Origin of the sequence: Amycolatopsis sp. NPDC024027 (genome assembly GCF_040638975.1) — a bacterium.
Classification (GTDB): domain Bacteria; phylum Actinomycetota; class Actinomycetes; order Mycobacteriales; family Pseudonocardiaceae; genus Amycolatopsis.
This window is the reverse complement of record NZ_JBEZYY010000017.1, coordinates 123,689-235,855: the sequence shown is the minus strand read 5'-3', so window position 1 is coordinate 235,855 and position 112,167 is coordinate 123,689. Positions and strand designations below refer to the sequence as shown.

General features: G+C 71.5%; 108 protein-coding genes and 1 tRNA gene (2 of these 109 only partly in view). 56 read left to right on the top strand and 53 right to left on the bottom strand.

The window, feature by feature from the left end; translation table 11 throughout:
* Both argJ and argC read right to left on the bottom strand, forming a co-directional pair.
* Positions 1–255 carry the 5' end (the start) of a bifunctional glutamate N-acetyltransferase/amino-acid acetyltransferase ArgJ gene (gene argJ, locus AB0F52_RS34995; RefSeq protein ID WP_360180288.1) on the bottom strand. It extends 906 nt beyond the left edge of the window, so 255 of the gene's 1,161 nt are visible here — the first part of the coding sequence; its start codon is at positions 253–255; its stop codon lies off the left edge, out of view.
* Positions 252–1,280, bottom strand: a complete 1,029-nt coding sequence (gene argC, locus AB0F52_RS34990) for an N-acetyl-gamma-glutamyl-phosphate reductase (RefSeq protein WP_360180286.1) — start codon at positions 1,278–1,280, stop codon at positions 252–254. Before argC ends, argJ begins: the two co-directional genes overlap by 4 nt.
* A gap of 74 nt (positions 1,281–1,354) precedes the next feature.
* On the opposite strand from argC, the gene AB0F52_RS34985 reads away from it, so the two are divergent.
* Positions 1,355–2,311, top strand: a complete 957-nt coding sequence (locus AB0F52_RS34985) for a YafY family protein (protein WP_360180284.1) — start codon at positions 1,355–1,357, stop codon at positions 2,309–2,311.
* A gap of 349 nt (positions 2,312–2,660) precedes the next feature.
* On the opposite strand, the gene AB0F52_RS34980 is transcribed toward AB0F52_RS34985, so the two are convergent.
* The 3 genes from AB0F52_RS34980 to AB0F52_RS34970 all read right to left on the bottom strand — a co-directional run bounded on the left by AB0F52_RS34980 (position 2,661) and on the right by AB0F52_RS34970 (position 5,715).
* Positions 2,661–3,350 (bottom strand): hypothetical protein, encoded by a 690-nt coding sequence (locus tag AB0F52_RS34980; RefSeq protein ID WP_360180282.1) that lies wholly within the window; start codon positions 3,348–3,350, stop codon positions 2,661–2,663.
* 80 nt (positions 3,351–3,430) lie between these two features.
* Complete coding sequence (locus tag AB0F52_RS34975; RefSeq protein ID WP_360180280.1) at positions 3,431–3,928, bottom strand: helix-turn-helix domain containing protein; 498 nt, start codon at positions 3,926–3,928, stop codon at positions 3,431–3,433.
* Positions 3,929–4,131: 203 nt separating this feature from the next.
* Positions 4,132–5,715: an alpha/beta hydrolase gene (locus AB0F52_RS34970; protein WP_360180278.1), complete on the bottom strand. Its 1,584-nt coding sequence runs from the start codon at positions 5,713–5,715 to the stop codon at positions 4,132–4,134.
* A 193-nt stretch (positions 5,716–5,908) separates the two neighbouring features.
* On the opposite strand from AB0F52_RS34970, the gene AB0F52_RS34965 reads away from it, so the two are divergent.
* The gene (locus AB0F52_RS34965) at positions 5,909–6,598 is read left to right on the top strand and encodes a DNA alkylation repair protein (protein WP_360180276.1); all 690 of its coding nucleotides are present in this window, start codon (positions 5,909–5,911) and stop codon (positions 6,596–6,598) included.
* Between the two features lie 256 nt (positions 6,599–6,854).
* Here the strand turns inward: AB0F52_RS34965 and pheT are convergent, their stop codons facing one another.
* From pheT to infC, 6 genes are all read right to left on the bottom strand, one after another.
* Positions 6,855–9,428, bottom strand: a complete 2,574-nt coding sequence (gene pheT, locus AB0F52_RS34960) for a phenylalanine--tRNA ligase subunit beta (RefSeq protein ID WP_360180274.1) — start codon at positions 9,426–9,428, stop codon at positions 6,855–6,857.
* A complete protein-coding gene (gene pheS, locus AB0F52_RS34955; protein ID WP_360180272.1) occupies positions 9,428–10,489 on the bottom strand; it encodes a phenylalanine--tRNA ligase subunit alpha in 1,062 nt (353 codons plus the stop codon). Before pheS ends, pheT begins: the two co-directional genes overlap by 1 nt.
* Positions 10,490–10,747: 258 nt before the next feature.
* Positions 10,748–11,563 (bottom strand): RNA methyltransferase, encoded by an 816-nt coding sequence (locus tag AB0F52_RS34950; RefSeq protein WP_360180329.1) that lies wholly within the window; start codon positions 11,561–11,563, stop codon positions 10,748–10,750.
* Complete coding sequence (gene rplT, locus AB0F52_RS34945; RefSeq protein ID WP_004559056.1) at positions 11,560–11,937, bottom strand: 50S ribosomal protein L20; 378 nt, start codon at positions 11,935–11,937, stop codon at positions 11,560–11,562. The genes AB0F52_RS34950 and rplT overlap by 4 nt, the downstream gene beginning before the upstream one ends.
* 67 nt (positions 11,938–12,004) lie before the next feature.
* Positions 12,005–12,199, bottom strand: a complete 195-nt coding sequence (rpmI, locus tag AB0F52_RS34940; protein ID WP_086840453.1) for a 50S ribosomal protein L35 — start codon at positions 12,197–12,199, stop codon at positions 12,005–12,007.
* A gap of 68 nt (positions 12,200–12,267) precedes the next feature.
* Positions 12,268–12,885 carry a translation initiation factor IF-3 gene (gene infC / locus AB0F52_RS34935; protein WP_103338664.1) on the bottom strand — a complete coding sequence of 206 codons (618 nt, stop codon included), beginning with the start codon at positions 12,883–12,885 and terminating at the stop codon, positions 12,268–12,270.
* Between the two features lie 205 nt (positions 12,886–13,090).
* Here infC and AB0F52_RS34930 point away from each other — a divergent pair, with 205 nt between their 5' ends.
* The 3 genes from AB0F52_RS34930 to AB0F52_RS34920 all read left to right on the top strand — a co-directional run bounded on the left by AB0F52_RS34930 (position 13,091) and on the right by AB0F52_RS34920 (position 15,372).
* The gene (locus AB0F52_RS34930) at positions 13,091–13,450 is read left to right on the top strand and encodes a DUF1844 domain-containing protein (protein WP_360180269.1); all 360 of its coding nucleotides are present in this window, start codon (positions 13,091–13,093) and stop codon (positions 13,448–13,450) included.
* 294 nt (positions 13,451–13,744) lie between these two features.
* Positions 13,745–14,380 carry a GntR family transcriptional regulator gene (locus tag AB0F52_RS34925; RefSeq protein WP_360180267.1) on the top strand — a complete coding sequence of 212 codons (636 nt, stop codon included), beginning with the start codon at positions 13,745–13,747 and terminating at the stop codon, positions 14,378–14,380.
* Positions 14,377–15,372 carry a 1-aminocyclopropane-1-carboxylate deaminase gene (locus tag AB0F52_RS34920; RefSeq protein WP_360180266.1) on the top strand — a complete coding sequence of 332 codons (996 nt, stop codon included), beginning with the start codon at positions 14,377–14,379 and terminating at the stop codon, positions 15,370–15,372. The genes AB0F52_RS34925 and AB0F52_RS34920 overlap by 4 nt, the downstream gene beginning before the upstream one ends.
* Before the next feature lie 40 nt (positions 15,373–15,412).
* Here AB0F52_RS34920 and AB0F52_RS34915 read toward each other — a convergent pair whose 3' ends face one another.
* The 3 genes from AB0F52_RS34915 to AB0F52_RS34905 are packed head-to-tail and all read right to left on the bottom strand — an operon-like array spanning position 15,413 to position 17,525.
* A complete protein-coding gene (locus tag AB0F52_RS34915) occupies positions 15,413–15,796 on the bottom strand; it encodes a RidA family protein (protein ID WP_360180264.1) in 384 nt (127 codons plus the stop codon).
* The gene (locus tag AB0F52_RS34910; protein WP_360180262.1) at positions 15,796–16,554 is read right to left on the bottom strand and encodes an IclR family transcriptional regulator; all 759 of its coding nucleotides are present in this window, start codon (positions 16,552–16,554) and stop codon (positions 15,796–15,798) included. Before AB0F52_RS34910 ends, AB0F52_RS34915 begins: the two co-directional genes overlap by 1 nt.
* Positions 16,551–17,525 (bottom strand): sugar kinase, encoded by a 975-nt coding sequence (locus AB0F52_RS34905; protein WP_360180260.1) that lies wholly within the window; start codon positions 17,523–17,525, stop codon positions 16,551–16,553. The genes AB0F52_RS34910 and AB0F52_RS34905 overlap by 4 nt, the downstream gene beginning before the upstream one ends.
* Positions 17,526–17,637: 112 nt before the next feature.
* Here AB0F52_RS34905 and AB0F52_RS34900 point away from each other — a divergent pair, with 112 nt between their 5' ends.
* Genes AB0F52_RS34900 through AB0F52_RS34865 form a run of 8 tightly spaced genes read left to right on the top strand, consistent with a single transcriptional unit; the run spans position 17,638 to position 27,545 of the window.
* Entirely contained in the window at positions 17,638–18,936 is a 1,299-nt protein-coding gene (locus AB0F52_RS34900; RefSeq protein ID WP_360180258.1) for an amino acid deaminase, read from the top strand.
* Positions 18,936–20,531, top strand: coding sequence for a D-aminoacylase (locus tag AB0F52_RS34895; RefSeq protein ID WP_360180256.1), 1,596 nt, complete (start codon positions 18,936–18,938; stop codon positions 20,529–20,531). The genes AB0F52_RS34900 and AB0F52_RS34895 overlap by 1 nt, the downstream gene beginning before the upstream one ends.
* Complete coding sequence (locus AB0F52_RS34890) at positions 20,528–21,916, top strand: gluconate:H+ symporter (RefSeq protein WP_360180254.1); 1,389 nt, start codon at positions 20,528–20,530, stop codon at positions 21,914–21,916. The genes AB0F52_RS34895 and AB0F52_RS34890 overlap by 4 nt, the downstream gene beginning before the upstream one ends.
* Positions 21,917–21,957: 41 nt before the next feature.
* Positions 21,958–23,091: a lactonase family protein gene (locus AB0F52_RS34885; protein WP_360180252.1), complete on the top strand. Its 1,134-nt coding sequence runs from the start codon at positions 21,958–21,960 to the stop codon at positions 23,089–23,091.
* Between the two features lie 24 nt (positions 23,092–23,115).
* A complete protein-coding gene (locus AB0F52_RS34880; protein ID WP_360180250.1) occupies positions 23,116–24,390 on the top strand; it encodes an extracellular solute-binding protein in 1,275 nt (424 codons plus the stop codon).
* 2 nt (positions 24,391–24,392) lie between these two features.
* The gene (locus AB0F52_RS34875; protein WP_360180248.1) at positions 24,393–25,337 is read left to right on the top strand and encodes a sugar ABC transporter permease; all 945 of its coding nucleotides are present in this window, start codon (positions 24,393–24,395) and stop codon (positions 25,335–25,337) included.
* Positions 25,328–26,176, top strand: a complete 849-nt coding sequence (locus AB0F52_RS34870; protein WP_360180247.1) for a carbohydrate ABC transporter permease — start codon at positions 25,328–25,330, stop codon at positions 26,174–26,176. The genes AB0F52_RS34875 and AB0F52_RS34870 overlap by 10 nt, the downstream gene beginning before the upstream one ends.
* 1 nt (position 26,177) lies before the next feature.
* Positions 26,178–27,545, top strand: a complete 1,368-nt coding sequence (locus AB0F52_RS34865; protein ID WP_360180245.1) for a beta-N-acetylhexosaminidase — start codon at positions 26,178–26,180, stop codon at positions 27,543–27,545.
* A 241-nt stretch (positions 27,546–27,786) separates the two neighbouring features.
* Here the strand turns inward: AB0F52_RS34865 and AB0F52_RS34860 are convergent, their stop codons facing one another.
* The 3 genes from AB0F52_RS34860 to AB0F52_RS34850 form a co-directional block, all read right to left on the bottom strand.
* Positions 27,787–29,535 carry a M64 family metallopeptidase gene (locus AB0F52_RS34860; RefSeq protein WP_360180243.1) on the bottom strand — a complete coding sequence of 583 codons (1,749 nt, stop codon included), beginning with the start codon at positions 29,533–29,535 and terminating at the stop codon, positions 27,787–27,789.
* Between the two features lie 94 nt (positions 29,536–29,629).
* A complete protein-coding gene (locus AB0F52_RS34855) occupies positions 29,630–30,298 on the bottom strand; it encodes a response regulator (RefSeq protein ID WP_360180241.1) in 669 nt (222 codons plus the stop codon).
* A complete protein-coding gene (locus tag AB0F52_RS34850) occupies positions 30,295–31,869 on the bottom strand; it encodes a sensor histidine kinase (protein ID WP_360180327.1) in 1,575 nt (524 codons plus the stop codon). The genes AB0F52_RS34855 and AB0F52_RS34850 overlap by 4 nt, the downstream gene beginning before the upstream one ends.
* A 157-nt stretch (positions 31,870–32,026) precedes the next feature.
* On the opposite strand from AB0F52_RS34850, the gene AB0F52_RS34845 reads away from it, so the two are divergent.
* Positions 32,027–33,376: a cation:dicarboxylase symporter family transporter gene (locus AB0F52_RS34845; protein WP_360180239.1), complete on the top strand. Its 1,350-nt coding sequence runs from the start codon at positions 32,027–32,029 to the stop codon at positions 33,374–33,376.
* A gap of 99 nt (positions 33,377–33,475) precedes the next feature.
* On the opposite strand, the gene AB0F52_RS34840 is transcribed toward AB0F52_RS34845, so the two are convergent.
* Entirely contained in the window at positions 33,476–33,877 is a 402-nt protein-coding gene (locus tag AB0F52_RS34840; protein WP_103338682.1) for a helix-turn-helix domain-containing protein, read from the bottom strand.
* Positions 33,878–33,981: 104 nt separating this feature from the next.
* Between AB0F52_RS34840 and AB0F52_RS34835 the strand changes: the two genes are divergently transcribed.
* A complete protein-coding gene (locus AB0F52_RS34835) occupies positions 33,982–35,421 on the top strand; it encodes a DHA2 family efflux MFS transporter permease subunit (protein WP_360180237.1) in 1,440 nt (479 codons plus the stop codon).
* On the opposite strand, the gene AB0F52_RS34830 is transcribed toward AB0F52_RS34835, so the two are convergent.
* From AB0F52_RS34830 to AB0F52_RS34815, 4 genes are all read right to left on the bottom strand, one after another.
* Positions 35,409–35,852 (bottom strand): SRPBCC family protein, encoded by a 444-nt coding sequence (locus AB0F52_RS34830; protein WP_360180235.1) that lies wholly within the window; start codon positions 35,850–35,852, stop codon positions 35,409–35,411. The genes AB0F52_RS34835 and AB0F52_RS34830 overlap by 13 nt on opposite strands.
* 5 nt (positions 35,853–35,857) lie before the next feature.
* Positions 35,858–36,574 (bottom strand): zf-HC2 domain-containing protein, encoded by a 717-nt coding sequence (locus AB0F52_RS34825; protein WP_360180233.1) that lies wholly within the window; start codon positions 36,572–36,574, stop codon positions 35,858–35,860.
* Entirely contained in the window at positions 36,571–37,122 is a 552-nt protein-coding gene (locus tag AB0F52_RS34820; RefSeq protein ID WP_026469270.1) for a sigma-70 family RNA polymerase sigma factor, read from the bottom strand. Before AB0F52_RS34820 ends, AB0F52_RS34825 begins: the two co-directional genes overlap by 4 nt.
* A gap of 145 nt (positions 37,123–37,267) precedes the next feature.
* Positions 37,268–37,771 (bottom strand): hypothetical protein, encoded by a 504-nt coding sequence (locus AB0F52_RS34815; protein ID WP_360180232.1) that lies wholly within the window; start codon positions 37,769–37,771, stop codon positions 37,268–37,270.
* Positions 37,772–37,997: 226 nt separating this feature from the next.
* Here AB0F52_RS34815 and AB0F52_RS34810 point away from each other — a divergent pair, with 226 nt between their 5' ends.
* A complete protein-coding gene (locus tag AB0F52_RS34810; RefSeq protein ID WP_360180230.1) occupies positions 37,998–38,543 on the top strand; it encodes a fibronectin type III domain-containing protein in 546 nt (181 codons plus the stop codon).
* Between the two features lie 64 nt (positions 38,544–38,607).
* Here the strand turns inward: AB0F52_RS34810 and uvrA are convergent, their stop codons facing one another.
* Both uvrA and AB0F52_RS34800 read right to left on the bottom strand, forming a co-directional pair.
* Positions 38,608–41,472 (bottom strand): excinuclease ABC subunit UvrA, encoded by a 2,865-nt coding sequence (gene uvrA, locus AB0F52_RS34805; protein ID WP_360180228.1) that lies wholly within the window; start codon positions 41,470–41,472, stop codon positions 38,608–38,610.
* Positions 41,473–41,569: 97 nt separating this feature from the next.
* The gene (locus AB0F52_RS34800; RefSeq protein ID WP_360180226.1) at positions 41,570–42,775 is read right to left on the bottom strand and encodes an acyltransferase; all 1,206 of its coding nucleotides are present in this window, start codon (positions 42,773–42,775) and stop codon (positions 41,570–41,572) included.
* Positions 42,776–42,885: 110 nt separating this feature from the next.
* On the opposite strand from AB0F52_RS34800, the gene AB0F52_RS34795 reads away from it, so the two are divergent.
* Entirely contained in the window at positions 42,886–43,563 is a 678-nt protein-coding gene (locus AB0F52_RS34795) for an MBL fold metallo-hydrolase (protein ID WP_360180224.1), read from the top strand.
* 292 nt (positions 43,564–43,855) lie between these two features.
* Positions 43,856–44,341: a hypothetical protein gene (locus tag AB0F52_RS34790; RefSeq protein ID WP_360180222.1), complete on the top strand. Its 486-nt coding sequence runs from the start codon at positions 43,856–43,858 to the stop codon at positions 44,339–44,341.
* A gap of 27 nt (positions 44,342–44,368) precedes the next feature.
* Here AB0F52_RS34790 and AB0F52_RS34785 read toward each other — a convergent pair whose 3' ends face one another.
* The 4 genes from AB0F52_RS34785 to AB0F52_RS34770 form a co-directional block, all read right to left on the bottom strand.
* On the bottom strand, positions 44,369–45,151 hold the full coding sequence (locus AB0F52_RS34785; RefSeq protein ID WP_360180220.1) for a DUF1684 domain-containing protein: 783 nt from the start codon (positions 45,149–45,151) through the stop codon (positions 44,369–44,371).
* 84 nt (positions 45,152–45,235) lie between these two features.
* Positions 45,236–46,162, bottom strand: coding sequence for a hypothetical protein (locus AB0F52_RS34780; protein ID WP_360180218.1), 927 nt, complete (start codon positions 46,160–46,162; stop codon positions 45,236–45,238).
* A gap of 230 nt (positions 46,163–46,392) precedes the next feature.
* Positions 46,393–46,560 (bottom strand): hypothetical protein, encoded by a 168-nt coding sequence (locus AB0F52_RS34775; RefSeq protein ID WP_360180216.1) that lies wholly within the window; start codon positions 46,558–46,560, stop codon positions 46,393–46,395.
* 110 nt (positions 46,561–46,670) lie between these two features.
* Positions 46,671–47,375 (bottom strand): Crp/Fnr family transcriptional regulator, encoded by a 705-nt coding sequence (locus AB0F52_RS34770; protein WP_360180214.1) that lies wholly within the window; start codon positions 47,373–47,375, stop codon positions 46,671–46,673.
* Between the two features lie 74 nt (positions 47,376–47,449).
* Between AB0F52_RS34770 and rnhA the strand changes: the two genes are divergently transcribed.
* The 3 genes from rnhA (at position 47,450) to AB0F52_RS34755 (ending at position 51,721) form a co-directional block, all read left to right on the top strand.
* Entirely contained in the window at positions 47,450–47,911 is a 462-nt protein-coding gene (gene rnhA, locus AB0F52_RS34765; protein WP_360180212.1) for a ribonuclease HI, read from the top strand.
* A 32-nt stretch (positions 47,912–47,943) separates the two neighbouring features.
* Positions 47,944–48,324, top strand: coding sequence for a YchJ family metal-binding protein (locus AB0F52_RS34760; RefSeq protein WP_360180210.1), 381 nt, complete (start codon positions 47,944–47,946; stop codon positions 48,322–48,324).
* Between the two features lie 325 nt (positions 48,325–48,649).
* The gene (locus tag AB0F52_RS34755; protein WP_360180208.1) at positions 48,650–51,721 is read left to right on the top strand and encodes a carbohydrate-binding protein; all 3,072 of its coding nucleotides are present in this window, start codon (positions 48,650–48,652) and stop codon (positions 51,719–51,721) included.
* A 33-nt stretch (positions 51,722–51,754) separates the two neighbouring features.
* Here the strand turns inward: AB0F52_RS34755 and AB0F52_RS34750 are convergent, their stop codons facing one another.
* A complete protein-coding gene (locus AB0F52_RS34750; RefSeq protein WP_360180206.1) occupies positions 51,755–53,140 on the bottom strand; it encodes a carboxylesterase family protein in 1,386 nt (461 codons plus the stop codon).
* A 73-nt stretch (positions 53,141–53,213) separates the two neighbouring features.
* Here AB0F52_RS34750 and AB0F52_RS34745 point away from each other — a divergent pair, with 73 nt between their 5' ends.
* The 3 genes from AB0F52_RS34745 to AB0F52_RS34735 are packed head-to-tail and all read left to right on the top strand — an operon-like array spanning position 53,214 to position 56,236.
* Positions 53,214–53,645: a nuclear transport factor 2 family protein gene (locus tag AB0F52_RS34745; RefSeq protein ID WP_360180204.1), complete on the top strand. Its 432-nt coding sequence runs from the start codon at positions 53,214–53,216 to the stop codon at positions 53,643–53,645.
* A 10-nt stretch (positions 53,646–53,655) separates the two neighbouring features.
* Positions 53,656–55,539, top strand: a complete 1,884-nt coding sequence (locus tag AB0F52_RS34740) for a Na+/H+ antiporter (RefSeq protein WP_360180202.1) — start codon at positions 53,656–53,658, stop codon at positions 55,537–55,539.
* Between the two features lie 10 nt (positions 55,540–55,549).
* The gene (locus tag AB0F52_RS34735; RefSeq protein ID WP_360180200.1) at positions 55,550–56,236 is read left to right on the top strand and encodes a histidine phosphatase family protein; all 687 of its coding nucleotides are present in this window, start codon (positions 55,550–55,552) and stop codon (positions 56,234–56,236) included.
* On the opposite strand, the gene AB0F52_RS34730 is transcribed toward AB0F52_RS34735, so the two are convergent.
* Together AB0F52_RS34730 and AB0F52_RS34725 are read right to left on the bottom strand one after the other, a co-directional pair.
* Entirely contained in the window at positions 56,220–56,963 is a 744-nt protein-coding gene (locus tag AB0F52_RS34730; RefSeq protein WP_360180198.1) for an ABC transporter permease, read from the bottom strand. The two genes, AB0F52_RS34735 and AB0F52_RS34730, sit on opposite strands and share 17 nt — an antisense overlap.
* A 17-nt stretch (positions 56,964–56,980) precedes the next feature.
* Positions 56,981–57,457, bottom strand: coding sequence for an MmpS family transport accessory protein (locus AB0F52_RS34725; RefSeq protein WP_360180196.1), 477 nt, complete (start codon positions 57,455–57,457; stop codon positions 56,981–56,983).
* A gap of 176 nt (positions 57,458–57,633) precedes the next feature.
* Between AB0F52_RS34725 and AB0F52_RS34720 the strand changes: the two genes are divergently transcribed.
* From AB0F52_RS34720 to AB0F52_RS34705, 4 genes are all read left to right on the top strand, one after another.
* Complete coding sequence (locus AB0F52_RS34720) at positions 57,634–58,737, top strand: helix-turn-helix domain-containing protein (protein ID WP_360180194.1); 1,104 nt, start codon at positions 57,634–57,636, stop codon at positions 58,735–58,737.
* A 106-nt stretch (positions 58,738–58,843) separates the two neighbouring features.
* A complete protein-coding gene (locus AB0F52_RS34715; RefSeq protein WP_360180192.1) occupies positions 58,844–59,821 on the top strand; it encodes a LacI family DNA-binding transcriptional regulator in 978 nt (325 codons plus the stop codon).
* Positions 59,822–60,450: 629 nt separating this feature from the next.
* Complete coding sequence (locus AB0F52_RS34710) at positions 60,451–61,032, top strand: DNA-binding protein (protein ID WP_360180190.1); 582 nt, start codon at positions 60,451–60,453, stop codon at positions 61,030–61,032.
* A 51-nt stretch (positions 61,033–61,083) separates the two neighbouring features.
* Entirely contained in the window at positions 61,084–61,740 is a 657-nt protein-coding gene (locus AB0F52_RS34705) for an RES family NAD+ phosphorylase (protein ID WP_360180188.1), read from the top strand.
* Here AB0F52_RS34705 and AB0F52_RS34700 read toward each other — a convergent pair.
* Genes AB0F52_RS34700 through AB0F52_RS34690 form a run of 3 tightly spaced genes read right to left on the bottom strand, consistent with a single transcriptional unit; the run spans position 61,722 to position 65,305 of the window.
* Positions 61,722–62,372 (bottom strand): haloacid dehalogenase-like hydrolase, encoded by a 651-nt coding sequence (locus AB0F52_RS34700; protein WP_360180186.1) that lies wholly within the window; start codon positions 62,370–62,372, stop codon positions 61,722–61,724. The two genes, AB0F52_RS34705 and AB0F52_RS34700, sit on opposite strands and share 19 nt — an antisense overlap.
* Positions 62,354–64,291, bottom strand: coding sequence for a S9 family peptidase (locus AB0F52_RS34695; RefSeq protein ID WP_360180184.1), 1,938 nt, complete (start codon positions 64,289–64,291; stop codon positions 62,354–62,356). Before AB0F52_RS34695 ends, AB0F52_RS34700 begins: the two co-directional genes overlap by 19 nt.
* A 51-nt stretch (positions 64,292–64,342) precedes the next feature.
* Positions 64,343–65,305: a TerC family protein gene (locus AB0F52_RS34690; protein WP_360180182.1), complete on the bottom strand. Its 963-nt coding sequence runs from the start codon at positions 65,303–65,305 to the stop codon at positions 64,343–64,345.
* 305 nt (positions 65,306–65,610) lie between these two features.
* On the opposite strand from AB0F52_RS34690, the gene AB0F52_RS34685 reads away from it, so the two are divergent.
* From AB0F52_RS34685 to AB0F52_RS34670, 4 genes are read left to right on the top strand one after another with little or no spacing between them, the layout of a single operon-like run.
* A complete protein-coding gene (locus AB0F52_RS34685; RefSeq protein ID WP_360180181.1) occupies positions 65,611–68,481 on the top strand; it encodes an alpha/beta fold hydrolase in 2,871 nt (956 codons plus the stop codon).
* Complete coding sequence (locus tag AB0F52_RS34680; RefSeq protein ID WP_360180179.1) at positions 68,478–69,401, top strand: ABC transporter permease; 924 nt, start codon at positions 68,478–68,480, stop codon at positions 69,399–69,401. The genes AB0F52_RS34685 and AB0F52_RS34680 overlap by 4 nt, the downstream gene beginning before the upstream one ends.
* Positions 69,402–69,428: 27 nt before the next feature.
* The gene (locus AB0F52_RS34675) at positions 69,429–69,899 is read left to right on the top strand and encodes a hypothetical protein (protein WP_360180177.1); all 471 of its coding nucleotides are present in this window, start codon (positions 69,429–69,431) and stop codon (positions 69,897–69,899) included.
* A 31-nt stretch (positions 69,900–69,930) separates the two neighbouring features.
* Positions 69,931–70,671: an enoyl-CoA hydratase/isomerase family protein gene (locus AB0F52_RS34670; RefSeq protein WP_360180175.1), complete on the top strand. Its 741-nt coding sequence runs from the start codon at positions 69,931–69,933 to the stop codon at positions 70,669–70,671.
* Here the strand turns inward: AB0F52_RS34670 and AB0F52_RS34665 are convergent.
* Positions 70,668–71,171, bottom strand: a complete 504-nt coding sequence (locus AB0F52_RS34665) for an SRPBCC family protein (protein WP_360180173.1) — start codon at positions 71,169–71,171, stop codon at positions 70,668–70,670. The genes AB0F52_RS34670 and AB0F52_RS34665 overlap by 4 nt on opposite strands.
* A gap of 235 nt (positions 71,172–71,406) precedes the next feature.
* Between AB0F52_RS34665 and AB0F52_RS34660 the strand changes: the two genes are divergently transcribed.
* Both AB0F52_RS34660 and AB0F52_RS34655 read left to right on the top strand, forming a co-directional pair.
* Positions 71,407–72,792 carry a S28 family serine protease gene (locus AB0F52_RS34660; protein ID WP_360180171.1) on the top strand — a complete coding sequence of 462 codons (1,386 nt, stop codon included), beginning with the start codon at positions 71,407–71,409 and terminating at the stop codon, positions 72,790–72,792.
* 59 nt (positions 72,793–72,851) lie between these two features.
* A complete protein-coding gene (locus tag AB0F52_RS34655) occupies positions 72,852–73,241 on the top strand; it encodes a VOC family protein (RefSeq protein WP_360180169.1) in 390 nt (129 codons plus the stop codon).
* 1 nt (position 73,242) lies between these two features.
* Here AB0F52_RS34655 and AB0F52_RS34650 read toward each other — a convergent pair whose 3' ends face one another.
* The 4 genes from AB0F52_RS34650 to AB0F52_RS34635 form a co-directional block, all read right to left on the bottom strand.
* Positions 73,243–73,590 (bottom strand): MmcQ/YjbR family DNA-binding protein, encoded by a 348-nt coding sequence (locus AB0F52_RS34650; RefSeq protein ID WP_360180167.1) that lies wholly within the window; start codon positions 73,588–73,590, stop codon positions 73,243–73,245.
* A gap of 488 nt (positions 73,591–74,078) precedes the next feature.
* A complete protein-coding gene (gene uvrB, locus AB0F52_RS34645; RefSeq protein ID WP_233225779.1) occupies positions 74,079–76,235 on the bottom strand; it encodes an excinuclease ABC subunit UvrB in 2,157 nt (718 codons plus the stop codon).
* A gap of 46 nt (positions 76,236–76,281) precedes the next feature.
* The gene (locus tag AB0F52_RS34640; protein WP_360180325.1) at positions 76,282–76,713 is read right to left on the bottom strand and encodes a carboxymuconolactone decarboxylase family protein; all 432 of its coding nucleotides are present in this window, start codon (positions 76,711–76,713) and stop codon (positions 76,282–76,284) included.
* A 117-nt stretch (positions 76,714–76,830) separates the two neighbouring features.
* Positions 76,831–78,393, bottom strand: a complete 1,563-nt coding sequence (locus tag AB0F52_RS34635) for a DUF5685 family protein (RefSeq protein ID WP_360180165.1) — start codon at positions 78,391–78,393, stop codon at positions 76,831–76,833.
* Between the two features lie 105 nt (positions 78,394–78,498).
* Here AB0F52_RS34635 and AB0F52_RS34630 point away from each other — a divergent pair, with 105 nt between their 5' ends.
* Positions 78,499–79,017, top strand: coding sequence for a DUF402 domain-containing protein (locus AB0F52_RS34630; protein ID WP_360180163.1), 519 nt, complete (start codon positions 78,499–78,501; stop codon positions 79,015–79,017).
* 39 nt (positions 79,018–79,056) lie between these two features.
* Here the strand turns inward: AB0F52_RS34630 and coaE are convergent, their stop codons facing one another.
* Positions 79,057–80,241 carry a dephospho-CoA kinase gene (coaE, locus tag AB0F52_RS34625; RefSeq protein WP_360180161.1) on the bottom strand — a complete coding sequence of 395 codons (1,185 nt, stop codon included), beginning with the start codon at positions 80,239–80,241 and terminating at the stop codon, positions 79,057–79,059.
* A gap of 154 nt (positions 80,242–80,395) precedes the next feature.
* Here coaE and AB0F52_RS34620 point away from each other — a divergent pair, with 154 nt between their 5' ends.
* Positions 80,396–80,638, top strand: coding sequence for a hypothetical protein (locus AB0F52_RS34620; protein ID WP_360180323.1), 243 nt, complete (start codon positions 80,396–80,398; stop codon positions 80,636–80,638).
* Between the two features lie 123 nt (positions 80,639–80,761).
* A complete protein-coding gene (locus AB0F52_RS34615) occupies positions 80,762–81,010 on the top strand; it encodes a hypothetical protein (protein WP_360180159.1) in 249 nt (82 codons plus the stop codon).
* A gap of 93 nt (positions 81,011–81,103) precedes the next feature.
* Here the strand turns inward: AB0F52_RS34615 and AB0F52_RS34610 are convergent, their stop codons facing one another.
* Positions 81,104–81,550, bottom strand: a complete 447-nt coding sequence (locus AB0F52_RS34610; protein WP_360180157.1) for an OsmC family protein — start codon at positions 81,548–81,550, stop codon at positions 81,104–81,106.
* 175 nt (positions 81,551–81,725) lie between these two features.
* On the opposite strand from AB0F52_RS34610, the gene AB0F52_RS34605 reads away from it, so the two are divergent.
* Positions 81,726–82,340, top strand: coding sequence for a TetR/AcrR family transcriptional regulator (locus AB0F52_RS34605; RefSeq protein WP_360180321.1), 615 nt, complete (start codon positions 81,726–81,728; stop codon positions 82,338–82,340).
* A gap of 203 nt (positions 82,341–82,543) precedes the next feature.
* Here AB0F52_RS34605 and rpsA read toward each other — a convergent pair whose 3' ends face one another.
* Positions 82,544–84,043: a 30S ribosomal protein S1 gene (gene rpsA, locus AB0F52_RS34600; RefSeq protein WP_360180155.1), complete on the bottom strand. Its 1,500-nt coding sequence runs from the start codon at positions 84,041–84,043 to the stop codon at positions 82,544–82,546.
* Positions 84,044–84,367: 324 nt separating this feature from the next.
* On the opposite strand from rpsA, the gene AB0F52_RS34595 reads away from it, so the two are divergent.
* The 6 genes from AB0F52_RS34595 to AB0F52_RS34570 all read left to right on the top strand — a co-directional run bounded on the left by AB0F52_RS34595 (position 84,368) and on the right by AB0F52_RS34570 (position 90,343).
* Positions 84,368–85,219: a class I SAM-dependent methyltransferase gene (locus tag AB0F52_RS34595; protein ID WP_360180153.1), complete on the top strand. Its 852-nt coding sequence runs from the start codon at positions 84,368–84,370 to the stop codon at positions 85,217–85,219.
* Entirely contained in the window at positions 85,216–86,133 is a 918-nt protein-coding gene (locus tag AB0F52_RS34590; RefSeq protein WP_360180151.1) for a GNAT family N-acetyltransferase, read from the top strand. Before AB0F52_RS34595 ends, AB0F52_RS34590 begins: the two co-directional genes overlap by 4 nt.
* Positions 86,134–86,155: 22 nt before the next feature.
* Positions 86,156–87,076 carry a GNAT family N-acetyltransferase gene (locus AB0F52_RS34585; RefSeq protein WP_360180149.1) on the top strand — a complete coding sequence of 307 codons (921 nt, stop codon included), beginning with the start codon at positions 86,156–86,158 and terminating at the stop codon, positions 87,074–87,076.
* Between the two features lie 107 nt (positions 87,077–87,183).
* Positions 87,184–87,879 (top strand): ABC transporter ATP-binding protein, encoded by a 696-nt coding sequence (locus AB0F52_RS34580; protein WP_360180147.1) that lies wholly within the window; start codon positions 87,184–87,186, stop codon positions 87,877–87,879.
* Positions 87,876–89,774 carry a YhgE/Pip domain-containing protein gene (locus tag AB0F52_RS34575; protein WP_360180145.1) on the top strand — a complete coding sequence of 633 codons (1,899 nt, stop codon included), beginning with the start codon at positions 87,876–87,878 and terminating at the stop codon, positions 89,772–89,774. Before AB0F52_RS34580 ends, AB0F52_RS34575 begins: the two co-directional genes overlap by 4 nt.
* Positions 89,771–90,343: a TetR/AcrR family transcriptional regulator gene (locus AB0F52_RS34570; RefSeq protein ID WP_360180143.1), complete on the top strand. Its 573-nt coding sequence runs from the start codon at positions 89,771–89,773 to the stop codon at positions 90,341–90,343. Before AB0F52_RS34575 ends, AB0F52_RS34570 begins: the two co-directional genes overlap by 4 nt.
* Here AB0F52_RS34570 and AB0F52_RS34565 read toward each other — a convergent pair.
* Positions 90,340–91,083 (bottom strand): helix-turn-helix transcriptional regulator, encoded by a 744-nt coding sequence (locus AB0F52_RS34565; protein WP_360180141.1) that lies wholly within the window; start codon positions 91,081–91,083, stop codon positions 90,340–90,342. The genes AB0F52_RS34570 and AB0F52_RS34565 overlap by 4 nt on opposite strands.
* Positions 91,084–91,169: 86 nt before the next feature.
* Here AB0F52_RS34565 and AB0F52_RS34560 point away from each other — a divergent pair, with 86 nt between their 5' ends.
* Positions 91,170–92,096: an NADP-dependent oxidoreductase gene (locus AB0F52_RS34560; RefSeq protein WP_360180139.1), complete on the top strand. Its 927-nt coding sequence runs from the start codon at positions 91,170–91,172 to the stop codon at positions 92,094–92,096.
* A 4-nt stretch (positions 92,097–92,100) separates the two neighbouring features.
* On the opposite strand, the gene AB0F52_RS34555 is transcribed toward AB0F52_RS34560, so the two are convergent.
* From AB0F52_RS34555 to polA, 3 genes are all read right to left on the bottom strand, one after another.
* Positions 92,101–93,702 (bottom strand): serine protease, encoded by a 1,602-nt coding sequence (locus tag AB0F52_RS34555; protein WP_360180137.1) that lies wholly within the window; start codon positions 93,700–93,702, stop codon positions 92,101–92,103.
* 102 nt (positions 93,703–93,804) lie between these two features.
* Positions 93,805–94,344, bottom strand: coding sequence for a calcium sensor EFh (locus tag AB0F52_RS34550; RefSeq protein ID WP_360180319.1), 540 nt, complete (start codon positions 94,342–94,344; stop codon positions 93,805–93,807).
* A 91-nt stretch (positions 94,345–94,435) separates the two neighbouring features.
* Positions 94,436–97,177, bottom strand: coding sequence for a DNA polymerase I (gene polA, locus AB0F52_RS34545; protein ID WP_360180135.1), 2,742 nt, complete (start codon positions 97,175–97,177; stop codon positions 94,436–94,438).
* A 62-nt stretch (positions 97,178–97,239) separates the two neighbouring features.
* Between polA and AB0F52_RS34540 the strand changes: the two genes are divergently transcribed.
* Positions 97,240–97,680, top strand: coding sequence for a hotdog fold thioesterase (locus AB0F52_RS34540; RefSeq protein WP_360180133.1), 441 nt, complete (start codon positions 97,240–97,242; stop codon positions 97,678–97,680).
* 5 nt (positions 97,681–97,685) lie between these two features.
* Positions 97,686–98,657, top strand: coding sequence for a LysR family transcriptional regulator (locus tag AB0F52_RS34535; RefSeq protein ID WP_360180131.1), 972 nt, complete (start codon positions 97,686–97,688; stop codon positions 98,655–98,657).
* Here the strand turns inward: AB0F52_RS34535 and AB0F52_RS34530 are convergent.
* Positions 98,623–99,393 (bottom strand): prolyl oligopeptidase family serine peptidase, encoded by a 771-nt coding sequence (locus AB0F52_RS34530; RefSeq protein ID WP_360180129.1) that lies wholly within the window; start codon positions 99,391–99,393, stop codon positions 98,623–98,625. The two genes, AB0F52_RS34535 and AB0F52_RS34530, sit on opposite strands and share 35 nt — an antisense overlap.
* A 563-nt stretch (positions 99,394–99,956) precedes the next feature.
* Between AB0F52_RS34530 and AB0F52_RS34525 the strand changes: the two genes are divergently transcribed.
* The 5 genes from AB0F52_RS34525 to AB0F52_RS34505 all read left to right on the top strand — a co-directional run bounded on the left by AB0F52_RS34525 (position 99,957) and on the right by AB0F52_RS34505 (position 104,815).
* Complete coding sequence (locus tag AB0F52_RS34525) at positions 99,957–101,108, top strand: branched-chain amino acid ABC transporter substrate-binding protein (protein ID WP_360180127.1); 1,152 nt, start codon at positions 99,957–99,959, stop codon at positions 101,106–101,108.
* Positions 101,109–101,219: 111 nt separating this feature from the next.
* Positions 101,220–102,188, top strand: coding sequence for a branched-chain amino acid ABC transporter permease (locus AB0F52_RS34520; protein WP_360180124.1), 969 nt, complete (start codon positions 101,220–101,222; stop codon positions 102,186–102,188).
* Positions 102,185–103,342 carry a branched-chain amino acid ABC transporter permease gene (locus AB0F52_RS34515; RefSeq protein ID WP_360180122.1) on the top strand — a complete coding sequence of 386 codons (1,158 nt, stop codon included), beginning with the start codon at positions 102,185–102,187 and terminating at the stop codon, positions 103,340–103,342. Before AB0F52_RS34520 ends, AB0F52_RS34515 begins: the two co-directional genes overlap by 4 nt.
* Complete coding sequence (locus tag AB0F52_RS34510; protein WP_013227934.1) at positions 103,339–104,112, top strand: ABC transporter ATP-binding protein; 774 nt, start codon at positions 103,339–103,341, stop codon at positions 104,110–104,112. Before AB0F52_RS34515 ends, AB0F52_RS34510 begins: the two co-directional genes overlap by 4 nt.
* Complete coding sequence (locus AB0F52_RS34505; RefSeq protein ID WP_360180120.1) at positions 104,102–104,815, top strand: ABC transporter ATP-binding protein; 714 nt, start codon at positions 104,102–104,104, stop codon at positions 104,813–104,815. Before AB0F52_RS34510 ends, AB0F52_RS34505 begins: the two co-directional genes overlap by 11 nt.
* Before the next feature lie 45 nt (positions 104,816–104,860).
* On the opposite strand, the gene AB0F52_RS34500 is transcribed toward AB0F52_RS34505, so the two are convergent.
* Both AB0F52_RS34500 and AB0F52_RS34495 read right to left on the bottom strand, forming a co-directional pair.
* Positions 104,861–105,388 carry a DUF4352 domain-containing protein gene (locus AB0F52_RS34500; protein ID WP_360180118.1) on the bottom strand — a complete coding sequence of 176 codons (528 nt, stop codon included), beginning with the start codon at positions 105,386–105,388 and terminating at the stop codon, positions 104,861–104,863.
* A 33-nt stretch (positions 105,389–105,421) separates the two neighbouring features.
* Positions 105,422–106,036, bottom strand: coding sequence for a response regulator (locus AB0F52_RS34495; protein ID WP_013227937.1), 615 nt, complete (start codon positions 106,034–106,036; stop codon positions 105,422–105,424).
* Positions 106,037–106,244: 208 nt separating this feature from the next.
* On the opposite strand from AB0F52_RS34495, the gene AB0F52_RS34490 reads away from it, so the two are divergent.
* From AB0F52_RS34490 to AB0F52_RS34475, 4 genes are all read left to right on the top strand, one after another.
* Positions 106,245–106,318: transfer RNA gene (locus tag AB0F52_RS34490), tRNA-Leu, on the top strand.
* 1,154 nt (positions 106,319–107,472) lie between these two features.
* Positions 107,473–107,781: a hypothetical protein gene (locus tag AB0F52_RS34485; protein WP_360180116.1), complete on the top strand. Its 309-nt coding sequence runs from the start codon at positions 107,473–107,475 to the stop codon at positions 107,779–107,781.
* A gap of 45 nt (positions 107,782–107,826) precedes the next feature.
* Positions 107,827–109,074: a nucleotide sugar dehydrogenase gene (locus AB0F52_RS34480; RefSeq protein WP_360180114.1), complete on the top strand. Its 1,248-nt coding sequence runs from the start codon at positions 107,827–107,829 to the stop codon at positions 109,072–109,074.
* A gap of 71 nt (positions 109,075–109,145) precedes the next feature.
* Positions 109,146–109,679: an EF-hand domain-containing protein gene (locus tag AB0F52_RS34475; RefSeq protein WP_360180112.1), complete on the top strand. Its 534-nt coding sequence runs from the start codon at positions 109,146–109,148 to the stop codon at positions 109,677–109,679.
* 62 nt (positions 109,680–109,741) lie between these two features.
* Here AB0F52_RS34475 and AB0F52_RS34470 read toward each other — a convergent pair whose 3' ends face one another.
* The 4 genes in view from AB0F52_RS34470 to AB0F52_RS34455 are tightly spaced (each overlapping or abutting the next) and all read right to left on the bottom strand, a layout consistent with a single transcriptional unit that may run on beyond the window.
* A complete protein-coding gene (locus AB0F52_RS34470) occupies positions 109,742–110,146 on the bottom strand; it encodes a hypothetical protein (protein ID WP_360180110.1) in 405 nt (134 codons plus the stop codon).
* A complete protein-coding gene (locus tag AB0F52_RS34465; RefSeq protein WP_360180108.1) occupies positions 110,143–111,030 on the bottom strand; it encodes a Gfo/Idh/MocA family oxidoreductase in 888 nt (295 codons plus the stop codon). Before AB0F52_RS34465 ends, AB0F52_RS34470 begins: the two co-directional genes overlap by 4 nt.
* Entirely contained in the window at positions 111,027–112,073 is a 1,047-nt protein-coding gene (locus AB0F52_RS34460; protein WP_360180106.1) for an Ldh family oxidoreductase, read from the bottom strand. The genes AB0F52_RS34465 and AB0F52_RS34460 overlap by 4 nt, the downstream gene beginning before the upstream one ends.
* Positions 112,073–112,167, bottom strand: partial view of a M20/M25/M40 family metallo-hydrolase gene (locus AB0F52_RS34455; protein WP_360180104.1) — the 3' end only. It continues 1,138 nt past the right edge of the window; 95 of the gene's 1,233 nt are visible here — the last part of the coding sequence; its start codon lies beyond the right edge, outside the window — the gene reads right to left on this strand; its stop codon occupies positions 112,073–112,075. The genes AB0F52_RS34460 and AB0F52_RS34455 overlap by 1 nt, the downstream gene beginning before the upstream one ends.

The following is a 112,167-nucleotide window of genomic DNA, read 5'->3' as shown; positions in this document are numbered from 1 at the left end:
GTCCTGGAAGCCGCCGGGCCCGGTGGCCGCGTTGGCACCGCCCGAGTTGAGGACGACGGCCTTCAGCCGCTGCTGCTTCAGCACTTCCTGCGACCACAGCACCGGCGCGGCCTTGATGACGTTGCGGGTGAACACGCCCGCCGCGACGTCGAGCGGGCCGTCGTTGACGACCAGGGTGAGGTCGAGCGCGCCGGAGGCCTTGATCCCGGCGGCGACGCCGGCGGCGCGGAAGCCCTGGGGGCCGGTGACGGTCACGGTGCCACTCCTACGGTGGAAAGGCCGGTGGTCTCGGGGAGGCCGAGGGCCAGGTTCATCGACTGGACGGCACCGCCGGCGGTGCCCTTGGTCAGGTTGTCGATCGCGGCTACGACGACCAGCCTTTTGGCGTCGGCGTCGACCGTGACCTGCAGCTGGGTGTTGTTCGAGCCGAGCGTCGACGCGGTCGTCGGCCAGGCGCCCGCGGGCAGCAGCTGGACGAACGGCTCGGCGTCGTAGGCCTTTTCGTACGCCGCGCGCGCGGCGGCCTCGTCGACACCGTCCTTCAGCGGAGCGCTCGCCGTGGTGAGGATGCCGCGGGGCATCGGCGCGAGCACCGGGGTGAAGGACACGGTGACCTTCTCGCCCGCGACGGCCGAGAGGTTCTGCGCGAACTCGGGGGTGTGGCGGTGAGCGCCGCCGACGCCGTACGCGCTGGCCGAGCCCATCACCTCGGAACCGAGCAGGTTCGGTTTGAGGCTCTTGCCCGCGCCGGAGGTGCCGGTGACCGCGACGATCGTGACGTCGGGCTCGATCAGGCCGGCGGCGAACGCGGGCGCCAAGGCGAGCGATCCGCCGGTCGGGAAGCAGCCCGGCACGGCGATGCGCTTGGTGCCGGCGAGCTTTTCGCGGGCGCCGGGCAGCTCGGGCAGGCCGTACGGCCACTGGCCGGCGTGGTCGCCGCCGTACCAGCGTTGCCAGTCGGCCGCGTCGGCCAGGCGGTGGTCGGCGCCGAGGTCGACCACCAGGACGTCCGGGCCGAGCTGCGCCGCGATCGCCGCGGAGTGCCCGTGGGGCAGCGCGAGGAAGACGACGTCGTGGCCGGCGAGGGTCTCCGGCGTCGTCTCGGCCAGGACGCGGTCGGCGAGGGGGACGAGATGGGGCTGGTGGACGCCGAGCTTCGTGCCCGCGCTGCTGGCGGCCGTGAGCGCGCCGATCTCGACCCCGGGATGGGTCAGGAGCAGGCGCAGCAGCTCACCACCCGCGTACCCGCTGGCTCCGGCCACCGCGATGTTCACCGTCATACGCATGATTATGCACGCCCTTGCAAGTCTAAACAAACCCAGAGTGGTCGCCGCCACCTTGGGATGCTGGGCGCATGACGGACACCCCGGCCCGGCTGCTCGGCCTGCTCTCGCTGCTCCAGACACCCCGCGAATGGCCGGGCAGCGAACTGGCCGGGCGCCTGGGCGTCAGCCCGCGAACCATCCGCCGCGACATCGAGCGGCTGCGCGACCTGGGGTACCCGGTCGAGGCCAGCCGCGGGATCACCGGCGGGTACCGGCTGGTCGCCGGCACCGCGATGCCCCCGCTCGTGCTCGACGACGAGGAAGCCGTCGCGATCGCGGTGGGGCTGCGGACCGCCGCGGGGCAATCCGTGTCCGGCATCGAGGAGGCGTCCGTGCGGGCGCTCGCCAAACTGGAACAGGTCCTGCCGGCCCGGCTGCGCCGCCGGGTGGGCACGATCGGCACGGCGACGGTCGCCGTGCCCGCCACCGGGCCGGTCGTCGACCCGGCGCAGCTGACGGTGTTCGCCGGGGCGATCACCAACCACGAAACCGTCCGGTTCCGCTACCGCGCCCACGACGGCGCCGAGACCCGGCGCCGGGCCGAGCCGCTCCGGCTGGTCGCCGCGGGCCGCCGCTGGTACCTGGTCGCGTACGACCTCGACCGGGCGGACTGGCGCGTGTTCCGCGCCGACCGCGTCCGCGAAGCCCAGGCGACCGGCGGCCGGGCGGTGCCACGCGAGCCGCCCGCGACGGACCTGGCGGCCTACGTCACCGACCGGTTCCACGACCTGGCGCCGACGTACCGGGCGGTGGCGGTCCTGGCGGAACCGGCCGCGCAGATGGCGTCCCGCCTCGGCCAGGCGGCGGGCGACCTGACCGACCTCGGCGATGGCCGGTCCCGGTGGCGGAGCCACCCGGACACGGTGGACTGGCTCGCGTTCCGGTTGCTCGGGCTGGGGTGCGGGTTCACGGTCGAGGAACCGCCGGAGCTGGTCGAACACCTCAAGGTACTGGCCGCCCGCGCCGCCGCGGCGGTGCCGGACTGACCGGGGAGCCCGGCGCGGGGACGGCGGTGCGGGACGGCGGGTCTCTCGTCGGCCGCACACCGCGGCGGCATCGGACACACCGGAACGTGTCGGCGGGCCGGAACGGCGGCTGGCCTCGCGACCGCGCACTGCGACCCCATCGGGGGCCTGAACACGCCAGCAGCCAGCACGGCCGCGGCCAAGCTGGACCGACGGGCCGGCCGAGCCCCGGGCTCGTCGCCCGCAGCCCTCGCGGCCGCGCACTGCGACCCCACCGAGCGCCTGAACATGCCGGCCGCGACCCCGGCGTGGGGTTGCCTCGTGGTGCAGCACCGTTCCTCCTCCCTCGATGTGCTCCGGTGCCCGGCGTTCAGAGATTCATCCGCTGCCAGTCGAACTCCCGCCGCCAGCTGTCGTCGGCTGTGGCGAAGCCGGTGAATGCCCGGACGATGCGGGCCCGGTCCGCGACCTCGGTGCGGAAATGGCGGTCGGGCAGCCCTTCGCGGTGTTCCAGCGCGAACCAGCCGCCGCGGGTGGCTGCCTGCTCACCGAAGCCGGCTTGGATGTAGTGGTCGCCTCGATCCAAGACCGCGAACCAGTTCTCCGCCGACAACCGCCCCAGCGCCGCTGCGATGTCGGCCGCGCCGGGGTTCTCGATCCGCGATCCGTCGCAGGACGACAACACCGGCACCGGATCGCCGCGCGCCGCGGGTGGGGCGTACACCGCGCCGTCTTGCGGGTCGTAGAGGACGAGACCGTGGCGCTCGGCCAATTCCTGGACGAACAGCACAACCGTGTCGGGCGTGGACCAGCCCATCGACATGAGCACCGCGTCGCCGACCACGGTCAGCTCCGCGGACCAGGGACCGTCCGGCAGCTCGTCGCCGGGCGCGCCGGACGGCGCCGGGTAGCGCGCGGTCAGCTCGCGGTGGAACGCGACGGCCCGCGGGCCGGCCGGGAGCGCGCCCGGTTCGAGCGCCGCGAGTTCCAGGTACGTGCGGGTTGCGTCCGCCGCGGTCACGGCCGAGCTTGCGGGCCAGGCGGCGAGATCGAAGCTCATCGGGCTACTCCGTTCGGTGAAGTGAGGGACGACGGCGGCGGTGGGCCGGTCCACAGCGCGGACCGGCCCACCGCCGCCGGTCAGCCCGGCTCACCTCCGTCCAGGTCCGTGCGCCTGCTCGGCGGCACGGGGAGGTAGCAGCCCGGGTTCTCCGGGTCGCAGCCCACGCGCGGCAGCCGGGCGCGGATGCCGCCGGGGGTGCGCTCGAAGTACTCCGCGATCTGCGCGACGCTCTCCCCCGCGATCCACCGGCTCTCCAGCTCCGCGTCCGACTCCGCGCTCCACGGGCGGCCCTGCTGGGCAGGACGGCCCGCGGATCTTCGCCGGGGCCCGCGGGCCGCGCCGGTCGCGGACAGCAACCCGTCCGTGACGAGCTCCGCCACCGTGGCCGCCACCGCGACGTCCAGGTCGAGGCTGCCCTCGGCGACCGGTTCGCCGCCGGGGCCGCCGGCTTCGAGGGTGACCATCACCCGGGGCGTGGGTTCGGCGCGGTCGACGTCCGTCCTGGTCGCGACCACGATCTGGTAGGTGTTTTCCTCTGCCCGGATCTCGGTCCGGCGCTCTTCGATGATCGACATGCCACGAAGCTAGCGCGCACCCCCGACAATTTTCGGTCACGCGCAGCTCACGGCCCACTTCGCTCCGAAATTGTCGGACCCCTCCCCTAACGTCTCCGGCGACCACGAACCGTCACGAGGAGGCGACGATGGGACACCGGCGGACAAGACGCTGCCCCGGTCCGGAAGAACCGGACCGGGGCAGCGGGATCAAGCGGTTTCGCTCAGAAGTGCAGCAGCTGGGCCAGCGCGCTCTGCTTCTCCTGGGCGGCCTTCGCGGTGTTGTCCGACTTCTGCGCCGCGGCGCCGTCGGGCACCGGCGCCGGCACCGGGTCGCACTGGACGTCCGAGTGGTTGCCGGGCTGGCGCTTCGGCAGGGTGCCGGTGGCCAGGTAGTCGGCGATCTTGTCGTCCACACAGGACACCCCGGACAGCGAACCGGCGTGCGTGGTGCCGCCCGGCGCGCTGATCAGGCTCGAGTTCGGGAACCGCTTCCGCACCTCGAGGCTGCCGGCGTACGGCGTGGCGGCGTCGAGTTCCTCGCTGATGAGCAGCGCACCGGCCACCTTGCGGCCGTCGATGTCCACCGGCTTGCCCGCCTTCGCCGGCCAGAACACGCAGGGCGCGTTGAACCAGGCGTTGCCCCAGGTCTCGAACGGGGCCTTGAAGTAGGTCAGCCAGTTGTCGACCCGCCACCGGTTCCAGTCGGTCGGCCACTGCACGTCGGTGCACTGCACGCCCAGGTACACGGCGAAGCCGTTGTCGTTGCCGGGCGGGTTCGAGCTGTCGTAGAGCTCCTTGAGCGTCTGCCAGTCACCCTGGTGCACGTAGCCGTCGAAGGCCTTCGCCATGTCGACCCAGCCGAAGACGTAGTAGCCGGCCTGCAGGAAGATGTCGGTCCACTCGTCGCCGCCGATGACCCCGCCCGCCGGGTCCTTGGCGAGCTTGCGCTGCGTGGCGTACCACAACTTCTCGACGGCGTCACCGGTCTTGCCGAGGTGGTAGACGTCGTCGTACTTGGCCAGCCAGTCGAAGTAGATCTTGATGTTCTTGTCGAACGCGACGTCCTGGTCGAGGTTGGCCTGGTACCAGACCTTCCGCGGGTCGACGTTGCCGTCCAGCACCATCCGGCGGACGTTCTTCGGGTACAGCGTGCTGTACACCTGGCCGAGGTAGGTGCCGTAGGAGAAGCCGTAGTAGTTGATCTGCTTCTCGCCCAGCGCCTTGCGCAGGCTGTCCATGTCCTGCGCGACGTCGGTCGTCTTCAGGTGGTTCAGGATCTCGCCGTTCTTGCGGCACGCGTCGGCGTACCCCTTCGAGCGGGCGAGCCAGGCCTTCTCCAGTTGCACGGTGGTCGGCACGTACGCCGGCCGGTTGTAGCTGAAGTAGTTCCCGTCGCAGCTGATGGCGGGCTTGCTGGACCCGACGCCCCGCGGGTCGAAGCCGATCCAGTCGTAGTTGTCCCCGGCGTGGTTCGGCACGTACTTGCCGAGCACCGACAGGCCGAGGCCGGAGCCACCCGGGCCGCCCGGGTTCACCAGCATGATGCCCTGGGACTGCGCGGTCTTGTGCTTGATCCGCGAGACCGCGACGGAGACCTTCGCCCCGCCCGGCTTCGCGTAGTCCATCGGCACTTCGAGGAAGCCGCACTCGGCACCGTTGGCCTTGAGGCTCGCCGACGCGCAGGGGCCCCAGGCGATCGGCGCGGGAGTGAACTGCACCCCGGGTTCCGCCGAGGCGGCGGGCGCGGCGGCCATCAGCCCGGCCGCGAGCCCCGCGGCGGCGATGGCGGCAACGATTCGTTTCACAGTCGTCCTTTTCGTCCGCATTCGACGGCGTTCGCCAGATTTTCGACGAAACTACCGGCAACCTCGGCCAATCTCGCTGACCGACGCGACTTTCGCCATCCGCCTTTAGTCGGAACCTGCGGCGCCCGCGCACGCCGGAACTGTCGGTGGCCGGCAGTACGCTCCGGATCGCCGGAGCCCGACGGGAGGACAGATGAGCGCGGACGAGAGGCTGGTCAAGGCGATCCGTACCGGACTGGCGGAGCTGGCGGATCCGGCGAAAGCGCCGGCGATGCAGGCGTACATGAAGTCGGCCATGCCCTTCCGCGGGGTGGCGAAACCCGAGCGCGGCGCCCTCCTCAAGCGGGTGCTGGCCGAGCACACATTGCCCGATCGGATGACATTCTCGGCGACCGTCCTGGAGTTGTGGCGGACCGCCGAATTTCGCGAGGAGCGCTACGCGGCCATCGACCTTTCCGGATACCGGGCCTACCGGCGGTGGCAGGACCCGGATCTGGTCCCGGTGTACGAGGAAATGATCGTCGGCGGAGCGTGGTGGGACCACGTGGACGAGCTGGCCATCCGGAGGATCGGCCCGATCCTCCGGGAGTACCGCCCCCGGATGACGCCGGTCATGCTGGCTTGGGCCCGCGACGACGACCTCTGGCGCCGCCGGACGGCCATCATCTGCCAGGTGGGGGCCAAGGAGGAGACGGACACGGAGTTGCTCACCCGCGCGATCGAGCCGGCGATCGGGGAGGCCGAGTTCTTCCTGCGCAAGGGAATCGGCTGGGCCCTGCGGGACTACGCGAAGACGGCGCCGGATTGGGTGCGGTGCTTCGTGGACGATCACCCGCGGTTGTCCGGGTTGTCCCGGCGGGAGGCGCTCAAGCACATCGGCTGAGGTGCGGGTGCGGTGCACCTGGGGGGCGACGCGCGTGGCTGGACGGTCGGCTCGCGTACCTGGAGGGTCGGTTCGCGTGCCTGGAAGGTCGGCTCGTGTGCCTGGAGGGACGACACACGTGACTGGAAGGTCGGCTCGCGTGCCTAGAGGGACGACACGTGTATCGGGAGGGTCGGGCCGCGTGCCTGGGCGGTCGGATCGTGGCTGGCGGTGCGGGCCGGCCCCTCCTGCCGAGGGCGGGAGGGGCCGGTGAGCGTCAGGCGCGGAGGGTGGCGTTGAAGCGCTCGCCTGCTGCTGCCACCGCCGCGTCGCGGGCCTTGGTGGCCTCGTCGACCGTCAAGGTGCGGTCCGGCGCGCGGAACCGCAGCTTGTACGCCAGCGATCGCTTGCCCTCGCCGACCTGCTCGCCCGCGTACGCGTCGAACAGCGTGATGTCCTCCAGCAGCTCGCCCGCCCCGGTGCGCAGGACCTCCGCGAGGTCGGCCGACGGGACATCCGCCGCCGCCACCAGGGCCACGTCCAAGAGCACCGGGGGGTAGCCCGACACGCTCGGTGCCGGGCGGGCGTCCGGGAGCGGGATCGCGTCCAGGTCCAGCTCCATCGCCACCGTCCGGGGCGGCAGGCCGAGGGCCTCGACCACCTTCGGGTGCAGCTCACCCGCGTAGCCGACCGGCCAGTCGCCGACCCGGAGCTGGGCGCAGCGGCCCGGGTGCCACGGCGGGAGGTCGGCCGCCTGCACCTTCAGCTCGACCCCGGCCGCCTCCGCGATCGTGCGGGCCGCCTGGACCGCGTCGGCCCAGTTCGCCGGCTCGCCCGGGCCCCACCAGCCCGCCCGGTGCCGGTTGCCGGCGAGGACCACCGCCACGTGCAGCGGCTGCTCGGGCACCGCCGCCTCCAGCAGGGCCAGGTCCTCGTCCGACGGCCGCCGGTCGACGCCGAGGTCGGGGACCTTCAGCGGGTTCGGGGCCGGGAGCACCACCTGGCCGATGTGGTACAGCGAAACGTCCTTCATCCCGCGGGACACGTTGCGCTGCAGGGTGTCCAGCAGGCCCGGCAGCAACGTCGTCGCCAGGCGGTTGCGGTCGGCCTCCAGCGGGTTGCGGACGACCAGCGCGTTGCGGCGGCTGTCGTCGGCCGGGAGCCCGAAGGCGTCCCACACCGCGTCGCTGACGAACGGGAACGGGCGCACCTCGACGTACCCCGCCTCGGCCAGCGCCCGGGAGACACTCCGGACGCGGCGCTGGCCGTCGGTCAGGCCGCGGCCGGCCGGGGCCGCCGGCAGCGTCGACGGGATGCTGTCGTACCCCTCGAGCCGCAGCACCTCTTCGACGAGGTCGGCGGGCTGGTGCAGATCGCCGCGCCAGCTCGGCGGGATCGCCGTGACCAGGCCCGTTCCGTCGTCGCCCGTGCCGACCGAAACCTTGCAGCCGATCTGGGTGAGCCGGCGGACCGTGACCCCGCGCTGGTAGTTCACGCCCGCGACCTTGTCGGGCAGGTTGATCGGCATGACGACCGGCGGGTTCGGCTCGACCGTGCCCTCGTCGGTGCGGCCGGGCTGGATGGCGGCGTCGCCGTACTGGCGCAGCAACCGGGCGGCCAGCTCGACCGCCGCCGCGCACAGCTGCGGGTCGGTGAACCGCTCGAACCGTTTGGCGGCCTCGGAGAACAGCTTGTGGCGCCGCGCGGTGCGGCTGATCGCCGCCGGGTTCCAGTGCGCCGCCTCGAGCAGCACGTCGGTGCTCTCCGGCGTGATCTCGGTGCTCGCGCCACCCATCGTGCCGGCGAGCGAGATGACGCCGCTGTCGTCGGCGATGACCACGTCGTCCGGGTCGAGCGTGCGCTCGACATCGTCCAAAGTGGTCAGTTTCTCGCCCGGCTTCGCCCGCCGCACCACCAGGTCGCCCTGGATGGCCTTGGTGGCGAACGCGTGCAGCGGGTGCCCGAGCTCGAGCATCACGTAGTTCGTGACGTCGACGGCCAGCGAAATCGACCGGATGCCGGCCAGCATCAGCCGCCGGCGCATCCGCCACGGTGTCGGCGCGGTCGCGTCCAGGCCGGTGACCCGGCGCAGCACGAACCGCGGGCAGCCTTCCGGGTCCTCGACGCGGACCGGCCAGGCGTCGCCCTCGGCCGCCGGGACCTCCAGCAGGGCTGGGTCGCCGAAGGGCACGTCGAGCGCGTTCGACAGCTCGCGCGCGAGCCCGCGGATCGACAGCGCGTACCCGCGATCCGGGGTGGGGGCCAGCTCGATCACCGAGTCGTTCAGGCCGAGCAGCTCCTGGGCGTCGTCACCCGGGCTCGCGGTGCCCGGGGGCAGCACGAGGATGCCGGTGTGGTCGTCGCCGAGGCCGAGCTCGCGCGCCGAGCAGATCATGCCGTCGCTGATCCGGCCGTAGGTCTTGCGGGCGGCGATGGCGAAGTCGCCGGGCAGGACAGCGCCCGGCAGCGCGACGACGACCAGGTCGCCCTCGACGAAGTTGCGCGCGCCGCAGATGATGCCGCGGGTCTTGATGCCGTGCGGGCCCTCGTCGAACTCGCCGGCTTCGTCGTCGTCCTCGTCCTCGTCGTCGAGTTCGTCGTCGTCGAGGTCCTCGGTTTCGTCGGCGGGCTCGCCGACGTCGACGCGGCAGAAGCGGACCGGCTTCTTGAACTCGGTGAGCTCCTCGATCTCGGCCACCCGGCCGACGACCAGCGGGCCGGTCACGGGACCGAGCTCGTGCAGGTCGTCGACCTCGATGCCGATCCGGACGAACGCGTCGGCCAGGTCCTGCGGCGTGATCTCCTCAGCGAGCTCGAGGTGTTCGGTCAGCCAGCTGACTGGGACTCGCACTACGCCTCCGTTCCGAAGGGAAGGGTGAAGCGGACGTCGCCCTCCACCATGTCGCGCATGTCCGGGATCCCGTTGCGGAACTGCAGGGTGCGCTCGATGCCCATGCCGAAGGCGAACCCCGAGTACACCTCGGGGTCCACACCGCAGGCGCGCAGCACGTTCGGGTTGACCATGCCGCAGCCGCCCCACTCGACCCAGCCGGGGCCGCCCTTCTTCTCTTCGAACCAGACGTCCACCTCGGCGGACGGCTCGGTGAAGGGGAAGAAGTGCGGGCGCAGCCGCGTCTTGGAGCTCTCACCGAACATCGCGCGGGCGAAGGCGTCCAGCGTGCCCTTGAGGTGCGCCATCGTGATGCCCTTGTCCACCGCGAGGCCTTCGACCTGGGTGAACACCGGGGTGTGCGTCGAGTCGAGCTCGTCGGTGCGGTACGTCCGGCCGGGGCAGACGACGTACACCGGCAGATCGCGGTGCAGCAGCGTGCGCGCCTGGACCGGCGAGGTGTGCGTGCGCAGCACCAGGCCCGAGTCCTCTTCGCCGACGTAGAACGTGTCCTGCAGCTGCCGGGCCGGGTGGTCCTTGCCGAAGTTCAGCGCGTCGAAGTTGAACCACTCGGCTTCGAGCTCCGGGCCCTCGGCGACCTCGTAGCCCATCGCGACGAAGGCGTCCGCGACGCGTTCGGAGATGGTGCTGATCGGGTGCCGGGCGCCGCGCGGGACGCGGTCCGACGGCAGGGTGACGTCGACCGCCTCTTCGCGCAGCACGCGCTCGTCGCGCTCCACCTGGAGTTCGGCGCGGCGGGCGTCGAAGGCCGCCTGGACGGCCTGGCGGGCCTCGTTGACGCGCTTGCCCGCCTCGGCCTTCTCCTGCTTGGGCAGGGCACCGATCTCACGGCGGGCCAGCATCAGCGGCGCGTGGTCGCCGAGGTGGGCCGGCTTGACCTCGGCCAGCCCTTCGAGCCCGGTCGCGGCGGCGAACGCCGCTTCGGCGGCCTTGACCGCCGCCTGCAGCGTCTCAGGGGCGAGTACCGCGCCCTGTACTTCCTTCTCCGTGGCTCCGGACATAACTCCTCGGCGTCCGCTGGGACTGGTCGTTCGCGCTCCGCCGCACACGGCGCGCGAGAGGTCAAAGGCGGGAAAAGTCTATGGGATCGGCTCCGCACGCCCCCGGTCGCCCCGGGGGCGTGCGGACACCCGGTCACCGCGCGGAGAACGCCTCGGCGAAGCCGGCCGGCGCAAGCGCACCGGGCACCGCTCCGCCGGCTCCGGCGCGGCGGTGCAGAAGGCCGTGCCACGCCCCGAAAGGAGGGGGCAGGCCGCTGGTCAGCGGCGTGCCGCCAGCGCGCTCGTGTAGACGCAGACGGCCGCCGCGGTGGCGAGGTTGAGGCTCTCGGCGCGGCCGTACATCGGGATCCGGACCGCGAGGTCGGTCCGGTCGAGGACGTCGGCGGGCAGACCGTGGGCTTCGTTGCCGAACACCCACGCCGTCGGCACGGCGAGGTCCACCCGATCGAGTTCGGCGTCGGCGTAGCCGTGGGCGGCGAACGTCCGCAGGCCCGCGGCCGAGCAGGCGGCCAGCGCGGCCGGGACGTCACGGACGCGCGCGATCGGCAGGTGGAACAGGCTGCCGGCGGCCGCACGGACGCACTTGCCGTTGTGCGGGTCGACCGTGTCACCCGCCAGGACGACCGCGTCGGCGCCGGCCGCGTCGGCGACCCGGATCACCGTGCCGGCGTTGCCGGGGTCGGCGACGTCGACCAGCACCACCACGAGCCGGGCAGCCGGGGTCACGGCCTCTTCGAGGGGCCGGTCCAGCAGCGCGCAGACGGCCACGATGCCCTGCGGCGTCACGGTTTCCGACAGCCCCTCGGCGGCGCGGTCGGTGATCGGCGAGACCCCGACGCCGGCCGCGCGGGCCGCGTCCACCAGGTTCGCGTGCTGTGCGGCCGCGCGCGAAGTGACGAACAGCTCGTGCACCGTGCCGTCCGCCAGCGCGGCCTCGACGGCGTTGGCGCCTTCGGCCAGGAACCGGCCGGTCTTGTCGCGTTCCGCGCGCCGGGTCAGCTTGCGCGCAGCAACGACCCGGGGGGTCCGTTCGGTGAACGGATCCGCCCCGGGTCGGGAAAAGCTGCCGGTCAGGCCGACTTCGCTTCGCCGGTGTTGACGTTGGCCTTGGCGAGCTCGGCCAGCGCGGTGAAGGCGGCGGCGTCGTTGACGGCCAGGTCCGCGAGGATCTTGCGGTCGACCTCGACACCCGCGGCCTTGATGCCCTGGATGAACCGGTTGTAGGTCACGCCGTTGGCCCGGGCGGCCGCGTTGATGCGGGTGATCCACAGCTGGCGGAAGTCACCCTTGCGGGCACGGCGGTCCCGGTAGGCGTAGTTGAGCGAGTGAAGCGTCTGCTCCTTGGCCTTGCGGTACAGCCGCGAACGCTGGCCGCGGTAGCCGCTGGCCAGTTCGAGAGTTGCGCGACGCTTCTTCTGGGCGTTTACCGCCCGCTTGACGCGTGCCACGGGTCCATCCTGTCGATCTCAGGGGGCGAGGGGGACGCCCCGGGTGGTTACAGCAAGTTCTGCGGGATCAGATGCCGAGCAGGCGCTTCACGCGGCTGACCTCGGTCTTGGACACCTCGGTGGTGCCCTCGAGGCGGCGGGTCACGCGGCTGGACTTCTTCTCCATGCGGTGGCGCCGGCCGGTCATCTGGCGGCGCAGCTTGCCCGTCCCCGTCTTGCGGATGCGCTTGGAGGTCCCGCTGTGGGTCTTCATCTTCGGCATTTCTGTCCTCTTTCGTGCGGCGGCTCACCGGAGATTCCGGTGAGCCGCTGGCTCGTGCTGGTCGGCGCTTATGCCTCGGGGGTCGGCTCGGGGGCCGCCTCGGCCTTCGCCTTCGGCTTCACGTTCTTGTGCGGGGCCAGCACCATGATCATGTTGCGACCGTCCTGCTTCGCCGAAGACTCGACGAAACCCAGTTCGGTGACGTCCTCGGCGAGCTTCTGCAGCAGCCGGTAGCCGAGCTCCGGCCGGGACTGCTCGCGACCGCGGAACATGATCGTGACCTTGACCTTGTTGCCCGCCGCCAGGAAGCGCGACACGTGACCCTTCTTGGTCTCGTAGTCGTGCTGGTCGATCTTGGGGCGCAGCTTCTGTTCCTTGATGACGGTCAGCTGCTGGTTCCGACGCGACTCGCGGGCCTTCTGCGCGCTCTCGTACTTGAACTTGCCGAAGTCCATGAGCTTGCACACCGGCGGGCGGGCCTGCGGCGCGACCTCGACGAGGTCGAGGTCGTTCTCCTGCGCCAGGCGCAGCGCATCCTCGATCCGGACGATGCCGACCTGTTCGCCGGCGGGTCCGACGAGACGGACCTCCGGCACCCGGATTCGGTCGTTGATGCGTGTCTCGGAGCTGATGGGGCCTCCTTGGTCCGAGGAATGTTTCGTGTTCTCGTTCGACCTGGTGCCCACATAGCGAAGGCCCCGACACCATTCGGTGCGCGGGGCCCACTCTGTTTCCGATCGCACCCGGCCGCGAAGCCGGGCACTTCACCCTGGACTTGACGCCCGGGTGAGACCGGACCCGGCCACCTGTACGGTGACGCGGGTGGGAGCGGGGCTCCACTTGCCGCCCCCGATCGCTCGGGGGCTGGTCGCTCGTGGAAGGGTACCAGACGTGTCGGAACAACCTTCCCAACAGCCCCCGTATTCCCCGGACGCGCGCCACCTGGAGGACATCCCCAGCGTGGAGGTGATCAGCCGCGCCGCCGTCATGCTGCTGTCGGCCGGCGCCGAACGGCTCGGCCTGGCCGATGCCGACCCCGCCGCCTCCCCGCACCGGGACCTCGATGAAGCGCGCCGCCTGATCACCGCGTTGGCCGGGCTCGTGACGGCCTCCGCCGAGTACCTGGGCCTGCACGCCGGGCCGCTGCGCGATGGCCTGCAGTCGCTCCAGAAGGCGTTCAGGGAGGCTTCGGTCGTGCCCGACGCGCCCGGCCAGGGGCCCGGCGAGAAGTACACCGGCCCCGTCTACTGACATTTCACTCGCTCGGCTCTTAGCCCGGCCAGCCTGCTCGTAACTGACATTTCAGTCGTTCGGGTCCTGGCCCGGCGAGCCTGTTCGCACTGACATTTCAGTCGCTCAGGTCCTCGTCCTCGCCCGCCGAGTCCGCTCGCAACTGACATTTCACGCTGGGGTCTCAGCCCGACGAGTCCGCTCGCAACTGATATTTCACTCGCTCGGTCCCAGCCCCGGCGAGCCTGCCCGTACTGATGTTTCACTCGCTCGGGTTCTTGCCCGGCGAGCCTGCTCACATCTAACATGTTAGATGTGAGTCTCTCAAAGGTCAGTCGCCCGCTCCTGCGCGACGAGGCGTACGACCGCATCCGGCAGGCCATCGTCGACGGCACGTTGCGGCCGGGCACCCCCCTGCGTGACGGCGACCTCGCCGACCAGCTCGGCCTCTCGAAAGCCCCCGTCCGGGAAGCCCTCCGGCGGCTGGCCGACGACGGCCTCGTCGACTCCAAGCCGCAGAGCTACACGCGGGTCTCCGACGTGATGTCGCGCGACGTCCTGGACGCCCGGGAGATCGTCCGCGTCCTGCACGAGTTCGCGGTGAAACAAGCCGCCCCGAGGTGCCGGCCGGCCGACATCGCCGCGATGCGCGCGGCCAACGACCGCTTCGCCGCGGCGATCGAAGCCCGGGACGTCGCCGCCGCCGTGAAAGCGGACGACGAACTGCACGACATCCCCGTCCGGCTGGCGGGCAACGCCGCGGTGGCCGCGACCCTCGACCGCTACACCCCGCTGCTGCGCCGGCTGGAGCACGCGCACTTCAGCTCGGCGCTCGCCTGGAACTCCGTCGAGCGCCACACGAAGCTCATCGACGCCCTCGAGAAGCACGACACCGAATCCGCCGTCTCCGTGATTTCGACCATCTGGACCGAGCTGCTGGAGGACCGATGACCCTCGCCGACTTCCCCCGCTACCCTCTGCTGTTCGGCCCGTCGCCGGTGCACCCGCTCGAGCGGCTCACCGCGCACCTCGGCGGGGCGAAGGTCTGGGCCAAGCGCGAGGACGTCAACTCGGGCCTCGCCTACGGCGGAAACAAGACCCGCAAGCTCGAATACCTGGTCGCCGACGCCCTCAACGAAGGCGCCGACACGCTCGTCTCCATCGGCGGCGTCCAGTCCAACCACACCCGCCAGGTCGCGGCCGCCGCCGCGCGCGCCGGGCTGAAGGCCGTGCTGGTGCAGGAAAGCTGGGTCGACTGGCACGACCCGCTCTACGACAAGGTCGGCAACATCCAGCTCTCGCGCATCCTCGGCGCGGACGTCCGGCTGGTCCAGGCCGGCTTCGGCATCGGGTTCAAGGAAGCCTGGGAAGACGCGGTCGCCGAGATCGAAGCGAACGGCGGGAAGCCCTACGCCATCCCGGCCGGCGCGTCGGACCACCGGCTCGGCGGCCTCGGCTTCGCGAACTGGGTCGTGGAGCTGGAACAGCAGGAGGCGAAGCTGGGCGTCTTCTTCGACACGGTGATCGTCTGCTCGGTCACCGGCAGCACGCAGGGCGGCATGGTCGCGGGGACCGCGCTCGGAAAGAACCGCCGCATCCTCGGCATCGACGCCTCCGCGAAGCCCGAGGAGACGCGCGAGCAGGTCACGCGCATCGCGCGCGCCACCGCCGAGCTGATCGGCGCCGGCGAGATCGCGGAAGTCGAGCTGGACGACCGCTACCACGCCGGCATCTACGGCATCCCGGACAAGTCCACTGTGGATGCGATCGAGACCTGCGCCCGGCTGGAAGGGATGCTCACCGACCCGGTGTACGAGGGCAAGTCCATGGCGGGGCTCATCGACCTGGTCGGCCGCGGGGAAATCGGCAAGGACTCGAACGTCCTGTACGCCCACCTCGGCGGGCAGCCCGCTCTCAACGGCTACACGAGCGTCCTGGGCTGAGCGCACCGGGGCCGGACACGAACCCGGCCCCGGCGAAACCTCAGTCCAGCACGCAGAGCACGTCGATCTCGACGAGGAGCTCACCCGGGAGGCCGACGTACACCGTCGTGCGGGCGGGCTGCGGCGCGTCGCCGATCAGCTCGTCGTACACCTGGTTGAACGGCGCGAAGTGCGCGGTGTCGGTCAGGTACACCCGGACCATGATCGCGTCGGCGAGGCTCGAGCCCGCCGCCGCCAGCACGGCTTCGATGTTCTTGAACGTCTGCCGGGTCTGGCCCGCGACGTCGGCACCGACGATCTCGTTCGTGGCCGGGTCGAAGGCGACCTGGCCGGCGACCTGCAGCAGGTTCCCCTTGCGGACGGCCTGCGAGAACTTCGCCGGCGGCTTCGGCGCGTTCTCGGTGGAAACTGCCGTCTTGCTCATCAGTGCCCCTTTCCGTTCTCCGTCCATCCACTGTGGACGGAAGCTTCCTTCGTGGCGGCCCGCAGCTCGGGTACCAGCGCCAGCAGGCCTTCGTAGTCGAGCAGCACCTTCGGCACCGACATCGACGCGGCGGCCAGCACCTCGCCGCCGGTCCCGCGCACCGGCGCCGCGATGCAGTGGATGAAGTCCTCGTGTTCGGCGTTGTCGACGGCGTACCCGAGCCGGTCCACGCGGTCCAGCTCGGCGAGGTAGGCCTCGGGGGTGGTGATCGTGTTCGGCGTCCGCACCGGGTACTCGATCGACCGCGCGATCTCCTCGCGACGGGCCACCGGCATCGCCGCGACCAGCACCTTCCCCACCGCGGTGCAGTGCAGCGGCGCGCGCTTGCCGATGCGCGAGTACATCCGCACCGAATGCCGGCCTTCGAACTTGTCGATGTAGACGACTTCGCCGTCCTCGTAGCTGGCCAGGTGCACGGTGTGCCCGGTGCGCGCGTTGAGGGCGGCGAGCGCGGGGTGGGCGCTGCGCCGGACGTCGAAGGAGTCCAGGGCCTGGTTGGCGAGGTCGAACATGGCGCTGCCCAGCCGGTAGTGGCGGGCGCCTTCGCGGCGGACGAAGTGGTGCTGTTCGAGAGTGCGCAGCAGCCGCAGCACGGTCGACTTGTGCACGCCGATCTCGTCGGCGAGGTCGTCGAGGGTCCGCGCGTCCTGCGCGATCGAACCCAGCAGCGTCAGCGCGCGGTCCAGGCTTTGGCTCACGTGAGCACCACGCCCTCTCCGGTCAGCCGGGCCGAACGCCACTCGTCCGGGTCCGCGTGCAGCAGGGTATCCACGACGCTCCGGGGCAGCGGGACCCCGACGTCGTCGTGGGTCAGCAGGGTGACGGCGGCCTGCAGGTGGCCCTGCCGCAGCCGTTCCAGGGGCGTGGCGCCGCGCAGGGTCGCGGCCAGGAACCCGGCGGCGAACGCGTCGCCGGCGCCGACCGGCTCGACCACGTCGACCTTCAGCGCGGGCGCGAACAACGGCTCCCCCTCGACGAGCGTCGCCCCGCGCTCGCCGTGCTTGACCACGAGCGTGCGCGGCCCCGGCAGCAGCGCGCGCAGCTCGGCCGGGTCCCCGGTCCCCCACACCTGCCGGGCCTCGTCGTCACCGGTCAGGACGATGTCCGCCCGAGCGGCCAGCTCGGCGAGCAGCCCAGGGTCGCGGCCGGTCCACAGCGCGGGCCGCAGGTTGACGTCGAACGAGATCAGCCGGTCGCCGCGGGGCATCTCCAGCAGGGCGCGGACCAGCGCGAGGCAGCTGTCCGACAGCGCGGGCGTGATCCCCGACAGGTGCAGCACGCGGACGCCGTCGAGGTCGAGGCGATCCAGCAACGATGGGCCCATCCCGGACGCGGCCGAGCCCGTCCGGTAGTAGCGCACGGGACTGCCGCCGGCACCGCTTTCCTTGATGTAAAGCCCGGTCGGGCGCAGCGGATCGACGGAACAGGCGCTGACGTCGACGCCGTGGGAGGCGACCTCCCGCAGCATCGCGCGGCCGAACGGGTCGTCGCCCACCGCGCTCACCCAGCCGCTGCGCACCCCCAGCGTGGGCAGGTTGCAGGCCACGTTCGATTCGGCGCCGCCGATGGTGCGCACCCAGTGCTTCACCTCGTCCGGCGGGCCGGGTTCGGCGGGCACGAACAGCGCCATCGACTCGCCCACGCACAACACCTCGGGCCCGCTCGTCACTTTCCGTCTCCCTGCCCTTCACCCCGTTGACCTGTGGCGACCCGGATGCTACACCTATGGCACTCAAAATGCGCAACAGTCGTTGCAACATACGCAACAGAGGTCGCCGCCGATGAATCGTTGCCAGATGGACCCCGCCGCGCTCGACGCGCTCCGCCACGAGCGCGTCGACTGGCGCTTCCGCTCCGCCGCGCCCGCCCTGACCGGGCTCACCCTGCAAGAGGCCGCGGACCGCCGGCTGAAACTGTTCACCGACGGGTTCTTCGCGCCCTTCGTCGTCCTCGACGAAGAGGCGCTCGAACACAACCTGCGGACGATGGCCGCCTGGTGCGCCGCCCGCGGCGTGGCGCTCGCCCCGCACGGCAAGACGACCATGGCACCGCAACTGTTCGCGCGCCAGATCGAGCACGGGGCGTGGGGCGTGACCTGTGCGAACGCCGGTCACCTCCGGATCTACCGCGCCTTCGGGGTGTCCCGGATCCTGCTGGCCAACCAGCTCCTCGACCCGGCCGGCCTGCGCTGGCTGGCCGCCGAACTGGCGGCCGACCCGGGCTTCGAGTTCCTCTGCTGGGTCGACTCCGTCCGCGGCGTCGAGCTGATGACCGCGGCCCTCGAAGGCGCCGAGCGCCCGGTGGACGTCCTGGTCGAACTGGGCGCCGACGGCGGCCGCACCGGCGTCCGCGACACCGCGACCGCGCTGGCGATCGCCGAAGCGGTCCAAGCGAGCCCGGTGCTGAGGCTGCGCGGCACCGGCGGCTACGAAGGCGCGCTCTCCCACGACACCGACGAAGCCGCGCTCGCCAAGATCAGCTCCTACGTGGACGGTCTGCGCGACCTGGCGATCTCGTTCGCGGACAAGGGACTCCTCGACGGGCAGATCGTCGTCACCGCCGGCGGCAGCGCCTACTTCGACCAGGTGGCGAACGAGCTGACCAAACCGTGGCCGGCCGGCCTCGACGTGCTGCCGGTGCTGCGCAGCGGCGCCTACCTCACCCACGACGACGGGTTCTACCGCCAGATCTCGCCGCTCGGCGACCACCCGCGGATCGACGGCGTCGACTCGTTCCGGCCGGCGCTGCGGGCGTGGGCGCAGGTGACGTCGAAGCCGTCCGACGAGCTCGCGCTGCTCACCCTCGGCAAGCGCGACGCCTCCTTCGACGAGGGCATGCCCGAGCCGCAGCTGCGCCGCACCCCGGACGGTCCCGCCGAACCCCTCGGAGGCCACGTCGTCACGAAGCTGAACGACCAGCACGCCTTCCTCGCGCTGCCGCCGGGGTCGCCGGTCGAGGTCGGCGACTGGATCGGGCTCGGCCTCTCCCACCCGTGCACGGTGTTCGACAAGTGGCCGCTGCTGCCGGTGACCGCGGCCGACGGCGAAACCGTCGTCGACTACGTCCGGACGTGGTTCTGATGGACGTCGTCTTCCGCGGCGCGCTGGTCGCCGACGGCACCGGCGACGCGATCACGCGGCACGACGTCGGGATCACCGGGGCCAAGATCGCCAGTGTGGCCGAAGCGGGGTCGCTGGCCGGGCGCCGGACCATCGACGCCGACGGGCTGGTGCTCGCGCCCGGGTTCATCGACATGCACTCGCACTCGGACCTGCAGCTGCTGGCCAACCCGGACCACCCGGCGAAGATCACCCAGGGCGTGACGACCGAGGTCCTCGGCCAGGACGGGCTGTCGTACGCGCCCGTCGACGACGTCGTGCTCGAAGCCCTGCGGCAGCAGCTCGCGGGCTGGAACGACGACCCGCCGGGGTTCGACTGGAACTGGCGCTCGGTCGGCGAGTACCTCGATCGGCTCGACCGGGGCATCGCCGTCAACGCCGCCTACCTCGTGCCGCAGGGCACGGTCCGGATGCTCGCCGTCGGCTGGGACGACCGGCCCGCCACGGACGCCGAGCTGGACCGGATGAAGGAACTGGTCGCGACCGGCCTGCACGAGGGCGCGATGGGCATGTCGTCGGGCCTCACCTACACGCCGGGGATGTACGCGGAGACGAGCGAGCTGGTCGAGCTGTGCCGGGTGGTCGGCGAGCTGGGCGGGTTCTACAGCCCGCACCACCGCAGCTACGGCAAGGGCGCGCTGGAGGCGTTCGCCGAGATGATCGACGTGAGCAGGCGGTCCGGCTGCCCGCTGCACCTGGCCCACGCGACGATGAACTTCTCGGTCAACAAGGGCAAGGCGCCCGACCTGCTGAAGCTGCTCGACGACGCGCTGGCCGACGGCTGCGACATCTCCCTGGACACCTACCCGTACCTGCCGGGCGCGACCTACCTCTCGGCCCTGCTACCGAGCTGGGCCACCGAAGGCGGCCTGCCCGCCACCCTGGCTCGCTTGTCCGATGTGGACGAACGGGAGCGGATCCGCGCCGAGATCGAGGAGTCCGGTTCGGACGGTGCGCACGGCGTGCCGATCGACTGGGACGCCATCGAAATCAACGGTGTCCGCCACGAGCACAACGCCCACCTCGTCGGGCACAGCGTCGCCGCGTCGGCCCGCGCACAAGGCACCGAACCGGCGAAGCTCTACTTCGACACCCTGCTCGACGAGCGGCTCGGGACGTCGTGCCTGATGCACGTCGGGCACGAAGAAAACGTCCAGGCCATCATGCGGCACCCCACGCACACCGGCGGCAGCGACGGCCTGCTCGTCGGCGCCCGGCCGCACCCGCGCGCGTGGGGCACGTTCCCCCGCTACCTCGCCCGGTACGTCCGTGAACTGGGCGTGCTGGACCTCGCCGAATGCGTCGCCCACCTGACCGGGCGGGCCGCACGGCGGCTGCGGCTGACCGACCGCGGGCTGGTCCGCGCCGGGTACGCCGCGGACCTGGTGCTGTTCGACCCCGAAACGATCGCCGACACCGCCACCTTCGAAGAACCGCGGCAACCCGCCACGGGCCTCACCCACGTGTTCGTCAACGGCGTCGCCGCCCTCGACGACGGTCGTCCCACCGGCACCCTCGCCGGTGGTTCCCTGCGCAATCCCGGGAGAACCCGATGATCCACTGGCTGCAACACACCACCGGCGGGCTGCTCACGCTCGCCGCCGTCTCGATCGCCGTCCTGCTGGTGCTGATCATCAAGCTGAAGCTGGAACCCTTCATCGCGCTGATCGTCGTCGGCCTGCTGACGGCGCTTGCCGCGGGCCTGCCCGTCGGCACCATCGTCGGGTCGGCCCAGAAGGCGTCGGACTCCCTGCTGGAAAAGGGGTTCGGCAGCATCCTCGGGCACATCACGGCGATCATCGGGCTGGGCACGATCCTCGGGTCGATCCTGGAACGCTCGGGCGGCGCGAAGGTGCTCACCGGGGCGCTGCTGCGGTCGTTCGGCGAGAAGCGGGCGCCGCTGGCCATGGGGGTCGCCGGGTTCATCTTCGGCATCCCGGTGTTCTTCGACATCGGCATCTTCGTGCTGGCCCCGCTGGTCTACGTCGCCGCGAAGCAGGGCGGCAAGTCCCTGGTGCTGTACGCGATGCCGCTGCTGGCCGGCCTGTCGATCACGCACGCCTTCCTGCCGCCGCACCCGGGTCCGGTCGCCGCGGCCGGGCTGCTGCACGTCGAGCTCGGCTGGATCATCCTGATGGGCCTGGCCTGCGGCATCCCGGCGTTCCTCATCGGCGGCGTGCTCTACTCGACCTGGATCGGCAAGCGCATCGTGGTCGACGTGCCCGAGGACATGGTCTTCGCCGAAGAGGAGGGCGAGCGCGAGGAGAACCCGCCGTCGCTGGGGCTGGTCGCCTCGATCATCGCGGTGCCGCTGGTGCTCATCCTGGCCGGCACGTTCGGCAGCATCTGGCTGCCGAAGGGTTCGGCGCTCGCCGGCGTCGCCGCGTTCATCGGCACCCCGGCCGTCGCGCTGACCGTCGCCGTCCTGCTCGCGTCCTGGCTGCTGGGCCTGCGGCGCGGGTTCACCGGCAAGGACCTCAACGAGCTGGCCGCGAAGTCGCTGCGGCCGGTCGCGATGATCCTGCTGGTCGTCGGCGCGGGCGCGTTCTTCGGCGCGGTGCTCTCGGCGACCGGGATCGGCAAGGCCGTCGCCGACTCGCTGCACGACGCCGGGCTGCCGGTGCTGCTCGCGGCGTACGTGATCAGCTGCGGCATGCGGATCGCGCAGGGCTCGGCGACCGTCGCCATCGTGACCACGAGCGGGATCATCGCCCCGACCGTGGCCCAGCTCGGCTATTCGCAGATCCAGCTGGCGCTGCTCGTGATGGCGATTTCGGCCGGCTCGATCATCGCCTCGCACGTCAACGACGGCGGCTTCTGGATCGTCTCGCGGTACTTCAACCTCACCGTGCCGCAGACGCTCAAGTCCTGGACGGCGCTGGAAACCGTGCTTTCCGTTTCGGGTTTCGCGGCTTCGGCATTGCTCATGGCCGTGGTCTAGACCATACTGGAGCTGTCGCCGCCGAAACCCGTTGGGAGACAATGACGATGACCGGACTTTCCCGTCGTACGTTCCTCGGTGCCGCGGCCGGCGCGGGCGCCGCCACTGTTCTCGGTGCGCAGGTCGCCGGCGCGGCCACCACGGAGAAGGGCTGCTTCGCCGGCACAACCGTGTACATCGGCAGCTACACCTCCGGGGCGACCGGGCACGGTCTCGACGTCGCCACCCGTTCGGGTGCGGCGCTGTCCCTGGTCCGGACGATCCCGGGGATCACCGACACGTCGTGGTTCGACCGCAGCGCCGACGGCAAGACGCTGTACGTCACCAACGAAGGCGACCCGGCCGGGTACGTCTCGGCGTTGAGCCTCGCCGAGCCGGGGAAACCGAAGCTGCTCAACAAGGTCTCGTCGAAGGGTGGCGCGCCGACGCACCTGAGCGTGCATTCCGGCGGGAAGCACGTGCTGGCCGCGAACTACAGCTCGGGCAGCGTCGTCGTGCTGCCGATCCTGGCCGGTGGCAAGCTCGGCGCGGCCACGGATCTGGTCACCCACCACGGCGCCGAGCGGGACGCGCACGCCCACCAGGTCGTCAACGACCCGACCGGCCGCTGGGTCCTGGCGGTCGACCTCGGCGCCGACTCGGTGTACGTCTACGGCTTCGCCGCCGGGAAGCTTTCGCTGCACCAGCAGCTGAAGCTGCCGTCCGGCGCCGGGCCGCGGCACCTCGCGTTCGACCGCACCGGGAAGTTCGCCTACATCCTGCAGGAACTGCGGGCGGAGGTGACGGTGGCGAGCTGGGACGCGGCGGCGGGGAAGCTGAAAGCGCTGTCCGTCGTCCCGGCCGTGCCCGCCGGGAGCACCGGCGACCAGTTCCCGGGCGAGATCGTCGTGTCCAACGACGGGAAGTTCGTGTACGCGACCGTCCGCGGCCCGAACACCCTGGCCACGTTCGCCGTCTCCGGCGGCGGCGCGACGCTGAAGCTGGTGTCGAGCGTGCCGACCGGCGGCAACTGGCCGCGGCACGTGGCCCTCGACCCGGCCGAAAGCTGGTTCTACGTCTCGAACCAGCGCTCCGGCACCGTCACCTGGCTGCCGCGCGACCCGGCCACCGGCCTGCCCGGCGCACCCGCCGGTCAGCTCGCCGTCGGCAGCGTCAATTCCGTCTACTTCGCCTGACCTCAGGTCACTCTGGAGGCACCCATGAGACTGCTGCCGTTCGCCGCTGCGCTGGCCCTGCTCGCCGGCTGCGCGCCCACCCAGTCCGCACCCGCGGGCGGCGGCGCGGACGACAAGACCGGCACCGTCCGCGTCTGGCTGTTCGACGAGGCCAACCGCGCGCCGAAGGAGGCCGCGGTCAAGGACGCGATCACCGAGTTCAAGGCGGCCCACACCGGCGTCGAGGTCGACGTCCAGTGGGTGCCGGTCGAGGGCCGCGCCGACAAGTTCTCCGGTGCCTTCAACGACGCGGCCAACGCCCCGGACGTCGCCGAGTTCGGCAACACCGACGTCTCGAACTACGCCGCCACCGGGGCGCTGGCCGACCTGACCGGCGACCTCGCCGCGTGGCCCGAGGGCAAGGATCTCCTCCCGACCGTGCTGGACACCGCGAAGTCCGGCGGCCAGACCTACGGCCTGCCCTGGTACACCGGCATCCGCGCGTTGTACTACCGCACCGACGTCTTCACCGAGCTCGGCCTGAAGCCGCCGGCGACGCTGGCCGAACTGACCGACACCGCCCGCCGGATCCGCGCCGCCAAGCCGGACCTCTACGGCATCGCCGTCGGTGGCAAGTACACCTACGCGATGCTGCCCTTCCTCTGGGCCAACGGCGGGGAGCTGGCGCAGGAGAACGGCGGCAAGTGGACGTCGACGGTCACCGGTGAGCAGGCCAAGGCCGGCGTGACGCAGTACGCGAACCTGCTCAAGGACGACATCTGCCCGCCCGCCCAGTGCGCCAACCTGACCGGCACGCAGAGCGTCACGGCGTTCGCCGGTGGCAAGGCCGGGATGACCATCGGCGGCGACTTCAACCGCAAGGCCGTCGAGCAGGGCGCGGTGAAGGGCAAGTACGCCGTCGTGCCGCTGCCGGGCCTGACAGTGGGGAGCACCGCGCCCGCGTTCGCCGGTGGCAACCTGCTGGGCGTGTTCAAGGCGAGCAAGCACCGCAGCCTGGCGCTGGAGTTCGTCGAGCTGCTCGGCGGCGCGAAGTACCAGGAGAAGATGTACACCGCGATGGGCAACCTGCCGACGCTGAGCGGTGTGCAGCAGAAGCTCGCCGCGAACGACCCGTTCCTCAAGCCGTTCGTCGACACCCTGAAGGCGGGCACGAAGTTCGTCCCGGCGACGCCGGCGTGGTCGAAGATCGACAGCCAGAACGTGCTGCCGACGGCCGTGCAGCAGATCGCGACCGGCGGGAAGGACCCGTCGGCGGCCCTGGCGGACGCGGCCGCCGCGATGAACAAGGCCTTCGGCTAGTGGTGACGGTCCAGGAAGCCCCTTCCGTCACGGCCCCCGCGCGGCGGCCGAAGCGGAAGGGGGACGGCCGGGCCGCCGCGCTCTACCTCGCCCCGGCGGGCGTCCTGCTCGCCGCGCTGCTGGCCTACCCGATCTACCAGCTGGTCCTGATCTCCTTCTACGACTACGGCCAGCCGCAGGCCGCGGGCAACGCACCGCTGGTGTTCCTCGGCTTCGCGAACTACGCCGACCTCCTGTCCCAGGCGCAGTTCTGGACCGTGCTCGGCAACACGGTCGGGTTCGCCGCGGCCTGCGTCGCCGGTTCGCTCGTCGTCGGCACCGGGCTCGCGGTGCTGGCTTCGCGGGTGCGCTCACTCCCCCGGACGCTGCTGTTCCTGGCCGCGCTGGGCGCGTGGTCGACGCCGGCGATCGCGGGCTCCTACGTCTGGCTGTTCCTCTTCGACACCGACTTCGGCCTGGTCAACGAGGTGCTGTCGGGTCTCGGGCTGCCCTTCGAGCACCACTCGTGGACCTTCGGCACGCTCGGCGCCTTCGGGCTGGTCGCGGCCGAGGTGATCTGGTGCTCGTTCCCGTTCGTGCTGGTCACGATGTACGCCGGGATCAAGGGCGTGCCGGACGAGGTCCTCGAAGCCGCGGCGCTCGACGGCGCGTCGGCGTGGCGCACGACGTGGACGATCGTTCTGCCGATGGTGCGGCCGCTGCTGATGATCGCCACGGTGCAGTCGATCATCTGGGACTTCAAGGTGTTCACCCAGATCTACGTGATGACCAACGGCGGCGGCGTGGCCGGGCGCAACCTGGTCCTCAACGTCTACGCCTACCAGCAGGCCTTCGCCGGGCAGGAGTACGGCCTCGGCTCGGCGATCGGAGTCGTCATGACGCTGTTGCTGCTGTCGGTCACCGGGCTGTACGTCCGGACGCAGCGCCGGAGCGCGGCATGGCTGTGAAACGTCCCGGACGGCTCGTCGCCGAAGTCGTCACCGTCGTGCTCGCCGGGGTGATCACGTTCCCGCTGTACTGGATGGTGCTGTCGGCGGTGAAGCCCCCGGGCGAAATCCAGTCGGCGAACCCGAAGCCCTGGACGTTCAGCCCGTCGTTCGACAGCTTCTCGCGCGTCCTCACGGTTTCGGGCTTCGGACGGTTCTTCGTGAACAGCCTCGTGGTGGCGCTGGTCGTCGTCGCGCTGTCGCTGCTGCTGTCGTTCCTTTCGGCGGTGGCGCTGACGCGGTTTTCGTTCAAGGGCCGGACCGTGCTGCTGGTGATGACGCTGGTCGCCCAGATGGTGCCGGTGGAGGCGCTGACCATCCCGCTGTTCTTCCTGATGCGCCAGATCGGCGGGGTGGCGCCGGCTTTCGGGTTGAACGAGCTGGGTTCGCTGGTGCTCGTGCACCTGGCGTTCAGCCTGCCGTTCGCGATCTGGATGCTGCGCGGGTTCGTCGCCGCGGTGCCGGTGGAACTCGAGGAAGCCGCCAAGCTCGACGGCGCGTCGCGGATGCGGTTCACCTGGCAGGTCCTGTTCCCGCTGGTGGCGCCCGGGCTGGTCGCGGTCAGCGTGCTCGCGTTCATCCACGCGTGGAACGACTTCCTGTTCGCCAAGACGTTCATCGTATCCAAGACCGAGAACCAGACGCTGCCGCAGGCGATCCTGGTGTTCTTCAAGCCGGAGGACACCGATTGGGGCGCGGTGATGGCGTCGTCGGCGCTGATGACGATCCCGGTGCTGGTGTTCTTCGTCCTCGTCCAACGACGGCTGGTGTCCGGCATGGCCGGCGCCGTGAAGGGCTGACATGGCTTTCGACACCCTGCTCCCCCGTCCGGTTTCGGTGAAACCCGCAGCGGGTTCGTGTCCGTGGCCGTCCACTGTGGACGTCCGGACGGTCGCCCTGCCCGCGGAGGGCTATCGGCTCACCATTTCCCCTGCCGGCGTGGTCCTGGAGGCGGCCGATGCCGCCGGGGAGCACCACGGCCGGGAGACGTTGCGGCAGCTCGCGGGGCCGGCCGCGTTCCGGGTGGCCGGGTTCGCGCCTTCGTCACTGCCGTGCGGCGTGGTCGAGGACCATCCGCGGTTCGCGTGGCGTGGCTGCCTGCTGGACGTCGCCCGGCACTTCCGGACCAAGGCCGAGGTGCTCCGGTTCGTCGACCTGCTGGCCGCGCACAAGCTGAACGTGCTGAACCTGCACCTCACCGACGACCAGGGCTGGCGCTTCGAGGTCCCGGCGTTCCCGCGGCTGACGTCGGTGGGCGGCTGGCGGCCGTCGTCCATGACAGGCAGCGGAGGCGTCCAGGACGGCCGTCCGCACGGCGGGTTCTACACGAGCGACGACCTGCGAGAGATCGTCGCCTACGCCGCTTCGCGGGCCATCACGGTGGTGCCGGAGATCGACATCCCCGGCCACGCGCGGGCGGCGCTGGCGGCCTACCCCGCGCTGGGAACTTCGTCGTCCTACGAAGTCTGGACCGCCTGGGGCATCAGCACTTCACTGCTGTCACCGGTGGAGTCCACTTTGGACTTCTTCCGGCAGGTGTTCGACCACCTGCTGGACATCTTCCCGTCCCCGGTGATCGCCCTGGGCGGCGACGAGACACCGGGCGCGACCGACGAGCACCGCGCGTTCGTCCGTCGGCTGGCCGAGCACCTGGTGGCCCGCGGCCGCACCCCGATGGGCTGGGACGAAGTCCTCGACACCGACGGCCTCCCGCCGATGGTGATCGCCGCCTGGCGCAACGAGGACGCGGGCTTGCGAGCGGCTTCGGCGGGGCACGACGTGGTGATGTGCCCGGAGCAGCACGTGTACCTGGACCACCGGCAGTCCGACCATCCCGACGAGCCGATCCCGGTCGGGGAGGTCCACACGCTGGAGGACGTGTACGCGTACGAGCCGGCGCTGAGCGGCCCGCGGCTGCGAGGGGTGCAGGCACAGGTGTGGAGCGAACACCTGGACAGCGTCCGGCGGGTGGACTACATGGCGTTCCCGCGGTTGTCGGCGTTCGCGGAAGTGGCTTGGAGTTCCGGGCCAAGGGACTACGCGGAGTTCCTGCCACGGCTGCGCGACCACCACCTGCCCCGCCTGGACGCGCTCGGCGTGGAGTACCGGCCGCTGGACGGGCCGCACCCCTGGCAGCTGCGGCCGGGGGTGCCGGGCCGGCCGCGCTAGCCGTTCCACTGCCGCGCGCTGAGGTCACGCAGCAGAGCCTGGCTCTCCCCGGGCAGACCTGTCCGGCTTCCCGCTCTGCCCGGCAGGGTCGGCAAATCCCGGGCAGCCTGACCAGGCTTGCCGACTCCCCGCCTCCCGGGGGGCGCCCCCCGGGTCCAGCCTATCGGCGGTCACCGACAATCCCGGCCGGTCGCCGGCCGGCGCGCGGAGTCCTCCACAGCCGCCGGCGAGTGTGGACAGGTCACGGCAGTAGCGTCACCGTGACCGACCGGGTCGGGCCGACGTTGCCGGCCGCGTCGATGGACCGGTACTCGATCCGGTGCGTGCCGTACCCCGGCTTGCGCTCCGAGAACGGCGACACCGTCAGGCCGCCCTCGCCGAGGTTGCCGTACGCCAGGCCGTCGATCTCCGTGCCGCGCGGGGTGAACAGGTACGGCGCCGCCGGGTCCGTCGGCCAGCCGTAGTACTTGTGCCAGCCGTCGCCGTCGACGCGGAACTCCGGCATTCCGTCCGGCGACTTCAGGCGCATCGTGAACGAACCGTGGTACACGGTGCCCCCGGGCAGCTCGGCCGTGGTCGCCGGGCCCGTGGCGTCCACCGGCCAGGTCAGCGTCGTGCCGCCGGTCGTCGCGGTGAGCGTGTGCGCGCCACGGGACGCGTCGAGGGCGAAGTCGGAGCCGGTTCCGGCCGGGCGGCCGTCGAGCGCCCACCGGACCTCGGGGATCGAACCGGTCGGCTCGCCGGTTTCGACGTAGACGACGTCGTGGCCGCCGACCGGGCGCGAAACCGGCGTCGACGCCACCACCGCCGGGCCGCCGGCGGGCGGGGTGACCACCGCCGTGTCGACCGTCCAGGTGCGGGTCGCCGCCGGGCGGGCGGCCGGGTCGCGGACGAACGGCGTCGGGTCGGTCACCGTCGCCGTCAGCGTGTGGCGGCCGGGGCGCAGGTGCGCGCGGCGCAGGTCGACCGCGTCCCGGCCGGGCACCGCGACGCCGTCGAGGGTCCAGCGGATGTCGAGGCGGTGGCTCACCGGGTGCAACGGGCGCACCCAGACGACGCGGTCGGCACCGATCGTCCCGGCCGGGGTGCCGCCGGCGACGAGCGGCACCTTCGCCGCGATCCGCTGCGTCATCCGTTCGCGGCCGACCTGGTCGAACGCGTAGCCGAGGGTCTTCATCATCGAGTGCCTGCTCGGCCGCCACACCCCGGTTCGGGTGTAGAGCCCGCCTTCGAAGCGGCCGATCGTGCCGCCGGACTCGCTGGGCTCGCCGAGCCAGCGCCACCACTTCGCGTGCTGGGCGCGCATCTGTGGCTCGGTCAACAGGGTGTGGTGGACCGAGTCCGGCTCGCCGCCCTCGTACGCGCCGCCCGGAACTCCGCGCGCGTAGTAGTCGTACTCGTCGTCGAGGCCACCGAGCGAATGGCCGAGTTCGTGCGGCGAAATGAGCGCGGACAGCGCGTTCCCGCCCGACGCCGTCGCATAGGTGCCGCCCGCGCCGCCGTAGGTGGAGCTGTTGCCCAGCGCCAGGATCTGCCGGTTCGCGCGGGTCGTGCCGGGCACGAGGTCGGCGTACCGCTGGGCGGCCGCGTCGTCGACGGTCAGCAGCCGCTGCACGCTCTGGGCGTTGCAGCCGCCCCAGAAACCCATGTCCAGCGGGGTGTCCCGGCGAGGCGCGTCAAGGGAGGGGTCACAGTCCACACCGGATTCCGGTGAGGCGATGGAGACAGCGTAGACGTTGAAGTAGCTGCGGTAGGACTTGAACGGCTCGAGCGACCACAGGGTGCTGACGTGCCGCTCGACGTCGGCGAAGAACTTCGGCTGCTCGGCGGCGGTGTAGCCGTCCCCGAGGACGACGAGGTTGAACCGCTGCGCGACCGGCCCGGTCACCTGGACCTCGGTGACGCTCGCGGCCGGCTCGGCGGCGTACGCGGGAGCGGCGATCCCGGCGGTGATCAGAAGCGCTGCGACGAACCCGGCCCACTTCGACATGGCGGCACTCCCCTGGTCGGTGATCTTCCCGGTCTACCGCACGGGATGCGGCACCGGAACCGCCAGAAGTCGCCGAATGCGAAGGTATAGGCCGTTATACGCGAGTGAGCCGGTACCAGACCTCCGGGCGTCCGACCTGGCCGTAGTGGGGCTCGCGGTGAGCCCGGCCGGTGTCCGCCAAGTACTCCAGGTACCGCCGTGCCGTCACGCGGGACGCGCCGATCGCGCTGGCCGCCGCACCGGCCGAAAGTCCTTCCGCCGCACCGGAAAGCGCGTCGGTGATCGCCTCCAGGGTCTGGACGCTCATGCCTTTCGGGAGCGGGGGCTGCTCGGTCGTGCGCAACGCCCCGAGGGCCCGGTCGATCTCCGCCTGGCCGGTGACCTCGCCGGACGCTTCGCGGAATTCCGCGTAGCGCTCGAGCTTTTCGCGCAGGGTCGCGAACGTGAACGGCTTGAGCAGGTACTGCACCACCCCGGCCGACACCGCCGCCTTGACCAGGCCGAGGTCGCGCGCCGACGTCACCGCGATGACGTCGATCGGCAGCCCCGCCGCGCGCAGCGACCGGCACACCGCCAGCCCGTGCGTGTCCGGCAGGTAGAAGTCCAGCAGCACCAGGTCGACCGGCTCGCGTTCGCAGAACCGCAGCGCGTCGCCGCCGGAGTGGACCACGCCGGCCACCGCGAACCCGGCGAGCCGCTCGACGTAGACGCGGTGCGCCTCCGCGGCCACCGGCTCGTCCTCCACGACCAGCACCCGGATCACCGGCCCGCCTCCTGCCGCGGCAGCCGCACGGTGAACACCGCGCCCGCGTCGCGGCCGACTTCGACCGTCCCGCCGTAGCGGCGCACCGCCTGCCCGACGAGAGCGAGCCCGAGCCCGTGGCCGTCCTCCGCCTTCGTCGACCAGCCGCGGCGGAACACGTCGGCGTCCTCGGGCACGCCGGGCCCGGTGTCGGCGACGCGCAGCAGCAGCCCGTCGTCGTCGGTGCGGGCGGTCACGACGACCGACGGCTTGCCGCCGCCGCGCACGGCCGCGTCGAGGCCGTTGTCGATCAGGTTGCCGAGGATCGTCACCAGGTCGCGGGCCTCGATGCCGTGCGAGACGTCGTCGATCACGGTGTCCGCGGTGACGGTGAGCTCGACCCCGCGCTCGCTCGCTTCGGCGGCCTTGCCCAGCAGCAGGGCCGCGAGCACCGGCTCGGCGACCGCGCCGACGACCCGGTCGGTCAGTTCCTGGGCGAGGGCGAGCTCGGCGGTGGCGAACTCGACGGCCTGCTCGGGTTTGCCGATCTCGACCAGGGAAACGACCGTGTGGAGCCGGTTCGCCGCTTCGTGCGCCTGCGACCGCAGCGCCTCGGCGAGGCCGCGGGCGGTGGTCAGCTCGCCGGTCAGCGACTGCAGTTCCGTGTGGTCGCGCAGCACGACGACGGTGCCCTGCGAGCGGCCGCCCGAGCGGACGGCGGTCGTGCTGACCAGCAGCACGCGCGAGTCGGTCAGGTGCAGTTCCTCGGCCCGGTTCTCCTCCGACGTGAACGCCTCGGCCAGCCCGTCCGGCAGGCCCAGCGTCGCCAGGTCCCGGCCCACCGGGTCGGCGCCGAGGCCGAGCAGCATGCGTGCGCCGTCGTTGCACAGGCCGATCCGCCCGTCCCGGCCGACGAGGAGCACGCCTTCGCGGACCGAATGCAGGACGGCCTCGTGGTACTCGAAGAGGTTGCTCAGCTCGTCCGGCGCGACGCCCCGGGTCTGGCGGCGCAGCCGGGCGCTGATCAGCCAGCCGCCGAGCGCGCCGACCACCAGGACCGCGCTCGCGACGCCGAACAGCGGCCACAGGCGTTCGCGCAGCTCGGCCGAGATCGCCTTGACGGTGATCCCGACCGCGACCAGTGCGACCACCCGGTGGCCGGCGTCGAACACCGGCACGACCGTGCGCACCGACGGGCCGAGCGAACCGGTGTAGATCTCGGTGAACTCCTCGCCGCGCTGCGCGTCGGCGATGTTCCCGATGTAGTGCTGCCCGATCAGCGCCGGCGTCGGGTGCGTGTAGCGGATTCCGGCCGGGCTCATGATCGTGATGAAGTCGACCTGGGTGTGGTCCTTCACGCGCTGAGCGAAGGGCTGGAGCGCCGCGCTCGGGTTCGGCGTGCCCACCGCCGCCACGACGCTGGGCGCGTCGGCGACCGTCAAGGCGACCACGCGGACCTGGTCGCGCGCGTTATCGTCCACCGCGTGCTGCGCGTCGATCCAGGCGAACGTGATCCCGGCGCCCGCCAGTACGCAGAGCACCACGAGCTGCAGCACGAGCAGCTGGCGCGCCAGGCTCCAATGGGACCGCAACGTCGGGGGCACCTCCTCATACCAGCACACCGCGCGAGCAGCTGTCCGAACGGGACGGTGCGATCATCACACGAACTCAATGAACACAAGTGAGCCGGATCACCGAACTCGGCCTACAGTGTGCCGCAACCTGGACACCCCCGAGCTGGAGGCAACGGTGCCTACACCGACCCCCGACGCGGCGCCGCGCCGCGACAAGACCCGCTACCTGTACCTGGCCGTGATCGTCGCGGTCGCGCTGGGCATCGCGGTCGGCTTTCTCTTCCCCGGCTTCGCCAAGGGCCTGAAGCCACTGGGCGACGGCTTCGTGAACCTGATCAAGATGATGATCTCGCCGATCATCTTCTGCACCATCGTGATCGGCGTCGGGTCGGTCGCGAAGGCGGCGAAGGTCGGCAAGATCGGCCTGATGGCGCTGGTCTACTTCATCGCGATGTCGACCTTCGCGCTGGCGATCGGCCTGATCGTGGGCAACCTGCTGCACCCCGGCACCGGGCTGCACCTCAACCCGGGCGACGTGAAGAAGGCCCACGACTCGGCGACCGGCTCGGCAGGCCCGGTGGAGTTCGCGCTCGGCATCATCCCGAAGACGCTCGTCTCGGCGTTCACCGAAGGCCAGGTGCTGCAGACGCTGCTGGTCGCGCTGCTCGTCGGCTTCGCGCTGCAGAAGCTCGGCCCGAAGGGCGCACCGATCCTGCGCGGCATCGAGCACATCCAGCGGCTGGTGTTCCGGATCCTGGCGATGATCATGTGGGCCGCTCCGATCGGCGCGTTCGGCGCCATCGCCGCGGTGGTCGGCGCGACCGGGGTCAACGCGCTGAAGAGCCTCGCGGTGATCATGATCGGCTTCTACCTGACCTGCCTGGTGTTCGTCTTCGGCGTCCTCGGCACGGTGCTGTGGGTCGGGGCGCGGGTGAGCATCCTGAAGCTGCTCAACTACCTGCGCCGCGAGTTCCTGCTGATCCTGTCGACGTCGTCGTCCGAGTCGGCGCTGCCGCGGCTGATCGCGAAGATGGAACACCTCGGGGTCGGCAAGTCGGTCGTCGGCATCACCGTGCCGACCGGGTACTCGTTCAACCTGGACGGCACCGCGATCTACCTGACCATGGCGACGCTGTTCATCGCCTCCGCCCAGGACGCGCCGCTCTCGGTCGGCGAGCAGATCGTCCTGCTGCTGTTCATGATCATCGCTTCGAAGGGCGCGGCCGGCGTCAGCGGCTCGGGCATCGCGGTACTCGCCAGCGGCCTGCAGTCGCACCGGCCCGACCTGGTCGGCGGCGTCGGCTTCATCCTCGGCATCGACCGGTTCATGTCGGAGGCCCGAGCGCTGACGAACTTCGCCGGCAACGCCGTCGCGACCGTCCTCATCGGAAACTGGACGAAGGAGTTCGACCGCGACCAGGCGCACCGGGTGTTCGCCGGCGAAGAACCGTTCGACGAAGCCACCATGCTCGACGAGCACGAGACGGTGAAGTCCGAGCCGGAGGGCGAAAAGGTCCCGGTCTGACCCCATGAACGTTCGTGCTCACTGCCCCCGCTGAGCACGAACCACCGCGGGCCGCGGTGCGAGCTCCCCCGACCTCGCACCGCGGCCCGTTCCACGTCTTCAGCCGGCCGCTTGGGCGTCGTAGACGACGCGGGCGGCGGCGATGTCGTCGCGGTGCTGCTCCGCCCAGCCGAGCAGCCCGCTCAGCGACTGGTACAGCTCTTTCGCCATCGGCGTGGCTTCGTACTCCACGCGCGGCGGGACGGTCGGGTAGATCGTGCGGTCCAGCAGGCCGTCACGCTCGAGGTTGCGCAGGGTCAGGGTCAGCATCCGGCGGCTGATGCCGGCGACCGAGCGTTCCAGCTCGGTGAACCGCACCGGGCCCCGGATGGCCTCCAGGAGGATGCCGATCGCCCACTTGCCGCTGATCCGGTTGATGACCTCCAGCACCGTGCAGACGTCGAGTTTCTCCGGGTCGATCTCGGTGACCTGGACAGGTACACCGATGTTCCCCTGGGACATGGAAGTGCCTCCTTACGCGGAAACCCATGGTCACACATGATGGGCACTGTTACAAGAAGTGCCCTGGCGTCGACCAGGGGAACGCTCGACTGGAGGGGCCTGACATGGGCGAGAACCACCCCACCCGCTCCCGCGGCCTCGCGTTGGTGGTGCTGTGCGCCGCCTCGCTGATGGTCGTGCTCGACAGCAGCATCGTCGCGGTGGCGCTGCCCGCGATCCAGGCCGACCTCGGCTTCACGCCCGCCGGGCTCTCCTGGGTCTTCACCGGCTACCTGGTCGCGTTCGGCGGCCTGCTGCTGCTCTCCGGGCGGCTCGGCGACCTGCTCGGCCGCCGGCGCGTCTTCCTCGGCGGGCTGGGCCTGTTCACCGGCGCGTCCCTGGTCGCGGGCCTGGCCGCGGACGCGGGCGTCCTGGTCGCGGCGCGGTTCGTCCAGGGCGTCGGCGGCGCGCTGGCGTCGGCCGTGGTGCTCGGGATGATCGTCACGATGTACCCCGAGCCCCGGGCCCGCGCGAAGGCGATCGGCGTCTACAGCTTCACGCAGGCGGCGGGCGCGTCGATCGGGCTCATCGCGGGCGGCGCGCTGACGCAGGCGCTGAGCTGGCACTGGACGTTCTACGTCAACCTGCCGATCGGCGTGGCGGCGCTGCTGCTGGCCGTGCGGGTGGTCGAGCCCGACCGCGGCACCGGCCTGCGGGAGGGGCTGGACGTGCTCGGCGCGGTCCTCGTCACCGCCGCGGTGATGCTCGGCGTGTACGGCATCTCGTCGTCGTCCTGGGGCGCGCTCGTCGCGGCCGTCGTCCTGCTCGCGGCTTTCGGGGTGCGGCAAGCGAAGGCGCGGACGCCGCTGCTGCCGCTGCGGCTGTTCAAGATCCGCGCGGTGGCCGGCGCGAACGTGGTGATGGTGCTGATGGTCGCCGGGATGCTCGGCTTCCAGTTCGTCACGGCGTTGTACCTGCAGCAGGTGCTCGGCCTCGACGCGCTGCGGACCGGCGTCGCGTTCCTGCCGGTGCCGCTGGTGATCGCGGTGGCGTCGCTGGGCTTCGCGGGCAAGCTCGCGGCGCGGTTCGGCCCGCGGGCGGTGCTGCTGGGCGGCTTGGGCCTGGTGATCGCGGGCCTGCTGCTGCTCACCCGCGTCTCGGTGGACGGTGCCTACTTCGCCGACGTCCTGCCGCCGCTGCTGCTGATGGGTCTCGGCGCCGGCGCGGCCATCCCGGCGCTGATGGGCCTGGCGATGGCGGACGTCCCGGCCGCGGACGCGGGCGTGGCGTCGGGCCTGATCAACACGACCCAGCAGGTCGGTGCGGCCGTCGGCACGGCGGTGCTGGCCGCGGTGGCCGCCTGCCGCACGGAGAGCCTCGGCACGCTGGACCACCGGGCAGCCCTGGCGGCCGGGTTCCGGCTGGCCTACGGGGTCAGCGCGGGCTTCCTGATCGCGGCGGTGGCGCTAGGCGGCGTGGTCCTGGCCCGCCGCACCCGGAAGGTCGCTCCGGTGGCCCCGGCGGCTTCGGAGCCGGAGGTCTGCATCGCCGGTCAGGTCAAGTAGGCCGAAAGCCCACGGTGGCCCCGCCGCATCATCAGCGCGTGGTTCGCGCGGAAGAGCGGCCGGGCCACCGTGTCGAAGCGCCGCAGCAACTCCTTACGGGCCTGGACGTCCTGGGTGATCTCCAGCAGCGTGCCCGCGCCCGCCGCGCGGACCGCTCCCGCCAGGGTCCCGTCGAGGTCGCCGCTGAGCCTGACCCGCATCAGGCCCATGCGCTCGTCCTGGAGGTCCCGGTGCATCCGGACGACGATCCGGAACGGCAGCCGGGACCGGCAAACCAGCTCGGCGGTGTCGTCGTCCACGCGGCGCACCGCGCGAACGTCCGACCACCACCTCGGGTAGCCGGCGAGGTCGGTGACCACGCCGAACACCCGCTCGGGCACGGTTTCCGGCAGCAGCCACGTGCTGCGGAACCGGTAGCGCGCACCCGTCATGCTCATCAAACCTGGGCCGAGACCAGCTTCCGGCCATCGACCGTGACGATGTCGACCGACTTCACGTCGTCGGGGGCGACCAGCGCCGACCCGTCGAGCCGGAAGCCGCCCTGGCTCGCCCACTTCTCGGACACCTGCCAGCTGCCGGCCGTCACCGCGGTGCCTTCCTTGGTGACCACCTGGAGCAGGCACTTCTCCCCGGCCCGGACGCCCTTCACGTTGACGTCCACCTTGACCCAGCCCTGGAACGGGGCCACCGATGCGGCCAGCTGGACGCCGGTCGTCGGATCCCGGCCTTCGACGTTCTTGGTGCCGGGCGGCGAGTCCGGCGCCGGAGCCGGCGCGGCCAGGCCCGGATCGGCCGTCTGCCGGCCCACCAGCACGCCGCCGCCGAGCGCCGCGACCACCAGCACCGCCGCCGCGACCAGGGCCAGGCCCCGGCGTGACGCGGTGCGGGCCGGAGCGACGCGCTCTTCCTCGTCGCGCACCCGGCGCAGGGTCTTCTGCAGCAGCAGGTCCCCGCCCTCGGGCGGCCCGTCGAGGAACGCCTCGGGCGGTACCTCGTCGAGCGAGTCGCGCAGGGCCACGAGCTCGTTCAGGTCGAACCGGCACTGCGCGCAGGTCTGCAGGTGCCGCCGTTCGAAGTCGGCCGCCTCCCCGGGATCGAGTGCGCCGAGGGCGTACGCGCCGAGCTGCGTGTGACTCTCGTCCACCGAGTTCATCGCGCCACCTCCGTTCCGCTCGAAATCATCGCTGCTCTGAGTGCTCGTAGTGCGTAGTAAGACCTTGATTTCACGGTACCCGGTGCGACGCCCAGTGTTCTCGCCGCTTCGGCCACCGTCCGTCCCCGGTAGTAGATCTCCACCAGGACCTCTCGATGCTCGTTGGACAGCCCGTCCATCGCCCCGAGCACGGTCATCGAGTCGACCACCCCCTGGGCGTGGTCGCGCTCGACGGCCGGGGTCGGCACGCCTTCGGCCGGTTCGGCCACCTCTTGTGGCCGTGCCGCCCGGGCCCGTGCCCGGTCGGTGACCAGGTTGCGCGCGACGGTCAGCAACCAGCCGCGCACCGAGCCCTTCCCGTCGTTCTGCAGGTCGTCAGCGTGTTTCCACGCCCGGACCAGCGTCTCCTGGACCACGTCCTCGGCTGCCGCACGATCCCCGGTCAGCCTCGTCGCGTAGGCCAGCAGGCTTCGCCCGTGTTCGGCGTACAGCTGCCGAATGAGGTCTTCGCCTTTGGCCTTCTTAGGCCGCCTGCCTCCTATGGCCACCCTCGTCCTCCCGACGGTGTTCTGAGTCGTCGAGGACAGTAGTGCAACCCTCAGCTCCACCGGCGGTGCGTGCGTCGAGCGCAGCGCGACCATGGTGTTCATCGGCTGCCCGTCCTTCCTCGTTCTGCCCGGAAACCGTCGTCTGTCAGGACCCGGCGCCGCCGGCCTTGCCGCCCGCGGTGATCTTGCTGCCGTCCGGCGCGACGGCGAACCACGTGCCGTTGGCGCCTTGGCCGTTCATGTCGCCCGCGGCCTTGTCGCCCGCGTACTCGTACAGCGGCCAGCCGTTGAGGGTGATCTGCTTGCTGCCGTCCTTGCGGGTCGCGGTGCCCACCTGGGTGTCCTGGATGCCCTTGAGCATCGGCGTGGCCACCCCGGCGATCATCGGCGGCCAGGACGTCGCGCACTCGCCGTCGCAATTGGACGTCGGCGGCTGGGAGAGGTCCTTGTCGAACCGGTAGAGCGTCTTGCCGTCGGCGTCGGTGACCACCGCGCCGACACCGTTGATCGTGCCGACCTGCAGCATCTTGTGCCCCGGCTCCCCGTGTTGCGGTCCTTGGGCGCCGTCAGCCATGTCACCACAGGCGGACAACGATGCGACGGCGACGAGCGCCACCGCGCTGGCGACCACCGGCCCGATACGGTTCATGACGTTCTCTCCTCGGTGAGGGCGGCTCCGCCATCCGGCGGACCTCGATACCTCACAACACGGCCGTGGTCGAGAAACGGTTCAGCCCGGTTTTCGCCCCATTCGGTGCCGGTTCGCCGCCGGATTGGTCAGTCCCGGTGATCGGCACGATCTTGTCGCCGTGCGGGCGGAGTTCCTAGGCTGATCACGTCCGCACCGCCGCCCTCGCCCGATCCGGGAGGCCGCCGTGCCCGTCAAACCCTTCGTCCTGGTGGTACTGCTGGCCGCGGGCTGCTCCGGCTCCGCGCCGGCGCCTTCGTTCACGGCGACCCTGACCACACCCACGGACATCGTGCTGAGCTGGCCGGACGACGGTGCCGGCCACCGGGTCGAATACGCGAACGCCCCGGCCGGGCCGTGGACGACGCTGCGGTTCCTCCCGGCGCACACGACGAGCTACCACCACCCGGACCTGATCCCGGAGACGCCGTTCTACTACCGGGAACAGCCGTTCACCGGTCCGGTCTCGACGGAGGTGCACACGGTGGTTTCCGGCGACACGGTGACGTTCACCTGGGCCGACCGATCGCCGGACGAAGCCGGGTTCCTCCTGGAGATCCGGCGCCCGGGCGCGCCGGACTACGACCCGGTCGAGGTGACCGAGCCGAACGTGACGACGTGTGCGCTCTCACTCCTGCCCGGCGAGGAGAAGTCGGCCTACCGGCTCCGGGCGCTGCACTACGGCCCGCTCTCCCCGGCGGTCCACCAGACCACCGCCAAGGAGACGCCGTGAATGACTCATTCATGTCGTCTGACGACATGAATGAGTCATTCACGGCACCGGGGTGGGCCGCTCGCTACTCGGCGGGGGTGAGCACCGTCCGCAGGAACTCGCCCGTGTAGCTGCCCTCCACCTCGGCGACGTACTCCGGCGTGCCCTCGGCGACGATCGTGCCGCCGCCGGAGCCGCCTTCGGGACCCATGTCGATGATCCAGTCGGAGGTCTTGATCACGTCGAGGTTGTGCTCGATCACGATCACCGAGTTGCCCTTGTCGACCAGCCCGTTGATCACGCCGATCAGCTTGTTGATGTCCTCGAAGTGCAGACCGGTCGTCGGCTCGTCGAGGATGTACACCGTCTTGCCGGTCGAGCGCTTCTGCAGCTCGCTGGCCAGCTTGACGCGCTGCGCCTCGCCGCCGGACAGCGTCGGCGCCGGCTGGCCGAGCCGGACGTAGCCGAGGCCGACGTCCACCAGCGTCTGCAGGTGGCGGTGGATGGCCTTGATCGGCTCGAAGAACTCCGCGGCCTCCTCGATGGGCATGTCGAGCACGTCCGAGACGGTCTTGCCCTTGTAGTGCACCTCGAGGGTCTCCCGGTTGTACCGGGCGCCCTTGCAGACCTCGCACGGGACGTAGACGTCCGGCAGGAAGTTCATCTCGATCTTGATCGTGCCGTCGCCGGCGCAGGCCTCGCAGCGACCGCCCTTGACGTTGAACGAGAACCGGCCCTGCTGGTAACCGCGGACCTTCGCCTCGGTCGTCGCCGCGAACAGCTTGCGGACGTGGTCCCAGACCCCGGTGTAGGTGGCCGGGTTGGACCGCGGGGTCCGCCCGATCGGCGACTGGTCGACGCGCACCAGCTTGTCGACGTGGCCGAGGCCGTTCACGCGGGTGTGGCGGCCCGGCACCTGGCGGGCGCCGTTGAGCTTGTTCGCCAGCACCGTCGCGAGGATGTCGTTGACCAGCGTCGACTTGCCCGAGCCGGAGACGCCGGTGACCGAGACCAGGCAGCCGAGCGGGAACGAGACGTCGAGGCCGCGCAGGTTGTGCTCGCGCGCGCCGACCACGGTCAGCTGCCGCTTCTTGTCGATCGGCCGCCGGATCGCCGGCACCTCGATCTTCCGCCGGCCGGACAGGTATTGCCCGGTCAGGGAGTCCTTGCTCTTGAGCAGCTTCTTGTACGGTCCACTGTGGACGATGTGGCCGCCGTGCTCGCCGGCGCCCGGGCCGATGTCGACCACCCAGTCGCTGGAGCGGATGGTGTCCTCGTCGTGCTCGACGACGATCAGCGTGTTGCCGAGGTTCCGCAGCCGGGTCAGCGTCTCGATCAGGCGGTGGTTGTCGCGCTGGTGCAGGCCGATCGACGGCTCGTCCAGCACGTACAGCACGCCCACCAGGCCGGAACCGATCTGCGTCGCCAGCCGGATGCGCTGGGCTTCACCACCCGAAAGGGTGGCCGACGCGCGATCGAGCGAGAGGTACGTCAGGCCGACGTCCAGCAGGAAGCGCAGGCGGGCCTGGATCTCCTTGAGCACCGCACCGGCGATCATCGCCTCGCGCTGCCCCAGCTCCAGCTCGTCGAGGAACTGCGACGCCTCCGCGATGGACAGCGCGCAGACCTCGGCGATGGACATGTCGCCGCGGGTCTTGTGCGCCAGCGTCACCGCGAGGATCTCCGGCTTGAGCCGGGTGCCCTGGCAGGCCGGGCACGGCACCTCGCGCATGTAGCCCTCGTACCGCTCGCGCATGTACTCGGACTCGGTCTGCTCCTGGCGCCGCTCGAGGAACGGGATGACGCCTTCGAAGGCCGCGTAGTACGAGCGCTGGCGGCCGTAGCGGTTCTTGTAGCGGACGTGGACCTGCTCGTCGACGCCGTGCAGCACCGCCTTCTGGGCGCGCGCCGGCAGCCGCCGCCACGGGGTGTCCATCCGGAAGCCGATGGTCTCCGACAGCGACTCGAGCAGCCGGACGAAGTAGTCCGCGCTCTGCCCGCCCGACCACGGCGCGATCGCGCCCTCGGCCAGCGACAGCTCGTCGTCCGGGACCACCAGCTCCGGGTCGACCTCCTTGCGGATGCCGATGCCGGTGCACTCGGGGCAGGCGCCGTAGGGCGAGTTGAAGGAGAACGAGCGGGGCTCGAGGTCCTCGATGGCCAGGGGGTGGCCGTTGGGGCAGGCGAGGTTCTCGGAGAAGCCGCGGATCCGGTGCGGGTCGTTCTCCGGCAGGTCGACGAAGTCGAGTTCGATCAGCCCGTCGGCCAGGCGCAGCGCCGTCTCGACCGAGTCGGTGAGCCGCTGGCGCGAGCTCGACTTGACGCTCAGCCGGTCGATGACCACGGCGATCTGGTGCTTTTCCTGCTTTTTCAGCTTCGGCGGGTCGGTGAGCGCGTGGACCGTGCCGTCCACGACCACCCGCGCGTAGCCCTGCTGCTGCAGGTTCTCGAACAGGTCGACGTACTCGCCCTTGCGCCCGCGCACCACCGGCGCGAGCACCTGGAAGCGGACGCCTTCGTCCATCTCCAGCACCTGGTCGACGATCTGCTGCGGGGTCTGCTTGCTGATCGCCTCGCCGCACTTGGGGCAGTGCGCCTTGCCGGCGCGGGCGTAGAGCAGGCGCAGGTAGTCGTAGACCTCGGTGATCGTGCCCACCGTCGAACGCGGGTTGCGCGAAGTCGACTTCTGGTCGATCGACACCGCGGGCGAGAGGCCCTCGATGAAGTCGACGTCCGGCTTGTCCATCTGCCCGAGGAACTGGCGGGCGTACGCCGAGAGCGACTCGACGTAGCGCCGCTGCCCTTCGGCGAAGATGGTGTCGAAGGCGAGGCTCGACTTCCCCGACCCGGACAGGCCGGTGAACACGATCAGGCTGTCGCGGGGCAGGTCGAGATCCACGCCGCGGAGGTTGTGCTCGCGGGCACCGCGAACAACGAGGCGATCAGCCACGCCAGGGTCCTCTCAGGTCATTCTCAAGTCATTCTGCTGCGGTCGCCGACCCGGTCTGTGCTCTCTCGAGCTGGCTGCACGGGTGGCCGCTTCCATGCTACGAGCCACCACCGACAGAAACTGATTCCGCGCCTCTGACCTGCGGTTCTCCGGGCTTCCGGCGGGTGGTGAGCCACCGGTGGGCCGGACGTTCGACCCCCGCGGTGACCGCCCAGCCGGCCAGCACGGCGGCGGCGAGGATCACGGGGAGCCGCAGCCAGCCGGGGAGGCCGGCGTCGAGCAGGGCACGGGCCAGGATGTAACCCAGTTCCTGGTGCACCAGGTAAAGACCATACGAGATGCCCGCCAGCCAGGTGACGGCCGGGGCGATCCGGGCCAGCCCGGGGAACCGCCAGTCGGGGCCGCGGGCGGCCACGCAGACCAGCAGGAGCAGGACGGCGAACCCGATCGTGGACGGCCAGCGCAGCGCGTCCTGCGGCAGCGCGACGTGGAACGGGAACACCTGCAGGTCCTGCGCCGCGACGGCGGCGGCCACGAAGAGCGCGGCGTGCCAGGTCTCGAGCCGTCGTCGCGCCCACAGCCAGATCGCGACGCCGACGGCGAAGACGTGCAGGCGGTGCAGGCCGAGGCCGTAGAAGAAGGTCTCGACGACCGGGCTCGCCGTCCCCGGCGGGAAGACGAGGAACCGGAGGGCGAGCGGGACGAGGATCAGCGCCCACAGCAGCCCGACCGTCAGCCGGTGGGTGCGCCACGACCGCGGCCACAGCAGGGCCGCGCCGGTGAAGGCCATCAGCTGGACCGGCAGCGTCCAGTAGGAGCCGTCGAGGTAGTAGAAGTCGCCCGAGCGGATGCCCCACTCCTGCACCATGCCGAGGTTGGTGACCAGGTCCAGCCCGGTCGGGATGTACCACGGCGACGGGTTCGCCGGCAGTCCCTGCGGCACGCCGAACAGGAACCCGGTGACACCGGGCGGGTAGGGCAGGCCGCTGAAGGAGATGGCGGCCCACCGCGTCACGACGTACGTCACCAGGACGGCGACCAGGTACGCGGGCACCAGGCGCGCGACGCGGTTCCACAGCCACCGGCCGGGATTGCCCTTGCGGAGGCTGGCGCAAACGAAGAAGGCGGAGATCACCAGCAGGATCGCGGCACCGAACTGCGCTGTCACCCGCACGGGGTACCCCGTGAGTTCGGGGTGGAGAAGGGCACCCTGGTGGGTGACGTGCCCGAGGACGACCGCCAGGACGGCGACGACCCGGAGGAGGTCCCAGCTGATCCGGCGCGGCGTCGGGGAGGTGGGCACGGTCGTCCTGAGGTCGGGGCTGGCGGGGTCCGCCGTGAGCCTACGTGGCGGGGTGGCCGCGCGCTTGTGCGGGTGGAACCGCTTGGAACGAAACGACTACCGTGTGCACGGTGAACATCGTGGACACCTACACCGGGCACGTCGACCCGGGCGGCGACGCCGCCCGGCGCACCCTGGACGCGCTCACCATCACCAAGCTGTCCGTCGGCCCGATGGACAACAACGCGTACCTGCTGGTGTGCCGGGAGTCGAACGAAGCCCTGCTGATCGACGCGGCGAGCGACCCCGAGCGCATCTCCGACCTGATCGGCCACGGCCCGGACCGCCCCGCGTTGCGGACGGTCGTCACCACCCACCAGCACCAGGACCACTGGCAGGCCCTGGGCGCGGTGGCGGGAGCGAACGGAGCCAACACGGCGGCCCACCCGCTGGACGCACCGCCGTTGCCGGTCCCGCCGGACTTCCTGGTCGAGCACGGCGACACGCTGACGGTGGGGCAGGTCACTCTCTCGGTGATCCACCTGCGCGGCCACACGCCGGGATCGATCGCGCTGCTGTACCGGGATCCGGCCGGCCATCCGCACCTGTTCACCGGGGACTCGCTGTTCCCGGGCGGGGTGGGGAAGACGGCGTCGCCCGAGGACTTCACGTCGTTGCTGGCCGATGTGGAGACGCGGATCTTCGGGGAGCTGCCTGATGAGACGTGGTTCTACCCGGGCCACGGGGATGACTCGACGCTGGGCGCGGAACGGCCGAAGCTGACGGAGTGGCGCGAGCGCGGCTGGTGAGCTGACGAATTCGGCTCGCCGGCCCGGACCGGTGCCGGCGAGCCGAGCATGATCGGGTTCACGCCACCGGAGATCGGCGCCTGCTCGGTATCAGGTCGAAGGGTCGTGGATCCAGGCGACGCCAGGGCGCTCGTGCCAGAACACATCGACGCTTCCCGGACTCGGACGGAGCAGCCGGGTAACGCTTGGGCCGTCAAAGCCGGGCTTGGGGCAACTCACCGGACGAACCGGGCGTCTCCCCGTAAACCCAGCGCTGGGACTTCCATCGGTTCGTTTCGCCAGGAGGCCCACCATGTCCAAGCCCCTCAGACGCGTGCTCGTCGCCGTCGTTCTGCTGCTCGCCGGGACGCTCGCCGCCGCGGGACCGGCTCAGGCCGATTCCACCACGCCCGCCCTGACCAACATCCGGACCGGGCTCACCCCCGGGTTCGACCGGATCGTGCTCGACCTGTCGGCCGGGACCCTGCCCACCCTGATCAACTACCGGCTCACCGACGAACTCACCTCCGACCCGAGCGGTGAGATCGTGTGGCTCACCGGGGAGTACTTCATCGAAGTCTCCGCCCTTCCCCTCGTCGCGCACGACGCGAACGGGAACCCCACCTTCACCGTGCCGCCGAAGTTCCGGACCCGGAACCTCGCCAACGTCATGGCCGTCGCCGTCACCGGGGACTTCGAGGCACAGACCTCGATCGGGATCGGAGTGCGGTCGCGGACCGCGGTGAACGTCTTCACGCTCACCTCGCCCAACCGCATCGTCATCGACATCGCCCACTGAAAAGAGCGGCCGCGGGTGGCCCGGCGGTCACCCGCGCTCGTACGGGATCTTCTCCCCCGCCTCGACCGCGAACGGCAGGTGGTTGCCCGCCGGCGGCAGCGGGCACGTCGCGAAGTCCGTGAACGCGCAGGGCAGGTTCACCGCGCGGTTGAAGTCCAGCTCGACCGACCCGTCCGCTGCCGGTGCCCCGACCGGCAGCGAGCGGTTGGCCGCGTAGGTCGTCACGCCGCTCGTCCCGTCGGTGAACAGGATGCTGAGGCCGCCGTCCTTGCCGTTGAACGCCGTCAGCGTGTACGACGCCCCCTCGTGGGAGAAGCGGACCACGCCCGGTGCCGTGTAGACGTGGCTCAAGCCCTCCACCACGGCGCCGACCGTCGTCGGCCGCGGCGCGTCGAACGGCTCGAACCGCCCGGGCAGCACCCAGGACGGCGACGGCTCGTACGCCGGGACGCCGCGGAACTCGCGCAGCACCTCGGCCTTGGGGTCGTGGACGCGGATCAGGTACCCCGAACGGCGGGCCACCTCGATCTCGACGTCACCGGCCAGCACGCGGGTGCCCGCGCCGCTGTTGACCAGCTCGAACCGCCGGACGCCGGTGATCGGTTCCCCTTCGTGGGCCAGCGAGGCGCCGGCCGGGTCGACGTAGGCCGCGTCGGCGTCCTGCCACCAGCGGCCCGGGATGCCGGGGTACTCCCGGGGAGAGTCCGTCAGCCAGTCCAGCGAAACCAGCGCCAGCCAGCCGTGCGGCTCGGCCAGGTCGGTCTCGCGCCGCGTCTTCCAGTCCTGCCACTCCCGGGTGAACGTGCTCATCGCGGGCCCCTTTTCCGTCGGCTACGACCTTGCCAACCCGCTGCTCGCGCCGCTATTCCGCGTTCCAGTATCCGGACGCCCACCTCAGTCGAAGGACCACTGCAGCCCATAGCTCAGGCCCTGGTGCAGGTCGTGGAACTCGAGGCCGACCTCGCCGACCCGGTTGACGGTCAGCGCGTCGCCCGAGTCGACGCCGTCGTCGACCACCCGGCCCGGGACGCCGTTGAGGCGCCACACCCGTGACGGCGGTGCCGCCCGGTCGAACCGGACCCGGACCGAGAACTGCTCGCAGCGGCGCAACGGCGTCATCGCGTAGTACGGCCGCAGTTCCGTGCGCCGCGGCGTGAACCGGATGCCGTACTCGTGGCGCTGGCCGAGCCGCAGCGGGTTCGGCAGCCGCATGATGAACTGCGCGTGGCTGGCCGACACCTGGCGCGCTTCGACGATTTCGCCGCCGAACAGCGCGTCCGCGGTGATGTCCGGCATCGGGTCGCTGCCCGGCTCGGCCGGCACGCTGAACGGCAGGACCAGCTCGTCGAGCTCGTCGACCTCCGCGACGATCCGGCGCTCCTCCGCCAGTTCCGGCGGGTCGCGGTCGAGCCGGAGCATCGCCTTCATCGACTCGACGTACCAGCCGGCCAGCGGGTGCAGGTCGCTGCGGGGCGCGGGCGCGCCGAGCAGTTCGTCGAGCCGGCGGAACGCCAGGTCGATCCGGCGGCGGGCGGTGCGCGGGTCGCGGTCGAGGACGCTGGCCAGCCACGAGATCCGCCGGTCGAGGAACTCCCCCGCGGCCTCCTCGTGCAGGCCGAGTGCCGCCAGCGCGGCCAGTTTCAGGTCCGCCGGCAGCCGCCCGCACAGCTCGGTCAGCCGCAGCACGAGCTTTTGGCGCGCGGCGGCGGGCTGGTCGGTTTCGGTGATCGCGCACGCCGCCCGCAGGCAGGGGCCGATCCGCTGGTGCAGGTCGGCCGCGTCGAGACCGCGGCCGCGGCGCAGTTCGCTCAGTTCGCGCACGAACGGGGAGGTGTGCTCTTCCGTCGTCCCACCCCCTCGTCCGCCCGCGGAAGATTTGCCCACGTTACCAGTTCCCGTTCCACGAAAGCAGGACGAATTACGGACATCGGTATTCCGCGAAAGCCCGGCCGGCCGGCCCCCCACGAGTCGGCCGGCCGGGTGTCACCGCGGGTCAGTTCGCCCCGAAGATCAAGGCCCAGATCGAGTGACTCTCCATCAGACACACCTCCTCATCGCTGTACCCAGGCCGAGGCGGAAAGCGGCGCGGAGCCGTGGAACGTCGGCGCGGCCGGCTCCGTCGCGTTTCCGGCGGCCACCGCGAAACCCGCGACGGCGCCGACCACGAACGCGGCGAAGACCGATTTCACCAGGGTCAAAATCCTGCAGTAGACGTTCACGACACGGGCTCCCCGACCTCGTTCGAAATGAAATCCGGCCGGTTGGCATCGCATTCTTTCCGGCCGGATTCCAGCATCGCGCGGCGGCGGCGTCCCTCAGATGTCCGCTGTCACGGGAGTTGTGTGCCGTTTGGCTCAGAGTGGGCGAAGGCACGCAGGACGCGGAGCTCGCGGATGAGGAACCGGCGACGGCCGGTCTCGACGATCCCGCGCTCCCGCAGCACGCGCAGCGCCCGCGCGACGGTACGCCGGGCCGCGCCGATCTGCGCGGCGATGTCCTCCTGCGACAGCGCGTCGACGACGACACCTTCCGGCACCGTCCGGCCACGCTCCTCGGCCAGCCGGACCAGGACCACCGCCACGCGCCGGCTGACGTCGAAGGCGGCGGCGTCGACCCGTGCGGACTCGGCGTGCCGCAGCCGGACCGCGACCGTCTTGATCGTCGCGACGGCGATCGCGGGCCGGGCGAGCAGGACGTCGAGGAACTCGGCGCCGGTGAGCTGGAAGACGGTGCAGGGTTCGATCGCGCGCACCGACGCCGACCGCGGCCGCCCGGTGACCGCGGCGAGGTCGCCCAGCACCTCGCCGGGGCCGCGCAGCCCGAAGAGCACCTCACGGCCGTCCTCGACGATCGTGGAGACGCGCACCCAGCCGGAGACCAGCACGTGGACGTGGTCGGACGGGTCGCCCTCCATGAGCACGACGTCGTTCGCGCGGAACCGGCGGCGGGTGCCGCGGGCGAGCAGGTATTCGCGATCGGCCTCGGCGAGGTAGGCCAGGAGTGCCCCGTCCGCCGTGTCGTCTTGCCCGCTCATGGCTCCCCTCCGGCTCCCCACCGTAACCCGGCGTGGCGGCCTTCGGCGACCACCGCGACCGGTAGGGTCGCCGCGTGGATGTGGAGATCTACACCGACGGAGCGTGCAGCGGGAACCCCGGACCGGGCGGCTGGGGCGCGGTGCTGCGCTACGGCAGGCACGAGCGCGAGCTGTACGGCGGCGAAGCCACGCCGACGACGAACAACCGCATGGAGCTGACCGCACCGATCCGCGCCCTGGAGAGCTTGACCCGGCCGTCGCAGGTGCGCGTGTACACGGACAGCACGTACGTGCGCAACGGCATCACGCAGTGGCTCCCCCGCTGGAAGAGCAACGGCTGGCAGACGGCGGCGCGCGCCCCGGTGAAGAACGCGGACCTCTGGCAACGCCTCGACGCGGCGATCGGCGGGCACACGGTCGAGTGGCTGTGGGTCAAGGGCCACGCGGGACACCCGGAGAACGAGCGAGCGGACCGGCTCGCGGTGCGCGGTGCTCAGGAGGCGCGGGAAAGCGGGAAGCCGGTCAACGCGGATTAGTCCGGAGTGGACGGTCGTGGGAGAATTCCCCGGTGCCTTCCGCTCCGTGCCCGTGCGGCCTCGCCGAGTCCTACGCCGGCTGCTGCGGCCGGTTCCACGGTGGCGGCCTCACCGCTCCCACCGCCGAACTGCTGATGCGCTCGCGGTTCAGCGCCTTCGCCGTCGGCGACACCGCGTACCTGCTGCGCACCTGGCACCCGGACACGCGGCCGCGGCAGCTCCGGCTCGACCCCGGCCAGGAGTGGACGCGGCTCGAGATCCTCGGCCGCACCGGTGGCGGCCTGCTGCACGCCGAGGGCACCGTCGAGTTCCGGGCGCACTACCGCCACCGCGGCCGGGACGGCTTCCTCGAAGAGAACAGCCGATTCCGCCGCGAGGACGGCCACTGGGTCTACCTCGACGCGGAAGCGTGAACCGCGGGTTGGATGGAGCGCGGTGCCAAGCCCGAGTTCTTCGGGCCGACCGCACTGCCGGCCGGCGGCACCGAGGTCGCCCGGCGCCGCGTTGACTGGGGGTGTCCCGCTCAGCGGGGCACTCCCGCACCGGCTTCGGGAGGCCGGTTCCCGGCCGCTCCTGCTGGCCCTGCGCGCCGCCACGGCGTGGCAGGCCGCCCGTGTCTGACGAACGGCCTCTGTTCTCGGCGTGACCGGGCCGCTACCATCGTGCCCAATTGTTAGGAAAGTTCCCTAACGATGGTCCGCTGTCCCCCGCCGCCGTGGGTGCCTAGGAGGCGCGCTAGTGAGCTATCGGCAGAGAAGAACCCGGACTCTCCTCGCGGCGGCGGTGCTGGCCGTCGCGGTGACCGGGGCGACCGTCCCGGCCGCGACCGGACAGGAACCGGTGCGAGCGGTGGTCGCGGCCGCGGCCCCGGCCACCGCGGTCCCCGGCTTCCTGATCCAGACGTCCGCGCAGGTCAGCGACGACTCCGCGGTCTCCAAGCCCGGCTACAACACCGCCGGCTGGTACCCGGTCGGCCCGCGCTCGACCGTCTACGCCGGCCTGCTGGCCAACGGCAAGTACGCCGACCCGTTCTACTCGACGAACATGAAGAACGTGCCGACCGCGGACTTCCAGGTCCCGTGGTGGTACCGCACCGACCTGACGGTCGCCGACACCTCCCAGCGCACGTACCTCGACTTCAGCGGCGTCCTGTCGAAGGCCGACGTCTGGGTCAACGGGACGCGCGTCGCCGACAAGACGCAGGTCAACGGCGCCTACACCCGCCACGACCTCGACATCACCGCACTGGTCAAGACGGGCACGAACAGCATCGCCTTCAAGGTCTACCCGAACGACCCGAACAAGGACCTCTCGATGGGCTGGATCGACTGGGCGCAGACCCCGCCGGACCAGAACATGGGCATCGTGCGGGACGTCCTCGTGCGCCGCAGCGGCCCGGTGGCGCTGCGCGGCGGCCACGTCGCCGCGTTGCTGACCGGGCTGAGCCACGCCGACCTGACCGTGAAGGCCGACGTCCGCAACGACTCGGCCGCCGCGGTGAGCACGACGGTCTCCGGCACGGTCGCCGGGCGCGCGATCAGCCAGACCGTCTCGCTGGCGGCCAAGGAGAAGAAGACCGTGACGTTCCCGGTGATCGGGATCGACAACCCGCAGGTCTGGTGGCCGGCCGGGATGGGCGGGCAGCCGCTCTACGACCTCGACCTGACCGCGGCCGTCGGCGGCACGGCGTCGGACTCCTCGCACTCGAGCTTCGGCGTCCGCCAGGTGACGGCGAACAAGAACGCCGGCGGCGGCCGGGCGTACACGATCAACGGGCGCCCGCTGCTGATCAAGGGCGGCGGCTACTCGCCGGACCTGTTCCTGCGCTGGAACGAGCAGTACGCGGCGGACAAGCTCGCCTACGTCAAGGACCTCGGGCTCAACACCGTGCGCCTGGAAGGGCACATCGAGCCGGACGAGTTCTTCGACCTCGCCGACCGGATGGGTGTGCTGACGCTGCCCGGCTGGGAGTGCTGCGACAAGTGGGAGGGCCAGGTCAACGGCGACGAGAAGGGTGACCCGTGGACGGCCGCGGACTACCCGGTCGCGAAAGCGTCGATGACCGCGGAGGCCGAGCGGCTGCGCGACCACCCGAGCGTCATCTCGTTCCTGATCGGCAGCGACTTCGCGCCCGACGCGACGATCGAGAAGAACTACCTCGACGCGCTCAGCGCCGCGGACTGGGCCACGCCGGTGGTCCCGGCCGCGTCGGCGAAGTCGTCGCCGCAGCTCGGGTCTTCGGGCATGAAGATGAACGGCCCGTACGACTACGTCCCGCCGAACTACTGGTACGACAAGGCGCACAGCGACCTCGGCGGTGCGTGGGGCTTCAACTCCGAGACCAGTGCCGGGCCGGACATCCCGACCATGGACACGCTCAAGCGGATGATGTCGTCCGGTGAGCTGGACACGCTGTGGAAGAACCCGTCGGCCGCGCAGTACCACCGGTCTTCGTCGTCGACGTTCGCCAACCTCAAGCTGTTCGGCAACGCGCTCACCGGCCGCTACGGCAAGCCGGCGAGCCTCGACGACTTCGTCCGCAAGGCGCAGCTGGCGCAGTACGAGAACGTCCGCGCCGAGTTCGAGTCGCACTCGCGCAACTTCAGCGACGGCTCGAACCCGGCCACCGGGATCATCTACTGGATGCTCAACAGCGGCTGGACGTCGCTGCACTGGCAGCTGTTCGACGCCTACCTCGACCAGAACGGCTCGTACTTCGGGGCCAAGAAGGCGAACGAGCCGCTGCACATCCAGTACTCCTACGACACGAAGTCGGTCGTGGTGGTCAACCACAACCACGACGCGGCATCGGGCCTCACCGCGTCCGTGAAGCTGTACAACCTCGACGGGACGGAGAAGTTCAACCAGTCCAAGGCTGTTTCCGTGGGTGGTGACGGGGCGAAGACGACGGCGCTGACCATCGGTTCGGTGAGCGGGCTGTCGACGACGTACCTGGCGAAGCTGGTCCTGACCGATTCGTCGGGCAAGGAGGTCAGCCGGAACGTGTATTGGCTGTCCACCAAGGCCGACACCCTGGACTGGGGCAACAGCGACTGGTACTACACGCCGACGACGTCGTACGCGGACCTTTCGGGGCTGAACTCGCTGGGTTCGGTCACGGTCGGCGCGAACGCTTCCTCGACAGCCGGCGCCGACGGCACCACGACGACCAAGGTGACGCTGAAGAACACCACGACCGGCAAGGTCCCGGCGTTCTTCGTCGACGCGCACGTGGTCGGCGCGGCGGGCGCGCCGGTGTTGCCGGTGCGCTGGACCGACAACCAGGTCAGCCTCTGGCCGGGTGAGTCGACGACGCTGACGGCGACGTACCGGACCGCGGACCTGCACGGAGCGGCACCGTCGGTGCGGGTCGCGGGCTGGAACACCGGGACGAAGACGATCCCGGCGGACGGCTCGGTCGGCCCGGGCACCCCGGCCGACTACCAGGCCGAGGACGCGACGATCACCAGCGGCGTCGCGGAGTCCGACCACACGGGCTTCACGGGCAGCGGGTTCGTCAACTACGACAACGCGGTCGGCAGCGCGGTGGAGTTCTCCGTGAACGCCGCCGCGGCGGGCAGCGCGAACGTCGTCCTGCGGTTCGCCAACGGCACCACGACGAACCGCCCGATGGACATCACGGTGAACGGCACGAAGGTGGCGTCCGCGGTGGCCTTCGGGGGCACGGGGAACTGGGACACCTGGCAGACGGCCACGATCCCGGTGACGTTGACCGCCGGGACGAACAAGATCAAGGCGACCGCGACGACCGCCAACGGCGGCCCGAACGTCGACAAGATCACCGTCTAGATTCGAGCCGGGGCGGCCTCGCGCCGCCCCGGCTCAGTCCCAGAGCAGGCGCTGCTCGCGGTCCGGGTCGGACACCGTCGCCGAGACGTCGTCGAAGAGGCGCGTCACCCGGTCCGCCGTCGTGTAGCGCGGCCAGCCCGGGTCGCCGGTGGCCACGAAGCGGACCCAGGCGTCGAACATCTCCGTCGCCACCGCCTGCATCCGCTCCGCCGGGAACGGGCGGCCGGCGAACAGGAAGCGCCAGTTGCGGTTGCGGATGTCGTCGAACATCAGCGGCAGGTCGAGCCCGTGCACCGCGCCCAAGCCGCGGCCGCGCGGGGCGATGCGCCAGTCCAGGCGGTACATCCAGGCCTCCGGCTGCGCTTCGGCGAACCGGATCGCCGGGATCCACCAGTCCCCCGCCGTCAGCACGCGGTTGCGGATCTGGTCCTGCGGCTCATCGAATAGGTCGTTATACACCGCGACGGCCTTCTCGATCGCGGGCGCGTCCAGCATCGTCGAGCCGACGCCCAGCAGCTTCGCGCCCCCGGACTGCAGCCAGCTGAACAGGTCCTCCTCGTCGGCCGTCGTGCCGATCAGCAGCGGGACCTCGCGCACGCCTTCGAGCGGTGAGCGGGGGAGCAGCTCGTCGCCGACGACCACGCGGTAGGTCACCTTGGTGCCCGAGACCGCCGAAACCCGTTGCTGCGCCTCGAGGATCCGCGTCACCGGCAACGTCGACAAGTCGTCCGGCGACGCGTCCAGCTCCGCGAGGACCGCCGAAGCGACCGCCGCGCCTTCGTCCGGCGTGTGCACGACCGAGCCGACGCCGGTGCCGCTCTGCACGATCGCCTGGTGGACCAGGCCGCGGGTGGCGGGCACGGCGAGCAGCGTCCCGACCGTGCGGCCGCCGTTGGACTGCCCGGCCAGCGTCACCCGGCCCGGATCGCCTCCGAACGCGGCGATGTTGTCCCGCACCCATTCGAGCGCGGCGACCTGGTCGCGCAGGGACAGGTTGGAGTCGGCGACCCCGGGCAGGTGCAACATCCCGAGCACGCCGAGCCGGTAGGCGGCGGTCACGACGACGACACCTCGCCGCGCGTACGCGGACGCGTCGAACTGGTGCGGCGCGCCTATCACGCCGCCTCCGCCGTGGATCCACACCAGCACCGGGTACGAGCCGGGCGAGGCCGGCGCGTAGACGTTCAGGTACAGACAGTCTTCGTCACCGGTGAAACCGCGCCCGGTCAGCGCGGGCTGCGGCGCGCGCGGTGCCCACCGGGTGGCGTCCCGGACACCCGGCCACGGCGGCACCGGGCGCGGCGCGCGGAACCGCAGCTCCCCCACCGGCGGCTCGGCGTAGGGCACCCCGAGGAACGTCCTGACCGCGTCCCGTCCGGACCCGCGCAGGGCGCCGGCCGTGATCTCCACCGTCGTCACGCGTCCAGCCTAGGGACTTGCCCTGGAGTGCGCTCCAGCGTGTTGACTGGGGCGCACACACCGGGAGGGAACCATGAGCGCGGCCGAAAACAAGCAGCTCCTGAAGACGGCGTTCGACGCCTGGGCGACCGGCGACATCCGGCCGCTCATCGCCGCGATGGCCGACGACGTCACCTGGACGGTCAGCGGGCACAACAGCTGGTCCGGCCGCTTCAGCGGCAAGGACTCGGTCCGCCGCGACCTGCTCGGCCCGCTGGGCGCGCAGTTCGACGGCACCTACACCAGCACGGCGAGCCGGTTCGTCGCCGAAGACGACGTCGTCGTGGTCGAGACGCAGGGCAGTGTCGCGACCAAAGCCGGGGGGCGCTACGACAACAAGTACTGCTTCGTCTTCCGCGTCGAGGACGGCCGGATCCGCGAGATCACCGAGTACATGGACACCCAGCTCGTCGCGGAGGTGCTCGGCGTAGCTGGCCCGGTGACGTCCGCCACGGGGCCCGGGTGATGATTACCCCGTGCACATAGCGGCAGAGATAGTGGCGCTGGTCGTGGCCGTCCTCGTCGTCAGCGCGGTGGCGCGGCGGCTGGACTGGTCCGCCCCGCTGTGCCTGATCGTCGTCGGCGTCGGTGCCTCGTACGTCCCCGGCGTCCCCGAGGTCCACCTCGACCCCGAGGTCGTGCTGCTGGGCCTGCTGCCCCCGCTGCTGTACTCGGCGGCCATCCAGACGTCCCTGGTCGACTTCCGGAAGAACCGCGGCGCGATCGGCCTGATGTCGGTCGGGCTCGTCGTGTTCACCGCGCTCGGCGTCGGCCTGGTCGCCTGGGCGGTGATCCCCGGGCTCCCGCTGGCCGGCGGCATCGCGCTCGGCGCGATCGTGGCGCCGCCGGACGCGGTCGCCGCCAGCGTCGTCGCCCGCCGGGTCGGCATGCCCCGCAAGCTGATCCGGCTCCTGGAAGGCGAGAGCCTCTTCAACGACGCCGCCGCGCTGGTCGCCCTCCGCACGGCCATCGCCGCGCTGGCCGGCTCGGTCAGCCTGTGGCAGGTCGGCGCGGACTTCTTCCGCGCGGCCCTCGGCGGGGCCGTGGTGGGGCTCGTCGTCGGCTTCGCGGCCGCGTTCGTCCGCGCCCGGATGGACGAACCGGTGCTCGACACCGCGCTGTCGTTCGCCGTGCCGTTCATCGCCTACATCCCGGCCGAGGCGATCCACGGCTCCGGCGTGCTCGCGGTGGTGATCGCCGGGCTCATCCTCGGGCACAAGGCACCGCAGATCCTGTCGGGTTCGACGCGGCTGGCATCCCGGCTGAACTGGCAGACCATCCAGTTCCTGCTGGAGAACATGGTCTTCCTGCTGATCGGCCTGCAGCTGCGGCGGATCCTCGCCGAGGTCGGCGAGAGCGGGCTGTCCCTGCTCACGCTCACCTGGATCTGCGTCGCCGTGCTCGGCGCGACCATCCTCACCCGCGTGCTGTACCTGATCGGCATCGGCACGGTGAAACGCGTCAAACGACGCCTGCTGCCGGGGAAGGTCAAGGTGAAGATCTGGCCGTGGCGCTATTCGGCCGTCATCGCGTGGGCGGGCATGCGCGGGGTGGTCACGCTCGCGGCGGCGTTCGTCCTGCCCGCGGACACCCCTCAGCGGGCCGTGCTGGTGCTCGCGGCGTTCGTCGTCGTGGCCGGCACCCTGGCCGTGCAGGGCATGACGCTGCCGCCCCTGATCCGGCGGCTGCGCCTGCCGCGGCCGGACCCCGCGGAGGACGCGTTGCAGGAGGCGGCCGTCCTGCACGACATGACCCGGGCGGCGCTGGCCAAGCTGGAGGAGATCCGGCAGCCCGACGACCCGCCGGAGATCATCCAGCGCCTGCGTGACCGCCTCCAGCACCGCGCCGACTCGGCGTGGGAGCAGCTCGGCCGGCAGAGCGCCCTGGCCGAGACCCCGAGCGACGCCTACCGCCGCCTGCGGCTGGAGCTGCTCGAAGTCGAACGCAACCAGTTCCTCAAGGCCCGCGCCAGCGGCAGCGCTGACAACGACGTCCTGCGGAAGGTCCTGGAACGGCTCGACATCGAGGAGTCCATGCTCGACCGCGACGAGGCCGAGCCCGACGTGGAGGGCCGCGAACTGCGCACCCCGGCCGCGACGGCGGGGTCGTGCAAGCACCTGAGCCACGAGTGGGTCGACAAGGAGCCCAGCTCGGCCGACAGCTGCGCGGCCTGCCTCGCCGAGGGCACGACGTGGGTGCACCTGCGCATGTGCCTGAAGTGCGGCAACGTCGCCTGCTGCGACTCCTCGCCGCGCCGCCACGCGACCCGGCACTTCCACGAATCCCGCCATCCGGTCATGCGTAGCTTCGAACCGGGCGAGACGTGGCGATGGTGTTTCGTGGACAAGCAACTGGGTTAGGGTCGGGGCCATGAGCACGCCCGAGCAGGAGATCGAGTACCGCCAGCACCGCTTCAGCCCGCCCCCGGGCGCGACGGAGATCTTCCTGGTCCGGCACGGCGAATCGGCCCCTGCCCGCGGCGACAACCCGTTCGAGCTGGTCGACGGCCAGGCCGACCCGGACCTCGCCCCGGAGGGCCGCGACCACGCCCAGCGCGTCGGCGAGCGGCTGGCCGGGGAACGGATCGACGCGATCTACGTGACGACGTTGCGCCGCACGGCGCAGACCGCCGCACCGCTGGCGGAAAAGCTGGGCCTGACCCCGGTCGTCGAGCCGGACCTGCGCGAGATCCACCTGGGCGACTGGGAGAACGGCCTGTTCCGGAAGTACACGGCCGACGGCCACCCGATCGTCGACCGGCTGTGGGCCGAGCAGCGCTGGGACGTGATCCCGGGCGCGGAGTCCGACGAGGCGTTCGGGGCCCGCCTGCGCGGTGCGCTCACCCGCATCGCGGCCGCGCACCCCGATCGGCGCGTCGCGGTGTTCACCCACGGCGGCGTCATCGGCGAGGTGTTCGCCCAGGCCGGCCGCTCGGTCGAGCGGTTCGCGTTCCTCGGCGCCGACAACGGGTCGATTTCGCACCTGGTGCTGCACGGCGACCGCTGGATCGTGCGGCGCTTCAACGACACCGCCCACCTGGCTACGCCGCTCGGCTGAGTTTCCCCGCCGCGACGAGCTGGACGGTCACCAGGATCGAGACGGCCTCCGCGGCCAGCAGCCCGATCAGCACGAGCACCTGCGTCATCCCGGCCTGGATCGGGCCCGCGCCGCCGAGCAGGACGCCGACGTAGGCGCCGGGGAGCGTCACCAGGCCGACCGTGCGGGTCTGGTCGAGCGCCGGGATGAGCGCGTGCCCGGCCGACGGGCGGCAGATCTCCAGCGCGGCCGGGCGCGGCAGGAACCCCAGCGCCAGCGCGGCTTCGTATTCGCCGTGCCGGGCCTTGAGCTCGTCGAGGGCGCGGCGGGCGGCCTGCGACGTCGCGGTCATGGCGCCACCGATCACGATGCCGGCGATCGGCACGACGGCGACCGGCTTCGGCGGGACGACACCGGCGCCGAGGACCAGCGCGAGCACCGGGGCGACGCCGGCGGCGATGGCCAGGGCCGCCCACGGGAGGTTCTTCCAGGTACCGGCGCGGCGCGCCGACGTCACCGCGGCGATCCCGAACATCAGCAGCACGAAGAGGCCGGTGAGCGGCGCCGAGCGCAGGACGGCGGTGATCACGAGCGACACGGCGGCGAGCTGGACGACCGCGCGGGCGGCGGCGATCAGCACCGCGCGCCCGTCGCCGAGGCCGCCGGCCCGGACGACGGCCGCACCGGCGACGGCGAGCAGGACGAGGACCGCCACCAGGGCGGGGCCGAAGGTGATCGCGGCGTTCACGCCGCCGATCCTGCCGCTCAGACGGCGCAGCTGAAGAGGCGGTCCGGTTCGGTCTCGGTTTTTTCGGCGACGACGACGCCGTCGACGACGATCCGGCACCGCAGCGCGCCGGGCCCGGGATTGCGGGCGGCGATGCTGTAGAACTCGGTGCGGCCGGCGGGGCCGACCCGGGTGAACCGCGTGGACCACGGCGTCGCGACCTCGGCGTGCTGGGTCAGCACCGAGCCCGCGGCGGCGTAGGTGACGTTGCGGGCGCCGTGCGCGCCGAGCAGTTCGTAGACGACGCTGTGGTCGACGGTCCGGACCGCCGCCGGGGCGACGACGGGCGCGCCGGCGGGTTCTTCCTGGCCGGGTCCGCGCGCGGACCGGGGCACGACGTAGGCGGTCACCGCGAAGGCCGCGGCGAGCACCCCGAGGACGACGACGAAGCTGCCGGCCGACCGAGCCCGCCCGGCGCAGTCGCGCTGGGGCCGGGTCGCGGTGGGAACGCCCATGGAGAGGTCTTCTCTCGTCGCGCGCACTTCCGTCGAGTGCGTCGACCTATATCTCGCCGTGACCTGACGGCGTGTTAGCAGCTCTTCGCGGGAAGTTCGATGTTCACCCGGACGGGGGTCTCCCGAGGCGCCGGATCTTGTCGGATCTTGTCGGACCCGAGGGGGATGATCGGGGTGTGTACGAAGAGGCGGCAGCGCCGGTGGTGCTGCGTGACGTGGCGAAATGCGTGTGGCGATCGGCTTCGGAGGGCCCGAAGCGGATCGTCCCGGACGGCTGCGTGGACCTGGTCATCGGCGACGGCGCGGCGTTCGTGGCCGGGCCGGACACGACGGCGTGGTCCTCGGTGACCCGGCCGGAGGCGGTGCTGAGCGGAGTCCGCTTCCGCCCGGGCCGCGCGGCGGCGGTCCTGGGCGTGGCGGCGGACGAGCTGCGCGATCGGCGGGTGCCGGTGGGCGAGTTGTGGGGACGGTCGTGGGCGGAGCGGCTGGTGGAGGGGGAAGTGTCGCCGGTCGAAGCGGTGGCCGGGTGGCTTGGGGAGTTGCCGCCGGAGGATTTGGCGGTGGCGGAGCTGATCGCGCGGTTGGAGGCGGGGGTGGCCCGGGTCGGTGAAGCGGCGGCGGGGTTGGTCCGGTCCGGTGTCGTAGGGCGGGGCGGAGCAGGCCGCGGTGAAGTGCGGCGCGGACGGCCCAGCAAGGCGGCGGCGCGAGGCGGTGCCGGTGGGGAGGGGCGCACGAGCATCGCCGGGGACCCGCTCGGGCACGCCGGCGATGAGGGAGCGCGCCCCGGCGCCATGCTCGATCACGCCACGACGAGCGCCAGCCCGTTCGCCGGCGGCGGCGAGGCGGCACCAACCATCCTGACCCCACCCCCACCCCCACCCCCAGCCGCAGCGAGCGCCGCCCCATTCGCGCGCGCCCGCGACGCAGCGAGCGCCGCCGCGTTCGCGGCAACCGGCGCGGGCGGGGCGGCACTCGTCGTCGCGCGGGTCGAAGATCCCGTCTTGTCCGCCGCGGTGAGCGAGCGGCGGCTGCGGCGGCGGTTCGTGCAAGCCGTCGGGTACGGGCCGGCCACCTACCTCCGGGTCAGCCGGTTCCAGCGGGCCGTCGCGCTGGCTCCGCACGTCTCCGGGCTGGCCGCGCTGGCCGCCGCCGCGGGGTATGCCGATCAAGCGCACCTCAGCCGGGACTGCCGGGCGATGACCGGCCTCACGCCGCGCCGCTACTTCGGTGGATCCTCCACTGTGGACGTTGCGGTGCGTGATCGACTCCGTTCGGCGTAACCCCTGCGGTCAACCGGAAGTGGCCGTTCCCCCAAAAAGGTAAGCGGACGGTAAACGACTACCAAGAGCGCTATCCTCCCCCTCGACGAGTGATCAGGGAGGGCGTGTGGCCACCATCAGCGACGTCGCGGCGAGAGCCGGCGTCTCCACGGCGACCGTGTCGCGCGCCCTCAACGGAAAGTCCACTGTGGACCCCACCCTCGCCGCCCGCGTCCAGGAAGCGGCCGCTGAGCTCGGATATCACCCGAACGGGCTGGCGCGGAACCTCCGCCGCCAGGAGACCGCGGTGCTCGCGCTGATCATCTCCGACGTCGAAAACCCGTTCTTCACCGCCATCGCGCGGGGCGTCGAGGACCTCGCGCAGCGGTCCGGGTATTCGGTGGTGCTGTGTAATTCCGATGAAAACGAGGACAAGGAGCGGCGCTACATCGAGGTCGCGCTGCAGGAGCGGGTCGCCGGCGTGGTGCTGTCGCCCACCGGCCGGTCGACGAACGTCGAGGGGCTCCGCCGCCAGGGCACGCCGCTGGTGGCGGTGGACCGGCCGCTGCAGGCCGCGGAGGGCGACCAAGTGCTGGTCGACACCCGCCACGCGGCCGCCGAAGCCACCCGGCACCTGCTCGCCGGCGGCTACCGGCGCGTCGGCTGCCTGACCGGCCCGCCGGGCGTCCGCACGGCCGAAGACCGCCTGGCGGGGTACGCCGATGTCGTGGGCGAAGAGAACGTCCTGTTCCGCCGCGGCGAATACCGCGCGGAGGGCGCCCGGCTGGCGACGCTGGACCTCCTCGACGAGCCATCGCCGCCGGACGCGCTGCTGGTCGCGAACAGCACGATGGCGATCGGCGTGCTGGAAGCCCTCTCGGCTCGCCGGCTGCGCCCGGGCAGCGACGTGGGCATCGTGTCGTTCGACGACGCACCATGGACGACACTGGTCGACCCGCCCCTGACGGTGGTCGCCCAGCCGGCGTACGAAGTCGGCCGGGTGGCGGCCCAGCTCCTGCTGGCCCGCATCACGGACAGCAGCCGCGACGCGACGACGACGACCCTCGAGGCCCGGCTGATCGTCCGCAAGAGCTCCCGCCGCTGACGCCGAAGGACACGGCCGCCGCGCTGATTCGTGCAGCCTCCGCGCTGATTCGTGCAGCCCCCGCGCTGATTCGTGCAGAGTCGGTCCGCGCACCGGAAGGGTCGGCTGGCGCACCCGGCAGGCCGGCCCACGCACCCAGAAGGTCGGCCTGCGTACCTGGCGGGCCGGCTCGCGCACCGGAAGGGCCGACTGGCGCACCAAGAAGGTCGGCCGCGTACCCGGAGGGTCGGCCGGAGTACCTAGGAGGTCGGCCCGCGTGCCCAGAGGGTCAGGCGGAGCGACCCCGAAGCTCGGGGGCGAGCGACGTGCCCGAGGGGCCGGCTCGTGCCGGGCCCCCCAGGCACGCCCCACCCCCTGTGTCCCCCATCACCGGCGCCGGAACGCCGGGTCCTGTGAGCACGGAGCGGAAATCGTTTACTCATCCGGAACCTAGGTCCGGCGACACCCGGTGTCAAGCCGGGACAGGACTGGACAACCGCCGCCGATCCGGGGAAACTGACCGGAAGTTGACTACTCAACGTGTTGGATAATGTGCCGTAGGTGTCGATCTCTGGTGAATTCACCCACAGACAGGGCAAGAAACCGCACGAACCCGCACACCCGCGCTGTTTCGGGTTAACCTGAGCCACATGTCTGTAGCGCTGGAGAACATCCTCGCCAAGGCGGGCCTGAAGGTCGACGCGAATGAGTTCCTCACTCTCGTCGAAGACGCGGCGCGCAGACTGTCCCCGCCGAATCCGGATCCGTCGCACTACTTCTCGGCCGATCAACGCGCCGCGCTCACCGACGTCGGTTTGGACCTCTCACCGAGGCGGGAAGACGAACCCGACTTCAGGGCGCGCACCGTCGCCGCCCACGCCGTGCTCGCCGAAGGCGCCCTCAGCGTCAACGGGGCGGCCAAGGCCCTCGGTGTCGACGACAGCCGGATCCGGCACCGCCTCAAGGAAGGGCGGCTGACCGGCTGGAAGGACGGCGGCTGGCGGCTTCCCGCGTGGCAGTTCGCCGGCTCGGGCGTGCTGCCCGGCCTCGAAGTCGTCCTCAAAGCCCTGCCCGACGACCAGCCCGCGCTCGTCGTCGCCGCCTTCATGAACACTCCGCAGGCCGATCTGGTGATCAACAACCAGCCCGCGACCCCGCGCCAATGGCTCCTCTCCGGTGGTGACCCGGACCACGTCGCCCGCCTCATCGCCACGCTCGGCACGCCGCTCTAGGCTGGACTCTCCCGAGCAAGATCACCGACAAGGACGGACCACCCCCGACCCATGGCCCGGCTCCCGCTGCCGCCCGCCCGATCCGTCCTGGTCCGGCAGCTGAACCGCGCCGACGACGTGGTGTCGGTCCAGCCCGCGACCAGGCTCGTACGGATCTTCACCGCGCACGGCAACCACCCCCAGCAGTGGAACTCGTTCCGCTACACCGGCCCGCTCCCGCACGGCCGCTTCGACCAGCAGTCGCCCGCCCGCGGCGGCGCCCCGGTCACCGACAACGCCAACGGCGTCCTCTACTTCGGCCTCACCGTGCGCACGTCGGTCGCCGAGGTCTTCCAGACCAGCTCGACGGTCGACCGCCGCACCCGCGGTCCCCGGCTGGTCGTCGTCCGCCCGACGCGCACCCTGCGCCTGCTCGACCTCACCGGCCTCTGGCCGACGCGGGTCGGCGCGTCGCAGGAGATTTCCAGCGGGCCGAAGAAGCTGACGCAGGCGTGGGCCCGCGCGATCCGCGGCGCGTTCAGCGACCTCGACGGCCTCTGGTACCGCTCGTCGATGGACTCCGGCGATCCCGCGATCTGCCTGTGGGACCCGCCGGCGGGCGCCGCGCTCCCGATCGCGCCGGACGTGCTGCTGCCGCTGGACCACCCGGGCCTGGACGTCCCGCTGGGCCGGGTCTGCGAAGAGCTGAACTACACGCTGCTCAACTGAGCCGCCAACACGGGGATGATCGCCCGCAGGTCCGGGCCGTCGACGACGTGGGTCGCGACGGCGCGGGCGGCCGGGGCCGCGTTGAAGCCGATGCTCGTCCCGACGGCGGCGAAGAGCGGCAGATCGGACCGGCTGTCCCCGACCGCGGCACACCGCTCCGGCGCGAAGCCCTGCGAGAGCGCGAAGTCGCGCTTGCCGTACTCGTCCAGGTGCTCGGCGACGCGGCCGGTGTAGCGCCCGCCCTCGGCCTCCGGCACCGGCCCGCAGTACGCGGCGAACCCGAACCGCCCGGCGAGCATCCGCCCCACCGGCGTCCACGCGAGGGTCGTCAGGATCGGGCGCAGGCCGTGGTCGTGGCACCACGCCACCGTCTCGGCGATCCCGTCCACCAGCGGCAATGTCGCCAGCCGGGCCAGGACCTCCGCCTCGGTGTGCCCCGCCCAGCCGCGGGCGTCGATCACCGACGCCTCCTGGTTGGTCATCTCGCCCGCGACGTAGGCCGCTTCGGCCGCGACGAGCTCCGCCTCGTGCCCCAGCGCCGCGGCCACCCACGCGCACGAGCTGGTGCCCGGGACGAGGGTGCCGTCGACGTCGAAGCAGACCAGGCCTCGTGTCACAGGTGCCGCGACCACCACTCGAGGATCGCTTCGAAGCGCTGGACGCGGTGCCGCGGCCGGCCGGACCGGCTCAGCTCGTGGCCTTCGCCGGGGAACACGAGCATCTCGGCGGGTGCGCCGGCCCGGCGCAGGGCGACGAACATCCGCTCGGCCTGCTCCAGCGGGCAGCGCCAGTCCTGCTCCGAATGCACGACGGCGAACGGGATTTCGATCTGCGCCGCGTACGAAAGCGGCGACCGGTCGCGCTGCACTTCCGGCGAGGAGCCGATGTAGGCGTCGACGAACATGTAGCCGATGTCGGAGCTGCCGAGCATCGAGTCCCACGCGTTGACCGCGCGCTCGCTCCACGCCGCCTTGAAGCGGTCGCCGTGGTGGGCGGCCAGCCAGCTCGTCATGAACCCGCCGTACGAGCCGCCCATGATGCCGACGCGGGTGGCGTCCAGGTCCGGGCGTTCGAGCGCCTTGTCGAGCAGCGCCAGGACGTCGTCGACGTCGACCGTGCCGAAGCCGTGCGTGATCGCGTGGCCGTGTGCCTGCCCGTACCCCGCCGACCCGCGCGGGTTGCCGACCACGACCGCGTAGCCCGCCGACGCGTACACCTGCGCCTCGTCGAACACCGCCCACTCCTGCTGGGTGAACGGGCCGCCGTGCACCACGCGCAGCACCGGGTGCGGGCCTTCGCCGTCGGGCAGCACCAGCCAGCCGTGCACCGGGTAGCCGTCCGGGGCGGTGGTCTCCAGCTCGATCATCGGCCGGATGCCCTTGTCCCGCAACGGCTTCGAGTAGTCCGTCAGCACCCGTGGGTCGCCGCCGCCGAGCAGGACGACCTCGCCGGCGGTCGACGGCGTGGCGATCACCGCCGCCAGCACCGAGCCGTCCAGCGTGAACGACCGGACCGCGGCCTGGTCCGCGTACACCACCGCGAGGTCGGCCAGCGGGGCCTCGGCCGCGTCGACGCCGACCGCGCGCAGTTCCACCGCGCCGCGGTGGCGGACGGCCACCAGCACGTCGTCCCCGCGCGGGGCCGGCGGGCCCGCCGTGGTTTCGCAGTCGACCGTCTCGGCGTCGGTGAGCCGCCGGGCCTTCACCGGGCCCGCGCCGAATTCGGGCGTCGCCGCGTAGAGCCCGGTGGGCGCGGCTTCGTGGTGCTCTTCGAAGGACTGTCCGAAGTAGAACAACGTGCCGTCGGCGCCGAACGCCGGCCGCTCCGAGTAGCCCGCGCAGCGCACGACGACCTCGGGCTCGCCGCCCTCGGCGGAGATCGCGCAGATGTCCCGCGAGTCGCTCTCGGCCGCACCCCAGTCCGGCGGCGCGGTGAAGACCACGCGCGTGCCGTCCGGCGTCCAGACCGGGTGCGCCGCGTCGAACTCGTCGCCGGTCAGCGGCTCGAGGTCCCCGGGCTCGGCGGCGTCGACGACGAACAGCCGCTGCATGCGGTCGCGCAAGAACCCGACGTCGTCGATCCGGTAGTCCATCCGCGTGATCCGGCGCGGGGCCTCGGCGGCCGGCTCGGGCGTCTCGCCGTCGGCGCCGGGCGTGCCGTAGCGGCCGGCCTCGGGGACGCGGGCGGTGAACGCGATCCGCCGCGAATCCGGCGCCCACACCGGTTCCCCGGCCCCGAGGGGCAGCGACGTCAGCCGGCGGGCTTCCCCGCCGTCCGACGGCATCACGTGCAGCTGCGGGCTGCCGTCGGCACCCTGGCCGTCCCCCGCGCGGAGGAACGCCACCCAGCGCCCGTCCGGGGAGATGGCCGGGGCGGAGTCGCGCGGACCGTGGGTCCACGCGGCCTCGCCGCCGTCGAGCGACACGCGCCGCACCGCACTGTGCGTGGCGTTCGCCTGGAGATCCGGTCTCTTCAACGCCGTGAGCAGCAGGTTCCCGCGCAGGGCGGGACGGCCGGGGACGACGAGGGCTTCGATGTCGGCAGGACGCACGTCCCGACCGTACCCGAATTCCTTAGCGGTGCGAACGAGTTTCGGCGGGTCTCACGCGGCGACCTGCTTCCGCTCGTCGCGCCGGGCCTTGGCCAGGCTGGCCACCGTGGTCACCGACAGCACGACGATGATCACACCGAGGGAGACCCAGTTGTTGATGTCCAGCCAGTCCGGGACGACGTGGTACTCGTGCAGCGCGTGCAGGAACAGCTTCGCCCCGATGAAGGCGAGGATGACCGCGAGGCCGTAGCTGAGGTAGACGAGCTTGGTGACCAGGCCGCCGAGCAGGAAGTACAGCTGACGCAGGCCCATCAGCGCGAACGCGTTGGCGGTGAAGACGAGGAACGCCTCCTGCGTGATGCCGAAGATGGCCGGGATCGAGTCGACCGCGAACAGCAGGTCGGCCGAGCCGATGGCCACGATCACCAGCAGCATCGGGGTGATCATCCGCTTGCCGTCGATCTTCACCGTGTACTTGTGGCCGTGGTAGTCGTCGGTCACCGGGGCGAACCGGCGGACCTGCCGGGTGACGGCGTTCTCGTGGTACTCCTCGTCCTCGCCCTTGCCGCGCAGCATGCTGATCGCCGTCCAGATCAGGATCGCGCCGAAGAGGAAGAACACCCAGACGAACTGGGCGATCAGCGCGGCGCCGATGGCGATGAACACGCTCCGCATGGCGAGCGCGAGCAGGATGCCGACCAGCAGCACGCGGTGCTGGTGGATGGCGGGCACCTTGAACGAGCCCATGATGATCATGAAGATGAACAGGTTGTCGACGCTCAGCGAGTACTCGGTGATGTACCCGGTGAAGAACTCGACGCCCGGGTCGTGCCCGGCGAAGACCCACACGCCGATGCCGAAGACGATCGCGCACGAGACGTAGAAGATGACCCAGCGAGCCGCTTCCCCCGTGGTCACTTCGTGCGGCTTGCGATCGACGATGACCAGGTCCAGCGCGATCAGCGCAAGCAGGCCACCGATCGTGGCGATCCAAAGCCACAGGGGGACAGTCATGGAACTCGAACCTCCGGATAGTGCGCATGAGCAGCTAACCGGAGGTCTCTCCCGCCGGTGGAACCACCGGCCGACGGTGCCGGGGGCGCAGGGCCACCGTGCTGACGACACCGCCGCGAAGGAATACTCCCCTCACAGCGCGTCCAGTTTGCCGGTTCCCCCCGGTCGAGCGCCAGCCGAGATCGCGCACGTCACCGGGTTGGTCGTGTAATTCCGGTCACTTCGGTCCACCAGGTGGTCCGCGACCGTGTGATCGACGTGAGCCGGTGAGGGCACTCTCAGGAAACTTCACATACGGTCACGTCGTGCCCCGACTCCCGCTCCCGCGCACCCGCCGAGCCCGTCTCACGGCGATCGGCGCCGTCGTGGTGGTGCTCGCCGCCGCGACCGTCCTCTGGGCGACGCGTGACACGGCGCCACCCGCCGTGCCCACCCAGGACGCGCTGCTCGACCTGCCCGCCGGCCCCGGCTCGGCCGAGCAGGTCAAGATCGACACGACCACCTACCTCCCGGCGACCGTGCCCGCCCCGGCGGTGCTGCTCGCGCACGGCTTCGGCGGGGACAAGAACAGCGTCGCCGACGACGCCCGTGAGCTCGCGCGGAAGGGCTTCGTCGTGATGACGTGGTCCGCGCGCGGGTTCGGCAAGAGCACCGGCAAGATCGGGCTCAACGACCCGGACGGCGAGGTCGCCGACGCGAGCCGCCTGATCGACCGGCTCGTCGCGCAGCACCAGGTGACGCTCGACGCCCAAGGCGACCCGAAGATCGCCGTCACCGGGGCCTCCTACGGCGGCGCGCTGTCGCTGCTGCTGGCCGGCACGGACAAGCGCGTCGACGCGATCGCGCCGGTGATCACCTACAACGACCTCGCCCAGGGCCTGGTCCCGAACGCGGCGACCCCCGCGGCCACGGCCCCGGGCACCCCGTCCGCCGGGGCCTTCGCCACCGACGGCGTCTTCAAGAAGAGCTGGGCCGGCATCTTCTTCTCGGCCGGCTCGGGCGCCGCGGCGAGCGGCTCGCCGTCCGCCGAAGCGCCAGAAGCCGGGCAGGAGACCGACGCCGGGTCGACCGGCGCCGCCGGGACCGCCGCCGCGGGGGCCGCGCTGCCCGCCGGGCCGCCGGGCGCGGGCGGGCCGCGGAGTGCGCCGGCCGACCCGTGCGGCCGGTTCACCGCGGCGGTCTGCCGCGCCTACACCGAACTCGGCACCACCGGGCAGGCGAGCCAGGCGAGCGTGGACCTGCTGCGCCGCGTCTCCCCCGCGTCCGTGACGAGCAAGATCACCGTGCCGACGCTGCTGGTGCAGGGCGAGAGCGACACGCTGTTCGGGCTCGACCAGTCCGACGCGACCGCCCGGCAGATCACCGCGGCGGGCGGCAAGGTCAAGACCATCTGGTACACCGGCGGCCACGACGGCGGCAAGCCCGGCCCGCAGCTGCGCGCCAAGATCGGCGACTTCCTGAAGACGGCGCTGGACGGCGGCGACCCGGGCACCGGGTTCAGCTACGACGTCCAGGGCACGTTGCGCGCCAACGGGACGCCGTCGGTCCGCACGGTCAACGCGGCCGCCTACCCCGGGCTGACCGGGCCGGCGACCGAGCGGCGGCTGCTGGCGCTGGCCGGGCCCGCGCAGCCGGTGGTGCGCCCGGCCGGGGCGAACCCGTCGGCGGTCAGCGGGATCCCCGGGCTCAACGGCATCGCGAGCAGCACGTCCCGGCTCGGCGCGCTGTTCAGCAACGACCCGCCCGGCCAGGCCGCGCAGTTCGCCACCGCCGCTTTCGACGGCCAGGTCGTCATCAGCGGCTCGTCCACCGTGCGGCTGCAGGTGGCCGCGGACCCGGCGCACCCGCAGCCGGACGCGGTGCTGTTCGCGAAGCTCTACGACGTCGGACCGGACGGCTCGCGCGTGCTGCCGGCCAACGCGATCGCCCCGTTCCGGGTGAGCGGGCTGCCCGCCGACGGCACCCCGGTCGACGTCACGGTGACGCTGCCCGGCATCGTCCGGCCGATCGAGGGCGGCCACTCGCTGCGGCTGGTCGTCGGCACCACCGACCAGGCGTTCGCCGCCCCGGCCGCGCCCGCGGTGTTCCGCGTCGGGCTCGCCGGCGGCACCGCGCTGGCCGTGCCGATCGTGCCGGGGACGTCGGTCGGCTCCCCGGCGCCGGTCGGGCAGCTGGTGGGCATCGGCGTGACGCTGGCGATCGGCCTCGCCGTGGCGCTCTTCGCGGCCCTGCGCCGCCGCCGCGCCACCGACGCGGATCCGGAGCTCGCCACCACGCCGCTGGTCATCGAGGGGCTGCGCAAGGAGTACCCGGGCGGGTTCGTCGCGGTGAAGGACCTGTCCTTCCGCGTCGAGCCGGGCCAGGTGCTCGGCCTGCTCGGGCCGAACGGCGCGGGCAAGACGACCACCCTGCGGATGCTGATGGGCCTGATCACGCCGACGCAGGGCCACATCCGGGTGTTCGGCCACAAGATCACCCCGGGCGCGCCGGTGCTCTCGCGCATCGGCTCGTTCGTCGAAGGCTCCGGCTTCCTGCCGCACCTGTCCGGGCGGGCGAACCTCGAGCTGTACTGGGCTTCGACCGGACGGCCCGCGGAAAGGGCGCACTTCGCGGAGGCGCTGGAGATCGCCGGCCTCGGCTCGGCCGTCGAACGGCGGGTGCGGACCTACAGCCAGGGCATGCGGCAGCGGCTGGCGATCGCGCAGGCGATGCTCGGCCTGCCGGAGCTGATGGTGCTCGACGAGCCGACCAACGGGCTCGACCCGCCCCAGATCCACCAGATGCGCGAGGTGCTGCAGCGGTACGCCGCGACCGGCCGCACCGTGGTGGTGTCCAGCCACCTGCTGGCCGAGGTCGAGCAGACCTGCACGCACGTCGTGGTCATGCACCGCGGCTCACTCGTCGCTTCGGGCGAGGTCGGCGAGCTGGCCGCGGCCGGCGGCGAGGCGACGTTCCGGGTCGACGACCCGGCAGCCGCCGCGGCGGCGCTCAAGGCGCTCAGCGGGGTCACCGACGTCGACGTCGAAGGCGAGCTCGTGCACGCGAACCTCGGCGAACTGCCGCGGGCCGAAGGCGTGGCCGCGCTGGTGCGCGCCGGCGTCGCGGTGGAGCAGGCCGGGCCCCGGCGCCGGCTGGAAGACGCGTTCCTGCAACTGGTCGGAGATGAGTCGTCGTGAGTGAAGGTGTCCACACCGACCCGCATGCGCTCGACGAGCTGAGCGACCTCGCGTCGCAGGAGCACGCGGGCGTCGGGCCGGACGGGGCGGTCGAGGGTTACTCGGCGCGGCGGACGCTGCGGCTCGGCGTGGAGCTTCGGCGCCAGCTCAAGCGGCGGCGCACGCAGTTCCTGCTGGGGTTCGTCGCGCTCCTGCCGTTCATCCTGGTGATCGCGTTCCAGCTCGGGCAGTCGAGCCCGAACCGGCGCAGCGGCGGGTTCGTCGACCTGGCCACGGCGTCCGCGCCGAACTTCGTCGTGCTGGCGCTGTTCGTGTCGGGGACGTTCCTGCTGCCGATGATCGTCGCGCTGTTCTTCGGCGACACCATCGCGAGCGAGGCGTCGTGGTCGAGCCTGAAGTACCTGCTGGCCGTGCCGGTGCCGCGGCAACGGGTGCTGCGGCAGAAAGCGATCGTGTCCGGGCTGCTGTCGGCGTTCGCGCTCGTCCTGCTGCCGTTGGTGTCACTCGGCGTGGGCGTGCTCTGGTACGGCGCGGGCGACGCGATCAGCCCGACGGGTGACGCGGTGTCCTTCGGCGACAGCCTGCTCGCCATCGGGCTGTCCACTGTGTACATCATCCTCCAGCTGGCCTGGGTGGCCGGGCTGGCGCTCGCGCTGAGCGTGTCGACCGACGCCCCGCTGGGTGCGGTCGGCGGCGCGGTGCTGGTGGCGATCCTGTCGCAGATCCTCGACCAGATCACCGCGCTGGAAGGCCTGCGCAACTACCTGCCGACGCACTACGCGTTCTCCTGGATGGACCTGATCTCGACCGACGTCGACTGGACCAACCTGGCGAGCGGCATGCTGTCGGCGGCGATCTACGGCACGGTGTTCTTCCTGTTCGCCGGGCGGCGGTTCGCTCAAAAAGACATCACCAGCTGACGTTCTCGAGCGGCGTACGCTGCGGAAATGACCGCCGTGGAATGGCACCAGCCGCCCGCGCCGCTGGTGAAGACGCTCAACGTGGTGTTGCGCGCGGTGCTGCCCAGCCCGCTCGGCCGCGGCGTCGGCGAGTTCATGCTGCTCGCCTTCGCCGGCCGCCGGACCGGGCGGCGCTACCGCGTGCCGGTCACCGCGCACCGCGACGCCGAAGGCCTGTGTGCGCTGACGCCCGCGGGCTGGCGGCTCAACTTCCGCGGCGGCGCGGACGTCGACGTGGCGTTCGCCGGCCGGACGACGCCGATGCGCGGCGTGCTCGTCGAGGACGAAGCCGAGGTGGCGCGGACCTACCTGGACCGCATGACCGAGCTGGGCATGCGCCGGGCCGCCCGCATGATCGGGCTGAAGTTCCCCCTCGGGCGGCTGCCGGCCCTCGACGAGGTCGCCGGGCTGGTGCGGCGGGAGCACTTCGGCGTCGTCCGGTTGAGCGTCAGGACCTGACCGGCCCGCCGGGCCGCGGTACGGTCGGGCCGTGCCGATCAGCCTGGACAGCCACCGCGACGTCGCCGTGCTCCGGATCGACCACGGCGGCGGCAACACCCTCGACACGGACTCGTGCCGGGCGCTGGTGCGGCGGCTCGAGGAGGCCGAACAGGCCCGCGCCGTGGTGCTCACCGGCACCGGCCGCGTCTTCTGCGCGGGCGTCGACCTCAAGCGGCTCGACGAAGGCGGCGCGCCGTACGTGGCGGAGTTCCTGCCGCTGCTGTCCGACGCCCTGCTGGCGGTGTTCGGCAGCCCACGCCCGGTGGTCGCCGCGCTGAACGGGCACGCCATCGCCGGGGGCGCGGTGCTCGCCGCGGCCTGCGACCACCGGGTGCTGGGAGCCGGCAAGATCGGCGTGACCGAGCTGCTCGTCGGGCTGCCGTTCCCGTTGGCCGCGCTGGAGATCCTGCGCTGCGCCTACGGGACCGCCCGGCTGCCGGCGCTCACCTACACGGGTGAAACCTGGGGCGGTGAGGAGGCCCTGGCCCGCGGGCTGGCCGACGAGCCGGCGCCACCGGACGAGGTGCTCGAGCGGGCGGTCGCCGTCGCGGCCCGGCTGGGCGACCTGCCCGCCGGATCGTTCGCGCACACCAAAGCCCAGATCCGGCAGCCGTTCCACGAGCGGATCGCCGAATACCGCCACTCGGACGACCCGCGGGTGCAGCGGCTGTGGCAGTCCGCCGAGGCGCTCGCCGCCGTCAAGTCCTATGTGGACCGCGTGCTCCGCTAGCCGGCGTGCACGCCGGTCTCGGCGAGCGCCTTGATGCCCTCGACGGTCTTCTGCATGTTGTCCCGCAGCTCGCCGAGCCGCATCGCGACGATCTCGTCTTCGTGCTCGGGCATCGAGCCGATGATCCTCGTGAGGTTGGACGGGCCGGGGCCGATCTGCGCCCACTGGCGCAGGACCGTGCCGTCGCCGTCCGGGATGAGCTGGAACCGCCACGACGCGGCCGGGTTCGTCACGTCCATCACGGCCCACGCGAACAGCCGCGCGGGTTCGTAGCCGGTGACGGTCGAGAGGGTCTCCCACTCGCCGGCGACCGGGTGGGAGTTGCGGCCGCGGAACTGCGCGCCGAGGCCGGGCTCGGCGCCCTCGACCCAGCCCCCGCCCTGGAACTCGGTGGAGAACCGGGCCGGCAGGTCGACGTCCAGCAACCAGGACCAGACCTCCGCCGGCGGCGCGGCGATGCGGACCTCGACCTCGGTGGTCGGGCAGTCGGAAACCTTCATGGCGGACCCCTCGCTCGATGACGGTGCCTACGGATCCGGACCGTAACGCGGCCCGGATCGCGCGGACAACTCGCACGTTGCCCACGCCGCGCACGCCCGCGGACGCGGCGCCACCCCTCGAAAGTCGGATCCTGGCCGATTATGCGCCCGGACAGCCGATTGCCGACCGGCGCCGGTTCTGTGAGGGTCCCACCGAGGGTTTCGGCCGGGGTCCGGTGAGCCGGGAGGGTGCTCGATGCGCAGACTTTTCACCGCGGGTGCGGTCCTGCTCGCGCTGGCCGGCCTCGCGCCGGCGGCCGCGGCGGCGCCCGACATCAAGGCACAGCTGCAGCGGATCCCGGGGCTGACGATCGTTTCCGAGGACGCGGCGCCGGCCGGGTTCCGCTTCTTCAAGCTGACCTACACCCAGCCCGCCGACCACCGGCACCCCGGCGCGGGCACGTTCGAGCAGCGGTTCACCCTGCTGCACCGAGACTTCGCCGCCCCGACGGTGGCCTTCACGAGCGGCTACAACGTCAGCGGCTCGCCGAACCGCTCGGAACCGACGCAGATCGTCGACGGCAACCAGCTGTCGATGGAGTACCGCTACTTCACGCCGTCGCGGCCGGAGCCGGAGAACTGGGCGAAGCAGCTGACGATCTGGCAGGCGGCGGCGGACGAGCACCGCGCGGTGCAGGCGTTCAAGGCGATCTACCCGGGCAAGTGGCTGGCCACCGGCGGCAGCAAGGGCGGCATGACCGCGACGTACTTCCGGCGCTTCTTCCCCGACGACGTCGACGCGACGATCCCGTACGTCGCGCCCAACGACGTCATCGACCCGATCGACGTCTACAACCGGTTCCTTTCCCGCGTGGGCGACGATCCGGCGTGCCGCGACGCCCTGAAAGCGATCCAGCGCGACGCGCTGAAGCGGCGTGACGAGCTGGGGGCGATCGCCGCGGCGGACGCGGCGCAGCGCGGGCTGACGTTCTCGATCGTCGGATCGGCCGACAAGTCCCTCGAGATTTCGGTGATCGACTCGTACTTCGCGTTCTGGCAGTACCAAAAGCAGGCGGACTGCGCGACGGTGCCGCGGCCGGGCGCGCCCGCGGCGGACGTCTACGCCTGGTACGAGAAGGTGGAAAGCCTCAACACCTACTCCGACCAGGACCTGGCGCCGTACATCCCGTACTACTACCAGGCGGCGGTGCAGCTGGGCTCGCCCGAGGCGTACGACGGCTACCTCCGCGACCTGCTGCGCTACCCCGGCGCCGACCAGCCGAAGACGTTCGTGCCGGCGTCGATCCGCCTGCCGCGCTTCGACTACCTCGCGATGCCCGACATCGACTTCTGGGTGAAGTCCCGCGGCACCCGCCTGCTGTTCGTGTACGGCTCGAACGACCCGTGGGGCGCGGAGCCGTTCGAGCTGGGGTTCGGCAGCCGCGATTCGTACCGGTACTACGTGCAGGGCGGCAACCACGGGTCGAAGATCGCCCAGCTGGCCCCGGCCGAAGCGGCGGCGGCCACGGCGACGGTCCGCCGCTGGGCCGGCCTGCCACCGGTTTCGTCATTGGCTCTTCGCTCGGCTCCGGCGGGCTTCCCGGACTTCGACGCGGACCTGACGCCTCGGGCGCGGCTGTAACTTTTCTCAGGCCGGGCGTACTCTCACCACACCTGACGGCCCGGCCTGAGGAGGCGCGCATGCCTCGTCCCGTCCACTTCGAGATCCACGCGGGCGACCCCGAACGCGCGGTGGCGTTCTACACGGCGGTGTTCGGCTGGAAGTTCGAGCGCTGGGGCGACGTCCCCTATTGGATGATCACGACCGGCGAAGGCAACGGAATCGACGGCGGGCTCCTCCCCCGCCAGGGCCCGGCACCGGAGGCCTCGGCCCCGGTCCACGGATTCGTCAACACGATCGACGTGGCGAACCTGGACGAGGCACTGGGCGACGTCAACCGGGCGGGTGGAACGCTGGCCCTGCCCAAGAACCCGGTCCCGGGCGTGGGCTGGCTGGCGTACTGCAAGGACACCGAAGGCAACGTCTTCGGCATGCTCCAACCGGACGAGAACGCGCCCGCCCCGGAGTGAATCAGGGCCGTTTGGCCTTGGGCAACCGCGCGACGACCCGGTCGTAGGAAGCATCGACGAGTTCTTCGAGCTCGGCGTCCGGCACCCCGGCGCCGAGCTGCACGCGGTTCCAGCCGTAGCGGCCGAGGTAGTCCATGACGCTGACAACCCCGGGATACCGCGCCCGCACCTCGGCGGCCTCGTCCCGGGTGGCGCCGCACTTGACGGCAACGCTCCCGGGCGGCTCTTGGCCGATGAAGGCGAAGCCCTTGCCCCCGACCTTGGCGACGAGCACGTGGTCGCCGAAGGGGTAGGTCTCCTCGGCGCCGGGCTTGGCGAGACAGTAGGCAACGACGGCTTCGAGATTCACGGTGCACCCCTGCGAGTTCGAGATCGATCGCTCCGGAGAACGAGGACGGTGGCCGGCGGAGGAAAGCAGCGGTAGGCGGCGGTGGCGGGCCGGGCCTGGTCGACCGGGACGCCAGGCCGGACGGGGCAGGGCCGGGGATCCGGGCCGGGCGGGCGAGGCCAGGCGGGCGGGCGAGGCCGAGCCGGGCCAGGCCGGGCCGGGCCGAGCCAGGCCGGGCCGGGAGCGGGGCCGGGCGGAGCGGGGCATCCAATCCGGGCCGGGTCGGGATCCAGGCCAGGCAGGCGAGGCCAGGCCGGGCGGGGAGGGTCGGGTCGGGTCGGGGATCCAATCGAAGTGAGCGGAGCGGGGCCGGATTCACTCGGCCACCTCTCAAGCTCCGGCCTCGGCAAGCCCCTCCTGCCCTCGGCCCCCTGGCCACCCGGCTCCTCCTGCCCCGACGCCACCCCCTCCTAGCCTCGATCCCTCCTGGCCCCGGCAGCCTCCAACCGCTACTTGATGCCGGCCGCGTCCATGCCCCTCAGCTCCTTCTTCAAATCCGAGATCTCATCCCGCAAGCGCGCCGCCAGCTCGAACTGGAGGTCTCGCGCCGCCTGCATCATCTGGTCGGTCATCTGCTGGATCAGATCCGCCAGCTGGGCTCGCGGCATCGCCGAAACGTTCTTGTCGACCAGCATTCCCGAGCTCCGCACCCGGTCACCCTGCTCCGGCTTCTTGCCGCGCGAAGAGTTGCGGCCCGAGCCGCCCACCGAGACCTGCTCGGTGTCCTCGGCCTCGCTGTACACCCGGTCGAGGATGTCCGCGATCTTCTTCCGCAGCGGCTGCGGGTCGACGCCGCGCTCCTCGTTGTAGGCGACCTGCTTCTCGCGGCGGCGGTCCGTCTCGTCGATCGCGTGCCGCATCGAGTCGGTGATCTTGTCCGCGTACATGTGGACCTCGCCCGACACGTTGCGCGCCGCGCGGCCGATCGTCTGGATCAGCGAGGTCCCGCTGCGGAGGAAGCCCTCCTTGTCCGCGTCGAGGATCGCCACCAGCGACACCTCCGGCAGGTCGAGACCCTCACGCAGCAGGTTGATGCCGACCAGCACGTCGAAGTCGCCCGCCCGCAGCTGCCGCAGCAGCTCGACGCGGCGCAGCGTGTCGACCTCCGAGTGCAGGTAGCGCACCCGGATGCCCAGCTCCAGCAGGTAGTCGGTGAGGTCCTCGGACATCTTCTTCGTCAGCGTGGTGACCAGGACGCGCTCGTCCTTCTCCGCCCGTTCGCGGATCTCGTGCACCAGGTCGTCGATCTGGCCTTCGGTCGGCTTCACGACGACCTTCGGGTCGACCAGGCCGGTCGGCCGGATCACCTGCTCGACGAACTCGCCGCCCGCCTGGCCCATCTCGTACGGGCCCGGCGTCGCCGACAGGTACACCGTCTGGCCGATCCGGTCGGAGAACTCCTCCCAGGTCAGCGGCCGGTTGTCGACCGCGCTCGGCAGCCGGAAGCCGTACTCGACCAGGTTGCGCTTCCGGGACATGTCGCCTTCGTACATGCCGCCGATCTGCGGGACCGTCTGGTGCGACTCGTCGATCACCAGCAGGAAGTCGTCCGGGAAGTAGTCGATCAGCGTCGCCGGCGCCGTGCCTGCGCCGCGGCCGTCGATGTGGCGCGAGTAGTTCTCGATGCCGGAGCAGAACCCGACCTGGCGCATCATCTCGATGTCGTAGGCCGTGCGCATCCGCAGCCGCTGCGCCTCCAGGAGCTTGCCCTGCCGCTCCAGCTCGGCGAGCCGCTCCTCGAGCTCCTTCTCGATCCCCTGGATCGCCTTTTCCATCCGCTCCGGGCCGGCGACGTAGTGCGTCGCCGGGAAGATCCGGACCTCGTCGACCTCCTTGACGATGTCGCCGGTCAGCGGGTGCAGGTAGTACAGCTTCTCGACCTCGTCGCCGAAGAACTCGACGCGGATCGCGAGCTCCTCGTACGCCGGGATGATCTCGACCGTGTCACCCCGCGCGCGGAACGTGCCGCGCGCGAAGGCGATGTCGTTGCGCGTGTACTGGATGTCGACCAGCGCCCGCAGGAAGACGTCCCGGTCGAGCTGCATGCCGACGGCGAGCTTCGAGGACCGGTCCAGGTACGACTGCGGCGTGCCCAGGCCGTAGATGCAGGAGACACTGGCGACCACGATGACGTCCCGGCGCGACAGCAGGTTCATCGTCGCCGAGTGGCGCAGCCGCTCGACGTCGTCGTTGATCGACGAGTCCTTCTCGATGTAGGTGTCCGTCTGCGCGATGTACGCCTCGGGCTGGTAGTAGTCGTAGTAGCTGACGAAGTACTCGACCGCGTTGTTCGGGAACAGCTCGCGCAGCTCGTTCGCCAGCTGCGCGGCCAGGGTCTTGTTGGGCGCCATCACCAGCGTCGGCCGCTGGACGCGCTCGATCAGCCACGCCGTCGTCGCCGACTTGCCGGTGCCGGTGGCGCCGAGGAGCACGACGTCCTTCTCGCCCGCCTTGATCCGGCGTTCGAGCTCGTCGATGGCCGCCGGCTGGTCACCGGCGGGCTGGTAGTCACTGACCACCTCGAACCGGCCGCCGGTCCGCGGGATCTCCGAGACGGGCCGGAAGTCGGACTGGGCGAGCACGGGGTGTTCGGTTGCGAAAGCCACGTGGACCAGAGTAGGCCGACCCACCGACAATTTCCGTCGGGCCTGGTCAGCGGGCCCGGAACACCGTGACCGACGTGACATCGCCGCCGTCGACGGCGCAGTGCAGGACCGGGTCGTCGCCGAAGCACGAGACCAGCACCCGATCGGGGCCGGTGGCTTGCCCCTCGGTGCGCGGGAACTCCGCCAGCACGCCGGCGACCTCGCGCGGCGACGGCGGGGGCGGGATCGGCAGGCCGTGGCCTTCGAAGAGGCGGTTCAGCTGGTCGGCGGCGGCGGCGCGTGGGAAGCCCGCGAACGCGGCCGTCTGGACTACCACTTCGCAGACCCCGGCCGGCGACAGCCCGGCGGCGGGGCCGGTGCGGAGGTGGACGCTCAGCGGCGGCCCCACCATCCCGGCGGCGAGCGTCGCGGCTCCGCGTGTGCGGGCGTCGAGGGCCGGGCGTTCGTGAAGGTGGCCGCAGACGGTGCCGACGGCCAGCTCGCCCAGCGCGGGGACGGTGGCGAAGAGCGCGGCCTTTCCACCGTCGACAAGGCCGGCGAAGTTCTCGCGGCCGCGGTCGTGGAGGTGGCCATCGGGTCGGTCATGGTTGTCTCCTCAGCAGCTGCAATCGCAACAGCTGCAACAGTCGCAACAATCGCAACCGCCGTCACAGCCGCAGTCGCATCCGTCGCAGGTGCTCACCGGTTTTCCGCTCCACGGGCCAGGGTAGGGATCGCGGCAGCAGAACTGGCAGGTGCAGCACATGTAGGGGGTGAGGGCGCAGCCGAGGAAGAAGTTGCGCTTCTTGGGTGGGACGGCGAACTTCGGGTACCAGAGGCCGCCGCCCTTGCCGTCGTACGGGCCGGATTTGCCGGGGCCTTTGGGGTCCTTGGGATCGTTGGGGTCCTTGGGGCCGCCGGGCCCACCCGGACCGCCGGGGCCGTTCGGACCGCCTGGGCCACGTCCGCCGGGAGCGCCCGGCGGCGGGACCGGTCCGGGCGGCGGAAATCCCTGGGGCTGCGGCGAGCCCGAGCCGGGCGGAACCTGGTGCGGGTGCTGCTGCGGAGTGGGCCCCGGCCCGATCCACCCCGGCGGCGGCTGTTGCCCGGCCAGGCTGCCCGGCCGGGAGCCGTGCTCGAGCGAGGAGCACTCACCGGCCGACGACGAGTGCCCCAAGGGCGAGATCTCTCCCGCCCCCGAGCCTCGCCCGAAGGAGGTCTCGCCCGGCCGGGAGCCGTGCCCGAAAGGGGAGCCCTCCCCCGCGATCAAGCCGTGGCTGTGGCCGTCGTGGTCATGGTCGTGGTCGTGGTCGTGGTCGTGGGAGAAGCCGTGGCCGAAGGCTCGCCGCACCGCTTGGCGGAGTTCGTGCACCAGCAAGGCGTGCACCAGCGCCGGCTCGGTGAACTCCGCCTCGCGCAACGCCAGCTCCACCCCCAATACCGCGTCATCGCACAGCCGGCGGGCCTCCTGCGGCCCCGTTCCCGTGGCCAGCAACGGGTTCCACGCCCCCGCCGCCGCGTCGGCCGCGTAGTCCTCCACCGCGTCCAGCAGGTGCGCCACCCGGCCGAACAACCGGCCCGCCTCGGCCAGTGCGGGCGCGTTGCCCGGCTTGCCCGCCAGCTCCGCCGTTCGCGCGAACGCCGCCGCCGTTGCCCGCTCGGCCGGCTCCGTGGCCAGCAGCGGCGAGTCGCCCGGCCGGACCGATGACTCCAGCGCGCCCTGGCCCTCGACCGCCTCCGTCAGCACCGTCGTGTCGAACCCCACCTGACCGCCCATCCGGCGCCCCTGCGCGGTCCAGCGGGCGGCGACCCGGCGCGCGGCCGCCGCCACCGGGCGCCTGCCGAACGCTCCGTCGCCGTCCTCGACGTGGTCGCCGACCTTGGCCGCCGCCAGGACCAGGGACACCGCCGCCGCCAGCTGGGCGCCTTCGCCGCGGGCCACCGAGGCCGTCCGCATGCCGCGCAGCGGGCACGGGCCGGCTTCGCGCCGGCCGTCCGCGCGGGGCGTCTGCGCCTCGGCCAGCACGGAGATGATCAGCCCGTCGTAATTGGTGACCACGCGGGCGAGCTGGCCGTGTTCGTCGCGCAGCGTGAGACACAGACCGCACAGGTGGGCCAGCCAATCCGCGTGCAGGTCTTCGGCGAGCCGGTGCCGGCACGGCCGGATGATCCCGAACATCCCCAGTTCCCCCTCGTTCCCGGAAGCTCGGCGCACCTTAGCCCGAACGCGTGATGCCCGGGGCGGGAGTTCGCGTTTCGTGACCGGCCCGGCAGGATGACCCGCATGGCCGCACTGCACCCCCCGAAGGTCGAGATCTTCGACCCCGCCGCGCGCGCGAACATCGACCCGAAGGGCATCCTGCGGGAGGTCGAGGAGTTCCGCGAGGAGCCGTTCGGCCTGTACCTCGCCCGGCCGACCCCGGGCCGCGCCCAGTTCCACTACCTCGAGTCGTGGCTGGTGCCCGGGCTCGGCCTCCGCTTCACCGACTTCTGGTTCTCCCCCGGCCACGAACGCGACCAGGACTTCTACCTCGACGTCGTCCGCGTCCACCGGGACGGCCCCCGCTGGATCGCCACCGACCTCTACGTCGACATCGTGCTCAAGGACAAACTGTCCCTCCGGGTGATCGACACCGACGAGCTCCTCGAAGCCCTCGAAGCGGGCCTCGTCACCGCCGACGACGCCGAATTCGCGCTGAAGACCACCTACACCGCCGTCGAGGGCCTGGCCGCGCACGGCTACGACCTCACCGCCTGGCTGGCCACCCTCGACATCGCGCTGACCTGGCGGCGCCACCCCTAGCCTCGTCCGGCCGGTCCGGCTGCTCGACGACCTGCGTGCCTAAGGCTTCCAGCCGGTGGCGGCCGCCCACTTCTCCGCGCGGGCGAACACGCCGTTGACCCACTCCTGCTTCTCGTCGGCGTACGCCGCGACCGTGCCGTCGGCCGCGTGCGCCTCGGCCAGCCGCAGCTTCACGTCGCGGTAGTCGTCGCGCTCGTCCGGGTTCGCGCGCAGGAAGTCGCGGAAGAGCAGCGCGAGCCGCCACGCGGGCGTCTCCACCGACCGGACGTGCAGGTTCACCGGGCGCCGCGGGTCGGCGCCGACGTGCAGCCGCTTGGGCCACGTCCCGGTTCCGTCCTGGGCGTCGTCGGCCCAGTCGCCTTCCAGCCGCGGGAACCCGGCGTCGGCCAGCAGCGCGCCCAGCGTGTCCGCGTCGTCCAAAGTGGACACCGTGAGCTGCAGGTCGAGGATGTCCTTGGCGGGCAGCCCGGGCACGGCCGTCGACCCGATGTGGTCGCCGCGGTGGGCCAGCTCCCCCGCCACCGCGCGGACGCGGGCCAGGACCCGCTCGGCCTGGGCCGGCCAGCCGAGGTCGTACTCGGCGATCTTCGGCGACATCGGCGGCCGCGGCCGGCGCAGCCGCACGTTGGCCTCGAACGGCACCAGCCGGTCCGCCCACAGCGCGTCGACCTCGGCGAGCACGGCGTCCTCGGCGCCGCCGTTGTCCAGCCAGACGTCCGCGACGGCGCGGCGCTGCTCGGCGCTCGCCTGCGCCCGGATCCGCGCCCGGGCGTCGTCCTCGGCCATCCCGCGGGCCGACACCAGCCGCCGCACCCGCACCTCGACCGGCGCGTCGACGACCACGACCAGGTGGTACGCCGTCGCGAGGCCGTTCTCGACCAGCAGCGGGATGTCGTGCACGATGATCGCGTCCGGCTTCGCGGCCGCCATCAGCTCCCCGGTGCGGGCGCCGACCAGGGGGTGCACGATCGCGTTCAGGCGGTGCCGCGACTCGTCGTCGGCGAAGGCCTTCGCGGCGAGCACGGGCCGGTCGAGCGAGCCGTCCGCGGCCAGGATCTCCGGGCCGAACTCCGCGACCAGCCGGGCGAGCCCTTCGGTCCCCGGTTCGACCACCTCACGGGCGATCCGGTCGGAGTCCACCAGCACCGCGCCGTGTTCGGCGAGCCGGTTCGCCACAGTCGACTTCCCGGCCCCGATCCCACCCGTCAACCCCACACGCAACATGCCGATCACCCTAGTCAAGCGGCCGTCGCACCCTCCGTGGACACGTCCGGTCAGATCTGCGCCATCTGTGTGACAGGTGGGAAAATGTCGTAACACTCAGCTGGTCCGGTCGACATAACCGGCGAGGGTGCGTCATCGAGGGGGACTCGTGAGGATGACGAAGATCAGCAGGCGGGCCGCGGCCGTGCTCTGCGCGGGCTGGCTCGCCATGGCCGTGCCGGAGGCCGCGGCAGCGGCGCCCGCACCGGCGGCCGGCGTGGCCGCGCCGCCGGGGCCGTGCCTGTCCGGCGTCCGCCGGGCGCAGGTGGCGTACCAGCCCGCGCCAGGGCAGCGGCTGTATGTCGTGCAGTACGCGTGGATCCCGTTCACCACATCGGCGCCTTGCCTGAAGAACTGACGATCCGCAAGTCGATCGTGACGCGTGACTCAACCGATATCCGGACACGCCGTGTTGCTTACCCACCTCGAACCGCGCCGGTGCGTACGGTGCGCGCGACAGCGTCGCCCACGCGGAGGAACGATGGCGGACAGCAAGCACGCCGGGAGGCACCGGCTCGGCACGCCGGGGCTGGTGCACTGCGTGGTCCACCACCCGGTGGCCGAGGCGCTGGCGGACTACCGGCGGACCTGGCTGAGCACGCTGCTGGTCCCGGCCAAGCACAGCTTCGCCGGCCTCCGCCGCAAGGCCCGCGCCGCGGCGCTCGAACGCATCTGGGTGCCGACGGTCAGCCCGCGCGGGCCGGCCGCGGTGACCATGCGCGCCGCCTGAGCTGTGCTACCCGAGGCTTCGCCTCGAGCCGGGGGCTTCGCCACCCGGACCCCCGAAAGCAGCTGCGCCAACCGAAGGCCCTGAAAGCGGTAGTCAGCGGCCGGTTTCCCGCGTCTCGATCGCGATCTCCGACGAGAGCGTCCGGTGCACCGGGCACTTGTCGGCGATCATCATGAGCCTGGCGCGCTGATCGTCGTCGAGGTCGCCTTCGAGCTCGATCTCGCGGGTGATCCGGCTGAGCAGGCCACGCTCGGTTTCGCACCGCGCGCAGTCTTCGGCGTGGATGCGGTCGTGCCGCAACCGGACGGTCGCCCGGGTCAGCGGGATGCCCCTGCGGTCGGCGTACATCCGCAGCGTGATCGCCGTGCACGAACCCAGCGACGCGAGCAGCAGCTCGTACGGGTTCGGGCCCGCGTCCGCGCCACCGACGGCGACCGGTTCGTCGACGAGCAGTGTGTGGGTCGCCGTGACGACTTGCTGCGTGTAGGTGCCGTCACCACTCGCGGTGACGACGACGGTGCCGGGCTCGGGGTGGTCCATCCGCCTGAAGTCCTCTCGGGTGGCGCCCATGGGGCGGGACGCCGCCGATCCGGACATCCGGCGCATTCCCAAGACGCGGCGGATATCGTATCTTCTGCTGCGAACGGGTCACCCGGACGCCGCCCGCGCCCGGCTGCCGCGAAGGGGGTGCGCCGTGGCCACCAGGCACTTGCCGATGCGTCCGGCCGACCAGGGCGGCCGCGAGCGCTACCTCGACGCGGCGTTGTCGGTGCTCGTGAACCGCGGGGTCCCCGGCCTGACCGTCCGCGGCGTGGCCGAGGCGGCCGGCGCGTCGACGCTCTCGGTCTACGCCCGCTTCGGCGGCCGCGCCGGCCTGCTCGACGCCCTGTACGAGCGCACCTTCGATTCGCTGCGGGAGCTGCTGGAAGGACTGCCGCCGTCGAGCCAGGACGGCGTCGCGGACCTGCTGCACCTCGCGCTGCAGTACCGGCACTTCGCCCGCGAGAGCCCGACCCGCTACGCGCTGATGTTCGAGCGCCCGGTGCCCGGGTTCGACCCGGATCCGGCGCTGCGGTCGGCGGTGCTGCGGACGACGTTCACCTTGTTCATCGCCCGGGTCCAGCGGGTCTGCCCGCCGGGAGCGGACGCCCGGTCGGCGGCCTACCGGCTGTGGACGGCCATGCACGGCCTGGTCGGCGCGGAGCTGATGATGGCCTCGCGGCGGCCGCTGCCGGACTGGTTCATCCCGCCGACCGAAGAAGCCCACGAGCAGATGTACCGCGACGGCGTCACCGCCATGATCACCGGCCTCGGCCTGCACAACCGCTGAGGCGCCGGCCCCTGGAGGGGTCCCGGCGAAGTCGCAGTCCGCCTTTCGGCCGTCCGTCGCGGGCGCCTGGCCGGGGCCGGCACACCACGACACCCTCGCAAGACCGCGCTTCCCCGGCGTCATCTGCGGGGCCCGCGCTGGAACACGAAGAACCCCCGGTCCGCTGGGACCGGGGGTTCTCGTTCAGCTCAGCGAGCTAGTGCTCACGCACCGCCGGAAAGCTTCTCGCGGAGCGCCGCGAGCTGCTCGTCGGAGGCGAGGGTGCCACCGCTGCTCTTCGTGTCGGTCGCGGTCGAGCCCGAGGTGTAGCTTTCCGCGCCACCTTCGATGCCCGTCGCCGCGTCCGCCGCCGCTTCCGCGTCGGCCTCGACGGCCTTCTGGACCTGCTTCATGTGGGCCTCGTAACGAGTGTGCGCCTCGGCGTACTGGCGCTCCCACTCCTCACGCTGCTTGTCGAAGCCTTCCTGCCACTCCTGGGTGTCCGGGTCGAAGCCTTCGGGGTAGATGTAGTTGCCCTCGGCGTCGTACTCGGCGGCCATGCCGTACTGGGTCGGGTCGAACTCGGTGTCCGGCGTGACACCCTCGTTCGCCTGCTTCAGCGACAGCGAGATGCGACGGCGCTCGAGGTCGATGTCGATGACCTTGACCATGACGTCGCCGTTGACCTGGACGACCTGCTCCGGGATCTCGACGTGGCGCTCGGCCAGCTCCGAGATGTGGACCAGACCCTCGATGCCCTCTTCGACGCGCACGAACGCACCGAACGGAACCAGCTTGGTGACCTTGCCCGGCACGATCTGGCCGATCGCGTGAGTGCGGGCGAACTGACGCCACGGGTCTTCCTGGGTCGCCTTCAGCGACAGCGAGACGCGCTCGCGGTCCATGTCGACGTCCAGCACCTCGACCGTGACCTCCTGGCCGACCTCGACGACCTCGGACGGGTGGTCGATGTGCTTCCAGGACAGCTCGGAGACGTGCACCAGGCCGTCGACGCCACCCAGGTCCACGAAGGCACCGAAGTTGACGATGGACGACACGACGCCCTTGCGGACCTGGCCCTTGGCCAGCGCGTTGAGGAACTCGCTGCGCACCTCGGACTGGGTCTGCTCGAGGTAGGCGCGGCGGGACAGGACCACGTTGTTGCGGTTCTTGTCCAGCTCGATGATCTTCGCCTCGAGCTCGCGGCCGACGTACGGCTGCAAGTCGCGGACGCGGCGCATCTCGACCAGCGACGCGGGGAGGAAGCCGCGCAGGCCGATGTCCAGGATGAGGCCGCCCTTGACGACCTCGATGACGGTGCCCTTGACGGGCTCGTCCTTCTCCTTGAGCTCCTCGATCGTGCCCCAGGCGCGCTCGTACTGCGCGCGCTTCTTGGACAGGATCAGACGGCCTTCCTTGTCCTCCTTCTGGAGGACCAGGGCTTCGACCTCATCGCCGACGGTGACAACCTCAGCCGGGTCGACATCGTGCTTGATGGAGAGCTCACGCGAGGGGATGACACCCTCGGTCTTGTAGCCGATGTCGAGCAGGACCTCGTCGCGGTCGACCTTGACGATGGTGCCTTCGACGATGTCGCCATCGTTGAAGTACTTGATCGTCTTGTCGATAGCCGCGAGGAAGTCTTCCTCCGACCCGATGTCGTTGATGGCGACCTGCGGGGCCGCGTTCGGGGCGGTCGGGGCGGTGGCGGTGTCGATGGTCATTAGGCGGGTTGCTCCGGTGGATGGGAATCGAGGGTTGGCAGTTGTCGGCGCGATGGGAGTGTTGAGAGCATGCGACGACCCTGCGAGCAAACGTCCACCAGTGAACGACCGCGGCATGACCCGCAAACGGTGCGCGACCCGAGTCCCAACCAGAAGCTGAGCGGAAGGCAGCGCGAACCCACTGCGCTAACACTTATCCTACGCGGCAGCCGCTAGGCGGCACAATCAGGGTCCCCCTGGCTCGCTAAGGTCCTCGCGGAAGCAAACCGCACGCACGAGGACGCAGGTGGCGCGAGCAGGCCACCGGGGACCGGAGACACCATCATGCCACCGGAGCAGGCGCCCGCGCCGGGGCGCCACGACGCCGCCGAGCACCGGCTGGGCACCACGGAGGTCGGCTACCGCGAGGTCGGCGGGGCGGAGGCCGCCGCCGCCAACCTCGCCTGGTGGGACGCCGACGCCGACGACTACCAGGCCGAGCACGGCTCGTTCCTCGGCGACGCCGACTTCGTCTGGTGCCCGGAGGGCGTCCGGGAAGCCGAGGCGCGGCTGCTCGGCGACGTCCGGGGCAAGCGCGTGCTGGAAGTCGGCTGCGGGCAGGCCGCCTGCGCGCGCTGGCTGGCCGCGGAGGGCGCGGACGCCGTGGCGACCGACCTCTCGGCCGGCATGCTGCGCCACGCCCGCGACGGCAACGCGCGCACCGGCCTGGCCGTCCCGCTCGTGCAGGCCAACGCCGAGCACCTGCCGCTCGCGTCCGGCAGCTTCGACGCGGCCTGCTCGGCCTTCGGCGCGGTCCCGTTCGTGGCGTCGGTGGACGCGGTCTTCGCCGAGGTGCACCGGGTGCTGCGGCCGGGTGCCCCGTGGGTGTTCTCGGTGACGCACCCGATGCGGTGGATCTTCCCCGACGACCCCGGCCCGCAGGGGCTCACCGTCACCCAGCCGTACTTCGACCGCACGCCCTACGTCGAGGTCGACGACGAGGGCACCGCCACCTACGTCGAGTACCACCACACCCTCGGCGACTACGTGCGCGCGCTGGCCGGGGCCGGGTTCACCCTCACCGACCTGGTCGAGCCCGAGTGGCCGGCCGGGCACACGCGGGTGTGGGGCCAGTGGAGCCCGCTGCGCGGCAAGCTCTTCCCGGGCACCGCGATCTTCCGCACGCACCGCTCGTGACCACCCTCGAAGCCCAGCAGAACGCGCGGTTCGCCGCGCTCGACCCGCTGCTCCCGCCGATCGCGGCCCCGCCGTCGCCGTCGAGCGAGCCGCTGATGGTGACCGTGGGCGGCCGCAAGGCCGGTGGCCTGCTGACGCACGTCGTGCACGCGCCGGGGTCCTGGCCCGCGCTCTGGGGGCCGTCGGACATCCGGGACCTGACGGCGGTGCCGGGCGACAGCGGGGCGGCGGGCCTCGCCGCGCTGCTCGGCGCGTGGCGCGACCGGCTGCGCGGGACGCCGGCCGGCCCGGACTCGGCCTGCACGCTGACCTGGCCGAGCCGCGACGCCGAGGCGTCCGCGGTGCTCCTGGCGCACGGGTTCGCGCCGATGACGTGCCTGGCCGTGCGGCCCCTGGACGCGCCCGCCGATCCCGGGGCGGCGCCGGTGACCGTCCGCCGGGCCGGCGACGGCGACCTCGACGCGCTGACCGAGCTGCGGCTGGCGGAGTGGCGCTACACCTCGCTGGTCGGCACCGCGGTGCCGAGGCCGGGCGCACCGGAGCTGCTGCGCGCGGAAGCCGTCCGCGCCCTGCGCTTCAGCGGGCTGGTCTGGCTCGCGGAGGAGGACGGCGGCGTGCCGGCCGGAATGGCCTCCTGCGCGCTGGCCTGGGCCACCCCCGGCAATTCCGTCCACGGCCGGCTGCTCCCGGGCCGCTGGGGGTACGTCGACACGCTGTCGGTGGCCCCCGCGGCCCGCGGCGGCGGGGTCGGCCGGGCGCTGATGGCGGTGGCGCACCGGGAACTGCTGAGGCAGGACGTGCGCGGGACGTTCCTGTTCTACCACCCGCCGAACCCGCTTTCGCCGGTGTTCTGGCACCGGCAGGGCTATCGTCCACTGTGGACCATGTGGCTCCGGCGCCCGGCCTGGTCCTGACCGCACGATCCGAGGGGGAAGCATGGACATCGCCGAGCCGCTGCTCGCGGCGCACCGGGCGCGCTTCGCCGCCGTCGACGCGCTGCTGCCGCCGGCCGCGCCCCCGGCCGGCGGCGAGCGCCTGGACGCGGCGACGGCGGGCGGCACGCAGGTCACCGGGGTGCTGCAGCGCCACCGGTTCACCCGCGGCGACGTCCCGATGCTGTGGTCGGCCGCCGACACCTGGCAGCTCTTCCCGTACTTCGGCGACACCGGCACCGAAGGCGCGGACCTCCTGCTGCGCGCGCTGAAGGGCCGGCTCGAGGCGGAAGACACCGGCGACGACTCGGCGTGCGTGGTCGTCTGGCCCAGCCGGGACGCCGAGGCGACCCGCGCCTTCCTCGACCACGGTCTCGTGCCGCTCTCCGCGGTCGGCGTGCGCACCGCTCCCCCGCCGGAGACCGCACCGGGGATTTCGGTCCGGCGCGCCGGGCCCGGCGACTTCGACGCGGCACTCGAGCTGGCGACGGCGACGTTCGACTACACCGGGCTCGTCGCCGCGCCGCGCCGGGACAACACGGCCGAGCTGCTGGCGCCGTCCTTGCGGGACGCACTGGCCGCGGACGAGCCGGCCGTCTGGCTGGCCGAGGCGGACGGTTCGGTGTGCGCGTTCGCGCACTGCGCGTGGCTCGACGCGGTCCCGGGCACCGAAGCGGGCGAGCTCCTCCCGCCGGGACGCTGGGGGTACGTGAACAACGTCGTGACCGCCCCCGGCGAGCGCGGCGGCGGGTTCGGCCGCGCGCTGATGGCCCACGTGCACCGGGAGCTGCACCGCGGCGGCGCGACCCGCACGTACCTGTACTACAACCCGACCAACCCGCTGTCCTCGGTGTTCTGGCACCGGCAGGGTTATCGTCCACTGTGGACGACGTGGGAGGTGCGCCCGGCGGCGGCGCTCCGGTGAGCCACCCACAAGTGTGACGTGCGTCCGGTGATCTTGCCGCCGGCTCCCGCCGGGACTAGTTTTTGAACTGACCGGTCAGTTCAAAAGTTCGCGAAGCGGGAGAAACCGTGCAGGTCCGAGCCGATCGGGTGTCCCTCGAAGGGCACCACGGCACCTTGTTGCCGCCCACCTCCCTGACCTTCGGCGAGGGCGACCTGGCGATCGTGCACGGCGAACCCGGCGTCGGCGTCACGGCGTTCGGCCTCGCGCTGGCCGGCCGGCTCAAGCCGACCACCGGCACGGTGCACGCCGAGGGCGTCGACGCCCCGCTGACCGAGCTCGTCGCCGTCGTCGACGCGCCGGGCGTCAGCGAACCCGACGACGCGCTGCCCCTGCGCGTGGTCGCCGGCGAGGAACTGGCGCTGGCCCACCGCCCGGCGGGCAAGGAGGACGTCGCCCGCTGGCTCGCCGACCACGACGCCGCGCCGTTCGCCGGCACGCGCTTCGAGAACCTCACCCCGGCACTGCGCACCCGGCTGCTCACCGAGCTGGCCGCCGAGCGCAAAGGCGTGCGCGTGCTCGTGCTCGACACGCCGGACCGGCACACCAGCGACGTCGGCAGCTGGGCCGGGCTGGCGCGCGAACAGGCCGCGCGCGGCCTCGCCGTGGTCGTCCTGACCGCCACGACCCCGCTGTCCGCGCTGCCCTTCACCCCCGCGCTCGTCGGCGCGGCCGAGCAGCCGGCACCGGAGCACTGTGCTCCCCCCGCCGCCCCCGAACCCACCGAAGAGCTCACCGAGAGCACTGACGGAGTCCCCGAATGAACGCCTTCCGGATCGCGCGCAACGAGCTGCGCCGCCTCTCCACCGGCACCCTGCCGAAGCTCGCGCTGGTCGCGCTGGTGCTGGTGCCGCTGCTCTACGCGTCCTTCTACCTCTACGCGAACTACGACCCGTACGGCCGGCTCGACAAGCTGCCCGCCGCGGTCTTCACCAGCGACACCGGCAGCAAGGACTCCAGCGGCCACGAACGCAACGTGGGCCGCGAAGTGACCGACGAGCTGGTCAAGTCCGGCACCTTCCAGTGGCACGAGGTGTCCGAGCAGGAAGCCCGCGACGGCGTCCGCGACGACAAGTACTCGTTCGCCATCGGCATCCCGAGCGGCTTCTCCGCCGCGCTGCTGTCGGTCGGCAACTTCCAGCCGCAGCAGGCGACGATCACGCTGACCACCAACGACGCCAACAACTACCTGTCCGGCACGATCGCGAAGCAGGTCGCCGAGCAGGTCCGCAAGACGATCGCGGAGAAGGTCGGCAGCGAGGCCGCGGACCGGTTCCTGGTCGGCTTCTCCACGATCTACGCCAAGACCCAGGAGGCCGCCACCGGCGCGGCGCAGCTCGCCGACGGCGCCACGCAGCTCAAGACGGGGCAGCAGAAGCTGGCCGACGGCGCGGCGAAGCTCGCGGACGGCTCGTCGACGCTGGCGACCGGCCTCGGCACGCTGAAGAGCGCCACCGCGGACCTGCCTTCCCAGACGCAGAAGCTGGCCAGCGGCGCTTCGCAGGTGGCCACCGGTGACCAGAAGGTCGCCGACGCGGCTTCGATCGCCGCGACGGCGTCGTCGGACATCCAGGGCAAGCTCGACTCCTACCGCACCCAGCTGCAGACGGACCTGCGCGACGCCGGTGTGCCGGACGCCCAGGTGCAGGCGATCCTGGCCAAGGCCGACCAGCTGCGCTCCCCGGTCGACCAGGCGAACGGCAAGATCCAGCAGGCCAACGGCGACCTCGCGAAGCTGGCCGACGGCGCCCGCCAGGTGTCCGACGGCGCGGCCAAGCTCGCCGCGGCGTCCCCGCAGCTGGCGAGCGGCATCGCCCAGGCCTCCGATGGCGCGGACCAGCTGCGCGACGGGGCGTCCCAGCTCAGCGACGGCGAGAAGACCGCCGTGACCGGCACGAACCAGCTCGCCGACGGCGCGGTGAAGCTGCGTGACGGGCTCGCGGCCGGGCTCCAGCAGATCCCGAATCCGGACGACCCGACCCGCAACGCGACGGCCAACACGATCGCGGACCCGGTGGCGGTGAACGCCAACGGCGAGGCGTCGGCGGGGACCTACGGCGCCGGCCTCGCGCCGTTCTTCATCTCCCTGGCCACCTGGATCGGTGCGTTCGTGCTGTTCCTGATCCTGCGCCCGCTCTCGACGCGCGCGCTGACCGCGGGCGCGGCCCCGTTCCGGGTCGCGGTCGGCGGCTGGCTGTCCTCGGCGCTGCTGGGCATCGCGCAGGTGGTCGTCCTGTTCGGTGCGGTGACGTGGCTGGTCGGCATCCACATCGCGCACCCGCTGCCGGCGATCGGGTTCGCCGTGCTGGTGTCGCTGACGTTCACCTCGGTGGTGCACGCGCTCAACGCCTTCTTCGGCGCGGTCGGCAAGTTCCTCGGCCTGGTGCTGCTGGTGCTGCAGCTGGTGAGCGCGGGCGGCACGTTCCCGTGGCAGACGATCCCGGACGCGCTGTACCCGCTGCACGTGGTGCTGCCGATGGGGTACGCGATCGACGGCTTCCGCCACCTGTTCTACAGCGGCGCCACGACGACGCAGCTGCTCGGCGACGTCGGCGTGCTGCTGGCCTACCTGGTGGGCGGGATCCTGGTGTCCACATTGGCCGCCCGCAAGCGTCGCGTTTGGACGGTGTCCGCGCTCAAGCCCGAGCTGAGCCTGTGAGCGGCGCGACGAAGCAGAAGCTCTTCGAGGCGACGTTGGAGCTCTCGAAGAGCCGGGGCCTGGTGGGCCTGACGGTCGACGACATCGCGGCGGCGGCCGGCGTCGCGAAGGGCACGGTGTACTACAACTTCGGGTCGAAGGACGGCCTGGTCGACGCGTTGCTGCGCTACGGCGTGGACATGCTGGCCGGGCGGCTGCGCTCGGCGGTGTCCGACGGGGATCCGCTGGACGTGATCGAGGCGCAGGTCGACACGACGCTGGAGTTCATCGCGCGGTACCCCGGGTTCTCCCAGATCCTGGTGAGCGAGCTGTGGCGGACGCCGGGCCAGTGGCACGGGACGCTGTCGTTGCTGCGCGAGGAAATCATCTCGATCGTGAAGCAGCAGTTGTCGCGGCTGGAGGAGGCGGGCCGGTTGCCGGAGGGCGTCGAGATCCCGACGGCGGCGGCCGGGTTGTTCGGCACGATGCTGGTGGTCGCGCTGGACTGGCAGGTGTTCGGGCCGCAGCGGACCCGGGCCGAGGTGCGCGGCGCGGTGATGGTGCTGATCCGCGGCCTGGGCCGCCGCTAGCCGGCGGCGCGCGCCTTCGCGCGGTACCGGCCGGGGGTCTGGCCGACGAGATCGGTGAAGGCGTCGATGAAACTGGTCGGGTTCGCCCAGCCCAGCCGCGTCGCCGTGTCGGTGACCGAGGTGCCTTCGCCGAGTTCGAGCACGGCTCGCTGGATGCGCAGCAGCGTGCGCCACTGGTGGAAGCTCATCGACAGTTCGCTGCCGAACAGCCGGCTGAGCGTCCGCTCGCTCGAGCCGGTCCGGTGCCCCAGCTCGGCCAGGGTCGCCGGGCTCGCCGGGTCGGCGTGCAGCAGGTCGGTGACGGCCTTGAGGCGGGGGTCGCCCGGCTCCGGGAGGCGCAGGGGCTCCCGCGGGGCCCGGTCGAGCTCGGTGAGGACGACCTCGAGCAGCAGCCGGGCACGAGGGCTGCCGGCCGGTTCGTGGTCGCCGGTCACCGCCAGGTAGGCCTCGCGCAGCAGCGCACTGGCCGTGAACACCGCGGGCTGCGCCGGCAGTCGCCGGGCCGGCGCCGCCGGCACCTCGAGCAGCCGGACGACGGTCGCGCCGTGCGCGCGGCTGCCGTGCACGTGGAACGGGGGCACCCAGGTGATGCGGTTCGCCGGCGCCACCCAGGTGCCGGCCCGGGTCGTGGTGACCAGCGCCCCGGAGGCGGCGTACCTGAGCTGCCCGAAGTCGTGGGAATGCGGGGGAACGTCCTCGCCGTGGGCCAAGGGCGGGCAGCCGGCCACCGACTCGATCATGCCCCCACGATACGGCGGCGCGTTTCCGGAATTTCCCGGCGGGACACCGGTGGTACGCCGTCGCCGCGACGATCATCGTCGAAGGCATGCGAGTCATCACCCAGCACACGTACGGCGGTCCCGAGGTCCTCACCATCGTGGACGCGCCCGAGCCCCGGCCCCTGCCGACCGAAGTCCTCGTCCGCGTCAAGGCGATCGGGCTGAATCCTCTGGAACCGCGTCTGCGCGCCGGCGAGTTCCCGCTGCTCGGCCCGCCGCCGTTCGTCCTCGGCTGGGACATCAGCGGTGTGGTCGAGGAGGCGCAGACATGGCGGTTCCGGCCCGGCGACGAGGTGTTCGGAATGCCGCTGTTCCCGCGGGCGGCCGGCGGGTACGCCGAGTTCGTGGCCGCACCGGCACTGCACGTGGCCCGCAAACCCGCGGCGCTCTCCCACGTCGAGGCGGCGGCGTTGCCGATCGTCGGGCTGACGGCGTGGCAGGGTCTCGTCGACCTCGGCGGCGTGACCGAGGGCGACCGGGTGCTGATCCACGGCGGTGGCGGCGGGGTCGGCCACGTCGCGATCCAGCTCGCCAAAGCGCTCGGCGCGCACGTGATCACCACCGCCGGCGGGAGCAAGCGGGCCTTCGTCGAGGGGCTCGGCGCCGACGAGGTCGTCGACTACACGGAGGCGGACTTCACGGAGGTGGTCGGCGACGTCGACCTGGTGCTCGACACCCTCGGCGGCGACACCGCGTGGCGCTCGCTCGACGTGCTCCGCCCGGGAGGTCACCTCGTGACGGCGGTCGCGGAGGAGGACACGGAGCTCATCGCGAAGTTCGAGGCGGCCGGTCGGCGCTTCAGCGGTGTGGGGGTCGACCCCGATCCGGTGGCGCTGCGAGGCCTCGTGGACCTGGTCGACGAGGGCAAGCTGCGGGTCCACGTGGCGGAGACGTTCCCGTTCGAGCGCATCGCCGACGCACACCGGCTGATCGAGCGCGGCCACCTTCAGGGCAAGGTGGTCCTCACGGTCTGATCCTTCAGCCGCGGTCCTCGATGCGGGCCCGGACCGCCGCCGCGTAGGTGTCGACCGCGGTGGCCGCTGCCGTCAGCTCACAGGGGCCGTCGATCAGGAGCCTTTTCGCCGGGGTGTACGCCTGCTCGATCTCCGGGTCGCCGACCAGCCCGTGCTCGCGGGCCAGCTCCAGGTCACCCGCCAGGCGGGTGCGCAGCTCCTCGCGGCGGGCGACCAGCCCGTCGAGGACCGCGCGCTGGCGGCGGCCGTCCTCCACGGCCGGGGCCACCGCGTGCTCGTGGCTGTCGATGTGGCGCTCGACCCACTCCGCGTCGCCGTCCACCTCGGCCGACCGCAGCTGCTTCAGCGCGCCCTTCAGCCGCTGCGCGCGTGCCGGAAGCATTGCGACGCCCGTGAAGCGGGTCGCCACGCGCAGCTGGTAAGCCTCGATCTCCGCCAGCTCCGCCACCGCCTGGGTGAGCACCTCCAGGCGGCCGGCGAGGTCGTCCGGGGCCGGGCGGGCCTGGCCGGTGCTCGCCCGCACCGCCGCGACCCCGGGCGAGGACTGCTCCCGGAAGCCGAGCAGCAGGCGCAGACCCAGCTCGGCCGCGCGGCCGGCGAGCGGGGCGAGCACCTCGCCGACGAGCCGGTCGGGCTCCGCCGAGTCGTCGATCCCGTCGACGACCAGCGTCCGGCCCGCGACGCCGGTGGTGAGCCGGTCGGCGATGCGGTGGCGGACGGCGTCCGCGGTGCGGCCGGTCGCGTCTACCGCGAGGTCCACGCTGCCGGGTGGCGGCGTCTCGCCGAGCGCCGGCGGCAGGCCGGGCACGCCGAGGGAACGTTCCCGGTCGGCGAGCACGATCCCGAACCGCAACGCCGCGGCGACGGGCGAGCCGGCCTCGCCGGTGTCGACGACCCAGACCGTGCCCGGCTCGGCCTTGGCGAACCAGTCGGCGACGCGCTGCACGAAGGAGACGTCGACGGCCTCGCCGACCGGGCGCGAGAAGCTCGCGTCGACGGCCGGGCTGCCGGAAGCCCAGATGCTCAGCTGGGGCAGGTGCCCGAGCATGGTTTCGACCGGCACCATCCAGGTGCCGGTGTCCTTGCCGACGACCATGCCGACGACGTGGCCGGTCGCCTCGTCGATCACCGCCGTGCCCCCGAAACCGGGGCCGAGCGGTTCGGCTTCGGCGGTGCGGAAGAGGCGGACCCACTCGCCGCCGGTCTGCTCCGGGCCGCCGACCCGGGCGAGGGTCCAGCGGCCGACCGAGCCCGGCGGGAACCCGAACGCGCGGACGAGCTGGTGCTCGCCGAGGGGCATGCGGTGCAGCGGGGCGCGGAACACGCGGGATTCGGGGCGTTCCAGGCGCAGCAGGGCGAGATCGCCGTGGCCGCCGCCGTCGGAGGGCACCCAGCAGCCTTCGACGACGGTCGCCGTGGCGGGCATCGCCTCGGCCAAGCCGACGAAGTCGACGCTCAACGCGGATCGCGGGCCGCCGGCGGTCTCGACGACGTGCGCGCTCGTGAGCACGTGGTACTCGTCCAGTACCGTGCCCGCACCGCACACCCGGCCGAGTTCGTCGTGCAACCGGACCCGCCAGCGTCGTCGCTCACGCTCGAACCCCATTCGGCGGACCCTACGCCGTGATCGCCACGCGTTGGCGCCGACCTCCCTACCCAGCGGTAATCGCTCACCCGAACGGAGTCCTCCGTTCGGCACAACGCGCGTTCAGAAGCGGCCGAACACCCGGCTGCCGGGTGCGGCCGGGTCGTCGCCGGCCCAGAACTCGAACCAGTGCCCGGTGAACTCTTCGCGGGACAGGCCGCCGTCGCCGTCGGAGTCGAGGAGGGCGAAGACGTCGCCGGACGGCGTGCCGACGCCGTTCCAGGCCGCGATGAGGCGCTCGTACTCGGCGGCGGAGATGACGCCGTCGCCGTTTTCGTCGACGGCCTCGAACATCGCCTCGGCCGTCCCGGTGACGGCGCCCGGCATCGCCGGGAGTCCGTCGACGACCTGGAGCACCTGGTCGAGGCTGACCCGACCGCCGCCGCCCGCGGCGTCGTCGAGGGTCGCCCACCAGCCCATCATGACGGCGGCGAGCTTCTGCCCGGCCGGCGTGCTCACATCGGTGCCGCGCAGGTCGAGCCACCTCGCGGTGAGCGCCCGGAAGTCGGCCTCGGTCAGGAAGCCGTCGCCGTCGGTGTCCATGGCGCCGAAGACGCCGGAGATCTTGCGCCGCTGGAAGTCACTGGCCATGGCGCCCAGCATCGCCGCGGCGGGGCACGCCCGACGACGTCCGCCCGAGTACTTCCGCGCCACGACCCGGTGATCCGGGCCGTGACGCTACGTAGAGACCCGATCAGTGCGCGGCTTCGTTCCAGGACCGGCCGTAGCCGACCGAAACCTCGAGCGGTACCGCCAACGCGTACGCCGAGCCCATGCCCTCGCGCACCAGCTTCTCCAGCTGTTCCTTCTCGCCGTCGGCGACTTCCAGGACCAGTTCGTCGTGGACCTGCAGCAGGATCCGGCTCTTCAGCTTCGCCTCGACCAGCGCGCGGTGGACGTTGAGCATCGCGACCTTGATGATGTCGGCCGCGCTGCCCTGGATCGGGGCGTTCAGCGCCATCCGCTCGGCCATCTCGCGGCGCTGGCGGTTGTCGCTGTTGAGGTCCGGCAGGTAGCGGCGGCGGCCGAAGACCGTCTCGGTGTACCCGTTCTTCGCCGCGACGCCGACGACCGAGTGGAGGTAGTCCCGCACCCCGCCGAAGCGGTCGAAGTACGCCTCCATCTGGGCCTTGGCGTCCTCGGTGGAAATCCGCAGCTGCTGCGAAAGCCCGTACGCGGACAACCCGTACGCGAGCCCGTACGACATCGCCTTGACGCGGTAGCGCAGCTCCGGCGTGATCTCCTCCGGCGGCATCGAGAACGCCCGCGACGCGACGAACGTGTGCAGGTCCTCGCCGCTGTTGAACGCCTCGATGAGGCCCTCGTCCTGCGACAGGTGCGCCATGATCCGCATTTCGATCTGGCTGTAGTCCGCCGTCATCAGCTCGGTGAAGCCCTCGCCGACGACGAAGGCGTCGCGGATGCGGCGGCCTTCTTCGGTGCGGACCGGGATGTTCTGCAGGTTCGGCTCGGTCGAGGACAGCCGCCCGGTGGCCGCGATCGTCTGCAGCAGCGTCGTGTGGATGCGCCCGTCGTCGGCGACCGACTTGATCAGGCCCTCGACGGTCGTGCGCAGCTTCGTCGCGTCCCGGTGCTCCAGCATGTGCTGCAGGAACGGGTGCTCGGTCTTCTCGAACAGGCCCTGCAGCGCCTCGGCGTCGGTGGTGTAGCCGGTCTTGGTGCGCTTGGTCTTCGGCATGCCGAGCTCGTCGAACAGCACGACCTGCAGCTGCTTCGGCGAACCGAGGTTGATCTGCTTGCCGATCACCGCGTATGCCTCTTCGGCGGCCTGGGTGACGCGCGAAAGGTAGTGCGCTTCGAGCGTGGTCAGCTGCTCGAGGTCGACGGCGACGCCGGCGATCTCCAGCTCGGTGATCACTTCCAGCAGCGGCAGCTCCAGCTCCGTGAGCAGCTTCGCGCCGCCGATCTGCTCGAGCTCCTTGTCGAGCGCGCCGGCCAGCTCGAAGATCGCGCGGGCCTTGACCAGCTCGTCCTGGATCTCCTTCTGCTCCAGGCCTTCCACGCCGCCGTCGAGCAGCGACAGCTGCCCGTCGCCGCCGTCGGTCTCCGAGCGCAGCTCGCGGTGCAGGTAGCGCAGCGCGAGGTCGTCGAGCTCGAAGGTGCGCTGCCCGGGCCGCACGAGGTAGGCGGCCAGCGCGGTGTCCGTGGCGAGCCCGGCGACGGTCCAGCCGCGGACGCGGATCGCGTGCAGCGGAACCTTGAGGTCGTGGCCGATCTTGCGGATGGCCGGGTCGGCCAGCCAGGCGGCGAACGCCGCGTCGTCGGCCTGGTCCATCGCCGTGACGTCGACGTACGCGCCTTCGCCGTCGGCCGTCGCGAAGGCGACCGCACGGAGATCGGACCGGACCGACGTGCCCACCGCGCGGAAGGACAGGGCCACCGGCTCGCCGGCGCCCGCGTGCGCGGTCAGCCATGCGCCCAGCGCACCGGGCTCGAGCGCGGAACCCGAGACCTCGAAGCCTTCGTCGGCCTCCGGTTCGGCACTTTGCAGCGTCGCGAACAGCCTGTCGCGCAGGACGCGGAACTCCAGCTCGTCGAACAGCGCGTGCACCGCCTCGCGATCCCACGGGCGCAGCTCCAGCCCGGACGGCGCGATCTCCAGCTCGACGTCCCGGATCAGCTCGGTCAGCTGGCGGTTGAGCTGGACCGAGGACAGGTGCGCCCGCAGCGCGTCCCCGACCTTGCCCTTGACCTCGTCGACCCGGTCGATCAGGTCGTCGAGCGAGCCGAACTGCTTGATCCACTTGGCCGCGGTCTTCTCGCCGACGCCCGGGATGCTCGGCAGGTTGTCGGAGGGGTCGCCGCGCAGCGCGGCGAAGTCCGGGTACTGCCGCGGGGTGAGCCCGTACTTCTCCTCGACGGCGTCCGGGGTGAACCGGGTCATCTCCGAGACGCCGCGCTTGGGGTACAGCACGGTGACGTGCTCGTTGACCAGCTGCAGCGCGTCGCGGTCGCCGGTACAGATGAGGACGTCGAAGCCGTCGGCCGCCGCCTGCGTCGTGAGCGTGGCGATGATGTCGTCGGCCTCGAAGTTCTCCTTCACCAGCGACGGGATGCCGAGCACCTCGAGGACCTCCTTGACCAGGTCCACCTGGCCGCGGAACTCGTCCGGCGTCGCGCTGCGGTTCGCCTTGTAGTCGGCGTAGGTCTCCGAGCGGAACGTCTTGCGCGAGAGGTCGAACGCCACCGCGAGGTGGGTCGGCGCTTCGTCGCGCAGGAGGTTGATGAGCATCGAGGTGAAGCCGAACACCGCGTTCGTGACCTGACCGGTCTTCGTCTTGAAGTTCTCCGCGGGCAGGGCGAAGAACGCGCGGTAGGCCATGGAATGACCGTCGATCAGCAGCAGCTTCGGCCGCTCGGCGGTGGCGGTGGTTCCTGTGGCGTTGGCAACGGTCGTCTTCTCACTCGGGCTCACGCGGCCGAGTCTAGGCTGAGGGTCCGACACTCTTACGTGTCGCATAGGAAGAGGAGCACTGCGTGACCGAACGCGCCGCAGACGTCGCGGTCGAGAACTACGCCGGGATCGATCCGGCCGCCGCGGGCCAGCAGCTGAACGACAAGGTCGGCATGAAGCTCCTGGAAGCCACCGCCGAACGCGTGGTCGGCACCATCCCGGTCGAAGGCAACCTCCAGCCGTACGGGCTCCTGCACGGTGGCGCCAACGCCGTGCTCGCCGAGGCGCTGGGTTCGACGGTCGCCGCGCTGAACGCGGGACCGGACCGCGCGGCGATGGGGCTGGAGCTGTCCTGCACGCACCACCGGGCCGTCCGGTCGGGCACCGTCACCGGCGTGGCGACGCCGCTGCACGTCGGCCGCGGCACGATCACCGCGGAGATCGTGCTGACCGACGACGAAGGCCGCCGCACCTGCACCGCGCGGCTCACCTGCGTGGTCCGGGACCGCCCGCCGGGCGCCTGAACCCCGTGGACCTCGATGTCGCCCAGGTGCGGGCGTTCGTGGTGACGGCGGAGCAGCGGCACTTCGGGCGGGCCGCCCAGTCGTTGTTCCTCACCCAGCAGGCGTTGTCGAAGCGGATCCGGAAGCTCGAAGACGCGCTCGGCACGCCGGTGTTCCTGCGCACGCCCCGCTCGGTCGAGCTGACCGCCGACGGCGAGCGGTTCCTCCCGCACGCGCGCGAGCTGGTGCGGGTGGCCGACGCCGCCGTGGCCGCGATGGGCGCCGAGGACCGGCCGTTGCGCCTCGACCTCGTCGACCACCGGCTCTCCCCCATGTTCCTGCTCCGCCGGCTGGCCGCGCACGAACCGGGGCTGCGCATCGACCGGGTCGCCGGCCGCGGGTTCGCGAACGCGATCGACCCGCTGCTGTCCGGGGAACTCGACGCCGCCTTCGGCCGCGTGTCCGGCTGCGGGCGGGAGCTGCCGGACGAGCTGGAACACCGGCCGGTCCGGCTCGAGCCGCTGGTCGGGCTGCTCGCGCCGGAGCACCCGCTGGCCGTGCTGGACGTGCTGCGCCTCGACGAGCTGCGCGCCGACGGGATCTGGCTGCCCGGGCTCGGCGGCCCCGCCGAGTGGCTGTCCTACCTGCGGGAGCTGTGCGACGAGTTCGCCGTGCCGATCGACGACTCCGGCGTCAGCTACGACCTGCGGCACACGCTCGAGCAGACGCGGTACGGCAAGCGGCGCGTCACCCTGGCCGGGGCCGACATGGAACTGGCGCCGGACCTCGATCTCAAGGTGCTGCCGTTCGAGCCGTCCCCGTTGTTCCCGTGGTCGCTGGTCTGGCGGCGCGGCAAGGCGCACCCGGCGCTGCGGCGGCTGCTGGCCGTCGCCGGGCGCACCAGCCGCGAAGAGGACTGGTGCGCCTACGACCCCGGGCACGCCTGGCTGCCCGCCGGCGACGTCAGCCTCGCAGCCGCCGCGCGAACCAGTCGCTGAACGCCGCGTCGACGCGGGCCGCGGCCGGCGTCCCCGGCGGGAACTCGTGCGCCATCCCGTCGACCGTCACCAGCTCGGTTCCCAGCTTGGCGTGCAGCGCCGCCGCGGGTTCGCGCACGGCGATGTCGTCGTCCGCGCCGGTGACCAGCAGCAGCGGCGCGGTCAGCTCGGCGGCCCGGTCCACGTAGTCGTAGCGGGCCGTGACCGCACGGGACCGCTCGGTCCACGGGTAGGTCACCCCGAAGCGCCGCTCGTTGGCGGTGATCATCGGGGCGAGCTGGACGACCGGGCTCGCCACCGCCGCGGCGGTGATCTCGACGTCGCCGCGGGCCAGCACCTCCAGCGCCACGATCGCTCCCGCCGAGCCGCCGAACACCCCGAGCGGCCCGGTCGCGCCCGGCAGCCGGTCACGCAGGTCGGCCAGCGCGGCGGGGAACTCGCCCGCCGCCTGCTCGGTCACCGGCTCGAAGACGTTCAGGACGGCGTCCTCGCTCGCCCGCCGGAAGACCTCCTCGTGGCCGCCCTCGGGCAGCCGCGCCCCGGAGAGCGGGAGCCCGAAGTACACCCGCCACGCCCGCAGGTCCGCCATCGGGACGGCTTCCGCCATCGCCCGTTCACTGGCCGGCACGTCCATCAGGTGCCAGCCCGCCACCAGTGCCACCGGGCCGTCCGGGTCCGCCGGCGGTACCGCCACGAACGGCACCCCCGCGGCAACGCCCTCGACCATCTCGCCCATCTCGTCTCTCCTTGTCTTCGGCCGCATGTCTTCGGCTGCTTCCAGCGAACCGCCGGGGAGAGGTGCGGGTCCAACAGCCGTTCCGGCGGCCACGACAACCGATGGTTGTGGCGGCCAGGTCAGGCGGGGTGCCCTTTCGGGCAGACCTGCACGAGGGGGTGGTCCGTTCGACCCACCGAACCGGACGTAAGGTGCATCCCTACGGCGGTGCCCGGACCCCCGCGACCTCGTCAGGGTGAACAGCGGGCCACCGGGAAACCGGCCACGGTCCGGTCGCCGAAATGGGCGATGACATACCGATGAAACATGGCTGTCACCCATTCGCAGAACGACCGCCGATACTTAGCAGCGCTGCGTGACCAGCAGCGGGCCACGAGGAAACATCGTTCGGCTTTTCGTGCAATTCGTGTCGGTTGCGATCGTCACGATGTGGACACAGAGTAGTGAGGCCGCCTGTGCACAAGACGGGCGAGAGGGATATCTTCCTGCCCTAACCTAGCCCCTGTGTCGGGGGCAACGCCTACCGGCGGCTGGTTGGTCATGGGAGGTAGTCGGTGTCAGGAGTGCGTTTTGGACGGGTTCTCGCCCTCGCAGCGGCGACGTCGCTCGCGCTGGCGGGCTGCGCCGGTGGCGGCTCGTCGAGCAGTGGTGACGGCAGCACGCTGAAGATCGGGTTCATGGGCGACCTGACCGGGGAGAACTCCGGGATCGTGATCCCGCCCCGCAATGGCGCCCAGCTCGCGATCGACGAGTACAACGCCACGAATCCGAAGACCAAGATCGAGCTGAAGCCCTACGACAGCCAGGGCAAGCCCGACCAGGCGACCTCGCTGATCACCACGGCGATCGGCTCGGACAAGATCACCGCGCTGATCGGCCCGGCCTTCTCCGGTGAGTCGAAGGCCATCGGCGGCCAGCTCGAGCAGAACAAGATCCCGAGCGTTTCGCCCTCGGCGACCAACCCGGGCCTCGCGAAGAACAACTGGGCCTACTGGCACCGCGTCGTGGCGAACGACGACGACCAGGGCCCCAAGATCGCCGAATTCCTGATCACGGCGAAGTCGCCGAAGACGGCGTTCGTCATCTCGGACGACCAGGAGTACAGCGTCGGCCTCGCGGACGCGTTCGAGAAGACCTTCAAGGACAAGGGCGTCGCGGTCCAGCGCGACAAGTTCCCGAAGGACGCGCCGGACTACTCCTCGACCGTGCAGAAGGTCAAGGCGGCGAACCCGGACGTCATCACCTTCGGTGGCTACTACGCGCAGGGCGGCCCGCTGCTCAAGCAGCTCCGTGACGGCGGCGTGAAGGCCGTCTTCGCCACCGGTGACGGTTCGCTCGACCCGCAGCTGGTCTCGGGCGCGGGTGCCGCGGCCGCCGAGGGCGCGGTCATCGGCTGCCCGTGCAACATCCCGGACGAGAGCACCCCGAGCGACTTCGCCACCAAGTACAAGGCGAAGTTCAACGTCGCCCCGGCGATCTACGCGACCGAGGGCTACGACGCCGCGACCGCTCTCATCAACGCGGTCAAGGCGGGCAACACCACCGGCGAGAAGATCAACGAGTTCCTGAAGACCGCGGACTTCAAGGGCGTCTCGAAGCAGATCAAGTTCAAGGCCAACGGTGAGCCGGAGACGAACGCGATCTACGTCTACCAGGTGGTGAAGGGCGCGATCAAGAACCTCGGCGCGTCGACCGAAGCCAAGATCACCGGCTGACGAAACAGGAATAGCACTTGACGACGGGAGCGGGGGCGCTGTGGTGACCACAGCACCCCCGCTCCCGGTCCATATCCCTGTCCTCGCCCTGTCTCGTAAGGCGCTCACGTCATGTTGCAGACACTGCAAGACCAGTTCCTCGGCAGCACCATCGGCGGACTGGTTCTCGGCTCCATCTACGCCCTCGTCGCCCTCGGCTACACAATGGTCTACGGCGTCCTGCGGCTGATCAACTTCGCCCACTCCGAAATCTTCATGATCGGGACGATGACGTCCCTGTTCATCCTGGCCAGCATCGCCACCTCCGGCAACATCGTGGTGGGCCTGGGCGCGATGATCCTGCTCCTGCTCGCGCTCATGCTCGCCTCCGCAGCCGTGTCCGGCGGTTCCGCGGTCGTGCTGGAGCAGGTCGCCTACCGGCCGCTGCGCAAGCGCGGTTCGTCGAAGCTCGCGGCCCTGATCTCCGCGATCGGCGCGTCGATCTTCCTGCAGGAGCTCTTCGCGCTGGTCATCATCCCCAACGTCTTCGACAAGTCGGGACGCGTCCCGCAGAACGCGCCGCGGTTCGTCGACCGCGACACGCTGTTCCCGGTCGGCAACGCCGTCGTCCGCACCGACCAGGTCCTGGTCGTCATCGGCGCGGTGATCGTCATGGTGGTGCTGGACCAGCTGGTGCGGCGCACCCGCATCGGCCGCGGCATCCGGGCGACCGCCCAGGACCCCGAGGCCGCCGTGCTGATGGGCGTCTCGATCGACCGCATCGTGCGCATCACCTTCCTTCTGGGCGGCGCGATGGCCGGTGTGGCCTCCGCGCTCTACCTGATGGAACTCGAAAACACCGGTTACCGCGTCGGTTTCGTGCTCGGTATCAAGGCGTTCACCGCGGCCGTGCTCGGCGGTATCGGCAACCTGCGCGGCGCGCTCCTCGGCGGCATCGTGCTCGGCCTGGTCGAAAACTGGAGCGCGATCTTCCTCGGATCCGAGTGGAAGGACGTCACCGCCTTCGTGGTCCTCGTGCTCGTGCTCATGTTCCGCCCCACCGGCATTCTCGGTGAATCCCTCCAGCGAGCTCGCGCATGAAAGGCGACGGTGTGACTACCCAGGAAAACACTCGCCGCTCGTTCCAGCCGGTGAACGGCGCGCGGGACTGGTGGCAGCACGCGCCGATGTGGCAGCGCTACCTCGTCTACATCGCGTGCATCGTGTTCGCGCTGATCCTCCCGGCTCCCTGGATCGGCTCGTTCATGTCGCCGGCCTCGGACTGGACGAGCGTCCTGATCTTCCCGATCGGCACCTACATCCTGCTGGCGATCGGCCTGAACATCGTGGTCGGCCTGGCCGGCATGCTGGACCTCGGCTTCGTGGCGTTCTTCGCGATCGGCGCGTACACCGTGGCGATCTTCGGCACCAAGTTCGGCTGGAACGTCTGGCCCACGATCCTGGTCGGGATCGTGCTCGCGGCGGTGTCGGGCGTCATCCTCGGCGCCCCGACCCTGCGGCTGCGCGGTGACTACCTGGCGATCGTCACCCTCGGGTTCGGGGAGATCGTCCGGATCACGGCGAACAACACGAACGGCATCGGCGGTGCCCGCGGGATCACCAACATCCCGCACCCGTCGCCGATCTTCGGCATGGAGTTCATGCTCGACCCGGCGCCGTACTACTACCTGATCCTGGTCGCGATCGTGCTGGTCATCGTGTTCTCGGTGCGGCTGCAGAAGAGCCGGGTCGGGCGCGCGTGGGCCGCGATCCGCGAGGACGAGGACGCCGCCGAGCTGATGGGCGTGCCGACGTTCAAGTTCAAGCTGCTCGCCTTCGCGATCGGCGCGATGATCGGTGGCTTCGCGGGCGGCATCTACGCCAGCAAGGCCGTGTTCATCGCTCCGGACAACTTCCCGTTCATCCTGTCCGCGACGATCCTCGCCGCGGTCGTGCTGGGCGGGGCGGGCAACCTGCCGGGTGTCATCCTCGGCGCCTTCCTGGTGGCCTGGATCCCCGAGCGCCTCCGGTCCGTCGAGTGGCTGAGGCACCTCCTCGGCGACAAGGACCCCGCGGAGTACCGCATCCTGCTGTTCGGCGCGGTCCTGGTGCTGATGATGGCGCTGCGGCCCGAAGGCATCCTGCCCTCACGACAACGAAAAGCCGAGCTACGGGAAGGCACCGGCGGCATGGGTTCGCTCGGTGGCGAAGTGGCCGGACCGGGCACCGAAGCCCCGGCGGAGGTGGCCAAGTGACTCCCTTGCTCGAGTTCGACAACATCACGATGCGCTTCGGTGGTGTCACCGCCCTGCGCGAAGTGAACGTCTCCATCAACGAAGGCGAGATCTTCGCGCTGATCGGCCCGAACGGCGCCGGCAAGACCACGGTGTTCAACGTGGTCACCGGCGTCTACCAGCCGACTGAGGGCCAAGTGCGCTTCGACGGCGACCGCATCGACGGGATGAAGCGCTTCCAGGTCACCAAGCGCGGCATCGCCCGGACGTTCCAGAACATCCGGCTGTTCCACAACATGTCGGCGATCGAGAACGTCATGGTCGGCGCGGACGCGCACCACAAGACCGGCGCGATCGGCGCGGTGCTCGGCCTGCCGTGGCACCGCAAGGAGGAGAAGCGCGGCCGCGAGCGGGCGCGTGAGCTGCTCGACTTCGTCGGCATCGGCAAGGTGGAGCACGAGACCGCGAAGAACCTCTCCTACGGCGACCAGCGCCGGCTGGAGATCGCGCGGGCGCTGGCCACCGACCCGAAGCTCCTGCTGCTCGACGAGCCCGCGGCGGGCATGAACCCGGCGGAGAAGAACGCCCTGCAGGCGCTGATCCGCAAGATCCGGGACGACGGCCGGACCGTGCTGCTCATCGAACACGACATGGGCCTGGTCATGCACATCAGCGACCGGCTGGCGGTGCTGGACTTCGGGCAGAAGATCGCGGAAGGGCTCCCTCAGGAAGTGCAGACCAACCAGAAGGTCATCGAGGCGTACCTGGGGGTGTCCGAAGATGCTTCTTGAGGTCCAGGACATCAACGTCCACTACGGCAAGATCGCGGCTCTCAAGGGCATGAGCATCCAGGTCGACGAGGGCGAGATCGTGTCCCTGATCGGCGCCAACGGCGCCGGCAAGACCACGACGCTCAAGACGATCTCCGGGCTCCGGCCGCTGACCAGCGGCAAGATCCTGTTCAACGGCCAGGACATCTCGAAGACCCCGGGGCACAAGCGCGTGCTGCTCGGGATCGGCCAGTCGCCGGAGGGCCGGGGCGTGTTCCCCGGCATGACGGTGCAGGAGAACCTCCTGATGGGTGCCTACACCCGCAAGGACGACCTCCAGGCCGACCTCGACGAGGTCTACGAGCTGTTCCCCCGCCTCAACGAGCGCCGGACGCAGTTCGGCGGCACGATGTCGGGCGGCGAGCAGCAGATGATCGCCATCGGCCGGGCGCTGATGACGAAGCCGAAGGTGCTCCTGCTCGACGAGCCGTCGATGGGCCTGGCGCCGATGCTGATCGCGCAGATCTTCGACATCATCCGCGAGATCAACAAGCGCGGGACGACGGTGCTGCTGGTGGAGCAGAACGCCCAGCAGGCGCTGAAGCTGTCGGACCGCGCGTACGTGCTCGAGACGGGCCGCGTGGTCAAGAGCGCCCGCGGAGCCGACCTGCTGGACGACCCGCAGGTCCGGGCCGCCTACCTCGGTGGCGACCTGGGCGTCTGAGTTCGCTTTTCGGGGGCCCGGCACACTGGTGCCGGGCCCCTTTTTTCACAGCTTGATGTCGGTGCCGGTGACGTTCTTCATGTCGGTGATGCTCGGGCCGCCGAAGGCCCGGAGCGTGGCCGGCTTCCGGTCCTTGGGGATGTCCCAGTAGAGGTCGAATTCGACGCGCACGCCGTGCCCGAGGTCGAACTGGGCGGGCTGGCGCTTGACGATCATGGCCTGCTCTTCGGGCGGGTGCGCGTCGCCCCGGTCGTCGACGAGCAGCTGGCGCTTGGCGTCGAACAGGACGCTGGAGGTGCCGGTGTTGGTGACGACGAGCCGCAACCGCACGAACTGGCCCTTCGCGGGGAACTCGGTGTGGCTCCCGGTGATGCTGGGCAGCCCGGCGGCCAGGCCGATGAGGGTGAACTCGGTGTCACCGTTCTTGGCGGCCGGCAGCTTGAGGGCGGTCTCGTCGGGCCGGACCTGGCGCGGCGGCAGCTCGTAGGTCGTCTGTGCGGGCGCGCTGGGCCGTTCGGCCTGGCAGCCTGCTGCGCTGATGAGGACGACGACGGCCAGCAGGCGGAGTTTCACCAGGGTGATTCTGCCTGCCGGCCGTCGGTCCGGCTAGCTTCCGATGCTCTCGACGACGGCCTCGGCCACGGCCTTCATGGTGGTACGGCGGTCCATGGCGGTGCGCTGGATCCACCGGAAGGCATCGGGCTCGGTGAGCCCCTGCCGGCTCATGAGCAGGCCCTTGGCGCGGTCGATGACCTTCCGCGTCTCGAGCCGGTCGGTGAGCCCGGCGACCTCGGCCTCGAGGGCCTGCAGCTCGGAGAACCGGCTGACGGCGAGCTCGATGGCGGGCACGAGGTCCCGCTTGGCGAAGGGCTTGACGAGGTAGGCCATGGTCCCGGCATCCCGCGCGCGTTCGACGAGGTCCCGCTGGCTGAAGGCGGTGAGGATGACCACGGGGGCAATCCGGTCCCCGGTGATCTTCGCCGCGGCTTCGATGCCGTCCAGCTTGGGCATCTTGACGTCGAGGATCACGAGATCGGGCTTCAGATCGGTGGCCAGCGAGATGGCCTGCTCGCCATCCCCCGCCTCCCCGACGACCTCATAGCCCTCTTCCCGCAGCATTTCGACGAGATCGAGCCGGATGAGAGCCTCGTCCTCCGCGACGAGCACCCGACGCTGCGGCACGGTGGCGGCACCGTTGGCCTCGGTAGCCTGATCGGTCACCGGGGTCCTCCTGAAGACTCGGCTGGGCGTGGCATCTCGCGGCGTTCCGCGAACCTGAAGCCTACCGGGAACGATCCAGAAGCAGAGATGGCGTTCACCACGTAGTGGCGGGCATGACACCGGTGTCGCTTCGGGTCGGCTCGCGTTCGCTTCGCGCCGGACCCGGGGGTGGGTGGAGTCCGGTGATCCCGTAGAGTCACGACGTCGCGCCCCCGTAGCCCAACTGGCAGAGGCAACGGATTCAAAACCCGTCCAGTGTGAGTTCGAATCTCACCGGGGGCACCCGCAGCAATCACACCAGGCTTGACCTGCGGCTTGGCCACCCGGACGACTTCCGCGTCCGCTGCGGCGGTGGCCACCTCCTCGATCCTGGCGCCGGGCAGTGTGATGTCGATCATGGCGTGGTCCGTTTCGTGGTCGATGCCGATCCGGAGTTTGGTTGGCCGGTGACCGCTGGTCGTCTTACCTGCTCCGTGGTCGGGTGGTCTGCCGTTGTGGTCGGCGGATGCTAGGCCCGTTTCGTCGTACATCCACTTCGGAATCAACGGCTCGTGCGCCGGCTCGACCGACCACACCCACATCTCCGGTGGGATGACGACTCCGATGCCGCCCCGGCTGCGCCTGGCACGGCGGTTGTAGACCTGGTAGCCGCGACCGCAGACTTCGACCACGCTCCCCTGGCACGCCGACCACCGGGCGGTTCCGGCGGCGGATGTGCTTCCAGGTCAGCGTTCAACCACTCGGCGATCGTGTCGAAGCCGAGCTGCTCGTGACAGCGCCACTGGGCCATCAACGTGACCGTCGCGGCCCGTTGCCCGTCCGGCTCCAGGCTGGTCTTTGCGATGCCCTTCTGCTCCAGCATGTTGAGCACTTCGTACTCGGCGCCGCCTCGGTCAGCAGGTCGCCGATCCCACCATCGCGCGCGATCGGGATGTCGTAGCGCCGCGGATCAATGCGAGAGGCAGACCGAACGGGGAGACCGCCAGGTCGGACATACCAGCGTGAACATTCGACCGAGGCACGCGAGCACCGGGCCCGGAATAGCCGGCCACGTCCCGGTTCAAGTTCGCCGAGCCGTCGATCACCCTTTCGGGAATTGCTGCGTCGGCGTTTCGGCCGCGGGCCGGTGCGCCACCCAGTCGGGTGCCGATCGGTTCCAGGGCGTTTCAAGGACGCGCCGGGTTCCTTGCCACCGGACAGGCTTGCCACTGCTTACTGTGCATCACTGTGCTCGCATCACCGGTCACTCGACATCGTGAACCAAGGCGATTCCGCGAGGAGTTCGCGCACTCAATCAAGAACAATATGCCGCCATCCGACTGAACTCCCGGATCGCACCGCGACCTGCACGAGTGGCATTCCGATCGAGCCGGGGTTTCCCTGGAATCGGCTGTTAGTTTCGCTGATGACGACGGGACTTCCCTCATGGAGGAAAGATGAAGCGGTTCACGGCAGTCCTTTCGAGCACGGTGGCGGTCGCTGCGCTGCTGGTGTCGGCCAGCCCCGTGGCCGTCGCCGCAACGGGCGAAGTCGTGGTCTTCACCACCGAAGTCGTCCCGCTGGACGTCCACGAAAACCCTCATGGCTGCTACCCGCTCCCCGAGGGAGCGCACGTGCTCGCCAACCGCACCGACCGGCCGGTGCAGGTTTACGGGACACCCGAATGCTTCGGCGTGCCGATCCTCACCGTGAAAGCGAACTGGGGATCGCACGTCCCCCCGGCCGCGGCGAGCTTCCGCGTCTGATCGGCAACCGTGCGCACACATTCCGACCGGGCTGAAAGGATGCACGTGTCCGTCGATCTCGTCGTCGTCGGGGTCGGGTACGTCGGCTTGCCGCTCGCGGCCGCCGCCGCCACCGCCGGCTTGTCGGTGGTGGGCTACGACACGTCTCCGGCGGTGCGGGAGCAGGTGGGACAGGGCCGCCCGCACGTGCCCGACGTCAGCGGCGCGCAGTTGCGGGCGTTGCGCGCGGACGGGTTCGAGGTGACCGGCGATCCGGCCGTGATCGCGCGGGCGGAGACGGTGGTGATCTGCGTGCCCACCGGCCTCGGGCCGGACGGCGGCCCGGACCTGGCCGCGGTGCGAGACGCGGCGGCCGCCGTGTCCGGCCACCTGCGTCCGGGCACCCTGGTGGTCCTGGAGTCCACCAGCTTCCCCGGCACCACCGACGAGGTGGTGCGGCCCATCCTGGAGCGCCACGGTCTCGTGGCGGGGGAAGACTTCTCGCTCGCCTACTCGCCGGAACGAGTCGATCCCGGCAACCGGCGGTACGGCATCCGCAACACCCCCAAGGTCGTCGGCGGGCACACGCCGCTGTGCGCCAAGCAGTGCGTCGCGTTCTACAGCCGCTTCGTGGACACCGTGGTCGTGGCACGGGGCACGCGTGAGGCCGAGATGGCGAAGCTGCTCGAGAACACTTACCGGTACGTGAACATCGCCCTGGTCAACGAGATCACGGTGTTCTGCGACGAGCTCGGCCTGGACGTCTGGGACGTGCTGCACTGCGCGGGCACCAAGCCGTTCGGGTTCGCCTCGTTCACGCCCGGCCCCGGAGTGGGTGGGCACTGCATCCCGGTGGACCCGCGTTACCTCCTGGACAAGGCGCGCCGCGCCGGGAGCCGATTGGGCGTCGTCGAGGCGGCGCGCGAGGTGGACTCCGCCATGCCGTCCTATCTGGTGGAGCGGACGACCCGGTTGCTCACGGACGCCGGCCTCGGACTCGCCGGCTCCACCGTGCTGCTCCTCGGCGTGGCCTACAAGGCCGGGGTACCGGACACGCGCGAGTCGGCGACGCTGCGGGTCGCGGCCGAACTGACCGCGCTCGGCGCGCACGTCCGCTACCACGACCCGGTGACCGGCCCCGTGCCCGAACTCGGACCACCGGTGTCCGACCTGGACTCCGCCCTGCGCGACGCGGACGTGACCGTCCTGCTCGTCGGGCACGGCGGGTACGACCTGAGCCGCCTGGCCAGGAACGCCCGGCTCCTCCTCGACGTCACGGGTCGCGTGCCTGGGGAGGAGGTCCACCGCCTGTAGCACCCCGCGACCGGGGGTGGAGCCCCGGGCGCCGTCATCACACCGTTCGCACGCTGAAGGAGTACGCAGAAATGACCACTGCTGTCAAGAACAAGCGCCTGGAACTCCGCTTCGAGAAGTGGGACCGCAACGGCAACGGCCGCATCGAGCGGTCCGACCTGGAGGCGGAAGCCCGCCGGATCCTCGAGGCGTTCGGCGAGTCGCCGTCCACCCCGCAGGGCCGCGCCCTGGTGGAGTCGTTCACCAGCACCTTCGAGTACCTCGCCGAGCGGGCCGGGGTCGGCCGCGACGGCGCGCTGGACCGCCGGCAGTTCACCGAAGTCATCGAGGCGGAGGTGTTCAAGGGGGGTGACGCCGGGTTCGGGCGCGTGGTGCGGCCGATGATCCAGGCGATCCTCAACGTGTGCGACACCGACGGCGACGGCGAGGTCAGCCCGGACGAGTTCGCCAAATGGCTGGGGGCGGCCGGGGTGAGCCGGGCGAAGGCCCAGGAGTCGTTCCGTCTCATCGACACCAACGGCAACGGCTCGCTGACCGTGGACGAACTGGTCGCGGCGGTGAAGGCCTACCACTTCGGCACGCTGGACGTGCCGCTGCTCGGCTGACGGTGCACGTACGACAACGGGCCCCGGAGCATTCCTCCGGGGCCCGTCCGTCGTCGGTGCGGTCAATGCGCGACGGCGGGCCGGCTGAACCGCACGGTGCGCTCGGGATGCATCCCGACCTCGGGTCCGGTGTGCGGTCGCGGCGTGGAGATGAGGATGTTGTAGTGGTTGGGGTGGTGGCACGCGTCGAACCCCAGCACGGTGCCGATCAGCTCGCCTTCCAGCCACACCTCGTCGCCTCGGTCGATCACCCCGGCGTCGTCGATCTCCACGAAGCCCAGGAACCCCACCCGGTCGATCCGGTCCGCGGTCACCGGGTGGTCGGTCGTGACGAGTTCGTGCACCTCGCCCTGCCGAACGCAGCGGCTGGCGAACGGCTCCAGCCGCATGCCGCGGTCGTCGCGCCGGTGCACGAGCACCTTGACCACCCTGCTGTGCACGGCACGCTTCGGCCCGTCCTCGATCACGTGTTCTCCCTTCGGTACGCCTCGTCCACCAGGGCCAAGGCGGCCAAGCCACCGTCGGCCCCCGTGCCGCCGGCGGCCACGGCGCGCGCGAAGTCCCGCAGCACGCCCTCGTATTCGTGCCACAGCGAGCCCTTGAAGCCGTCGTGCCCGGCGAGCATGTCCGCCCGCAGCTGACGGCCGTCGGCGAGCCGTGCGGTCACATCCTTCACCTCGCCCGGGTAGGACCAGTCCAGCTCCACCCGCACCGGCGCCCTCCCCCGCGCCGTGAGCACGGCGTGCCGGTCGATCCCGGCCGCGTCCCGGCCGACGCGCGCTTCGCACAGCCGCAGCGGACCGGCGAACAGGCGTGCCACGTCAAGCGCGTTGGGGCCGTTGTCGGCCACGCAACCACCGCCGGACCGGGCGGCGTCGAGGTACCAGCGGTCGGCTCCGACGTGCTCCTCGATGCGTTCGAAGTACCGCACGGTCACCGACTCCAGCGGCCGGCCGTCCACTTCGGCCAGCAAGGCGAGGACGTTGTCGTTGTAGCGCCGGTGGAACGCGGTGAACAGCGCCACGTCATGCGCGCGGGCCGCCGCCGCCAGCTCCCGGCCGCGCGAAAGGTCGATGTCCAGGGGCTTCTCCACGCACACCGGCAATCCCGCCTCGATCGCGTCGCGGCAGATCGCCGCGTGCGCGTCGTTCGGCGCGGTCACCACCACGGCGTCCACCAGGCCGGCGGCCAGCATCGCCCGGTGGCCGGAAAACGCCGGGACCGCATGGCCCGCGCGGGCCTCGGGGCGCGGATCGCACACGGCGGCCAGGGCGAACCCGGTCAGCCGGTCGATCGCGGCGAGGTAGAAGCGGGAGATGACGCCGAGTCCGACCACCCCCAGCCGGATCACCCCGCGGCTCGCAGGGTCGACGCGCGCAGCTCCTCGTACAGGCCGGCGGACAGCGGCACGCCGTGCGTCCGCCGCCACGCCGCCCGTTCACCTTCGTGCCAGCCCGGGTAGACGACCGGGCGGCTCGGGTCGGCCGGCGGGCAACCCAGGAGTGCGGAGAACAACGCGCCGGCGTCGTCGGCGAAGCCCGTCCGCAGCCGCGCGGGGGCGATGGCGAGCGCCATGACGCCGATGTCGTCGTCGGTGTCCCCGGCCCGCACCGGGCCCAGCGCGGCACCGGACACCAGTGCCGACAGCGCTTCCACCAGCAGCCCGAGTCCGAAGCCCTTGTGGGCGCCGGTCTGCGGGGAGCTGCCCAGCCACAGCAGATGGCCCTCGCCCCGGTCGTAGGCGGCCGGGTCGGTGACCGGCGTGCCGTCGTCGCCGGCCAGCCACCCGGCGGGGATCGGCTCGCCCGCCCGCGCCGCGGCCCGGACCCGGCCGGTGGGCACCACGGTCGTCGACATGTCGAGCACGAACGGGTGGCAGTCGCCCGCGGGGCAGGCCAGTGCCAAAGGGTTGGTGCCCAGCACCTTCGCCAGGCCGCCCGGTGGCCGGGCGATGGCCTGGCCGCCGCAGTTGGACGTGACCAGGCCGATCACGCCCCGGTCGGCGGCGCGGGCGGCGTGGAAGCCCGCGCACCCGATGTGCGTGGCGCCGCGCAGCGACACCACGCCGACGCCGTACCGCTCGGCGCGGGACACGGCGAGGTCCATCGCCTGGGAGGCCGACCACAGGCCGAGGGTGCGGTGGGCGTCGGCCAGCACGCAGGCGCCCAGATCGGTGAGGACCTCCATGTCGGCCGCCGGATCGGCGCGCCCGGACGCCAGCAGCGGCAGGTACAGCCGGGTGAGGTTGACCAAGCCGTGCGAGGTGACGCCGGTGAGGTCCCCGTGCACGAGCGCCCGGGCCGCGGTATCGGCGCGGTCGGGCGGGACGCCGCGGCCGGTGAACACCCCCGCCACGGTCGAGACCAGTTCGGGGTAGGGCACGACGACGTTCATCATCCTCCGTTGCGGGCGAAGCGCGAGACCAGCTCGCACACCACCGCCGAGAACCGGTCCAGATCCTCGACGTGGGCGTGTTCGCCGCGCGCGT

What these genes read in the sequence shown, in the direction of transcription:
- AB0F52_RS34900 (WP_360180258.1), top strand. Translation starts at nt 17,638, where the DNA reads ATGAATCGTTGCCAGATGGACCCCGCCGCGCTCGACGCGCTCCGCCAC.
- rpsA (WP_360180155.1), bottom strand. Translation starts at nt 84,043, where the DNA reads ATGACCATCGACACCGCCACCGCCCCGACCGCCCCGAACGCGGCCCCG.
- AB0F52_RS34725 (WP_360180196.1), bottom strand. Translation starts at nt 57,457, where the DNA reads ATGGGCGTTCCCACCGCGACCCGGCCCCAGCGCGACTGCGCCGGGCGG.
- AB0F52_RS34550 (WP_360180319.1), bottom strand. Translation starts at nt 94,344, where the DNA reads ATGCTGGGCGCCATGGCCAGTGACTTCCAGCGGCGCAAGATCTCCGGC.
- AB0F52_RS34520 (WP_360180124.1), top strand. Translation starts at nt 101,220, where the DNA reads ATGTTGCAGACACTGCAAGACCAGTTCCTCGGCAGCACCATCGGCGGA.
- AB0F52_RS34880 (WP_360180250.1), top strand. Translation starts at nt 23,116, where the DNA reads ATGAGACTGCTGCCGTTCGCCGCTGCGCTGGCCCTGCTCGCCGGCTGC.
- AB0F52_RS34605 (WP_360180321.1), top strand. Translation starts at nt 81,726, where the DNA reads ATGCGTCCGGCCGACCAGGGCGGCCGCGAGCGCTACCTCGACGCGGCG.
- AB0F52_RS34815 (WP_360180232.1), bottom strand. Translation starts at nt 37,771, where the DNA reads ATGAACCGTATCGGGCCGGTGGTCGCCAGCGCGGTGGCGCTCGTCGCC.
- AB0F52_RS34735 (WP_360180200.1), top strand. Translation starts at nt 55,550, where the DNA reads ATGAGCACGCCCGAGCAGGAGATCGAGTACCGCCAGCACCGCTTCAGC.
- AB0F52_RS34785 (WP_360180220.1), bottom strand. Translation starts at nt 45,151, where the DNA reads ATGAGCACGTTCACCCGGGAGTGGCAGGACTGGAAGACGCGGCGCGAG.
- AB0F52_RS34555 (WP_360180137.1), bottom strand. Translation starts at nt 93,702, where the DNA reads ATGGGGTTCGAGCGTGAGCGACGACGCTGGCGGGTCCGGTTGCACGAC.
- AB0F52_RS34665 (WP_360180173.1), bottom strand. Translation starts at nt 71,171, where the DNA reads ATGAAGGTTTCCGACTGCCCGACCACCGAGGTCGAGGTCCGCATCGCC.
- AB0F52_RS34770 (WP_360180214.1), bottom strand. Translation starts at nt 47,375, where the DNA reads ATGAGCGGGCAAGACGACACGGCGGACGGGGCACTCCTGGCCTACCTC.
- AB0F52_RS34830 (WP_360180235.1), bottom strand. Translation starts at nt 35,852, where the DNA reads ATGACGGGTGCGCGCTACCGGTTCCGCAGCACGTGGCTGCTGCCGGAA.
- AB0F52_RS34825 (WP_360180233.1), bottom strand. Translation starts at nt 36,574, where the DNA reads ATGAACTCGGTGGACGAGAGTCACACGCAGCTCGGCGCGTACGCCCTC.
- AB0F52_RS34475 (WP_360180112.1), top strand. Translation starts at nt 109,146, where the DNA reads ATGACCACTGCTGTCAAGAACAAGCGCCTGGAACTCCGCTTCGAGAAG.
- AB0F52_RS34980 (WP_360180282.1), bottom strand. Translation starts at nt 3,350, where the DNA reads ATGAGCTTCGATCTCGCCGCCTGGCCCGCAAGCTCGGCCGTGACCGCG.
- AB0F52_RS34710 (WP_360180190.1), top strand. Translation starts at nt 60,451, where the DNA reads ATGTCTGTAGCGCTGGAGAACATCCTCGCCAAGGCGGGCCTGAAGGTC.
- AB0F52_RS34690 (WP_360180182.1), bottom strand. Translation starts at nt 65,305, where the DNA reads ATGACTGTCCCCCTGTGGCTTTGGATCGCCACGATCGGTGGCCTGCTT.
- AB0F52_RS34835 (WP_360180237.1), top strand. Translation starts at nt 33,982, where the DNA reads ATGGGCGAGAACCACCCCACCCGCTCCCGCGGCCTCGCGTTGGTGGTG.
- AB0F52_RS34615 (WP_360180159.1), top strand. Translation starts at nt 80,762, where the DNA reads ATGGCGGACAGCAAGCACGCCGGGAGGCACCGGCTCGGCACGCCGGGG.
- AB0F52_RS34840 (WP_103338682.1), bottom strand. Translation starts at nt 33,877, where the DNA reads ATGTCCCAGGGGAACATCGGTGTACCTGTCCAGGTCACCGAGATCGAC.
- AB0F52_RS34505 (WP_360180120.1), top strand. Translation starts at nt 104,102, where the DNA reads ATGCTTCTTGAGGTCCAGGACATCAACGTCCACTACGGCAAGATCGCG.
- AB0F52_RS34985 (WP_360180284.1), top strand. Translation starts at nt 1,355, where the DNA reads ATGACGGACACCCCGGCCCGGCTGCTCGGCCTGCTCTCGCTGCTCCAG.
- AB0F52_RS34975 (WP_360180280.1), bottom strand. Translation starts at nt 3,928, where the DNA reads ATGTCGATCATCGAAGAGCGCCGGACCGAGATCCGGGCAGAGGAAAAC.
- pheS (WP_360180272.1), bottom strand. Translation starts at nt 10,489, where the DNA reads ATGTCCGGAGCCACGGAGAAGGAAGTACAGGGCGCGGTACTCGCCCCT.
- AB0F52_RS34610 (WP_360180157.1), bottom strand. Translation starts at nt 81,550, where the DNA reads ATGGACCACCCCGAGCCCGGCACCGTCGTCGTCACCGCGAGTGGTGAC.
- AB0F52_RS34705 (WP_360180188.1), top strand. Translation starts at nt 61,084, where the DNA reads ATGGCCCGGCTCCCGCTGCCGCCCGCCCGATCCGTCCTGGTCCGGCAG.
- AB0F52_RS34655 (WP_360180169.1), top strand. Translation starts at nt 72,852, where the DNA reads ATGCCTCGTCCCGTCCACTTCGAGATCCACGCGGGCGACCCCGAACGC.
- AB0F52_RS34575 (WP_360180145.1), top strand. Translation starts at nt 87,876, where the DNA reads ATGAACGCCTTCCGGATCGCGCGCAACGAGCTGCGCCGCCTCTCCACC.
- AB0F52_RS34895 (WP_360180256.1), top strand. Translation starts at nt 18,936, where the DNA reads ATGGACGTCGTCTTCCGCGGCGCGCTGGTCGCCGACGGCACCGGCGAC.
- AB0F52_RS34745 (WP_360180204.1), top strand. Translation starts at nt 53,214, where the DNA reads ATGAGCGCGGCCGAAAACAAGCAGCTCCTGAAGACGGCGTTCGACGCC.
- AB0F52_RS34885 (WP_360180252.1), top strand. Translation starts at nt 21,958, where the DNA reads ATGACGATGACCGGACTTTCCCGTCGTACGTTCCTCGGTGCCGCGGCC.
- AB0F52_RS34620 (WP_360180323.1), top strand. Translation starts at nt 80,396, where the DNA reads ATGACGAAGATCAGCAGGCGGGCCGCGGCCGTGCTCTGCGCGGGCTGG.
- AB0F52_RS34870 (WP_360180247.1), top strand. Translation starts at nt 25,328, where the DNA reads ATGGCTGTGAAACGTCCCGGACGGCTCGTCGCCGAAGTCGTCACCGTC.
- rpmI (WP_086840453.1), bottom strand. Translation starts at nt 12,199, where the DNA reads ATGCCGAAGATGAAGACCCACAGCGGGACCTCCAAGCGCATCCGCAAG.
- AB0F52_RS34560 (WP_360180139.1), top strand. Translation starts at nt 91,170, where the DNA reads ATGCGAGTCATCACCCAGCACACGTACGGCGGTCCCGAGGTCCTCACC.
- AB0F52_RS34595 (WP_360180153.1), top strand. Translation starts at nt 84,368, where the DNA reads ATGCCACCGGAGCAGGCGCCCGCGCCGGGGCGCCACGACGCCGCCGAG.
- AB0F52_RS34790 (WP_360180222.1), top strand. Translation starts at nt 43,856, where the DNA reads ATGTCCAAGCCCCTCAGACGCGTGCTCGTCGCCGTCGTTCTGCTGCTC.
- AB0F52_RS34635 (WP_360180165.1), bottom strand. Translation starts at nt 78,393, where the DNA reads ATGTTCGGGATCATCCGGCCGTGCCGGCACCGGCTCGCCGAAGACCTG.
- AB0F52_RS34565 (WP_360180141.1), bottom strand. Translation starts at nt 91,083, where the DNA reads ATGATCGAGTCGGTGGCCGGCTGCCCGCCCTTGGCCCACGGCGAGGAC.
- AB0F52_RS34915 (WP_360180264.1), bottom strand. Translation starts at nt 15,796, where the DNA reads ATGAGCAAGACGGCAGTTTCCACCGAGAACGCGCCGAAGCCGCCGGCG.
- AB0F52_RS34485 (WP_360180116.1), top strand. Translation starts at nt 107,473, where the DNA reads ATGAAGCGGTTCACGGCAGTCCTTTCGAGCACGGTGGCGGTCGCTGCG.
- AB0F52_RS34890 (WP_360180254.1), top strand. Translation starts at nt 20,528, where the DNA reads ATGATCCACTGGCTGCAACACACCACCGGCGGGCTGCTCACGCTCGCC.
- AB0F52_RS34585 (WP_360180149.1), top strand. Translation starts at nt 86,156, where the DNA reads ATGGACATCGCCGAGCCGCTGCTCGCGGCGCACCGGGCGCGCTTCGCC.
- AB0F52_RS34630 (WP_360180163.1), top strand. Translation starts at nt 78,499, where the DNA reads ATGGCCGCACTGCACCCCCCGAAGGTCGAGATCTTCGACCCCGCCGCG.
- AB0F52_RS34865 (WP_360180245.1), top strand. Translation starts at nt 26,178, where the DNA reads ATGGCTTTCGACACCCTGCTCCCCCGTCCGGTTTCGGTGAAACCCGCA.
- AB0F52_RS34920 (WP_360180266.1), top strand. Translation starts at nt 14,377, where the DNA reads ATGACCCTCGCCGACTTCCCCCGCTACCCTCTGCTGTTCGGCCCGTCG.
- AB0F52_RS34530 (WP_360180129.1), bottom strand. Translation starts at nt 99,393, where the DNA reads ATGGGCGAGATGGTCGAGGGCGTTGCCGCGGGGGTGCCGTTCGTGGCG.
- coaE (WP_360180161.1), bottom strand. Translation starts at nt 80,241, where the DNA reads ATGTTGCGTGTGGGGTTGACGGGTGGGATCGGGGCCGGGAAGTCGACT.
- AB0F52_RS34460 (WP_360180106.1), bottom strand. Translation starts at nt 112,073, where the DNA reads ATGAACGTCGTCGTGCCCTACCCCGAACTGGTCTCGACCGTGGCGGGG.
- argC (WP_360180286.1), bottom strand. Translation starts at nt 1,280, where the DNA reads ATGACGGTGAACATCGCGGTGGCCGGAGCCAGCGGGTACGCGGGTGGT.
- AB0F52_RS34515 (WP_360180122.1), top strand. Translation starts at nt 102,185, where the DNA reads ATGAAAGGCGACGGTGTGACTACCCAGGAAAACACTCGCCGCTCGTTC.
- AB0F52_RS34965 (WP_360180276.1), top strand. Translation starts at nt 5,909, where the DNA reads ATGAGCGCGGACGAGAGGCTGGTCAAGGCGATCCGTACCGGACTGGCG.
- AB0F52_RS34660 (WP_360180171.1), top strand. Translation starts at nt 71,407, where the DNA reads ATGCGCAGACTTTTCACCGCGGGTGCGGTCCTGCTCGCGCTGGCCGGC.
- AB0F52_RS34860 (WP_360180243.1), bottom strand. Translation starts at nt 29,535, where the DNA reads ATGTCGAAGTGGGCCGGGTTCGTCGCAGCGCTTCTGATCACCGCCGGG.
- AB0F52_RS34675 (WP_360180177.1), top strand. Translation starts at nt 69,429, where the DNA reads ATGACCGCCGTGGAATGGCACCAGCCGCCCGCGCCGCTGGTGAAGACG.